The organism is Paraglaciecola sp. MB-3u-78 (assembly GCF_002835935.1).
In the GTDB taxonomy this organism is placed as follows: Bacteria; Pseudomonadota; Gammaproteobacteria; order Enterobacterales; family Alteromonadaceae; genus Paraglaciecola.
The window spans coordinates 173,014-288,356 of record NZ_PJCF01000004.1; the positions used below are offsets into that span (position 1 = coordinate 173,014).

Annotated in this window: 103 protein-coding genes and 5 tRNA genes (1 of these 108 running past the window's edge); 50 read left to right on the forward strand and 58 right to left on the reverse strand. The window is 40.2% G+C overall.

What is annotated here, in order from left to right; translation table 11 throughout:
* From CXF95_RS07595 to CXF95_RS07610, 4 genes are all read right to left on the reverse strand, one after another.
* On the reverse strand, positions 1-628 hold the 5' portion of the coding sequence (locus CXF95_RS07595; RefSeq protein ID WP_101198131.1) for a GGDEF domain-containing protein. The gene continues 404 nt to the left of window position 1, outside the view; only the first 628 of its 1,032 coding nucleotides appear in the window; it begins with the start codon at positions 626-628; its stop codon lies beyond the left edge, outside the window.
* A 407-nt stretch (positions 629-1,035) separates the two neighbouring features.
* Positions 1,036-2,370, reverse strand: coding sequence for a DEAD/DEAH box helicase (locus CXF95_RS07600; protein ID WP_101198132.1), 1,335 nt, complete (start codon positions 2,368-2,370; stop codon positions 1,036-1,038).
* Between the two features lie 67 nt (positions 2,371-2,437).
* The gene (locus CXF95_RS07605; protein WP_101198133.1) at positions 2,438-3,094 is read right to left on the reverse strand and encodes a 3-oxoacid CoA-transferase subunit B; all 657 of its coding nucleotides are present in this window, start codon (positions 3,092-3,094) and stop codon (positions 2,438-2,440) included.
* Positions 3,095-3,103: 9 nt separating this feature from the next.
* Positions 3,104-3,817: a CoA transferase subunit A gene (locus CXF95_RS07610; RefSeq protein WP_101198134.1), complete on the reverse strand. Its 714-nt coding sequence runs from the start codon at positions 3,815-3,817 to the stop codon at positions 3,104-3,106.
* A 388-nt stretch (positions 3,818-4,205) separates the two neighbouring features.
* Here CXF95_RS07610 and CXF95_RS07615 point away from each other — a divergent pair, with 388 nt between their 5' ends.
* Positions 4,206-5,105 carry a LysR family transcriptional regulator gene (locus CXF95_RS07615; protein ID WP_101198135.1) on the forward strand — a complete coding sequence of 300 codons (900 nt, stop codon included), beginning with the start codon at positions 4,206-4,208 and terminating at the stop codon, positions 5,103-5,105.
* A gap of 54 nt (positions 5,106-5,159) precedes the next feature.
* Here the strand turns inward: CXF95_RS07615 and CXF95_RS07620 are convergent, their stop codons facing one another.
* Positions 5,160-5,927, reverse strand: coding sequence for a hypothetical protein (locus CXF95_RS07620; RefSeq protein WP_101198136.1), 768 nt, complete (start codon positions 5,925-5,927; stop codon positions 5,160-5,162).
* Positions 5,928-5,997: 70 nt separating this feature from the next.
* Positions 5,998-6,690, reverse strand: a complete 693-nt coding sequence (locus CXF95_RS07625; RefSeq protein WP_101198137.1) for a sensor histidine kinase KdpD — start codon at positions 6,688-6,690, stop codon at positions 5,998-6,000.
* A 240-nt stretch (positions 6,691-6,930) separates the two neighbouring features.
* Here CXF95_RS07625 and cysB point away from each other — a divergent pair, with 240 nt between their 5' ends.
* On the forward strand, positions 6,931-7,905 hold the full coding sequence (cysB, locus tag CXF95_RS07630; protein WP_101198138.1) for an HTH-type transcriptional regulator CysB: 975 nt from the start codon (positions 6,931-6,933) through the stop codon (positions 7,903-7,905).
* A 165-nt stretch (positions 7,906-8,070) separates the two neighbouring features.
* Here cysB and CXF95_RS07635 read toward each other — a convergent pair whose 3' ends face one another.
* From CXF95_RS07635 to pabB, 3 genes are all read right to left on the reverse strand, one after another.
* Entirely contained in the window at positions 8,071-9,444 is a 1,374-nt protein-coding gene (locus CXF95_RS07635; RefSeq protein ID WP_101198139.1) for an L-serine ammonia-lyase, read from the reverse strand.
* Between the two features lie 133 nt (positions 9,445-9,577).
* On the reverse strand, positions 9,578-10,144 hold the full coding sequence (locus CXF95_RS07640; RefSeq protein ID WP_101198140.1) for a CoA pyrophosphatase: 567 nt from the start codon (positions 10,142-10,144) through the stop codon (positions 9,578-9,580).
* The gene (gene pabB / locus CXF95_RS07645; RefSeq protein WP_101198141.1) at positions 10,137-11,594 is read right to left on the reverse strand and encodes an aminodeoxychorismate synthase component I; all 1,458 of its coding nucleotides are present in this window, start codon (positions 11,592-11,594) and stop codon (positions 10,137-10,139) included. Before pabB ends, CXF95_RS07640 begins: the two co-directional genes overlap by 8 nt.
* A gap of 137 nt (positions 11,595-11,731) precedes the next feature.
* On the opposite strand from pabB, the gene CXF95_RS07650 reads away from it, so the two are divergent.
* Positions 11,732-13,249, forward strand: a complete 1,518-nt coding sequence (locus CXF95_RS07650; RefSeq protein WP_101198142.1) for a fumarate hydratase — start codon at positions 11,732-11,734, stop codon at positions 13,247-13,249.
* A 121-nt stretch (positions 13,250-13,370) separates the two neighbouring features.
* Positions 13,371-14,849 (forward strand): DNA recombination protein RmuC, encoded by a 1,479-nt coding sequence (gene rmuC, locus CXF95_RS07655; protein ID WP_101198143.1) that lies wholly within the window; start codon positions 13,371-13,373, stop codon positions 14,847-14,849.
* Positions 14,850-15,230: 381 nt separating this feature from the next.
* Here the strand turns inward: rmuC and CXF95_RS07660 are convergent, their stop codons facing one another.
* Together CXF95_RS07660 and CXF95_RS07665 are read right to left on the reverse strand one after the other, a co-directional pair.
* Positions 15,231-15,626, reverse strand: a complete 396-nt coding sequence (locus CXF95_RS07660) for a DUF3718 domain-containing protein (protein ID WP_101198144.1) — start codon at positions 15,624-15,626, stop codon at positions 15,231-15,233.
* Between the two features lie 284 nt (positions 15,627-15,910).
* Entirely contained in the window at positions 15,911-17,707 is a 1,797-nt protein-coding gene (locus CXF95_RS07665; protein ID WP_101198145.1) for a M61 family metallopeptidase, read from the reverse strand.
* Between the two features lie 154 nt (positions 17,708-17,861).
* On the opposite strand from CXF95_RS07665, the gene CXF95_RS07670 reads away from it, so the two are divergent.
* From CXF95_RS07670 to CXF95_RS07685, 4 genes are all read left to right on the forward strand, one after another.
* The gene (locus CXF95_RS07670; protein WP_101198146.1) at positions 17,862-18,548 is read left to right on the forward strand and encodes a PilZ domain-containing protein; all 687 of its coding nucleotides are present in this window, start codon (positions 17,862-17,864) and stop codon (positions 18,546-18,548) included.
* Between the two features lie 93 nt (positions 18,549-18,641).
* Positions 18,642-19,103 carry a DUF962 domain-containing protein gene (locus CXF95_RS07675; RefSeq protein ID WP_101198147.1) on the forward strand — a complete coding sequence of 154 codons (462 nt, stop codon included), beginning with the start codon at positions 18,642-18,644 and terminating at the stop codon, positions 19,101-19,103.
* A gap of 118 nt (positions 19,104-19,221) precedes the next feature.
* Positions 19,222-20,325: a sensor histidine kinase gene (locus tag CXF95_RS07680; protein ID WP_101198148.1), complete on the forward strand. Its 1,104-nt coding sequence runs from the start codon at positions 19,222-19,224 to the stop codon at positions 20,323-20,325.
* The gene (locus tag CXF95_RS07685) at positions 20,315-21,133 is read left to right on the forward strand and encodes a LytTR family DNA-binding domain-containing protein (protein ID WP_232787710.1); all 819 of its coding nucleotides are present in this window, start codon (positions 20,315-20,317) and stop codon (positions 21,131-21,133) included. Before CXF95_RS07680 ends, CXF95_RS07685 begins: the two co-directional genes overlap by 11 nt.
* On the opposite strand, the gene CXF95_RS07690 is transcribed toward CXF95_RS07685, so the two are convergent.
* Entirely contained in the window at positions 21,128-22,117 is a 990-nt protein-coding gene (locus tag CXF95_RS07690) for a 6-phosphofructokinase (RefSeq protein WP_101198149.1), read from the reverse strand. The two genes, CXF95_RS07685 and CXF95_RS07690, sit on opposite strands and share 6 nt — an antisense overlap.
* Before the next feature lie 394 nt (positions 22,118-22,511).
* Here CXF95_RS07690 and CXF95_RS07695 point away from each other — a divergent pair, with 394 nt between their 5' ends.
* Genes CXF95_RS07695 through CXF95_RS07705 form a run of 4 tightly spaced genes read left to right on the forward strand, consistent with a single transcriptional unit; the run spans position 22,512 to position 25,428 of the window.
* Positions 22,512-23,693 carry an FAD-dependent monooxygenase gene (locus CXF95_RS07695; RefSeq protein WP_101198150.1) on the forward strand — a complete coding sequence of 394 codons (1,182 nt, stop codon included), beginning with the start codon at positions 22,512-22,514 and terminating at the stop codon, positions 23,691-23,693.
* A gap of 55 nt (positions 23,694-23,748) precedes the next feature.
* On the forward strand, positions 23,749-23,925 hold the full coding sequence (locus CXF95_RS29925; RefSeq protein WP_198556525.1) for a hypothetical protein: 177 nt from the start codon (positions 23,749-23,751) through the stop codon (positions 23,923-23,925).
* Positions 23,926-23,985: 60 nt separating this feature from the next.
* A complete protein-coding gene (ylqF, locus tag CXF95_RS07700) occupies positions 23,986-24,999 on the forward strand; it encodes a ribosome biogenesis GTPase YlqF (protein WP_101198151.1) in 1,014 nt (337 codons plus the stop codon).
* A gap of 24 nt (positions 25,000-25,023) precedes the next feature.
* A complete protein-coding gene (locus CXF95_RS07705) occupies positions 25,024-25,428 on the forward strand; it encodes a YkgJ family cysteine cluster protein (protein WP_101198152.1) in 405 nt (134 codons plus the stop codon).
* On the opposite strand, the gene CXF95_RS07710 is transcribed toward CXF95_RS07705, so the two are convergent.
* Positions 25,425-26,003, reverse strand: a complete 579-nt coding sequence (locus CXF95_RS07710; RefSeq protein WP_101198153.1) for a TetR/AcrR family transcriptional regulator — start codon at positions 26,001-26,003, stop codon at positions 25,425-25,427. The two genes, CXF95_RS07705 and CXF95_RS07710, sit on opposite strands and share 4 nt — an antisense overlap.
* 200 nt (positions 26,004-26,203) lie before the next feature.
* Complete coding sequence (locus CXF95_RS07720) at positions 26,204-27,805, reverse strand: IS1634 family transposase (protein WP_101197774.1); 1,602 nt, start codon at positions 27,803-27,805, stop codon at positions 26,204-26,206.
* Between the two features lie 156 nt (positions 27,806-27,961).
* Here CXF95_RS07720 and CXF95_RS07725 point away from each other — a divergent pair, with 156 nt between their 5' ends.
* Positions 27,962-28,426, forward strand: a complete 465-nt coding sequence (locus CXF95_RS07725) for a carboxymuconolactone decarboxylase family protein (RefSeq protein WP_369809296.1) — start codon at positions 27,962-27,964, stop codon at positions 28,424-28,426.
* A gap of 80 nt (positions 28,427-28,506) precedes the next feature.
* Here the strand turns inward: CXF95_RS07725 and CXF95_RS07730 are convergent, their stop codons facing one another.
* The 12 genes from CXF95_RS07730 to lolB all read right to left on the reverse strand — a co-directional run bounded on the left by CXF95_RS07730 (position 28,507) and on the right by lolB (position 36,515).
* Positions 28,507-29,913, reverse strand: coding sequence for a sodium:alanine symporter family protein (locus CXF95_RS07730; protein WP_101198735.1), 1,407 nt, complete (start codon positions 29,911-29,913; stop codon positions 28,507-28,509).
* A gap of 276 nt (positions 29,914-30,189) precedes the next feature.
* A tRNA-Gln gene (locus tag CXF95_RS07735) sits at positions 30,190-30,264 on the reverse strand.
* A 112-nt stretch (positions 30,265-30,376) separates the two neighbouring features.
* Positions 30,377-30,451 (reverse strand) — tRNA-Gln (locus tag CXF95_RS07740).
* Positions 30,452-30,477: 26 nt separating this feature from the next.
* Positions 30,478-30,562, reverse strand: a tRNA-Leu gene (locus CXF95_RS07745).
* 27 nt (positions 30,563-30,589) lie between these two features.
* A tRNA-Met gene (locus CXF95_RS07750) sits at positions 30,590-30,666 on the reverse strand.
* A 488-nt stretch (positions 30,667-31,154) separates the two neighbouring features.
* Positions 31,155-32,246, reverse strand: coding sequence for a redox-regulated ATPase YchF (ychF, locus tag CXF95_RS07755; protein ID WP_101198154.1), 1,092 nt, complete (start codon positions 32,244-32,246; stop codon positions 31,155-31,157).
* Between the two features lie 70 nt (positions 32,247-32,316).
* A complete protein-coding gene (pth, locus tag CXF95_RS07760; protein WP_101198155.1) occupies positions 32,317-32,916 on the reverse strand; it encodes an aminoacyl-tRNA hydrolase in 600 nt (199 codons plus the stop codon).
* 5 nt (positions 32,917-32,921) lie between these two features.
* Positions 32,922-33,560, reverse strand: a complete 639-nt coding sequence (locus CXF95_RS07765; protein ID WP_101198156.1) for a 50S ribosomal protein L25/general stress protein Ctc — start codon at positions 33,558-33,560, stop codon at positions 32,922-32,924.
* 222 nt (positions 33,561-33,782) lie between these two features.
* The gene (locus CXF95_RS07770) at positions 33,783-34,730 is read right to left on the reverse strand and encodes a ribose-phosphate pyrophosphokinase (protein WP_101198157.1); all 948 of its coding nucleotides are present in this window, start codon (positions 34,728-34,730) and stop codon (positions 33,783-33,785) included.
* Between the two features lie 104 nt (positions 34,731-34,834).
* Positions 34,835-34,909: transfer RNA gene (locus tag CXF95_RS07775), tRNA-Gln, on the reverse strand.
* A 6-nt stretch (positions 34,910-34,915) separates the two neighbouring features.
* The gene (gene ispE / locus CXF95_RS07780; protein ID WP_101198158.1) at positions 34,916-35,800 is read right to left on the reverse strand and encodes a 4-(cytidine 5'-diphospho)-2-C-methyl-D-erythritol kinase; all 885 of its coding nucleotides are present in this window, start codon (positions 35,798-35,800) and stop codon (positions 34,916-34,918) included.
* The gene (lolB, locus tag CXF95_RS07785) at positions 35,793-36,515 is read right to left on the reverse strand and encodes a lipoprotein insertase outer membrane protein LolB (protein WP_232787711.1); all 723 of its coding nucleotides are present in this window, start codon (positions 36,513-36,515) and stop codon (positions 35,793-35,795) included. Before lolB ends, ispE begins: the two co-directional genes overlap by 8 nt.
* Before the next feature lie 41 nt (positions 36,516-36,556).
* Between lolB and hemA the strand changes: the two genes are divergently transcribed.
* From hemA to CXF95_RS07810, 5 genes are all read left to right on the forward strand, one after another.
* Positions 36,557-37,819: a glutamyl-tRNA reductase gene (gene hemA / locus CXF95_RS07790; protein WP_101198737.1), complete on the forward strand. Its 1,263-nt coding sequence runs from the start codon at positions 36,557-36,559 to the stop codon at positions 37,817-37,819.
* Positions 37,820-37,849: 30 nt separating this feature from the next.
* Positions 37,850-38,935, forward strand: coding sequence for a peptide chain release factor 1 (prfA, locus tag CXF95_RS07795; RefSeq protein WP_101198159.1), 1,086 nt, complete (start codon positions 37,850-37,852; stop codon positions 38,933-38,935).
* A 6-nt stretch (positions 38,936-38,941) separates the two neighbouring features.
* Entirely contained in the window at positions 38,942-39,808 is an 867-nt protein-coding gene (gene prmC / locus CXF95_RS07800) for a peptide chain release factor N(5)-glutamine methyltransferase (RefSeq protein WP_101198160.1), read from the forward strand.
* 134 nt (positions 39,809-39,942) lie between these two features.
* Positions 39,943-41,481 (forward strand): response regulator, encoded by a 1,539-nt coding sequence (locus CXF95_RS07805; protein ID WP_101198161.1) that lies wholly within the window; start codon positions 39,943-39,945, stop codon positions 41,479-41,481.
* 221 nt (positions 41,482-41,702) lie between these two features.
* Positions 41,703-42,521, forward strand: a complete 819-nt coding sequence (locus tag CXF95_RS07810; protein WP_101198162.1) for a SirB1 family protein — start codon at positions 41,703-41,705, stop codon at positions 42,519-42,521.
* Between the two features lie 25 nt (positions 42,522-42,546).
* On the opposite strand, the gene bioA is transcribed toward CXF95_RS07810, so the two are convergent.
* Complete coding sequence (bioA, locus tag CXF95_RS07815) at positions 42,547-43,818, reverse strand: adenosylmethionine--8-amino-7-oxononanoate transaminase (protein ID WP_101198163.1); 1,272 nt, start codon at positions 43,816-43,818, stop codon at positions 42,547-42,549.
* Positions 43,819-43,930: 112 nt separating this feature from the next.
* Here bioA and bioB point away from each other — a divergent pair, with 112 nt between their 5' ends.
* The 4 genes from bioB to bioD are packed head-to-tail and all read left to right on the forward strand — an operon-like array spanning position 43,931 to position 47,823.
* Positions 43,931-45,040: a biotin synthase BioB gene (bioB, locus tag CXF95_RS07820; protein WP_101198164.1), complete on the forward strand. Its 1,110-nt coding sequence runs from the start codon at positions 43,931-43,933 to the stop codon at positions 45,038-45,040.
* Positions 45,040-46,239: an 8-amino-7-oxononanoate synthase gene (locus CXF95_RS07825; RefSeq protein ID WP_101198165.1), complete on the forward strand. Its 1,200-nt coding sequence runs from the start codon at positions 45,040-45,042 to the stop codon at positions 46,237-46,239. Before bioB ends, CXF95_RS07825 begins: the two co-directional genes overlap by 1 nt.
* The gene (locus CXF95_RS07830; protein WP_101198166.1) at positions 46,239-47,069 is read left to right on the forward strand and encodes a methyltransferase domain-containing protein; all 831 of its coding nucleotides are present in this window, start codon (positions 46,239-46,241) and stop codon (positions 47,067-47,069) included. The genes CXF95_RS07825 and CXF95_RS07830 overlap by 1 nt, the downstream gene beginning before the upstream one ends.
* Before the next feature lie 28 nt (positions 47,070-47,097).
* Positions 47,098-47,823 (forward strand): dethiobiotin synthase, encoded by a 726-nt coding sequence (bioD, locus tag CXF95_RS07835; RefSeq protein WP_101198167.1) that lies wholly within the window; start codon positions 47,098-47,100, stop codon positions 47,821-47,823.
* 182 nt (positions 47,824-48,005) lie between these two features.
* Here bioD and CXF95_RS30465 read toward each other — a convergent pair whose 3' ends face one another.
* Both CXF95_RS30465 and CXF95_RS30470 read right to left on the reverse strand, forming a co-directional pair.
* Entirely contained in the window at positions 48,006-48,224 is a 219-nt protein-coding gene (locus CXF95_RS30465; RefSeq protein ID WP_232787713.1) for a hypothetical protein, read from the reverse strand.
* Positions 48,225-48,452: 228 nt separating this feature from the next.
* Complete coding sequence (locus CXF95_RS30470) at positions 48,453-48,602, reverse strand: hypothetical protein (protein ID WP_232787714.1); 150 nt, start codon at positions 48,600-48,602, stop codon at positions 48,453-48,455.
* A gap of 43 nt (positions 48,603-48,645) precedes the next feature.
* On the opposite strand from CXF95_RS30470, the gene CXF95_RS07845 reads away from it, so the two are divergent.
* Entirely contained in the window at positions 48,646-49,374 is a 729-nt protein-coding gene (locus CXF95_RS07845; RefSeq protein WP_101198168.1) for a class II aldolase/adducin family protein, read from the forward strand.
* 468 nt (positions 49,375-49,842) lie between these two features.
* Here the strand turns inward: CXF95_RS07845 and CXF95_RS07850 are convergent, their stop codons facing one another.
* From CXF95_RS07850 to CXF95_RS30475, 3 genes are all read right to left on the reverse strand, one after another.
* A complete protein-coding gene (locus tag CXF95_RS07850; RefSeq protein WP_101198169.1) occupies positions 49,843-50,760 on the reverse strand; it encodes a chemotaxis protein in 918 nt (305 codons plus the stop codon).
* 876 nt (positions 50,761-51,636) lie between these two features.
* Positions 51,637-52,335, reverse strand: a complete 699-nt coding sequence (gene pepE / locus CXF95_RS07855; RefSeq protein WP_101198170.1) for a dipeptidase PepE — start codon at positions 52,333-52,335, stop codon at positions 51,637-51,639.
* 6 nt (positions 52,336-52,341) lie between these two features.
* Positions 52,342-52,515 (reverse strand): hypothetical protein, encoded by a 174-nt coding sequence (locus CXF95_RS30475; RefSeq protein WP_232787783.1) that lies wholly within the window; start codon positions 52,513-52,515, stop codon positions 52,342-52,344.
* Between CXF95_RS30475 and CXF95_RS07860 the strand changes: the two genes are divergently transcribed.
* The 4 genes from CXF95_RS07860 (at position 52,463) to CXF95_RS07875 (ending at position 56,635) form a co-directional block, all read left to right on the forward strand.
* Positions 52,463-52,891: a low molecular weight protein-tyrosine-phosphatase gene (locus CXF95_RS07860; RefSeq protein ID WP_232787771.1), complete on the forward strand. Its 429-nt coding sequence runs from the start codon at positions 52,463-52,465 to the stop codon at positions 52,889-52,891. The two genes, CXF95_RS30475 and CXF95_RS07860, sit on opposite strands and share 53 nt — an antisense overlap.
* Before the next feature lie 135 nt (positions 52,892-53,026).
* On the forward strand, positions 53,027-54,370 hold the full coding sequence (locus CXF95_RS07865; RefSeq protein ID WP_101198172.1) for a class II 3-deoxy-7-phosphoheptulonate synthase: 1,344 nt from the start codon (positions 53,027-53,029) through the stop codon (positions 54,368-54,370).
* Positions 54,371-54,476: 106 nt separating this feature from the next.
* Positions 54,477-54,707 carry a FeoA family protein gene (locus CXF95_RS07870; RefSeq protein WP_101198173.1) on the forward strand — a complete coding sequence of 77 codons (231 nt, stop codon included), beginning with the start codon at positions 54,477-54,479 and terminating at the stop codon, positions 54,705-54,707.
* A 113-nt stretch (positions 54,708-54,820) separates the two neighbouring features.
* The gene (locus tag CXF95_RS07875; protein ID WP_101198174.1) at positions 54,821-56,635 is read left to right on the forward strand and encodes a ferrous iron transporter B; all 1,815 of its coding nucleotides are present in this window, start codon (positions 54,821-54,823) and stop codon (positions 56,633-56,635) included.
* 1 nt (position 56,636) lies between these two features.
* Here CXF95_RS07875 and CXF95_RS07880 read toward each other — a convergent pair whose 3' ends face one another.
* On the reverse strand, positions 56,637-57,110 hold the full coding sequence (locus CXF95_RS07880; protein WP_101198175.1) for an NYN domain-containing protein: 474 nt from the start codon (positions 57,108-57,110) through the stop codon (positions 56,637-56,639).
* Positions 57,111-57,557: 447 nt separating this feature from the next.
* On the opposite strand from CXF95_RS07880, the gene CXF95_RS30480 reads away from it, so the two are divergent.
* The gene (locus CXF95_RS30480; protein WP_157828103.1) at positions 57,558-57,728 is read left to right on the forward strand and encodes a hypothetical protein; all 171 of its coding nucleotides are present in this window, start codon (positions 57,558-57,560) and stop codon (positions 57,726-57,728) included.
* Positions 57,729-57,894: 166 nt separating this feature from the next.
* Here CXF95_RS30480 and CXF95_RS07890 read toward each other — a convergent pair whose 3' ends face one another.
* The 4 genes from CXF95_RS07890 to CXF95_RS07905 all read right to left on the reverse strand — a co-directional run bounded on the left by CXF95_RS07890 (position 57,895) and on the right by CXF95_RS07905 (position 63,736).
* Entirely contained in the window at positions 57,895-59,481 is a 1,587-nt protein-coding gene (locus CXF95_RS07890) for an ABC-F family ATPase (RefSeq protein ID WP_101198738.1), read from the reverse strand.
* A 144-nt stretch (positions 59,482-59,625) separates the two neighbouring features.
* Complete coding sequence (locus CXF95_RS07895) at positions 59,626-61,704, reverse strand: DUF3488 and transglutaminase-like domain-containing protein (protein ID WP_232787715.1); 2,079 nt, start codon at positions 61,702-61,704, stop codon at positions 59,626-59,628.
* 14 nt (positions 61,705-61,718) lie between these two features.
* The gene (locus CXF95_RS07900; RefSeq protein WP_101198178.1) at positions 61,719-62,807 is read right to left on the reverse strand and encodes a DUF58 domain-containing protein; all 1,089 of its coding nucleotides are present in this window, start codon (positions 62,805-62,807) and stop codon (positions 61,719-61,721) included.
* Between the two features lie 8 nt (positions 62,808-62,815).
* Complete coding sequence (locus CXF95_RS07905; RefSeq protein ID WP_101198179.1) at positions 62,816-63,736, reverse strand: MoxR family ATPase; 921 nt, start codon at positions 63,734-63,736, stop codon at positions 62,816-62,818.
* A gap of 176 nt (positions 63,737-63,912) precedes the next feature.
* Here CXF95_RS07905 and CXF95_RS07910 point away from each other — a divergent pair, with 176 nt between their 5' ends.
* The 7 genes from CXF95_RS07910 (at position 63,913) to CXF95_RS07940 (ending at position 72,289) form a co-directional block, all read left to right on the forward strand.
* A complete protein-coding gene (locus tag CXF95_RS07910) occupies positions 63,913-64,479 on the forward strand; it encodes a Negative modulator of initiation of replication (protein ID WP_101198180.1) in 567 nt (188 codons plus the stop codon).
* 18 nt (positions 64,480-64,497) lie between these two features.
* Complete coding sequence (pgm, locus tag CXF95_RS07915) at positions 64,498-66,150, forward strand: phosphoglucomutase (alpha-D-glucose-1,6-bisphosphate-dependent) (protein ID WP_101198181.1); 1,653 nt, start codon at positions 64,498-64,500, stop codon at positions 66,148-66,150.
* Positions 66,151-66,376: 226 nt separating this feature from the next.
* Positions 66,377-68,848: a glycogen/starch/alpha-glucan phosphorylase gene (locus tag CXF95_RS07920; RefSeq protein WP_101198182.1), complete on the forward strand. Its 2,472-nt coding sequence runs from the start codon at positions 66,377-66,379 to the stop codon at positions 68,846-68,848.
* A gap of 206 nt (positions 68,849-69,054) precedes the next feature.
* Complete coding sequence (locus CXF95_RS07925; RefSeq protein WP_101198183.1) at positions 69,055-70,362, forward strand: bifunctional diguanylate cyclase/phosphodiesterase; 1,308 nt, start codon at positions 69,055-69,057, stop codon at positions 70,360-70,362.
* A gap of 105 nt (positions 70,363-70,467) precedes the next feature.
* Complete coding sequence (astE, locus tag CXF95_RS07930) at positions 70,468-71,535, forward strand: succinylglutamate desuccinylase (RefSeq protein WP_101198184.1); 1,068 nt, start codon at positions 70,468-70,470, stop codon at positions 71,533-71,535.
* 8 nt (positions 71,536-71,543) lie between these two features.
* On the forward strand, positions 71,544-71,966 hold the full coding sequence (locus CXF95_RS07935; protein WP_101198185.1) for an HIT domain-containing protein: 423 nt from the start codon (positions 71,544-71,546) through the stop codon (positions 71,964-71,966).
* Positions 71,963-72,289 carry a heavy metal-binding domain-containing protein gene (locus tag CXF95_RS07940; RefSeq protein ID WP_101198186.1) on the forward strand — a complete coding sequence of 109 codons (327 nt, stop codon included), beginning with the start codon at positions 71,963-71,965 and terminating at the stop codon, positions 72,287-72,289. Before CXF95_RS07935 ends, CXF95_RS07940 begins: the two co-directional genes overlap by 4 nt.
* A gap of 536 nt (positions 72,290-72,825) precedes the next feature.
* Here CXF95_RS07940 and CXF95_RS07950 read toward each other — a convergent pair.
* From CXF95_RS07950 to CXF95_RS07975, 6 genes are all read right to left on the reverse strand, one after another.
* The gene (locus CXF95_RS07950; RefSeq protein ID WP_101198187.1) at positions 72,826-73,629 is read right to left on the reverse strand and encodes a formyl transferase; all 804 of its coding nucleotides are present in this window, start codon (positions 73,627-73,629) and stop codon (positions 72,826-72,828) included.
* A 36-nt stretch (positions 73,630-73,665) separates the two neighbouring features.
* Complete coding sequence (locus CXF95_RS07955; RefSeq protein ID WP_101198188.1) at positions 73,666-73,821, reverse strand: DUF2897 family protein; 156 nt, start codon at positions 73,819-73,821, stop codon at positions 73,666-73,668.
* On the reverse strand, positions 73,818-74,492 hold the full coding sequence (locus CXF95_RS07960; RefSeq protein WP_101198189.1) for a M15 family metallopeptidase: 675 nt from the start codon (positions 74,490-74,492) through the stop codon (positions 73,818-73,820). Before CXF95_RS07960 ends, CXF95_RS07955 begins: the two co-directional genes overlap by 4 nt.
* Positions 74,489-75,616, reverse strand: a complete 1,128-nt coding sequence (dapE, locus tag CXF95_RS07965; RefSeq protein WP_101198190.1) for a succinyl-diaminopimelate desuccinylase — start codon at positions 75,614-75,616, stop codon at positions 74,489-74,491. Before dapE ends, CXF95_RS07960 begins: the two co-directional genes overlap by 4 nt.
* Positions 75,613-75,957 (reverse strand): ArsC family reductase, encoded by a 345-nt coding sequence (locus tag CXF95_RS07970; protein WP_101198191.1) that lies wholly within the window; start codon positions 75,955-75,957, stop codon positions 75,613-75,615. The genes dapE and CXF95_RS07970 overlap by 4 nt, the downstream gene beginning before the upstream one ends.
* A gap of 267 nt (positions 75,958-76,224) precedes the next feature.
* Positions 76,225-76,569 carry a PTS glucose transporter subunit IIA gene (locus CXF95_RS07975; RefSeq protein WP_232787716.1) on the reverse strand — a complete coding sequence of 115 codons (345 nt, stop codon included), beginning with the start codon at positions 76,567-76,569 and terminating at the stop codon, positions 76,225-76,227.
* Between the two features lie 556 nt (positions 76,570-77,125).
* Here CXF95_RS07975 and CXF95_RS07985 point away from each other — a divergent pair.
* On the forward strand, positions 77,126-78,193 hold the full coding sequence (locus CXF95_RS07985) for a hypothetical protein (protein WP_101198193.1): 1,068 nt from the start codon (positions 77,126-77,128) through the stop codon (positions 78,191-78,193).
* A gap of 97 nt (positions 78,194-78,290) precedes the next feature.
* Here the strand turns inward: CXF95_RS07985 and CXF95_RS07990 are convergent, their stop codons facing one another.
* The gene (locus CXF95_RS07990) at positions 78,291-79,964 is read right to left on the reverse strand and encodes a response regulator (RefSeq protein ID WP_101198194.1); all 1,674 of its coding nucleotides are present in this window, start codon (positions 79,962-79,964) and stop codon (positions 78,291-78,293) included.
* Positions 79,965-80,307: 343 nt separating this feature from the next.
* On the opposite strand from CXF95_RS07990, the gene CXF95_RS07995 reads away from it, so the two are divergent.
* The 3 genes from CXF95_RS07995 to CXF95_RS08005 all read left to right on the forward strand — a co-directional run bounded on the left by CXF95_RS07995 (position 80,308) and on the right by CXF95_RS08005 (position 83,041).
* On the forward strand, positions 80,308-80,730 hold the full coding sequence (locus CXF95_RS07995; protein ID WP_101198195.1) for a universal stress protein: 423 nt from the start codon (positions 80,308-80,310) through the stop codon (positions 80,728-80,730).
* Between the two features lie 53 nt (positions 80,731-80,783).
* The gene (glgC, locus tag CXF95_RS08000) at positions 80,784-82,046 is read left to right on the forward strand and encodes a glucose-1-phosphate adenylyltransferase (protein ID WP_101198196.1); all 1,263 of its coding nucleotides are present in this window, start codon (positions 80,784-80,786) and stop codon (positions 82,044-82,046) included.
* A gap of 224 nt (positions 82,047-82,270) precedes the next feature.
* Positions 82,271-83,041, forward strand: coding sequence for a helix-turn-helix domain-containing protein (locus CXF95_RS08005; protein WP_101198197.1), 771 nt, complete (start codon positions 82,271-82,273; stop codon positions 83,039-83,041).
* A 16-nt stretch (positions 83,042-83,057) separates the two neighbouring features.
* Here the strand turns inward: CXF95_RS08005 and CXF95_RS08010 are convergent, their stop codons facing one another.
* Both CXF95_RS08010 and CXF95_RS08015 read right to left on the reverse strand, forming a co-directional pair.
* Positions 83,058-83,420: a carboxymuconolactone decarboxylase family protein gene (locus tag CXF95_RS08010; RefSeq protein ID WP_101198198.1), complete on the reverse strand. Its 363-nt coding sequence runs from the start codon at positions 83,418-83,420 to the stop codon at positions 83,058-83,060.
* Between the two features lie 77 nt (positions 83,421-83,497).
* Positions 83,498-84,487: a 2-hydroxyacid dehydrogenase gene (locus CXF95_RS08015; protein ID WP_101198199.1), complete on the reverse strand. Its 990-nt coding sequence runs from the start codon at positions 84,485-84,487 to the stop codon at positions 83,498-83,500.
* Positions 84,488-84,630: 143 nt separating this feature from the next.
* On the opposite strand from CXF95_RS08015, the gene CXF95_RS08020 reads away from it, so the two are divergent.
* Positions 84,631-85,494: a cation diffusion facilitator family transporter gene (locus CXF95_RS08020; protein WP_101198200.1), complete on the forward strand. Its 864-nt coding sequence runs from the start codon at positions 84,631-84,633 to the stop codon at positions 85,492-85,494.
* Positions 85,495-85,534: 40 nt separating this feature from the next.
* Positions 85,535-85,777, forward strand: a complete 243-nt coding sequence (locus CXF95_RS08025; protein WP_101198201.1) for a DUF6868 family protein — start codon at positions 85,535-85,537, stop codon at positions 85,775-85,777.
* Positions 85,778-85,806: 29 nt separating this feature from the next.
* Here the strand turns inward: CXF95_RS08025 and CXF95_RS08030 are convergent, their stop codons facing one another.
* The 4 genes from CXF95_RS08030 to CXF95_RS08045 all read right to left on the reverse strand — a co-directional run bounded on the left by CXF95_RS08030 (position 85,807) and on the right by CXF95_RS08045 (position 88,838).
* Complete coding sequence (locus CXF95_RS08030) at positions 85,807-86,763, reverse strand: universal stress protein (protein ID WP_101198202.1); 957 nt, start codon at positions 86,761-86,763, stop codon at positions 85,807-85,809.
* Between the two features lie 21 nt (positions 86,764-86,784).
* Positions 86,785-87,696, reverse strand: a complete 912-nt coding sequence (gene uspE, locus CXF95_RS08035; RefSeq protein ID WP_101198203.1) for a universal stress protein UspE — start codon at positions 87,694-87,696, stop codon at positions 86,785-86,787.
* A gap of 80 nt (positions 87,697-87,776) precedes the next feature.
* Positions 87,777-88,244 carry a c-type cytochrome gene (locus tag CXF95_RS08040; RefSeq protein WP_101198204.1) on the reverse strand — a complete coding sequence of 156 codons (468 nt, stop codon included), beginning with the start codon at positions 88,242-88,244 and terminating at the stop codon, positions 87,777-87,779.
* Positions 88,245-88,565: 321 nt separating this feature from the next.
* Entirely contained in the window at positions 88,566-88,838 is a 273-nt protein-coding gene (locus tag CXF95_RS08045; protein WP_101198205.1) for an RNA-binding protein, read from the reverse strand.
* A 195-nt stretch (positions 88,839-89,033) separates the two neighbouring features.
* On the opposite strand from CXF95_RS08045, the gene CXF95_RS08050 reads away from it, so the two are divergent.
* From CXF95_RS08050 to CXF95_RS08060, 3 genes are read left to right on the forward strand one after another with little or no spacing between them, the layout of a single operon-like run.
* The gene (locus CXF95_RS08050) at positions 89,034-90,992 is read left to right on the forward strand and encodes an alpha-amylase family protein (protein WP_101198206.1); all 1,959 of its coding nucleotides are present in this window, start codon (positions 89,034-89,036) and stop codon (positions 90,990-90,992) included.
* The gene (locus CXF95_RS08055) at positions 90,989-91,840 is read left to right on the forward strand and encodes an alpha/beta hydrolase (protein ID WP_101198207.1); all 852 of its coding nucleotides are present in this window, start codon (positions 90,989-90,991) and stop codon (positions 91,838-91,840) included. Before CXF95_RS08050 ends, CXF95_RS08055 begins: the two co-directional genes overlap by 4 nt.
* A gap of 43 nt (positions 91,841-91,883) precedes the next feature.
* Positions 91,884-94,352 (forward strand): TIM-barrel domain-containing protein, encoded by a 2,469-nt coding sequence (locus CXF95_RS08060; RefSeq protein ID WP_101198208.1) that lies wholly within the window; start codon positions 91,884-91,886, stop codon positions 94,350-94,352.
* A 65-nt stretch (positions 94,353-94,417) separates the two neighbouring features.
* Here the strand turns inward: CXF95_RS08060 and CXF95_RS08065 are convergent, their stop codons facing one another.
* The 4 genes from CXF95_RS08065 to CXF95_RS08080 form a co-directional block, all read right to left on the reverse strand.
* Positions 94,418-95,257 carry a mechanosensitive ion channel family protein gene (locus CXF95_RS08065; RefSeq protein WP_101198209.1) on the reverse strand — a complete coding sequence of 280 codons (840 nt, stop codon included), beginning with the start codon at positions 95,255-95,257 and terminating at the stop codon, positions 94,418-94,420.
* Positions 95,258-95,422: 165 nt separating this feature from the next.
* On the reverse strand, positions 95,423-95,956 hold the full coding sequence (locus CXF95_RS08070) for a DUF2780 domain-containing protein (protein WP_101198210.1): 534 nt from the start codon (positions 95,954-95,956) through the stop codon (positions 95,423-95,425).
* Between the two features lie 108 nt (positions 95,957-96,064).
* A complete protein-coding gene (locus CXF95_RS08075; RefSeq protein ID WP_101198211.1) occupies positions 96,065-96,499 on the reverse strand; it encodes an MOSC domain-containing protein in 435 nt (144 codons plus the stop codon).
* 12 nt (positions 96,500-96,511) lie between these two features.
* Positions 96,512-97,867 carry an MATE family efflux transporter gene (locus CXF95_RS08080; protein WP_101198212.1) on the reverse strand — a complete coding sequence of 452 codons (1,356 nt, stop codon included), beginning with the start codon at positions 97,865-97,867 and terminating at the stop codon, positions 96,512-96,514.
* 324 nt (positions 97,868-98,191) lie between these two features.
* Here CXF95_RS08080 and CXF95_RS08085 point away from each other — a divergent pair, with 324 nt between their 5' ends.
* Both CXF95_RS08085 and CXF95_RS08090 read left to right on the forward strand, forming a co-directional pair.
* Positions 98,192-98,479, forward strand: a complete 288-nt coding sequence (locus CXF95_RS08085; RefSeq protein WP_255418909.1) for a transposase — start codon at positions 98,192-98,194, stop codon at positions 98,477-98,479.
* A gap of 14 nt (positions 98,480-98,493) precedes the next feature.
* Positions 98,494-98,697 (forward strand): CorA family divalent cation transporter, encoded by a 204-nt coding sequence (locus tag CXF95_RS08090; protein WP_232787717.1) that lies wholly within the window; start codon positions 98,494-98,496, stop codon positions 98,695-98,697.
* A 400-nt stretch (positions 98,698-99,097) separates the two neighbouring features.
* Here CXF95_RS08090 and CXF95_RS08095 read toward each other — a convergent pair whose 3' ends face one another.
* Positions 99,098-107,413, reverse strand: coding sequence for an Ig-like domain-containing protein (locus CXF95_RS08095; RefSeq protein WP_101198214.1), 8,316 nt, complete (start codon positions 107,411-107,413; stop codon positions 99,098-99,100).
* 1,142 nt (positions 107,414-108,555) lie between these two features.
* On the opposite strand from CXF95_RS08095, the gene CXF95_RS08100 reads away from it, so the two are divergent.
* From CXF95_RS08100 to CXF95_RS08110, 3 genes are all read left to right on the forward strand, one after another.
* Positions 108,556-109,029, forward strand: coding sequence for a PaaI family thioesterase (locus tag CXF95_RS08100; RefSeq protein ID WP_101198215.1), 474 nt, complete (start codon positions 108,556-108,558; stop codon positions 109,027-109,029).
* 303 nt (positions 109,030-109,332) lie between these two features.
* The gene (locus CXF95_RS08105; protein WP_101198216.1) at positions 109,333-109,935 is read left to right on the forward strand and encodes a class I SAM-dependent methyltransferase; all 603 of its coding nucleotides are present in this window, start codon (positions 109,333-109,335) and stop codon (positions 109,933-109,935) included.
* A 142-nt stretch (positions 109,936-110,077) separates the two neighbouring features.
* Complete coding sequence (locus CXF95_RS08110; protein ID WP_232787718.1) at positions 110,078-110,473, forward strand: DCC1-like thiol-disulfide oxidoreductase family protein; 396 nt, start codon at positions 110,078-110,080, stop codon at positions 110,471-110,473.
* Positions 110,474-110,588: 115 nt separating this feature from the next.
* Here CXF95_RS08110 and CXF95_RS08115 read toward each other — a convergent pair whose 3' ends face one another.
* A complete protein-coding gene (locus tag CXF95_RS08115) occupies positions 110,589-112,235 on the reverse strand; it encodes a class I adenylate-forming enzyme family protein (RefSeq protein ID WP_232787719.1) in 1,647 nt (548 codons plus the stop codon).
* A 393-nt stretch (positions 112,236-112,628) separates the two neighbouring features.
* Between CXF95_RS08115 and CXF95_RS08120 the strand changes: the two genes are divergently transcribed.
* Complete coding sequence (locus CXF95_RS08120; RefSeq protein ID WP_101198218.1) at positions 112,629-112,865, forward strand: hypothetical protein; 237 nt, start codon at positions 112,629-112,631, stop codon at positions 112,863-112,865.
* A 369-nt stretch (positions 112,866-113,234) separates the two neighbouring features.
* On the opposite strand, the gene rho is transcribed toward CXF95_RS08120, so the two are convergent.
* Together rho and CXF95_RS08130 are read right to left on the reverse strand one after the other, a co-directional pair.
* Entirely contained in the window at positions 113,235-114,194 is a 960-nt protein-coding gene (gene rho / locus CXF95_RS08125; RefSeq protein WP_101198219.1) for a transcription termination factor Rho, read from the reverse strand.
* A 343-nt stretch (positions 114,195-114,537) separates the two neighbouring features.
* Positions 114,538-115,077: a DsrE family protein gene (locus CXF95_RS08130; RefSeq protein WP_101198220.1), complete on the reverse strand. Its 540-nt coding sequence runs from the start codon at positions 115,075-115,077 to the stop codon at positions 114,538-114,540.
* Between the last annotated feature and the right edge of the window lie 266 nt (positions 115,078-115,343).

Genomic DNA, 115,343 nt, shown 5'->3' on the forward strand with positions numbered 1-115,343 from the left:
TGTTGTCATGGTTGCTTTTATCAGCGACAAATTGATTATAAATCGTTTCGAATACACGCCTATTGTAGAGGCCGGTAAGTGGATCTGTGTTCGCTTCTTTTTTGCTATTCTCAAGTTCAGCTTTCAATGTGTTGATTTCAGCTTGAGCGGCAGACAGTTGCCCTTGAAATTCTTCATTGGTAGTACAAATCGCACTTGCGTTGGCACTTAACTTATTTAAAACCGGTGCAATGGCATCATCGACACCATGGCTGCCAAGCTCGGTTAAGTTTTCCATCAACGCCTGTGAGTAACTGTTAGTTTGTTGGGCGGTGTGATCCATTGAATCTGATAAATGATCGACCAAATGTGAGAACGCGTTTTGGAAATTTACCAGTTGTTCTTTATTATCATTATCTAACTTACTGATATGCTTAAAAAACAATGATTCTGAGATATATGGAGGACAAGTACCGTAACGTTCTACCGTTTTGTCTAATTCTTTATTTAATGACGGAAAGGCTTTTGAATAGTAGCTGTACCACAATGTATAGTTAAGAGGATTTGGCACTATGTTGTGTTTTACCATCATGGGTATAGACTGGCGCAAATACCCTACTGCTTGTGCTGAATTCTCAGAAAATTTCATAATGACTCTTTATACAAAATACTACAAAATACTTATACAAAATACGCTAAAAAGATTTCTCATCTTCACGTTACTATATTTAAATTTCTGATAAAAACCTATATGACTTTGGGTTAATAGGTTAAGTAATATCTTATATCATATAAAAGAATAAAAGATAAATATTGCAATTAAATGAAATAACACACAGTAAATAATGTGTAGTTAGGTAATAGAGAAAATTCACCATAGAGTTTATCGGTTAACGCGCATAGCGGAAACAAGAGCAAATCTAGAAAGTCCTAAACATGATGGCTTTTATTTTAAGAAAAGCGGTTGGCACCAGATACTCTTTGTTGTATGTGGTTTGACCGCTGTTATTTTTTTGTAGCTAGTTGCTAGAAGCTCGTAACTAGCGGCTTCTTTACCTATTCTTCCACATCGTTCTCTGGTTTCAAAGTCGCTCTAGGTTTACGCTTCATAGGCATATCACCTGCGTCTTTACCTTGCATGGTTTTAACGCGATTAGGTGCTTGTTGAGGTTTGTTTGTTTGATTGACTTTTTTATTGGTCAATTTTTTGCCTGGGGCGACTTTAGCTTTAGGTGGCTTTAAGCCTTTAAATTTAGCTTTTAGGCCTTCAATCTCGCTAAATTCGATGTTCTGTTGCATAAAACTTTTTATTGCCAAAAAACTGAACCAGTCTTTTGGCCCCACAAAGGATACTGCTTGGCCTTTGTTACCGGCTCGTCCGGTTCTACCCACTCTATGCACGTATTCATCAGCCAATTTAGGTAAATCAAAATTCACAACTAAGGCTACATTGAGCAAGTCTAAGCCGCGAGAGGCGATATCGGTGGTGACCAATATGTGATGCTGACCTCGTCCAAACTCACTCATAATATTATTACGTTGACCTTGGGTTAGGTCGCCACTTAGGGCAACGGCGTGTAATTGTTGCTCTTTAAGTATAAGGGTGAGTCTTTCTGTATCTGCACGTGTGGCAGTAAATACGATGATTTGACGATATTCTTGCTGATTGATCATATGACTTAACAATAACTCTTTGTGTGTCACGTGATCGGCTAAGTAAAATTGTTGTTGAATATCTTTATGTTCTTCACCGGCGGAGCCCACACTGATGCGCTGCGGGCTTTTTAATAGGGTCTGAGTCAGTTCGTGCATAGCGGCACTGTCTAAAGTAGCTGAGAACATCATGGATTGGCGTTTGCGATGATCAGCTGCTTGATTGATAAGTCTAAGTTCTGAGGCAAAACCTAAGTCTAACATACGGTCTGCTTCATCCAATATCAACATTTCAAGGCCGTTTAAGAATAACGACTTACCTTTAATGTGATCTGCTACGCGGCCTGCTGTGCCCACAATAAATTGTGGATGATGTTTAAGGGCTTTCACTTGGTCGTTAAAGTTTTCACCACCTAATATCAAAGCGGCTTTTAGCTGCTGCTTCGCAATTAATCCTTTGAGCTGCAAAAACACTTGTTTCGCGAGCTCTCTGGTGGGGGCTAAAATAAGCACTCTGGGGTCACGACGGCTGAGAGGTTGTTTGGTTAACACTCTATGCACCGCGGGTAATAGAAACGCTAAGGTTTTACCAGAGCCGGTTTTGGATGAGGCAATTAAGTCTTTACCCATCAAGCCGTAGGGTATCGCCTTACTTTGGATTTCTGTAGCGGTATTCAGCCCTTTAATTTCAAGGGCTTTTAATAAATTATGATGTAAAGGTAAGTCGGTAAATTGCAAAAGACATGCTCTAAAAACTGATATGGATGCAATTATACAAGGGCTAAGTTAATTTTGTGGGTTTATTTCAAAACATCATTTCCGGCACGTCTGCAGCCACCACTAATTTGCCTGCAGTTTTAGTACGGATTTCATCTATCGTTACCCCTGGCGCTCTTTCAACTAAATGAAACGCGCCGTCTTTTACTTCAAGTACTGCTAAGTCGGTAATGATTTTATTGATACAATTCACACCAGTTAAGGGCAGGGTGCATTGGGCTAACAGCTTTGAATGTCCATGTTTGTCGGCGTGAGTCATAGTCACAATAATGTTTTGCGCCCCAGCAACTAAGTCCATCGCGCCTCCCATGCCTTTGATGAGTTTGCCTGGGATCATCCATGAAGCAATATTGCCATGACAATCTACTTCAAATGCGCCGAGTACAGTTAAGTCAACATGTCCACCGCGGATCATTGCAAAACTTTCTGCTGAATTAAAAATAGACGCGCCTGTTGCTGCAGTGACGGTTTCTTTTCCCGCATTAATCATATCTGCATCCACTTGTGCTTCTGTGGGATAGGGACCCATTCCAAGTAAACCATTTTCTGATTGCAACATGACCTCAATATCATCAGCCACATAGTTGGCTGCAAGGGTCGGGATGCCAATACCTAAGTTAATATAATGACCATCACCAAATTCTTGTGCGACTCGCATAGCAATTTGTTCTCTGCTTAATGACATAATAATGACCTATTGATTGCTGGTAACTGATGAGAGGATTTTGCGTTCTATACGTTTTTCAAACTTGCCGACTATTATCCTGTCAACGTATATGCCAGGAGTGTGTATCTCGCTGGGAGAGAGTTCCCCTGGCTCTACTATTTCTTCTACTTCTAACACTGTGATTTTCCCTGCCGTAGCGGCTATAGGGTTAAAATTTTGTGCGGTATGACGATAAATACAGTTGCCATAACGGTCTGCCTTGTAGGCTTTTACAATGGCAAAATCACCGGTGATCGATTCTTCGAGAATATAATCGCGGCCATTAAATTGTCTAGATTCTTTGCCTTCACCTACTGGTGTACCAAAACCTGTCGCGGTATAAAATGCTGGGATACCTGCGCCGCCAGCGCGCATTTTTTCAGCTAATGTGCCTTGGGGGGTGAGTTCTACTTCCAATTCGCCATTTAACAGTTGCTGTTCAAATAAGGCGTTTTCACCCACATAGGATGACACCATTTTCTTGATTTGTTTTTCTTCTAATAACAGGCCTAGCCCAAAACCATCAACACCACAATTGTTAGAGACTACTGTTAGGCCCTTTGTATTCATCTTTTTTATTTGCGCAATTAAACCTTCGGGAATACCGCAAAGACCAAAGCCGCCAGCTATCACTGTCATATTGTCTTGTAAGCCGGCCATTGCCGCTTCGTAACTGTCTACTACCTTGTTAAAACCTGCCATGATTTACTCTCAAGTTAAATATTAGGGGCTGTTGAGCTTTCATATGTCGCCGAGATTTTTCACAAAATGTACTCAATCAAGGCAAAACCTGTGAAATTTGGCCATCCAAATAATCAGATTTTAACGCAGAGTGAGGGCGTTTTGAGGAAAACCCTCCGGGCTGGGCCATTTATTCGCCTACCTTCATTGTTCATCTTTCGTTTAGAGTGACTAAACTTCAAGATAAACGCCTCGGTATCCAAATAAATGGCTTCAGTCCCGACGATATATGAAAACTCAACAGTCCCCACAGTGTAAAAGATACATATAAATAGTAAAATTGAATTAATATGTGTATTAATAGATTTTATTTATTAATCTTTATTGCTTTAAACGAGAGTATTGAGCTATCTACAACGTATCTTTTCGGCAGGTACAGATTTTTGTCTGTATTGCGCAATCCCATACCTTTGCTCAGGCTGCTGAAAAAATGTGCCTGTCTCAGCCCGCCTTATCATCGGCAATAAAAAAAATGGAATCACAGTTGGGGGGGGTATTGTTCTCTCGCACCACTCGTAAAGTGGAGTTAAGTCCAGAAGGGCGGCAATTTTTACCCGTGGCAGTCAGGCTTATTGGTGATTGGCAAGACGCGTTTTCAGACTTACATAATTTATTTTCATTAGGCCGAGGCAAGTTATCCATAGCCGCGATGCCTTCTTTTGCCGCTGGGCTGTTACCGGGCATTTTACAACAGTTCAAAGCTGAGTTTCCTAACATAAAATTGTCAGTGGCTGATGTGGTGATGGAGTCTGTGATAAAAGATGTGCAAGCGGGTAGGGCTGAGATTGGATTCTCCTTTGAACACAAAAAAATGGACGGGTTAGAGTTTCATCCCATTCTTACGGATAATTTTATTGCGGTATTACCTGCTAATCACCCCTTGAGCGAACATAAAATGTTGTCATGGTCACACATTGCTTTGTACCCTTTTGTGGCTATGAATAAAGGATCAGCTATTCGCCAATGGATTGATTCATTTATGGAATTAAATCATTTGTCTTTAAATATAGTAGTGGAGGCAAGTCAACTTGCCACCTTAGGGCAGTTTGTCAAACATGACTTAGGTGTGTCTGTGGTACCGGCCTTATGTCAGGAACAAATGCTCAGTAAAGACTTAGTTTGCCTGAACATTCATCAAAGTGGTTTGAGTAAAAGAGTGGGGGTTATTCGGCAAAAAAACAGTAATTTATCGTCAGTTGCTGCATCATTCTGGCAATGGACTGTGAAAAATATTTCATATCCAAGTTAAAGTGACCCAAGTTCAGGTTAAAGTAGAAACGTAAATTAGTTTGATAGGTTGCCGTTACCATTTTTTCTTTTCTGCAAATAAATCGTCCAGATCGTTTTTTTCTAATTCTTCTTTTTTGGCCACATCACGGCTATTAGCATTTTTTAGGTTACTTTCAATATTAACCAGTTGTTCTTCTAATTGGGCCTTTCTAACTGTGATGAATTCATCTGGATTAGGCTGGGCAGAGAGTGCACCTATGGCTTTTTCTAAACATTGCCTTGCAGAGCCTAATTGATTGTTTTTTATAGCAACTTCTCCGCGCCGCATTAACGTGTCGACGTTAGCGCGCAACTGTAATCGTTCCAGTAATTTGTCTTCGGCTAAAAATACTCTGCTTTCAATGCGGTTCTTCTTAAACTCAGAGCTTAAAAATGCACGCAGCGTTTTGATACCGCGAATAAATTGAATGACTTGCTTATCGCCTTGTGGCAATTGAAAATTTTCTTCTGACGGGGGAGCTTTACTCACGTCGATAGTCTTTAAAGCCTCTTCTGTTGTTTTTATCCTAGTATTTGAACCTGCTGTATTATTACCCATTTGTTTGGCCGCTTTCATCGCGCCCAACATTCGGCGTTGCATAATAAAAATCAGCCTTTGGGAAATGGGTAATTGGTCTGCGCCCAATAACGCGGCTTCGGTATTGTCGATAATCCCTTTTTGTTTGGATAACTCAGTTCTGCGTTCAGTTTCCACTTTGTTTTTGTGTTGCTGAATAGCATTCACTATAACACCGACCAACACTAAGGCGACAATCAATACAATTATTATTGTAAATACCATAAATCTATAATTTTCCCACTATTAGGGTTCAACAAACTTAGCTATTGCAATCTCTTAGTTTACTGATTAATTAAGGTAACGTTAAGATAAAAACGCTCCCACCTAAACTTCCACCATTTTCTAAAGATATATTACCTTTAGCCTTACCCTTGGTATGCGCTTGGGCAATTAATCGCGCAAAAAACAAACCCAACCCCGTTCTTCCTTCACCGATATCACAGTTTTGCATTGTAATATTATGGGCATCCAGCATGTTTTGTGGATAGCCGAGTCCGTCATCTTCCACTTTAAATACTAATTTTTCATGTTCGGTGTAAACGCTCAGGTGTATCTTTTTCTGGCTATAACGCATGGCATTAACTAATACGTCATTTAACAAAACACCAATTAAGTCAGCGTCTAGATACCATACTAAATCGGCTGATTGGGTAACTTCTAAAATCATATTTTTATGATTTAAGTAACTTTCATTGGTAGCCAGCAAATCTTCTACTACATCTTCTATATGGTATTCGTCGATATTAAGAGGCAAATTGTCTGATCCTGCGCGATATAAAGACAATAATTGCACCAGTCCTGTATTGAGTCGGGCTGCTTCGTAATGAGCCGATGCCAAATGCCCTCGAGAAACAGGATCTGTCTCTATCAGACTTTGTCCTAGGCTTTCAATAGATTGCATTAACAAACATAAGGAGTTCTTCATATCATGCACGGCTGAACCTAATACAGTAGAGAAATCAATTGATTTTTCTTCTCTAGACATCAGGTGTTCCCACGGGGTAAATGAATAATAGAAACATAGAGTTACTCACAAATTAATAATATTTATGGGTATCTTATCAGACCTTTTTCTGGATTTGATATTTGATTTTTCAGTCTTTTAAGGGGGTTAGGTTGATATAACTAGAACCTTTTTTTTAAAAACTAATGGAATTCGCCTTGTTAAAGTTATATAACAATTTAATATAAAGAAGTTCCCTAGGTTAACAAGCAAGGCTAAGACATGAAATTACAGCAACTCCGTTATATTGTTGAAGTACTCAACAATAATTTAAACGTCTCGGCTACCGCTGAAAGCTTGTACACATCACAACCGGGGATCAGTAAACAAGTTCGCATGTTAGAAGATGAGTTAGGCATACAGATATTCGGTCGTAGTGGCAAACACCTCACTCATGTGACTGAGGCAGGTCAAGATGTGATCAATATTTCTCGGGAAATTTTAGCAAAAGTGGAAAGTATTAAAGCGGTGTCTCGAGAACACACCTTGCCAGATCAAGGTAAGTTAAATATTGCGACCACTCATACCCAAGCAAGATATGCTTTGCCTGATGTGATCAAAGGCTTTATGAAAAAATATACTAAAGTCTCATTGCATATGCATCAAGGCACACCGTCGCAAATAAGTGATCTTGCCGCTAAGGGTGAAGCAGATTTTGCCATAGCCACCGAGTCATTACATTTGTATAACGATTTAGTCATGCTGCCTTGTTATCACTGGAATCGTAGTATTATTGTTAACCGGGATCATCCCTTAGCCAAAAAGACCAGTATTACTATTGAAGATATTGCCGAGTACAACTTAGTCACTTATGTATTTGGTTTTACAGGCCGTTCATCTTTGGATCAAGCCTTCAGTAGTGCAGGTATCGAACCTAAAATAGTGTTCACTGCCACTGATGCCGACGTGATTAAAACTTACGTCAGACTGGGTGTGGGTGTGGGTGTGATTGCCTCAATGGCGATTGATGACAAACTGGACTCAGACTTAGTTAAAATCGATGCTAGCCACTTGTTTGAATACAGCACCACTAAGATTGGTTTTAGAAAAGGTTCATTCTTACGCAGCTACATGTACGAATTTATCGAACGTTTTGCCCCACATCTAACTAAGTCAGTGGTAGAAAAAGCCATGATGTTGAAAAATAACGATGAAGTAGAAAAAATGTTCAAAGGGCTAACGTTACCGGTAAGGTAAAAAGCAGCTTCGAGGATCGAACTACGAGTTACTAGCCTAAAGCTAAAGACAAAAAAAACGGCGTCATTTGTTAAAATGATGCCGTTTTTGTTTGACAGAATAGTTTACCCGAAAATACTTTGCGTAGCTCGTAGCTCGTAGCTCGTAGCTCGTAGCTCGTAGCTTTTAACACTCAATAATATTGACTGCTAAACCGCCTCTTGACGTTTCTTTGTATTTAGACTTCATATCGTTGCCTGTTTCCCACATGGTTTTGATGACCTTGTCGAGTGATACTTTGTGTTGTCCTGAGCCTCTTAGAGCGAGTCTGGAAGCGTTAATGGCTTTAATGGCTCCCATAGCATTACGCTCTATACACGGAACTTGTACTAAGCCGCCGACTGGGTCGCAGGTTAAACCTAAGTTATGCTCCATACCAATTTCGGCTGCGTTTTCAACCGCGTCTACCGAACCGCCGACTATTTCGGTTAATGCTCCTGCTGCCATTGAACATGCCACGCCTACTTCTCCCTGACAGCCTACTTCGGCGCCAGAAATAGACGCATTCTTTTTATATAAAATACCGATGGCTGCTGCAGTTAAGAAATAACGGCTCACTGTGTCTTCGTCTACCGGTTTAACAAATTTATCGTAATAACATAACACTGCTGGAATAATACCTGCTGCGCCGTTGGTGGGGGCGGTTACTACCGTGCCGCCGGCGGCATTTTCCTCGTTAACCGCTAATGCAAATAGATTGACCCAATCCATTGCGACCATTGGATCGGCATTTTTTTCGTTTTGTAAGCGGTGATATAAGCCCGGCGCTCGGCGCGTGACTTTTAAGCCACCGGGTAAAATACCTTCAGTATGAATACCTGTTTGCACACTTTTATACATAACCTGCCATATGTGCCATAGTTTTTTGATGATTTCTTGTTTGGGTTGAAATACTTCTTCGTTTTTCATCATTAATGAACTGATACGTAGACCGTGCTCTTTACTTAATTCTAGTAATTGTTTAGCGCTGGAAAAGTCATAAGGCACAGATTGTTCTTCGTGAATAAGTGCGGCTACTTTTTGCTCAGCAAAGTCTTGCTCTCGAATAATAAAGCCCCCTCCGATAGAAAAATAAGTTTGTGAGGTGATCACAGTCTTATTATTCATGGCATGAAACGTCATACCGTTTGGGTGTTGGCTGAGGGATTTACGACGATGGAAAACTATTGCATTGAGTGCAGGGAATTTGATTGTTTTTTTACCGTCTAGGTCGAGTTTTTGACAGCTTCTGACTTTTTCTAAAAAGGATTCAACCATAGAACTATCTATAGTTTCAGGGGCATGGCCAAGTAATCCTAAAATCACAGCTTTGCCTGTTCCGTGGCCTTTTCCTGTTTGTCCTAATGAGCCAAACAGCTCGACCTTAATCTGATCAGTGGTATCGAACAAACCTTGTTCCGATAATTCCCCACAAAAAGCTTTAGCAGCCCGCATTGGGCCAACGGTGTGGGAGCTGGAAGGGCCAATACCGATGCTGAACATATCAAAAACACTGATCATTTGTTTATTTCACTAGAAAAGATAAAAACTGATTGTGCTAGTTAAATGTGTTTAGAACAATAGCTGAGGATATAACAGCTTAAATAGCGCTGTAAAGATTGCTTTAAATGTTTACGCTTTGACGATAAAAACGTTAGAAATGATTCGATAGATTACGCACAAAAGCAGCTGTTGCGCCCCAAATGTTATGTTGCTTCCAAGGGATAAAGTACACCGGGAACTGCCCCTCTTTACGTTTAACCCAATGAATTAAATGATTATTTTGATCCATTAAAAAACTCAATGGCACTTCGAAGGTGCTTTCCACTTCATTTTTATCCAATATTAAGCGGGTTGGAGCAGAGACGAAGCCCACATAAGGTATCACTTCATATCGACTCACCGTGCGATACATAGGCAAGTTACCGACAACTTCTACTTTATAGGGGGGTAAACCTACCTCTTCGTGGGTTTCACGCAGAGCTGTTTCGACCAAAGAATTATCAGTTAACTCTTGTTTACCACCGGGGAAACTTATTTGGCCAGCATGATGCCTTAAGTGACTCGCTCTGACTGTAAACAACACAGTCAGCTCATTGTCGTATTCCATTATAGGTAATAATACGGCGGCAGGCCTGCCTGGCTCTCGAAGTGGAAAATCGGCCTCACTATTAATTTGTTTGGCATGATGAAATCGAGTGAGAAATTGTGCTTTATCCATGGGCCTTCCCAAGTTTCGACAATGAGGAGTATTGACTCAAGACAGGTAATATTTTTGACACCTTATCTAGGCTTTCTTGATATTCATCTTTTGCGTTAGAGTCGAGTACGATGCCTCCGCCAGCCCAGCAATGCATTATATTTTGATCGTGTGATTGTTCGCGTGATTTTTCGCATAGTAAAGTACGAATACATATATTGGTGTCCATGTCGCCAAACACGCCTAGATAGCCAATACTGCCGCAGTAAATGTTACGGTTGTTAGGCTCTAGTTCGTCAATAATCTGCATAGCACGTATTTTTGGCGCTCCGGTAATTGAGCCTCCGGGAAACGCACCTTGCAATAAGTCTATAGGGTTGCTGGTTGTTTTTAGCTTACCTGTGACGGTACTCACTAGATGATGAACTGCGGCAAAGCTTTCTAATTTAAACAGATCGGGCACATTGACAGTGCCCTGCTGGCAGTGTTTGCTTAAGTCGTTACGCAGTAAATCAACAATCATCAAATTTTCAGCTCGGTCTTTCTCGGCATTTAATAAGGATTCGATTTGTTGTTGATCTTGTTTAGCGTCGTTGCTCCTTGGCCTAGTTCCTTTTATGGGTTTCGTTTGTACCATGCGCTCATTTACGGATAAAAATCGTTCAAGTGAAATACTCATCACTACGCTTTCTGCTAAACGGATAAATGCAGAAAAAGGCGCATGATTTGCCTCTCGTAATAGTTGGTAAGCCTGCCACTCATCACCCATATAATGGGCTGAAAAACGCTGAGCTAAGTTAATTTGATAACAATCACCGGCCTTCAAGTAGGACGAAATACTCGACAGTTTTTGTGTATATTGCTCTTGGCTCATATTAGCTTGCCATTGACTGGTTAAACTAAAGGACTGTGACGTGTTTTTGCATTGCAGCATTTGTTGAATATCCTTGATCGAAGGATGGGGATATTGCTCCAAATAACACAGATAAAATTGCTGATTATTATTGTCTTTAATGATGCTCCACGCATAAATGCCCACGGCCATATCTGGCGTAGAGTACTCGTTCGCATTTTTATTTGGCAAGTTTTCAAAACGTTTACCCAAGTCATAACCAAACAAACCTAAAGCACCGGCCATAAATGGCAGTTTAGGGTTATCAGCAGATGAAACCTGATTGTTAGGCATATGTTTTTCAAGCAAATTTTGTACTAAAGACAAAGGATTGAGTAAACTTTCTTGATTTTGATTGGTGTCATGTTGCCACAGATTACTGGTATTGCCGATGGTGGTGATGGTGGCAATGGGGTTGGCAACCATTATATCGTAGCGGCCATCTTGATGTTGACTATCAGCAGAGTCTAAGAACATTGCCCATGGTTTATCCACAAAGTGGGCAAATATATCTGCCATTGAAAATTGACTGGTTAAATCCAGGGGACTGACTATTAATGAGTAAGTATGGTTGTTCATGGTGACTACTTTTAGGTACCTAAAAAAACAGCTGCTGAATTACTGAAGGCGCATCCGAATTGTCGTGGAGCAAATTGCGCTATCAGGTTATCATATCAATTAGTGAAAATTTAACCCAGACAATTTAAGAGGCATCTATGGCTGTTATCCGTCAGCAAGATTTTATCGACAGTATTGAAGAGTCTTTACAGTATATTTCTTATTATCATCCCCTTGATTACATCAAAGCGGTTGAAAAGGCTTACAACAAAGAAAAAAGTCAGGCGGCAAAAGATGCCATGGCGCAAATACTCATTAACTCGCGCATGTCAGCCGAGGGTAAACGCCCTTTGTGTCAAGACACCGGCATAGTGACCTGTTTTGTGAAAATCGGTATGGGTGTGCAATGGGATAAAACAGATTTGACCGTGCAACAAATGGTTGATGAAGGTACTCGCCGTGCTTATTTAAATCCAGATAATCCATTGCGTGCATCGATTGTCGCCGATCCTGCAGGTAAACGGAGCAATACGAAAGACAATACACCCGCTGTTGTGCATATTGATACTGTGCCCGGCGGTGAAATTGAAATTATGATTGCAGCCAAAGGTGGCGGCTCTGAAAATAAATCTAAAATGGTCATGCTTAACCCAAGTGATGATATTGCCGACTGGGTAGTTAAAACATTGCCTACTATGGGCGCAGGTTGGTGTCCGCCTGGCATGTTGGGAATAGGCATTGGCGGCACGGCTGAAAAAGCAGCGGTTATGGCGAAAGAAAGCTTAATGGATCCTGTGGATATTCAAGAATTAATGGATAGAGGCGCCGAGACAACCGAAGAAAAATTACGTTTAGATATATTCAAAAAGGTTAACGCCTTAGGTATTGGTGCCCAAGGGCTGGGTGGGTTAACCACAGTAGTGGATATTAAGATCATGTCATGTCCCACTCACGCTGCATCAAAACCTGTGGCGATGATCCCTAATTGTGCGGCAACCCGCCATGCACATTTTCGTTTAGATGGTTCTGGCCCTGCTGAATTTACGCCACCTAGGTTAGAAGACTGGCCAAAAGTGACTTGGGAAGTAGGCGAGGGCACGCGCCGTGTTGATTTAAACACTGTGACTAAAGAAGATATACAAGACTGGAAAGTCGGTGAAACGGTTTTATTGTCAGGTAAAATGTTAACGGGACGTGATGCTGCTCACAAACGTATTCAAACCATGTTAGCCAATGGCGAAGGTTTACCTAAAGGCGTGAACTTCGATAATAAGTTTATTTATTACGTTGGACCAGTAGACGCGGTTCGTGACGAAGCGGTAGGTCCGGCAGGGCCCACAACGGCGACTCGTATGGATAAATTTACCGACATGATGTTAGAGCAAACCGGCATCAGTGGCATGATTGGCAAAGCTGAACGTGGTCCTGCTACGGTGGCAAGTATTGCCAAACACAAGTCTGTGTACTTAATGGCTGTGGGTGGTGCTGCCTATTTAGTGTCTAAAGCGATTAAAAAGGCGCGAGTAGTCGCTTTTGAAGATTTAGGCATGGAAGCTATCTACGAATTTGATGTAGTGGATATGCCAGTCACTGTTGCGGTAGATAGCACAGGCGCTAATGCCCATGAAACAGGCCCCGCTATTTGGAAAATAAAAATAGCTGAAATGGAAAAGTAATCTTTTTCTAGTTAAAAATAAGTCGTTTTAGTTAGGCCCTGAACACGGCGGTAAATTACAGTGTTGTGATTTACCGCCTTTGTTTTTGGTAAATATTACAACAAGAGTAAAACACATTTCTATGAGTCAATTTAACGACCCTATTTTACTATCCATCTTTGCTGGTCTATTTTTATTTGGATGCTTGATTGGCGCTTTTATTATCAGTTTTAAAGTCACTAAAAGTGCGCAGCAAACGATTCAACAGAATAGTTTATTTGCAACTCAACAAGAAACACAACTAAGGGACCAACTTGCACAACAAGATTTGCTGATAAAAGCATCCATATCTGAGCAAAAAACTGCTCAGCAACAGCAAATGCTTACGCAGAATAAATTGGGGCAATTGACGCAACGAGTAGAAAGGATTGCAGAGCTAGAAACAGAAAAAAACTACTGGCAGCAACAACATCAACAAAGTAATAGACAGGCTAGTGAATTACGCACCCAATTAGAGTCGCAAGCGGCGCGCTTTGAACAAGAACAAATTGCTAGTCAGGATAAATTGCAGTTGTTAGAAGCTGCCGAAAAACGTTTACAAGAACAATTCGAAAATATTGCCAATAAAATATTTGAACAGAAACAAGAAAAGTTTAGCCAATCCAGTAAGGCTGGCTTGGCTTCTATTTTGACACCTTTAAAAGAGCAGATTGAAGGCTTTAAAAAACAAGTTACAGATCAATATGTTAAAGAAGGGCAGGAGCGAGCATCCCTTAAAACTGAAATTTTGGGTTTAAAAGAGCTTAACCAGCAAATTACTCACGATGCCGCTGCGTTAACCAAAGCTTTAAAAGGGGATAACAAAGTCCAAGGTAACTGGGGCGAGGTGGTTTTAGAAAGAGTGTTAAAAGAATCGGGACTGCGGGAAGGTCACGAGTTTGATACCCAAGTTGCCCTAAAAAATGAACAAGGGAAAAGTTACCAGCCAGATGTGGTGGTACATTTGCCGAATGATAAAGATGTGGTGATTGACTCCAAAGTATCCCTTGCTGCCTACGAGCGTTATTTTAATGAGCATGATGATGAATTAGCGCGAGTTGTGCATTTAAAAGAACACGTCAACTCGTTGCGCAACCATATAAAAGAACTCGGTAAAAAAGACTATCATGACTTAAAAGGCATTCGTACCTTAGATTATGTGCTGATGTTTATCCCCATTGAATCGGCGTTTTTACTTGGAGCAGATCAAGCCCCTGAGTTAATGAAACTGGCTTTTGATAACAATATCATGCTGGTCAGCCCAACAAACTTGCTGGTGGCATTGCGTACTATCAACAATATTTGGCAATACGAATATCAGAATCAAAACGCACAAAAAATTGCCGATAATGCAGCTAAGTTATACGACAAGTTCCATGGATTTATGGTGGATATGGATAAAGTGGGTAAAGCCATTGAATCAAGCCAGAAAAGTTTTGAAGGCGCTATGAATAAACTGTCTACAGGTAAAGGCAACCTTGTAAGACAGGTAGAACAGTTCCGTAAATTGGGTGTTCAGAGCAATAAAAATATGGATAAAAACTTACTAGATAGTGCCGAAGTTGAGGATGAGCAAGAATAGCAGCGAGCTTTATAGCGTTGAGTCTCAGAGAAAGATAAAAGATTATCGCTGTAAACCGCAGCGCTCTGTGGTTCAAAAATATCTTAGATTATTAGTATTTCAACTTTAAAAGCGTTTAATCACAGAGGAAGAGGAGCGCTTCGCTGCACAGAGGAATATTCTGTTCAATATTATAAGTGTTTGTGTATTAAGTTTATCTTCTCAGTGAGCTGTAACCGGAATGCTCTGTCGATTATATTTCATTTATCTTTACGCAAAAAAACGGCCTCAAAAGAGGCCGTTTTCCTAGGGTAAGTCGCTTTCTGTTTAAAGAGAATGCTACTTACCTACCATGTTGAACGTTTAGTTCGTTCGCGAACAATTCTTTACGAAACTCGAAACTTAAATCCTGTTGTTCAGTTCAGCTACTATAGGTAATGCATCTAAACCATTTTCAGAAGCCCAAATTAATACTGTTTTTCCGTCCGACTCTGGTGAGCTTAAGTCACCTCTAGGCATTTTTTTAATCATCAAGGTACCTGTTTCCACCGAGTCATTAAGCATAGCTGTGCGAATAAGGCTGTTACCACCACAAGAAACCCCTGTGTAGTAATCTTTAAGCTTCATTCTAAAGTCAGACTGAACACGTTTCATTTTTTTACGTAATTCGCCTTTGTCATCAGCTTTAACGATAGTGCAGATGTTTTGTAATGCTTCGTTTATGTCAGCTTGTGCGTTGCCCGCAGTAAATAAAGAGATAGAAGCGATTGCGATAGAAGTTTTAACTATTTTCAACATGGTTAAGTTCCTCGGTGTTTTAGTTTATTTGCAGCCGTTGCTGCGTTTTGATGTAGCTATTAAAGACCATTTGAATTGATTCAAAAATCTGCAAGGTGATACTTAGGTATGAGGTGTGATAACTTTGTTAGATTCATTAAAAGAGTTTTTAAAATCTCGATAATTTCAGATTTTAAAGCAATTGATTTACTAGATGGGCTAGTTAATCAATTGTCATATTCTAACCTGTTGTTTTTGGTCGCGTTGATTTTTAGAACGCGGTATGCCCTAAACGCAAATTCACATTAACTCAACCAACTGTCACATAGTGCTTGATCAATGATCTCTAGGGCTATGGTGTCGCAGGGTGCAGCACTGACGTTGAAAGTCAGTTGTTTGAGTTTTTTATCCCGTAATACGCTTAGTTGGGCAGTTTGGCCGATAGTTAAACAGTTGACCTGTGTCACTAAGTTTTCTTTATTTATCTCCCATCTATCAATGGCTATCAACACATCACCTACTTGAATCCCGGACTCGTAAGCGGCAGTTTGCTCCGTCACTTGCATGATTTGTACGCCTATTTCTTGTGCTTTTATTTGTGCACCAAATTCGACTTTAATCGGGGTGGTTGTTTTTACACCTCCCTTGTCATCAAGGTTTTCTCTTGGTGAAAAATGGCATTGTACGCCAAATTTCTCTAACAACTCGTTGAACGGTAACTCTTCAGTGGAATATAATGCAGATTGGAAAAAATTATTTAAGTCTATATTCAGCTGTGTTTTGAGAATATTTTGGACAACGTCTACTGGCGTTGGGATGGCGAGCTTTCCGTGTTGGCTCCACAAATGCCGCATCACATCGTCTAAACTAAAATTTCCGTCACTTTTGTTTTTTATCAGTAAGTCCAAACACATAGCCAAAACAGCGCCTTTGTTATAATAACTGACGATATTATTCACGGCACTTTCATCTTGTTTATAAAACTTGGTCCAAGCATCAAAACTAGACTCGGTAATGGTTTGTTTAAAGCGCCCTTTATTACGTAGTAACCGAGTGAGGTTTTGGGCGACTACTTTTAGATATTCAGTTTGGGTACTAAGACCACATCTAAAAAGACTAAAATCGTCGTAGTAGCTAGTAAAACCCTCATAAATCCATAATTGTTCTGTGTATCGCTCTGTGTCTAATGCTGCACCAAACAACTCTTGAGGTTTGATCCTCTTTACATGCCAAGTATGAAAAAACTCATGGCTACACAAACTTAGAAATACTCGATAGCCATCTGTCATTTGTGCTGCATCAGATAAGCTGGGCAGATCATTCCTACTGTACATTAACGCGGTGGAGCTGATATGTTCTAGTCCACCAAAAGCATTATCTGTTAGCAGCGTGATAAATTGATAACGCTTAATCGGCGGTGTATCGGCAAAGAATGCAATATGGTGCTGACATACCTTGGTTAAATCTGTTGTTATGCGTTTCACATCTGCTTGATGTCCTCCTGCGAGTATTAGTTCAAACTCCACACCAGCGGCAGAAAATGGCAAAATATCAAATTCACCCATTAGTACTGGATGATCAATCAACTCTTCGTAGTGAGCTGCCCAATATTCCCCAAATGCATGTGTATCTTGCATTTCAGTTGGCATAGTTGTGGCAACCTTCCAGTGGGATAATTCTGGTTGTAAAGGTTTTTGCAACGTTAACCCGCAAGGTTGATCTGTTTGCCCAACAACCGCCAAAAACATATTGGTGCCATTTAAAAACGCTATTTCATCATTGATATAGGCGCTTCTAACTGATAGGTCGAAAGCATAAATTTGGTACTTAATGGTCAGTGTTGTGTTAACTGCTTGTACTTGCCAGGTCTGTTTGTCGAGCTTTTGGATGTTTATATCTGTTCCCGTATCATCCTGAGCACTAATTTTGACAATGTTTTTGGCAAAATCACGGATCATATAACTACCTGGTATCCAGGCTGGCAAGGTCAGGACCTGCCCATTTCTAGCAGGATTTTCAATGCGTAAGCTGACATCAAATGTATGTCCCGCGATAGATGAAACGTTAATATGGTAATGAATGGGTGAGGGATGGGTATGCATAATGTTTCTCTGTTTGATGGAAATGTAACGATTTTAATGCTCTGTTCTTGTAAATACCGTAATATGTTGTTGTTTCTATGAACTTTATTTAATATTAACTTAGAAGGTGTAAAGCCAATGATAACAACAAAGGTCTTCAAGGATTATTAATTAAATGGCAATCTTGCAGGAAAAAGTTGGACTGACGAATGAAGATTTAAGAAAGCTCCGATCTATGCGGCCCGGCAGACCTATTGATTTACAATTGTCTACGACCACTACGACCAAAAGGGTGAGAACCGAGTTCGTAGGTATGGATGGTACCCGTTGTATGATTTTCAGATTCCCAGATGAAGGTAAGTGGGGATCACTGGGTGATGGGATTTTTAAAGACAAAACGATGATCGCTAGATATATCCTTGAGGACGATACCGGTGAAATCATTGCCTTCAAAGTTAAAGTCATATTAGTTACCACTAAACCCAGTCATTTGATTTTTACTAGTTTTCCGCTGATTATTCAAAGTCATGATTTACGTGCCGAGCCCAGATCAAAAACTCGGATTGCTACCAGTATGTTTGATGCACAAAGTGATTTAGCGATATGCAACTCTATGGTATTGGATATATCAGTAAATGGTTGTCGAATGAGTATTGATAAAGGTGGCAGCAACACTAAGCCAAAGATTAAACAAGTTGTGAAAATGTATTTCGCGGGATCCAAAGACAAGGAAATATTCCTGATTGGCACTATTATGAACAGTAACTCCGATGAAGTTAGTCTATATTACGGCGTCAAGTTTGAAACACCTAAATCAGAAGTTAAGCAGTTATTGCAAGATCTAATGTTGGTGACTGGTTAAATTGTAAATATAATCGTTAACTTGACAGGTTTTAATTGATGCAAGTCAATTGAGTTGTTAAATTAGCGTTAATAATATGTCAGCGAGATTTACATGCGTCAAATAGAATTTCTGTTAAATGAGTATGGCGAAAGTCATAAAAACAAAACCAATATTCTTATCCATGCAATAGCAGTACCGGCAATATATTTTGTCACGCTAGCGCTTGTATGGTCTATTCCCACTCCTGCTTTTCTGGATTATTTTGCTATCACCTGGGCGCATATTCTGGTTATCCCCACTTTATATTATTACTTTCGTTTGTCTGGGCCAATAGGCGCGGCTATGACGCTGTTATCCGTATTGTCTTTATATGGAATTGTTCTGCTGGAGTCCCTAGGTATTTCTGTTTGGCAGTTCAGTCTCACTTTGTTTGTAGTGATGTGGATTTTGCAATTTATTGGACACAATATTGAAGGTAAAAAACCTAGTTTTCTAAAGGATTTACAATTTTTATTGGTGGGACCTGCTTGGTGGTGGGTGCATTGGTTAAAACGTTTAAACATCAATTATTAACCACACTGATTAATTCTACAATCAGGTGCGATCAAACACCGCTAATCTAAGACCAAGTGAACGTTTTCTTGGTCTGTTTTTTGTATAATTACTTTCTGTCTATTATTCAGGAATACATGTGCCTAAGTGGGAAAAACTAGTCGATAGTCGAGAACGCTTGTTTTGGACCTTGCATACAGCAGGTTGGTGTGGTTTTGCTATCATTTATTATATCGGCTCATTTCTACAAGACATGCGCAGTATATGGCTATTTGTCATAGTACTTAATGCCTATGCAGGATGGTTACTGACGATCCCACTTCGATATATATATCGCAAGGCATTAACTTTAACACCTCTCAAAATGCTCATTCTGGTGGGGGCCAGTTTGTATTTTACTGCGTTGATTTGGACTTTAGTTAAAAATGTCAATAACTGGGAAATCTATAAAAAAGGCTACCGGCCAGAAGAATGGTATTGGTATTTTAAAGACACCATCAATTCTTTAATCATGATTGGATGTTGGACTGGCGCTTATTTTGGCGTCAAAAACTATCAGATGTTACTCAGAGAAAAACAAAATGTGCTGAAAGCGTCTTCTATGGCCCATCAAGCACACATTAAAATGCTTAGATATCAGTTAAACCCACACTTTCTTTTTAATACCCTGAATGCTATTTCAACACTTATTCTTATGAAAGAGAACAAAACAGCTGAAGCTATGGTCAGTCGTTTAAGTGACTTTTTACGTTACTCACTTGATAAAGATCCCATTCGCCGTGTCCCGCTTATTCAAGAAATTCAAGCACTAGAACTGTATTTGGAAATTGAAGAGGTGAGATTTGAAGATCGCCTATCGGTAGTTTGGGACATAGAAGAAAAGACTAAAAGTGCCCTGGTGCCAAGTTTGATTTTACAGCCTATTATAGAAAACTCCATAAAGTTCGCTATTTCCAAACTAGAAAGCGGTGGATGTATCAGCATTACAGCTAAAACTTTTGGTCGTGTTTTGATGCTAAACGTAAGTGATAATGGTCCTGGTGCTGAGATTAAAAACGGGCAATTACCTGTCAGCAAAAATGGAGGGGTAGGGTTACATAATATTCAGGAACGATTAGAAGCTTTATATCTCAATAAACATTCTTTTGTGATATCCCATAATTATCCAACGGGTATAAAAGTGAACATCCGTATTCCATACGAAATAAGCGAGAACTCAAGTGACAAAAAAATTGAAAATTAGCACTGTCATAGTTGACGACGAGCCACTCGCCCGTAAAGGATTGTCCTTACGATTGGCTGAGTTTGACAATATTGACATAGTGGGTGAGTGTAAAAATGGTTTAGAGGCTGTAACACTTATTCCCCAAGTGCGTCCTGACTTGGTTTTTTTAGATATTCAAATGCCCGGGCTGAATGGTTTTCAAGTTATCAATAAACTACAAGAACTAAAACAACCCATCCCTTTAATTGTATTTGTGACTGCTTTTGACTCCTATGCCATCAAAGCTTTTGACGTACATGCTTTAGATTATGTCCTAAAACCAGTGGATGAAAGGCGTCTCAGAGACGCTGTTGATAAAGTTCAATTGACACTAGAGCGTAAACAACAGGATGGTAATAATCAAAAACTGACCAGATTAGTGGCTGATTTTACCGGTGACGATTGTGAAGATATTTTACGAAAATTAGCCAGCGGTGAAACCATTACTGCTAACCCTTATCCTGACATTTTAGCAATAAAAGATGGTTCCGAAGTGACCCGTGTGGCAGTCAATGATATTCAATGGATTGATGCCGCTGGTGATTATATGTGTGTGCACGCAACGGATCAGACCCATATTATGCGCCGAACTATGAAAGAGCTAGAAAAGGATCTTGATCCCAAAAAATTCGTTCGTGCCCATCGTTCGGCTATGGTTAACATTATGTTTGTGCAAAAAATGGTCAGTCATATTAGTGGCGAATACCACTTAATATTAAATAATGGCACTGAACTCAAAGTCAGTCGTAGTCATCGAGATCGTGTTAAAGAGATGATTAAATTATAATAAACAAAACAATTGTTGTTGGATCTTCAACAAATATTCATCTAGAGGCTTTTTTTGTTGCCAACTTATTTCAAGAGGCAGCGTGACTAATTGATTATTGTGTTCACCCACCATGACATCGTTTTGACCTGCCAAGGCTTGCTCAATCCCGTAAGCGCCCAACTTAGTCGCTAAAATCCTGTCTTGGCTAACGGGTGAACCCCCTCTTTGTACGTGTCCTAAGATAACGGGGCGACATTCAATTTGAGTCTTATCAGTGATCATTTTCGCCAGCGTGATAACCCCACCGGGTAATAGGTTTTCACTCGTCACAACTATGTAACTGCTAATACCTCGTTGTCTATACACTGCATGCAGATGCTCAATAATGTTATCCACTTCTAAATCAATATCATTGCAAGCTTCTGGGACTATCACTCTATCTGCAGCAGATGCTACTGCGGCATTCAAGGCAATAAATCCTGCATGTCTGCCCATCACTTCAATTAAAAATATACGCTCAAAAGCATCTGCGGTATCTCGCACTTTATCTATGGAATCGAGTGCGGTTTCTATTGCAGTATAATATCCAATAGTGGCATCTGTACCGCTTATGTCATTGTCTATGGTGCCAGGTAAGCCAATAACTTGCCCTTTGTAGTATTTACATAAATGATGAGCACCACGAAAAGAACCGTTACCGCCAATCACTAACAATGCATCTACATTTAAAGCCTGTAGGTTATTGGCTGCGGCTCGACCACTTTCCTCAGTATGAAAATCCTCACAGCGACCACTTTTTAATATAGTGCCGCCTCGCTGAATGATATTAGTCACATTGGCAGGGGCGAGTAGTTTAAACTCTTGGTCTATTAGGCCGTTATAACCATGTTTATAACCGATCACTTCAAGTTCATAATGTTCGGCTGTGAGTACAACTGAACGAATACAAGCATTCATACCAGGGGCATCACCACCAGATGTTAAAACAGCGATTTTTTTCATAACTTTCTCTTCTATGTGAACTGTATAAATAGCTTTACCCTAGGGTAGAATGCAAAGTCGCTGTAAACAAGAATTTTTGTATAAAAATTAGCCAGTTAGTCACACCTGAGACTGATGTTGAAAGTAAGTGAGTGAAAACTTATTTAGGGAAGTGATGAAGCTAGCAAACATAGAAGCAAGAATGCACTGGTATGGCTTTTTTCTATCATTAACAACTGTTATTTTGTGGGGCATATTATCGGTTTTTAAATGCTGAGTTTGGAAGCCATGGATGCTGTCACTATCACCCTATACCGTTTTGTTGTCATCTGCGTAGATTGGTTTTATATGTTTTAGCGTAAATCCTCGGTTTTTTTTGTTAAAGTAGCGAGGTACATCAAAAAGGAAAAATAACGTGTTTGATTTTTGTGTGGTGGGAGGGGGAATGGTCGGTTCGGCTATGGCTCTGGGATTGGCAAAGCTTGGCTTTAAGGTGGCGATAATTGAGCCTGTAATGCCTGTGCCTTTTGAATCTAAACAGCCACCAGATATGCGAGTCTCAGCCATCAGCTTAACCTCAGAAGCCTTGTTGCAAGATTTAGGTGCTTGGGCACATATTAAAAATATGCGGCTATGCCCATATAAACGTTTGTCAGTATGGGATAAACCCTCTTGTCGCACAGACTTTGATTGTCAGGCTATTGAGCAGCCTCATCTTGGTCATATTATTGAAAATCGACTTGTTCAATTGGGCTTACATGCCGGAATTGACGCTGACCAAAACCTAATGTTTTATCAAAATCTGAAAATCACCAAAATCACATCTGTAGATGTTTCTGAAGTGACATTAGAAGATGGCCAAATTATTCAAGCGAAAATCCTGATTGGTGCTGATGGCGGTCACTCATTGGTGCGTGATGCTGCCAAAATAGGTGTGCAAGGTTGGCAATATTCACAACAGGCATTAGGCATTCAAATTAAAACCTATGATGTGCAACAGGACATCACATGGCAACAATTTACACCTAATGGACCGATTGCATTTTTACCTTTGTATGATGGATTTGCGTCGCTTGTTTGGTATCACAGCGCTGCAGATATTAACTATTTGAAAAGTTTGTCTAAAATAAAGCTAAAACAACATGTTTTGCAGCATTTTCCTGCCGACTTGGTGGATTTTGAAGTGCTTGATGTGGCGGGTTTCCCGTTGACCCGGATGCATGCTAATCAATACTTTAAGGGCAATACAGTGCTAATTGGTGATGCAGCTCATACCATTAACCCGTTAGCTGGTCAGGGGGTTAACTTAGGTTTTAAAGACGTTGCCGCCTTACTTAGCGTGCTCAATGAAGAGCTTGCAACACACGATCGCACAACGGTTTTGCAACCCAAGCATTACTGTCATTGGCTAAAAAAATACGAAGTCGCTCGTCGTCGAGATAACCTAGTGATGATGAGTGCCATGGACTTGCTATATTCCACATTTAGTAACAGTAATATGCCACTTAAAATATTGCGTAATCTAGGTTTGAAGTTGGCAAATCACTCGGGCCCAATAAAAAATAATGCAATGAAATATGCCATGGGTTTGGCATAAAAATTAAGTATGTATGTGAAAATCTCACAGGCCTCAATAAAAGAGTAGGTAACAGATGACAGTATTAATTATTTTAGGCGTGTTATTTATTGCTTTAGTTATCATTGTTCCATTGATTGAGCGTTCCAAGTTCAGAATGTCGAACGAACAAATGGGTAAGTTGGGTCGCTGGATATTACCTTTGGTAGTTATTATGGTGATCATCCAATTGGTGATGCATTACGTTAACTAAAGTCTTTACCCGCAGAATATTTCTCACCGTATTTTTAGATTAATTAAATAGGCAGATTAAATGGCAGTTCATTGGTATCCCGGGCATATGCACAAAGCTCAAAAAGAAATAAAAGACGCATTGCCGCAAGTTGATATATTGATTGAAGTGCTAGACGCACGTATCCCTTATTCCAGCGAAAATCCTATGATTGCTCAGCTACGAGGTGATAAGCCCTGTATAAAAGTGTTGAGTAAGACTGACCTCGCTGATCCAGATGTTACCGCCGCATGGCAGGCGTTTTTGGAGCGCGAAAGATCAGTTAAAACGTTTACCTCAACGACTGAAGAGCCGGCCAAGATGAAACAAATCTTGGAGCTATGCCGGAAAATGTTACCTGAAAAAGAGGCCAGCGTAAAAGCTATCCACACTATGATAGTAGGCATTCCTAATGTAGGTAAATCGACCCTTATTAATATTCTAGCGGATCGGGTGATTGCTAAAACAGGTAACGAAGCGGCAGTCACTAAAACCCAACAACGCATTAATATAGGTAACGGTATTACCTTGTTTGATACACCAGGAATATTATGGCCAAAATTAGAGAATCCAAATAGTGGTTATCGGTTAGCCTCCACAGGTGCAATCAAAGATACCGCTATGGAATATGACGATGTGGGTTTTTTTGCCGCAGATTATTTGATTAAGGCCTACCCAGAATTACTCAAAGCACGTTTTGAGTTAGAAAATATACCTGATACCGAAGTTGAGTTTCTAGAGCTCGCAGCCGCTCGCCGTGGCGCATTAATGACGGGGGGACGAGTTAACCTGCATAAAATATGCGAAGTCTTAATTAACGAATTACGCTCTGGAAAATTGGGGCGTATTAGCCTCGAAACACCTCAGATGATTGAACAAGAAGTGATAGAAATGGCGGAAGTGGCAGCTAAAAAAGCCGCTGCTAAAGTCGATCGTAAAGAGCGTTTTAAAACAGGCTCACTGACGCCTGATAAAAAAGACCGTAAAGAAAAACGCCAGAACGATAGGGCAGAGCAGTCGGCTCGGATGAAAAAACAATCAAGTCGTAGGAAATAGCGATGTTGGTTACAGAGTCGCCTGATGCAAGATTGTAATTCTTGTGGTAAATGCTGTGTAAAATACAGTAATGGCGATCTGTCTGCATCCGATCAGGACATCGATATGTGGGAGTTGTTTAAGCCTGATATCGCTGCATATGTTAAAAAGGGCTTGATTTGGTTTTCACCGAAAAGTGGTAAACAATTATCGTTGTGCCCTTTTTTACGAGAAACTAAAAACCTAAAAGAGCCAACAAAAAACCACTACACCTGTGACATTTACTACGATCGCCCTGAAGACTGTCGCTTTTACCCAGTGACAGTTAAACAAATGATCAACGATGAATGTGAAATGTTGCAAGAAGGGGATTTACGCAACCCCAAACAAGCACAAAAAGACTTAGATCACTTGTTAGCAGATAGCCGTCAAGCTTTTGATGAAAGTTAAGAGGGTTGCCTGAGGGTGGAAAATATATGTTCAATCATCAGGGTTATATCCTGCTGTTGTGTACAATTTTTTGAATAGATCACCAAACCCATAATTTGCATTTGAAGCCATTTACCTAACTGTTCAGTGTTTGCTGTTTGGCTTAATAATTTAAGTTGCTGTGCTTGGTTGAATAAGTCTGTGAATTTTTGTTCGATTTTTTGTAGCCCCAACAATGCATGAGCATGTAATTTAGGCTGACTTGTTTCTGATTCTGATACCGTTTTAACCAGCAGACAAACCTTACAGTTTTCTAGTTTACCTTCAACAAAAATAAAACCACTCACAAAGTCTTTTAACGCCTCAAGCGGATGAGTCGCCAAGCGGTTATATTCATCTATTTTGATTAGGCTCTGTTCAACATAACAATCTAATACTTGTAAAAATAACGCCTCTTTACTGCCGAACCCTGCATAAATACTGCCGGGACGCATATCAAGATGCTCTTGCAAGTCACGCATTTTAGTACCTTGATAACCTTTTTGCCAAAAAAGCTCAGTGGCTTTATTTAATGCCTGTGCATGATCGTATTTCAAAATTTAAGACCTTATACTCGTTGCTTGAACGTTTGTTCAAATTTAGCTTGAACAAACGTTCAAGTCCAGTTATATTCGTCAAATACCTTATTTAGTAATATCAACAAAAGAGAGAAACATGAGTAATTTTGAATTGTATAACTTAGAAACTGCCTCAGAAGCGTCTAAACCTCTATTAGAGCCGATCTTCCGCACCCACTTTAAGAATAAATTCTCCGGTATACATCACCAAGGCAATTAATGATGATGTGTTGTCGTTCTTTTAAGTTCATCACCAGCGGAATGTGTTCAGCTTGATACAGAACTGTAATATTTTCGAAGCATTGGAAAACCCATCGAGCAGTGGGTGTTTGGCTTGGCTTTTTTTTCTGGTCGGGGAAGTAACACGCCTTGTCTTTGAGTGTTTTGCGGATTTGATGCTCTAGACTGGCGTACACCATTAAACAACTGGTCATGACCATCAGTAAGGCTTCAATACGTTCTGGCTTCTTGAGGTAAATGGCACTGGTTAGGAAGTCGGGACTTTTTAAGAAACGAAAGCCTTTTTCAACATTTTGCTGGGCTTTGTAGCTGCTGAGTAAACTGGCCATATCCAAATCATCACTGACATCATTGGTGGCAATAATGAACAGTCCGAGTTGCTGTAAAGCGGTTTGGCGTGATATCAGAGGTGTGCATAATTCGCCCGTGATTTGATATTCAATGCGCGTGGGTAATTCGCCTCGTTTAGGTCGTCCTGCGTTTGCATATACCGCCACTTCAATTGCTCGGGCATTGACATCACACACGGTTTGTTTACTTCGCCATTTTACAATGGCGCTTTGTGCATCTTGGACGCAGGCAAAGCGTTGTTGGCTTAACTGTTTGAAGCTTTTTCGCGCTTGCTCGCCGGCTTTTAACATGCGCTTGTTTAAGTTGTGTTGCTCACGCTTGTAAGCCTGCTCACTGCGAATGAGTAACCATGTTTGTTTAACACCGCCATATTCGCTGTCATAACTGACGCCTTCATAGCCTTGGGAAATAGGGGTAAACAGTAAAGTGGGGGCTTGTGCAACCAGTGCCTTCGCTTCTCTCAGTGTTTGCGGCACCCGCGTGATAAATAATTGACCTTGGGCGTCTAATTCCTCAATCGTTTCTTTGACATAAAGCGCCGCATCGGCCACTAAATAGCGGCTGGCTTGAGCCGCTTTTAAACTACCAATATGCGCCTTCACAATCTGTTTAAAGCCTTCCATATCATTGTTGTTGCCACTGGCGGGCTTCATGTACACCGGAATACCCGACTGGTTTTCGCAAATGAGATTTAATATCACCTGATTGAGCTCAGGGCGATGGTCACGTGAATAGCCTTGGGCAATGCGAATGTGTCCAAACTCACCCACTGGTGTGGCTTGGCCATCATAATGGAAACTAGTGGAGTCGAGATGCACCGCTTGGCAATCTAACCCTAGATGATTGACCACCCGCTCGCCTATGCCTTGGTAAAGAGAGGATACGCCCTTGTCGTAAAGTGCATCCAAACATCGCCCAAGCGCATCGTCATTAATATCATCGGCAGATATTCCTTCCCCGAGCAAACGGTCAAGCGGTTTGCTTTCAAAATATTCACTGTACATATGCAAAGTGCGACCGGTAAAACCTAAACCATTGAGTAGCATCGCCACGAATAATTGTCCAAAGCTGACTTTACGCTCATTAGAGCCACCTAATGCATCATCAATGTATTGTGCAAGTTGAATATCTTTACAAAATCCAGCGACAAGGCCAAGGTGATCGAGGGATTTGGAGGAGGGGTAAGTCATTATTTATAGCTCTCAAAAGAGAGTAATAGATCAAAACTGGGGATCGGCGTCAAGGTGTTTTTAACAAACCCACATCAAGTGGTCAATTAATAACCAAATTCAATTCTAAATTTAGGTGCGGAATGACAGTTAGAGAACTCAGTAAAAGGTTTTGGTATGGTACCCAACCTTCACGCTGTTATGGCTGAGTCACCAGCTTTGTTAGAAGCTTACCAAACGCTACATGGATTAGCGCTAAATGCATCTTTTAATAACGAAGAGCTGACTGTTGTATGGCAAACCATTAATGTTGAGCATGCTTGCCATTATTGCGTTCCCGCGCACACAGCTATCGCGAATATGATGAACGTCGATGTAGAAATTACTGAAGCTTTGCGTAATCAAACACCCCTTAAATCTACTAAATTAGAAACCTTGCGAGACACCACTTTGCTGATGGTGAGGAATAGAGGTGTGATTGAGAAAGGTGATATCGATACATTTTATGCTGCAGGTTTTAGCAAACAAAACTTATTAGATATAGTGCTAGTTTTGGCGCAAAAGATAATGAGTAACTTCACTAATCACTTGGCCGATACACCTTTAGATGAACCTTTTAAAGAGTTTACTTGGAATAAATAGAACCAGCTTTAATAGTGTTTCAATAAAAAGGGGCTTATGAAAGCCCCTTTTTATTTGCGTTTTTTTGAGCTAAACAACAATTAATCCCAAATTCCCTTTTCAGATTCACCTTGTATTTCACAATCACCCGCTTTGTAAGTGATTTCTTTGCCGCTATCTCGCTTAGCAAAATAATCTTTACTGATTGAGACAATAGTGGGGGTCATCCAAACCAGTGCAGAAATATTGATAACAGTCATTAAACCTAATGCCATATCTGCCATCGCCCATACTTCAGGTAATGCGGCCATAGAGCCCCATAAAATCATCATTAGATATCCGACTGTGTATGCGGCGCGGCCTGATTTATTGTCAAGTTTAAACATATGTAGGTTACTTTCACCGTAAGCGTAATTAGCGACTACTGAGGTAAACGCAAACAAACTTATGGCTGCTGCGACAAAATCACCTCCCCCTTCTCCTAGGTGCGAGGTCATAGCATCTTGAGTTAGGCGTATACCCTCCATGCCTTCACCTGATGCACCGCCAGCTAATAAAATAACGATTGCTGAACATGTGCAGAGGATCATGGTATCGATGAATACCCCCAGCATTTGCACATAACCTTGAGATACGGGGTGATTCGGATTGGGCGTAGCACTTGCAGCGGCATGAGGCACACTACCTGAGCCTGCTTCGTTAGAGTACAAACCACGTTGTACTCCATGTTTAAATGCTGCACCCATAGCACCAGCGCCCGCTTCTTGGAGGCCAAAAGCCGAAGTAATAATGTCCCATAACATGGCGGGCACTAATTCGATATTTAAAAAGGTAATCGCCAGTGTCACTAAGACATAAGACACTGCCATAAAAGGCACAACCCATTCTGCAAACTTTGCGATAGCACGTAATCCACCAATCACAATTAATCCTGCTAAGACAATAATGACCAAACCAGAATATAGGGTAGGGATTTCATAAGCGTGATTCAGTGCGTCGGTAATAGTATTGGCTTGTACTGCACTGAAAATGAAGCCGTAACCCAAAAATAAGAACAGTGAAAAGATGACGGCTAACCAACGCTTGTTTAAACCCTGTTGGATATAATATGCGGGGCCACCACGATATTCGCCATTTGCATCTTTAACTTTGTAGAGTTGACCCAGCACACTTTCAGCAAAACCTGTAGCCATACCCAGGATAGCGATAACCCACATCCAAAAAATTGCACCTGAGCCACCTAATGAAATCGCGACTGCAACACCAGCTAGATTACCCGTACCGACTCTGGCGGATAAACTGGTGCATAAAGCTTGAAAGGAGCTGATACCCGCCGCATCACTTTTGGTGCTGCCTTTCATTATCGAAAACATATGACCAAAATGACGGATTTGAATAAAGCCTAACTTCACGGTGAACCAAACACCAGCGGCCAATAACATGTAGATCAGTATCTGACCGTTACCCCAAAGAATGTTATTGATAAAGGCGACAATTTCATTAATCAAGGTTTGGCTCACAAGTATTGGGTTCTATGAGGGCAGTCTGCCGATTAATAGCATTTATGTCTAGGGTACAAAGCAAATCAACAAAAACAAAAACGCCAAGCAGAAGCTTGGCGTTTGTTTGTAATCAATAAGTAGTGGTTCAAACCAACGTCTGTAACACGGTAATAAACTCAATACTCAGCAATTACTTGAATGTGGCTGGGGTAGCTGGATTTGAACCAACGGTATAACCGAGGATCAAAACCTTCTATCATAAAAGCCAAATTTTACTAAAAATGGCTGGGGTAGCTGGACTTGAACCAACGAATGACGGGATCAAAACCCGTTGCCTTACCACTTGGCTATACCCCAAGAGAGTAGATAACTATAAAACTAATTGCCTACTTTAAAAAACTAAAATAACAAACGGCAACAATTCTAAAAAAGTAACCAAATTATAATTTCAATCTGTACTACTTAAAAATGGCTGGGGTAGCTGGACTTGAACCAACGAATGACGGGATCAAAACCCGTTGCCTTACCACTTGGCTATACCCCAACAATATCCTAACTTCGTACTAACATTGGTGCGGAAGGAGAGACTCGAACTCTCACGCCGTGAAGCACTGGAACCTAAATCCAGCGTGTCTACCAATTCCACCACTCCCGCATACTCTTACCCTATACAAGGAAAAAGTGGTGGCAACAGCGGGACTCGAACCTGCGACCCCATCATTATGAGTGATGTGCTCTAACCAGCTGAGCTATGTTGCCACTTAATCACTCCGTCTCCGAAGTGGCGCGTATTATGCTGATCTAGCTTTTTGTCGTCAACCGTTTTATGACATTAAAATGTCTGTTTGGTTAGATACTAAGCAAGTGACGGTGGAAATAGAGTGGTTGAAAGGTAATGTTGTTGTTTTGGGGGAATTTTGCAACAAATTCTGAGACATATATGACATGTATTTTCATTTGGGGTCGAATTGAAAATGTGTCAGTTTCTAGGTTCAGGGTAACTATCCTGAGCGGAGTCCGTATGGTTTTGTCTCACAGAACACCATTTGTGAGACATACTTTTTTGCTGCGGCCAGAAAAAGTATGCAAAACATGCCGCTCGATGATAATGCTCTTCATCCAATTATTTGGAGAACATCGATGCGAGGATAGGTTAAAAGCAAAAGTATCGGCTACGCTGCAGCTTTTAGCTCTCTAAAAAACTAAAAAGCCCGCGTTTAGCGGGCTAAGATATCAATATTAAAAGGCTATACGTTAAACCTAAAGTGGATCACATCGCCGTCTTTCACTATGTAGTCCTTGCCCTCTAAACGCCATTTACCCGCGTCTTTGGCACCTTGTTCACCATTAAATTCAACAAAGTTGTCATAACCTATGATTTCAGCCCGGATAAAACCCTTTTCAAAATCTGAATGAATAACACCAGCGGTCTGTGGCGCAGTTGAACCTTCTCGGAAAGTCCATGCGCGCACTTCTTGTACGCCGGCTGTAAAATAGGTGTTTAGAGTGAGTAGCTCGTAACCACAACGAATTACGCGGTTTAGACCTGGTTCTTCTAAGCCCATATCTGCCATGAATTCGGCTTTTTCTTCGTCGTCTAGTTCGCCTATTTCAGATTCGATTTCAGCGCAAACAGCAACGACAACAGCGCCTTCGGATGCAGCAATTTCACGTACTTTGTCTAAGTAGGGATTGTTTTCGAATCCATCGTCATTAACGTTGGCAATATACATAGTGGGTTTTAGAGTTAAGAAGTTCATATAGCTGATAAGTTTTAATTCTTCTTTATCTAGCTCAACTGAACGTAATAATTCACCTTCATCTAAATGAGGTTTGATTTTTTCTAATACTTTAAGCTCAGCTTTAGCGTCGGCATCTCCGCTTTTCGCTCTTTTCGCTACCCTATGTAGGGCTTTTTCTGTTGTTTCTAAATCAGATAAAGCCAGCTCTGTATTGATAATATCGATATCATCTTGGGGGCTTATTTTGCCCGAGACATGTACAATGTTGTCATTGTCAAAACAACGTACAACATGGCCAATAGCATCCGTTTCACGAATATTAGCTAAAAACTTATTGCCTAAACCTTCACCCTTAGATGCGCCTTCTACTAAACCTGCAATATCAACAAATTCCATAGTGGTAGGGATAGTGCGTTTAGGTTTAACGATTTCTGCGAGTTTATCTAAACGTAAATCCGGCACGGGTACTACACCCGTATTGGGTTCTATAGTACAAAATGGGAAGTTGGCCGCTTCGATACCGGCTTTGGTTAACGCGTTAAAAAGTGTCGATTTGCCGACGTTTGGTAAACCGACTATGCCGCATTTAAAACCCATTTTGTTTTTCCTCTTAATTTTGTATAAATGATTTGACGGAGCCCGTCATTCTTAATGTTTTTATGAACTGTTATTCCGCCTTAAACGAATGCAGGCGGTTCATGGCTTTTTTAAGGTCGTCTTTGACTAATATTTCAAGGCAACGTGTGGCTTCATCAATCGCATCTTCGATTTGTTGTTGCTCTTTTGGTGGTGCTTTGCCTAATACATGCCCCGTGACTCGGTTTTTATCACCAGGATGACCTATACCCACACGCAAGCGCAGAAAATCTTTTTGATTGGCCAAACTACTGACAATATCACGGATGCCATTTTGACTTGAGCTACCACCGGTTTTAAATTTTACTACACCAGGTGGAAGGTCTAATTCGTCAAAGGCGATTAACAAACCAGATAACGGGACACGATAAAAATTTGCCATTGCTGCAACAGCTTGACCACTTTTATTCATATAGGTGGTAGGAATGAGAAGTCGAATATCTTGCCCACCAATCGAAATTCGACCAGTGTAACCATAAAATTTATTTTCTAGTTTTAACGTACAGTTGTAGATTTTTGCTAGTGATTCAACGAACCATGATCCAGCATTATGGCGGGTATGCTGATATTCAGGGCCTGGATTACCCAGGCCCACAATTAGGCTAATGTGCGCTAATTGTTTATCAGTCAAGCAAATTATACCGCAGGTGCTGCTTCTGCATCATCTTCGCTATCATCTGCAACTTTAGGACCTTTAGCTAATTTAACTGTTACAACGGCTAAATCATGCTCTTCGCCTTTGTTTAGTTCGACTAAAGATACGCCTTTAGGTAATACTAAATCAGTTAAGTGAATAGTTTGATCTAGTTCAATGTTTTGTAAATCAACTTCGATGAACTCAGGCAAGTCAGCGGGTAAACAACTTACTTCAACATCAACCATGTGATGCTCAGCGTGACCACCATTCAACTTGATAGAATCAGCTTTTGTTTCATTGATAAAGTGTAGAGGTACATTAGTTTGTAGCGCTTTTTTCGCATCAATACGCAAAAAGTCAAGATGCATAACAATGGGTTTAAAGGCATGACGTTGCATGTCTTTAACCAATACTTCAACTTTTTCTTTACCAATGTTCAAAGTAAGAACATGAGAATAGAAAGCTTCGAAGGCTTGAGCTCGGAAAAGTTTGTTATGAATAAGAGTCAAAGAAACGGCTTCTTTATTTGCTCCGTATAAGACTGCAGGTACTTTTCCAGCGTGACGTAGGCGGCGGCTCGCACCTTTCCCTAAATCAGTACGGATTTCTGCGTCTAGTGTGAAAATTCCATCAGACATGTGGTAACTCCAAATAATAGTAAATGAGTGTAAATTTTTGCGACCAAAATTTACGTTTGTGTGATTAGTTTGCTACCCGTAGGCAGTAAAATAACAACATCCCTGAAAAAGGGCGGCGAATATTAACACCTGACGGAAAGGGAAACAATGCGTTTACAGGTTATTTAGCAATAAAAAAGCGGCTGGTGAAAGCCGCTTTTTTCATCGTTACATGTGCTGCTATTAATATTCAAACATCGCTGAAATAGACTCTTCGTTACTGACTCTTCGAATCGCTTCAGCAAGCATATTCGATAACGTCAGTTGTTTGACTTTAGATATGGCTTTTATTTCATCGCGAAGGGGGATGCTGTCTGTAACGATAATTTCATCAATTACAGAATCACGTAAATTTTGTGCCGCATTACCTGAAAATATAGCATGTGTAGCGTAGGCATATACATTCTTGGCTCCGTGGGCTTTTAATGCTTCTGCTGCTTTTGCCAAAGTGCCGCCAGTATCAATCATATCATCGACAATGATGCAATCTCGGTCTTGAACATCCCCGATTATATGCATGACTTGAGCGACATTAGCCTTGGGGCGACGTTTATCGATAATAGCTAAGTCAGTATCGTTCATCAGCTTGGCTAATGCTCTGGCACGCACTACGCCACCAATATCAGGAGATACCACCACTGGGTTATGGAAATCACGTTGACGCATATCGTCTAACAAAATTGGCGTACCAAAAGCGTTATCTACCGGTACATCGAAGAACCCTTGAATTTGTTCCGCGTGCAAGTCGATAGTTAAAACACGATCTACACCTACATTTGACAAAAAGTCTGCAACCACTTTAGCGGTAATAGGTACCCTAGCCGAACGCACTCGTCTGTCTTGTCGTGCGTATCCGAAATAAGGGATAACAGCAGTGATACGACCAGCTGATGCACGACGAAATGCATCAATCATCACAATCAATTCCATTAGATTGTCGTTAGTTGGGGCACAAGTAGATTGAATAATAAAGACATCTGAACCACGAACATTCTCGTGAATTTCTACACTGATTTCCCCATCGCTAAAACGTCCTACACTCGCATGTCCTAGCTTGGTATAAAGCCTATCAGCCACTTTTTGGGCTAATTCAGGTACTGCATTTCCAGAGAAAATCTTCATATCCGGCACGGTCATATCCTCAGTGCTTATTAAATGGTTGTGATAGCTGGACTTAATCCTACGACATAGTTGCGGATCAAACCTGTTATCTCAGCAGGTACTTCTTTTGAATTTGGCTGGGGTAGCTGGACTTGAACCAACGAATGACGGGATCAAAACCCGTTGCCTTACCACTTGGCTATACCCCAATTAAACTAATAAACTTGTGCTTGTATTTGGCTATGTAAAAGAGATGTATTCACCCCATTCGCAACAAAACTGGTACTGCCTTTTGGTAATAAAGCTTGAACATTTAACGCTTCCTGACGATGATCAAACATTGCAAATACACATGAACCTGTGCCGGTCATTCTCGACGGCGCGTATTCTAACAACCAGTGTAATGCTTTTGCAACATTCGGATCGCGTTCACAAACCAATTCTTGGCAATCATTGTGAGTATTGGCAAAACTATAATCGCTAAAGTTGATTTTTGCAGTGTTTCTAGGCAGATTTGGCAAGGAAAAAATCTCTGCTGTAGATACATGGCTATCGGGAAATAATACTAAATATGTTTTTGCTGGGAGGCTCACCGGTTCTAATTTCTCACCAACACCTTCGGCAAAGGCTGTTTTACCTTGAATAAAAATAGGAACATCTGCACCTAGGGTTAAGCCAAGTGTCGCTAACTTGGTGTCAGATAAATGGCAATCCCACAGTTTATTTAGCACTAGTAGAGTCGTTGCGGCATTCGATGAACCTCCGCCAATGCCTCCGCCCATAGGTAAACATTTTCTAAGATGGATATGACAACCAAGCCCCTGGGATAGGATATCTGGTGTGCTCTGTTTTAACGCGGTTTCTTTTAGTAATAGTGCGGCTTTAATAATCAAATTATCTACATCAGCGACGCCGGCTATGGGATCCCCTAAAGTGATTTTATCAGAGGAATTAATATCGAAAGCTAGCTCATCACCATAGTCGAGGATTTGAAATAAACTTTGTAATTGATGGTAGCCATTTTCATATCGGCCATTGATGTGTAAAAATAAATTGAGTTTGGCTGGGCTTGGCCACCAGTTCAAAGGGAGCTTATTCATATAAATCCCATTTATTTACCCGGATTAACAGTTGACTGTTGTTGAGCCTATTGTTGAGCACCACTTTGTGTGGCAACCAAATAGCATCTACCAATTTATAGTCATCATAATTAATTAACCAGTTTTTGCAATTACTGCAAATAGGTTGTAATTGGCTGACCCAGCCTTGTTCACTGAATATTACCTTATCCCTCTTCTGATGTTGCCCTTTTATCCAAAAGCGTAATTTTTCTACTGGTATTTGCCAACCTGTGACACGCCATATTAAATCACTAGGGTCAGAGTCTTGATAAGTCTCATCATCAGCGATCAAGGTGACGCCCTTTTCATCGCCCTGCATATTTAACAGTGATGTGCCGATAATAGAAGTCATATTGAGCTGGTATTGTTGTTGTGTTTGTTGCCATCTAAAGTTAGCACTTTGTTTTTTTTCTGGACTCTTAAAGCCAAGTTTTCCCTTTATTAACCAGTGATCTTGTTGTTTTAAGGACAATTGGTGAGCAGACGAATTCAAACTAACGATTGGCTGGGGAGAAGTCGCACAACCCGCCAGAAAAAGAATAAGGATAAGGGCAGATAAAGTTTGTTTTATACAGAGGCGGCTGATTAACACAGTTTGAATAACGCTCTTTAAGAAAAAAATCGATTGGAGCAATAGGAACATACAAGTGACATTGCTTTCAATAGTTTTACCTTTTGCGTACAATGCCGCCACTTAATTGGCCTAATCTTTATTATAGTTTATCTAATCATTCCATGACCCTAATTGCTTTTGGTATTAATCATAAAACCGCCCCTATTGAATTGCGTGAAAAAATAGCGTTTTCACCCGATGCAATTGTGCAGGCTCTGGCATCTTTGCGACAAGAAACAGGCGCAACAGAGTCTGTGATTTTGTCCACCTGTAATAGAACTGAAATTTATGCGCAACTTGATGATAAACAAATACATACAATTTCTACTTGGTTAGCTAATTTTCATGGTGTGCAACCAAAAGAATTACAAGATAACAGTTACCTTTATACTGATCAGCAAGCCGCGAATCACATTATGCGTGTGGCCTGCGGGTTAGACTCAATGATGTTAGGCGAGCCACAGATTTTAGGGCAAGTGAAACAAGCTTTTTCTGATGCCAAAAATTCAGGGGTGATCAAGGGAGACTTTGAGCGACTGTTTCAACATACTTTTTCGGTGGCAAAAAGGGTCCGCACTGAAACTGATATTGGCGCAAACGCCGTGTCTGTTGCCTATGCATCGGTGCAATTAGCTAAACATATATTTTCATCGCTGGAACAAAGCAGGGTGTTATTGATTGGTGCTGGTGAGACCATTGAACTGGTGGCTAAACATTTGTACGAACAAAATGTTAAATCATTGACTGTTGCCAACCGCACCTTAGCACGAGCTCAAGCTATCGCAGATCCCTTAAATGCAACAGTTTTGACATTGGCGCAGATCCCTCAACATTTAAAAGATGCTGATATCGTGATCAGTTCAACTGCCAGTCAATTACCCATTTTAGGTAAAGGGTTAGTACAAAGCGCATTAAAAGAACGTAAACATAAGCCAATGTTTTTAGTAGATTTAGCGGTACCTCGTGATATTGAAGCAGAGGTAGGCGAATTGGACGATGCCTATCTATACACAGTGGATGACTTACAACAAATAGTAGAAAAAAACCTAGCCAACCGACAAGATGCAGCAGCTGTTGCGGATGAAATGGTGGCGCAGCAAGTACAACAATTTATGCGTTGGCAACAAAGTCAAATCTCGATTGATGTACTAAAAGGGTTTCGAGACCAAAGTGAGTCGCAGCGTGATACCTTAGTCAGTAAAGCATTAAATCAGCTTGCAGACGGCAAAGAAGCTGAACAAGTCATAATTGAACTCGCCAATAAATTAACCAATAGTCTTATTCATGCACCTACCAAAGCTTTAAAAAATGCGGCAAGTGAACAAAATTCACAGCAGCTAGAATTACTTATAGATGCATTAGATCTAAAAAAGTCAGATAATTAGCGGCTAAAGTAGTCCGCCTACGGAAATATAATGAAAGAATCGGTTCAACGAAAACTAGAAGTATTGGATGAGCGTTACGAAGAGGTGCAAGCTTTATTGAGTGAAGCTGAAGTTATTGCTGATCAAGATAGGTACAGAGGCCTGACAAAAGAATACGCACAATTAGAAGATGTAGTGAAGTGTTTTCGAGATTATCAGGGGGCCCAGAAAGACTTTGAATCTGCCCAAGAAATGATGCAAGAAGACGACGCAGAAATGCGTGAGATGGCGCAAGAAGAATATAAATTAGCCAAACAAAGTATCGAAGATTTTACCCAAGAACTACAAGTATTATTACTGCCTAAAGATCCTAACGACGAAAGCAATTGTTTTGTGGAGATCCGTGCTGGTGCAGGGGGCGATGAAGCCGCTATTTTTGCCGGTGACTTATTCCGTATGTACAGTCGTTATGCCGAAAAACAAGGCTGGAAAGTGGAACTCGTCACGGCTAACGAAGGGGATCATGGCGGGTACAAAGTTGTGATTGCCAATATTTTAGGTGAGGGCTCTTATGGCATTATGAAATTTGAGTCAGGCGGGCATCGCGTACAACGTGTACCTGATACTGAGTCACAAGGGCGTATTCATACTTCAGCTTGTACTGTGGTAGTGATGCCTGAAGTGCCTGAGTCTGAAGCCATTGAAATCAATAAAGCTGATTTGAAAATTGATACCTTTAGAGCCTCAGGTGCCGGTGGTCAGCATGTCAATAAAACTGACTCTGCCATCCGTATAACCCACAATCCATCGGGTATAGTCGTAGAGTGTCAGGATGAACGTTCACAGCATAAAAACCGTGCTAAAGCGATGGCCATACTGCAGTCTCGCTTGACACAATTAGAAGAGGATAAACGCCAAGCCGAAGAAACGTCTACTCGCCGTAACCTTGTGGCCAGTGGTGATCGTTCTGAGCGTATTCGCACTTATAACTTCCCCCAAGGACGCGTCACCGATCATCGCATTAATTTAACCTTATATTGTTTAGACGATGTTATTGCTGGTGAACTCAATTCAGTGTTGGAGCCAATTAGACAAGAACATCAAGCCGATTTGTTGTCTTCACTTTCTGACGAATAGAATATATTGGATAATTTGTCTTTCACTATCGCCCAAGCATTGTCTTGGGCCACAGAGCAACTTAGTTCTCATAATGTAAGTGATGACGGCCTGTATAATTCATCTGTGATTGACAGCAAGGTTTTGTTAGCAGCCTGTTTGCAGCGTGAAGTGGTGTATTTGCACACTTGGCCTGAAAGATTACTAGATGCTATACAGATAAAATTATTTCAAGAGTACATTTCGCAACGATCATTAGGCCACCCGGTAGCCCATATCATTGGCTACCGCGATTTTTGGTCATTGCGACTCAAAGTCTCTCCAGCTACCTTGATCCCAAGACCTGAAACCGAACTATTGATTGAAATTGTGCTAAACCTCACATTAGGTGCAGATTCTAAAGTATTAGATTTAGGGACTGGCACTGGCGCTATCGCATTGGCGTTAGCAACTGAAAATCCCCATTGGCTGGTCACAGGTATAGATAAAAGCTCTCAGGCAGTGGCGTTAGCCACAGATAACGCCAGCATGCATCAACTTGAACGAGTCAAATTTATTCAAAGTGATTGGTTTGCTGCTGTTGAGCATCGACAATTTGATCTTATCGTGACGAACCCGCCTTATATTGAAGACAACAATCACTATTTACAGCAGGGTGATGTGCGTTTTGAGCCTAGCAGTGCTTTAACATCGGGTGAGGATGGTCTTGATGATATTCGTTCAATTGTTTCTCAAAGTAAGTCGTTTCTGACTGATAGCGGTTGGTTGGTGATTGAACATGGTTATCAGCAAAGTCGCCAAGTGACGGATATTTTGAGAGCTCACGGTTTTAATCAAATCCGCAGCGAACTTGATTTGAATGGCTTGCCTCGCGTTACTATAGGCTGCAAATAGCTGTATGTATTATTTTAGATTATTTTGTTCGTTAAGTTGTTGTTTTCACCAATAAGTTATAACTTATCTTAGGGTTTTACCGCGTTATTATCAGCAACAGCTTTTTATTAAGTTGTTGGTTTACAGGAGGTGTTATGTCTGACGAAATTTTATTTGCCGAAGATATTGATGAAGAAATTGAGTTGCAAGGCAAATGGAAAATATTAATTGTTGATGATGAGCCTGAGGTGCATGCTGTAACCAAGTTAGCACTTGGGGATTTTGTGTTCCAAGATAAAGACCTTGAATTTATTAGCGCGTTTGATGGTGAAGAAGCGAAAACAATGTTTCGTGAGCATGATGATATAGCCGTCGTGTTGCTTGATGTGGTCATGGAAACTGATGATGCAGGCTTAAAGGTAGCTGAATTTATCAGAAACGAAATGAATAATCACTTCACTCGTATTATTTTACGTACCGGCCAGCCAGGCCAAGCACCAGAGAAAGATGTGATCATTAATTATGATATTAATGATTACAAATCTAAAACTGAGTTGACCGCACAAAAACTCTTCTCTGTGGTCATTTCCGCCCTTCGATCTTATCGCGATATCATTGTTATCGAAGAAAATAGACATGGGTTAGAAAAAATCATCTCTGCGTCGGCTGACCTTTTTAGTATTCATTCTTTAGAAAGTTTTATTGAAGGCATTGTCCAGCAATTAGCTTCTTTAATAGGTGGGACTAAAGATACCGCTTATTTAACATCGGCCGTCGCAGGTCCTAGACCCATTGAGCAATATAACTCCTCTGAACTCTATGTGTTTACGGGCAGAGGCGAGTATCAAGATAAAGAAGGCAACCGACTTGAGGAAGTGATTAGTGGGCGAGAATTAATTTCTTGTCAGCATGCTTATACTAATAAAACTATGGTTTACGAAGATGAATATTTGGTGGTTTATTGTGATAGCAAAACCCAAAAAGGTTCTCTACTTTATATGTCTGGCTTACCTCGTAAGCTGACAAAAACTGACAAACATTTAGTCGAAATGTTTTCCAAAAATGTGCAAATTGCATTCGATAATGTGTTGTTAAATAAAGATATTGAAGATACACAACGGGAAATTATTGAGCGTCTAGCCGATGCAATTGAAACAAGTTACGGTAGTCAAAATCATACACAGCGCATGATCAAAATTTGTGAAATCTTGGGCCGTGCTGCTGGCCTGTCCGAAAACGATTTAAAAACCTTAAGCTTAGCTGTTCCATTATATGACATTGGTAAAATTAGAATTTCAGATAATATTATGCTGAATCCCGGAAGCCTTAATAAAGAAGAAATACTTGAAGTGCGTAATCATGCCCAGATAGGTTACAACTTATTGAAAGACTCTAATCGACCCCTTATTAAAACTGCGGCACTCATTGCCCGTGATCATCACGAATACTGGAATGGTAAAGGTTATCCAAAAGGTAAGTCTGGCCAAGGTATTCATATTTTTTGCAGGATTACCAGCCTTGCCGATGCCTTTGATGCAATGCGTTCCGAGCGCAGCTACAAAGAAGCATGGCCCCTTGAAAAAGTGATGGACGTGATAGCTGCCGAAAAGGGTCAACAGTTTGATCCTAAGATGGTTGAATATTTGCATGAAAATATCGATGAGATAGAAAGTATTATGCATACACTTGCTTGAGCGTCACGAATTAAATTTTTGAAGCCAATAATTGATTTGTGGATCACCAGGTTGCTAGCATTTTACTTTGTCTTTCAGGGGGGTGGCTTCTTTATAGCAAGCTGACGTTGAACTAATTACCAGTGAGTTAAATTTATTTATAACTTTACTGCTAATTACAGTAAAGGTTACCCCACTTAAACCGATAAAAAGGAGTGAGTTGATTTAGTGAGGTAAAACAAGTGAAAGAGATAAAACAGGCTATCGCTAAGCGAGATAATCTGATGGCCAGTTTGCAGTTAGCTAGGGTGTTTCAGCCTGACAGTTGTCAACCAGATGACTACCAACGCAAAGTAGACTTGTGGATTGAGCAAGCAAAAGCATTTATCGGTTCAACTGATCTCACCCCAGACACTTTTAAACGCTTTATTAAGTTTTTTTATGTGGAACTCGCTTTTAGTGGCGATGAAAAAAACTATTTTTCTTGTGAATACAGTTTGCTCGATTATGTCCTAGATTATCGTACTGGTATTCCTGTAAGCCTTGCCATTGTGTTTCAATCAATGGGAAAAACCCTAGGTTTTGATGTGTGTGGCGTGAACTTCCCAGGGCATTTTTTGATCAAATGTGGTTTTTCTCAGCATCCAGCTATTTATTTAGATCCCTTGAATGGCAAACAGCTGAGTCGGCAAGATTTGGAGTCTTTATATTTTTCTATTTTAAATGAAATAGAAGATGAAAAAATGCCAGAAGAAGCCTTGCACGAAGCAAGTTGTGATGAAACTATTGTTAGATTACTGCATAATTTGAAAGCGTCGTATATCAATGGAAAATGTTATTCAGAAGCGCTGATGGCGGTAGAGTTATTAGTCAATTTGTGTCCTAACGATCCTTATGAAAGAAGAGATAGAGGGTTTTTATTACATCAATTGGACTGTACGCAAGTGGCAATTGCAGACTATCAATATTTTATTCGTAAATGTCCTAAAGATCCCGCCACACATCTGCTGCAAGCCCAGTTACAGCAGCTGAGTGAACAAATTCCAGACGTTTTTCACTGAATACCAACTCATCGAACAATATCAGTTATTTAAGTACGTTGTAGATAGCTTGCGTTAATTGGCGAAGCTGTTGTGGCTCAATAATGTAGGGCGGCATAATATATACAAGCTTACCAAAAGGTCTTATCCACACTCCCTGCTCAACAAAGACTTTTTGTAATTCAGCCACGTTTACTGGGGATTTACATTCTACGACACCAATAGCTCCAATGACTCTGACGTCGGCGACTGCCTCTAGATCAAGACAAGGTGCTAATTCAACACGTAATTGCCGCTCAATCTGAGACACTTGTGTTTGCCAGTCATTTTGTTGAATGATTTTTAAGCTTGCATTGGCAACAGAGCAGGCTAGGGCGTTGCCCATAAATGTGGGTCCATGCATAAACACTCCGGGCTCACCTTGGCAGACCCCTTGAGCTACATCTTCAGAGCAAATAGTGGCCGCCAAAGTCATATAACCACCTGTCAAAGCTTTACCTAGACACATAATATCTGGGCTGATATCAGCATGTTCACAAGCAAATAGTTTACCGGTGCGCCCAAACCCGGTAGCAATTTCGTCACAAATTAACAGTATATTGTAATCGTCACAAAGTTGCCGACAACGCTTTAGGTATTCGGGGTGATAAATCCGCATACCGCCTGCATTTTGCACTATGGGTTCGATGATGAGTGCCGCTAGTTCATTATGATGGGTTTGAATAAGCTGCTCTAGTGGTTTGATATCATCTTCATTCCACTGTTTATCAAAGCGAGTTTGTGGTGCGGGTGCAAAAATCTGTTGGGCTAAGGCATCAGTAAATAAACTGTGCATGCCATTAACGGGGTCGCAGACCGACATAGCAGCAAAGGTATCGCCATGATAACCATTACGAGGCGTAATAAACCTGTGTTTATGGCGGTTGCCCTGACAAGCCCAGTATTGCAAGGCCATTTTCATCGCTACTTCAACGGAGACCGAACCTGAATCAGCTAAGAATACCCGGTCTAGTCCCTGAGGGGTGATATCCACCAAAGTACGGCATAAATCAATGGCAGGTTTATGGGTTAACCCACCAAACATCACATGGGCAAAATCATCCACTTGACTTTTAATGGCGTGATTTAGCTCGGGGTGGTTATAACCATGAATGGCGGTCCACCAAGATGACACGCCATCCACCAGTTTTTCACCTGATGCTAGATGGATATATACCCCTTGGGCTTTTGTCACCTCGTAACAGGGAAGGGGATCAATTGCAGAAGTATAAGGATGCCAAATGTGTTGTTGATCGAAGAGTAAATTTTTGCTGGTCAAAATATAATCACTTGTAAAGTTTTTGTTTTAAATTAAGTTGACAATGTTGCCGAGCGCCATAGACTAAGCGCCTTGAATCATTTAGTAAAGTCTGAAAACCCAAGGTTGCACTATGTTTTTAAATAATTCGTCTTTAAACACTTCCTCATCACTCAATCAAGCTAGTATCCGCCATGACTGGACAATTGAAGAGGTGAACGACCTTTTTGAAATGCCATTTAACGACCTGATGTTTCAAGCGCAAACGATACATAGGCAAAATTTTGATCCTAATCAAGTGCAAGTCAGCACTTTGTTATCGATTAAAACCGGCGCTTGTCCAGAAGATTGCAAGTATTGCCCACAAAGTGCACGTTATGATACCGGCTTGGAAAAAGAACGCTTAATGGAAATTGATAAAGTCATTCTGCGTGCCCAAGAGGCAAAACAAGCTGGCTCTACGCGTTTTTGTATGGGAGCCGCGTGGCGCAATCCCCGTGATAGAGATATGCCGTACGTGACCGAGATGGTCAAAGAAGTCAAAAAACTGGGCTTAGAAACCTGTATGACTTTGGGCATGTTAACGGGTGACCAAGCGGTGTCTCTCAAACAAGCAGGGCTTGATTATTATAATCATAACTTAGATACCTCTCCTGAGTTTTACGGCGATATTATTACTACTCGTACTTATCAGGACAGGTTAGATACCTTAGCAAATGTAAGAAGCTCAGGCATGAATGTTTGTTCTGGTGGCATAGTGGGTATGGGCGAAACGACTTCTGACCGCTCTAGTTTATTGGTGCAACTCGCTAACCTTGAATATCAACCAGAAAGTGTGCCAATCAATATGTTGGTTAAAGTGAAAGGCACACCTATGGAAAATGTCGAAGACTTAGATTATTTTGAATTTATTCGCACTATCGCCATTGCTAGGATCATGATGCCGAAGTCTTATGTGCGTTTATCTGCGGGCCGCGAGGCGATGAATGAACAAATGCAAGCCATGTGTTTTTTGGCTGGCGCTAATTCCATCTTTTACGGTTGTAAGTTGCTAACCACCTCTAATCCTGAAACCCATGAAGATGTGACCTTATTTAAAAAGTTGGGGATTAACTCTGCCCAAACCCGTGACTATTCAGATGAAGCTCACGAAGCTGCGCTTTTAGAAGAAATTGAAGACAAGAGCAGCGACAGTTTATTTTACGATGCATCCAGTAAACAAACTGAAACTGCCGATATCTAATGGCATTTGATTTTATCACTTCGGCCTTAGACAAGCGCCGAAGTGAAGGTCTGTTACGTTCTCGACATACCGTTGATTCGGCTACAGGGCCACTGATTGAAATTGCTGGTCAGCACTATATTAATTTTTCCAGCAATGACTATTTAGCCATGCGCCGTTCAAGTGTGGTGGCGCAAGCATGGGTCGATGGCATTAGTGAGTATGGCGGCGGCAGTGGTGCATCACCTTTAGTCACTGGCTATACTAATGCTCATCAGGCGTTGGAAGAATATCTAGCATCTGAACTTAAGCGCGACAAAGTGTTGCTATTTAATTCTGGTTTTGCTGCAAATCAAGCCGTTTGCCAAGCCTTATTTAGGCAAAGTCACGAAAAAAAGAAAGACCGAATTATTGCTGATAAACTTATGCATGCCTCTTTTATAGAAGGCGCTCAAGCGTCAAGCGCCGAGTTAACGCGGTTTAAACACAACGATATTGAACATCTTCAAATGTTGCTAAATGCGCCTAAAACAACACAGGGTCAGAATACTTTGGTCGCCACTGAAGGTGTTTTTAGTATGGATGGCGACCAAGCTCCTTTGTCTGAAATTGTGGCAATGAGTAACCAAGCTAAAGCTTGGCTAATGGTCGATGACGCCCATGGTTTTGGCGCTCTAGGAATACACGGTAGGGGAGTCATAGAAACCGACAATTTGTCACAACAACAAGTGCCCATTTTGATGGCTACCTTTGGTAAGGCCATTGGAACAGCCGGCGCATTTGTTGCTGGAAGCCATGATTTTATCGACTATCTGATTAACTTTGGCAAACACTATATTTACAGTACCGCTATGCCTGCGGCACAAGCTTATGCAACGTTAGTCAGCTTACAGGCCAAACTAAGTGCAGAGCGGCGAACTATTTTAGCCCAACGTATTGAACAATTTAAATCCTTAGCAAACAAAGCAGGCTTAGCATTAATGCCCTCAAACACCGCTATTCAACCTGTGTTAATCGGTGATGCACAAAAAGCCTTAGCTGCCAGTGAAAAGCTAAAAGCATTAGGCCTATGGGTTACGGCAATTCGTTACCCTACTGTGCCTAAACATACTGACAGATTACGTATCACATTAACCGCTGGGCATGATACTCGTGATATCGAAGCGTTAGTGGATGGGTTACAAATTGTATTACTCGATGATCAACAGGCAGTTAAGTAATGTTAAATACCTCTATTGCTAGTCGCAACAAAACTCGTATTGCCCAGCAATTTAGCCGCGCTGCGAATACGTATAATTCTGCCGCTGATGTGCAATTGGATATCGCCCTTGACGCTTTAGCTTTTGTGCCGGCGCACTATTCGGCACACTATAAAAGTGGCTTAGATATAGGCTGTGGAACAGGACGAATTAGTCAACAGCTTGCTGCTAGAGGTGAAAATTTAATCGCAATGGACTTAGCTTTTGGCATGTTGGACTACGCCAAACAAGATGCTCTTGTTGGTGCCGAGTCAATCTGTTGGGTACAAGGTGACGCTGAATGTTTACCTTTGGTAGATAACTCGGTTGATATGGTGTTTTCGTCTATGGCCCTACAATGGTCTCACAATCAACAAAAAGTGATGTCCGAAATAGCCAGAGTAATGGCATTTGATTCTAATGCACTATTGGCTATTATGTGTGAAGGCTCATTTAGTCAATTGAACGATAGTTGGCACACCATTGATAGTCAGCGGCATGTGAATAATTTTGCCAGTGCTCAGACTTGGTATAACGCGGCAAAATCAGAGGGGCTACAGGTCACTATGCATGAGAAGCAATATGTGACTTGGCACAAAAATGTCAGACAATTAATGTCTTCTATTAAATCAATTGGTGCCAATGTATTGCTAACAACCCAAGACATAACAGAACAGTCAAAGTGTCAAAGCAAAAACACTTTTAATCGACATACGTTGCAACTTCTTGAAACCATTTATCAACACAAATATGCCGAAAACTTGCAACTTCCACTCACATATCAGGTCTGCTTTTTGCAGTGCAGTAAATAACGCCGAAGCAGTGTTAAATAGGATTTCTATGGGACATTTATCAGTTAAACGCCGCGCGTTTTTTGTAACCGGCACAGATACCGAAGTTGGCAAAACATTTGTGACCGAAGCACTGCTTATCTTACTCAATCAAAAAGGCTTACTGACTGCAGCATACAAGCCGATAGCTGCCGGCTGTAAGGTGACCCCTCAAGGGCTACATAATGAAGATGCCCTAGCCTTACAGAAACTTTCAAGCATTGAACTCAGTTATGACGAAGTGAATCCTATTGCCTTTGAAGCTGCTATTGCACCACACTTAGCCGCCCAGAACCTACGAGAAGACGTCACTGCCCAACCTATCTCAATTGATACCGTGCGCGAAGGGTTTAACTGTTTATTGCAAAAAAAACCTGATGTGTTGATTGTAGAAGGCGCAGGGGGGTGGCGTTTACCCCTTGGTATCGATTTTGAAGGCAAGCCAAGATACTTGTCAGAGTTTGCAGTTGAACAAAACCTATCTGTTATTTTAGTTGTGGGTATGCGTTTAGGGTGTTTGAATCATGCGGTATTAACCGCTGAATGTATCCGTAACGATGGCTTAAAGATAGCAGGTTGGGTAGCGAATCAAATTGATCCAGACATGCCATTTTTAGACGACAATATTGAAAGTTTAAAAACGCTTCTAAACGCACCGTTTATTGGCACTTTACCTAGGCTTACTTCACCAACTGATGCTGGTGCACACCTGGATTTATCTGTTTTAAATTTGTAGATGTCGCAAGTGTTGTCTACCAATTACAGCAGAGTGAAGGGTAAAACTGCTGTAATTTACCCCTTAGCTTCTAGACGCTAAGGGGTACTTGAAGTGTTTTTTTTATACACCTCTGATCTTGTAGTCGGATGCATGTGATACTCACCCATCTACTTTAAACTGCAAGCGGGTCGGTATTCGAGCTAAGAACGTAAAACGTTCACAAATTGAAGCATTGCATTGGCAAATTTATGATCCGTCATCGCGAGTGCTTTTTCACCAACCACAAATTCCATAGCACAGCTATTGGAAGATTCGTAATTCCAGAATCTGTCTGATAGCCACATACCCTGGTCTAAGGCTATTTTGTCTCTTGCAGATGTTGCTTTGTTAGCAGAAGCGTCAAGTAATATGTGAAACATGTTTGTGTGGGGTATGACAGGGTCGACTTGTAAGGAATATGACGAATCGAGTCTGCTAGCATTTTCGCTTTTTTGATAAATGCAGGCATCTTATTAATACGTTTATCAATTAAACGTAATGCATCGTATATAAGTGGCCAAGAACCCACCGCAAATATCATCTGATGTGAGTGGCTCGCGCCATTTTCCGATTACCTTAGCCGAACATCCATGGGCATATTGATAGCCCTATTCTCCATGCAACAACAACTGTGAAGATGGGTGTAGTAATAATCGGTCACTATTCGTTTGCTGCCCATGTATTCTAGCCGCAATACCCTGTGCCAAGGTGCCAGTGGGGAACCATAACGCGGCTTCCATTCCTAATAGTTTAGCCATCTCTAGAGATGTAATCGACTGAAACCTATTGAGGATAAGCAAAATGCAAACAGAACAAGAATTACGTGTCGATCTGGCGGCTGCTTTTAGACTTATCCATGAAATGGATATGCATGAGTCGGTCGCCAACCATTTGAGCGCAGCGGTATGCCCAGACGGTAAACAGTTTCTTATGAACCGTCGTTGGATGCACTTTTCAAATGTCACTGCTAGCAACCTACAGTTGCTTGATAGTGAAGACGATAACATTATGCAGACTAACGAAGCCCCTGATGCTTCAGCTTGGAGTATTCATGGTAATGTGCATGCGTCATTGCCCGAAGCTCGGGTTATTCTGCATCTGCATTCTACCTATGCGACGGTACTCTCAACGTTGAAAGACCCACGTGTATTGCCGATTGATAACAATACCGCACGCTTCTACGAGCGAATTGCTTATGATAAAAATTTCGGTGGTATTGCCTCCAGTGATGAGGAAGGCAAACGCATCGTGAATACTCTTGATGGTAAAAAATCTTTGATGATGGGTAATCACGGCATTACCGTTACAGGGGAGACGATTGCCGAAGCTTTCGAGGATCTTTATTATCTGGAAAAAGCCTGTAAGACTATGGTGTTGGCTCATTCAACTGGGCAGCCTCTCAATATTCTTCCTCATGATCTTGCTCTAAAAACAGCAGAGATTTGGGATGAGTTTCGAGGGCAGTCTTATGCTCACTTTGAGCAGCTAAAAGGCATGCTCGATAAAAAGGGTAGCTCGTATCGGGAGTAAGAACTGAATTATTGATCTTTACTATGTATATAGGATGTCTTCGTCAGTTTTTTTAATGCACATCCAAAACAGTTTGTTCATCATGTTGGGCTCGGTTGAACTAAGCCCAATATGCAAGGTTATGTTGCCGACTATGAACAGAATTATGATAATCATTGTTTGAAGACGAAAAATAGTAAAAAAAAAGCCTGATTTAAAATCAGGCTTAAAATAAAGAACACACATAAAACTATATATTCAGAGGGGTAGTAACAGCATAAGTTCCATTCGTTGTTAATTATTTTTCATAAGTGCTGCCTAAACTCTGACAATACGTTTTAGGTTCATCCTCGGAACTAAGTTAAGTGTAAGGTTAATTCGCACTTTTAATTACCAATCACCTTCTTGAACAAAACGAACCAGCCAAGACGTCATTGATCGACAAATCTATTAACAACCGACAAATCTAATAACAAATGAAATTCATATTTAAGGTATGGCTTTATTATCTTTAGTCGGATTATTGATAAACTCAACACCACGCAGCATTGAAAGAACCAATTCTTTTGCGTCGAATTTTGTTAAGGCTTCATTTGCACCGACTTGGTGAGCTTGGCCAACGCTAATTGCACTCGATAAAGAAGTGTGCAGAATGATATAGGTAGCTGCAAGTTCTGGCGAATTGCGCACTTCAAATGTGAGTTCATAACCGTCTAAACCTGGCATCTCAATATCAGAAACTAACAGATTAACCGGATGCCCGTTGGAGGCTTGCTCACGCATATAGGCCAGTGCTTTTTGACCGTCGTCTGTCACATGAAATGGTACATGGAGCAACTCTAAAACATCGGTTAGTTGCCGCCTAGCTGTCAATGAATCATCAACAACCAAGATATTCATTGGTTTAAGTTGTTCCCGTTGAAAATCAGTAACCACAGCCATTGCCGCATGTGGATCGGGTGGGAAAATTTTATTGAGAAGTAACTCAACATCTATTAGTTGGATAAACTCGTCTTCAACCTTGACAGTCCCAGTAATAAATACACCTGCTCCCAGACTTTTTTCGGGTTGCTTGATTTCACGCCAATTGGTTTCAATTATTTTGTCAATTTGGCTAACAATAAAACCAACTACTTTTCGTTGGCAATCGGTCACAACGATAAAAGACTGGTCGAGTTTGCTTTCTGAAATTGGGCCAAGCCCTATCACTTCAGCCATATCGATCACTGCGATAGTTTTATTACGAATGCTTAACACACCTTTAACCCCTGGTTCTGAGTTAATCATAGCTGTTACAGCTTTATACGGCACCAGCTCTTGGATCTTTAATGTACCCAAAGCAAACTGACGGCCATTCTTTAGGCGAAATAGTAATAGCCCTTGTGAGTAGTTAGCTTTAGAGGCCAATACTTTCTCCTGTGAATAGAATAATCAAGATGTACAAGTCGAATCGGCCAAAACAGAATTAACATGAGCGTCCAGTTAATTCCCTGATCGTTGAAGGCGAAAAGTTGTCAAAAAAAAGCCTGATAAGAAATCAGGCTTAAAATGGTAACACACATAAAAACTTTATATTCAAAGGGGATGTCACAGCTTAAGTTCCATTTTGTATTAATTATTTTTCAATCCATCTTCTCCCATCGCTGACAGAGCATTTTAAGTTAAGCTGCAGAATTAAGAAATTGGACTGGTTGATGTGTTGAAGACAAAAAAGGGCAAAAAAAAAGCCTGATAAGAAATCAGGCTTAAAATGGGAACACACATAAAAACTATATATTCAGAGGGGGAGTCACAGCTTAAGTTCAATTTTTTATTCATTATTTTTCAATCCATGTTGTCCCATCGCTGACAGAGCATTTTAAGTTAAGCTGCAGAATTAAGAAATTGGGCTGGTTGATGTGTTGAAGACAAAAAAGGGCAAAAAAAAAGCCTGATAAGAAATCAGGCTTAAAATGGGAACACACATAAACACTGTATATTCAGAGGGGGAGTCACAGCTTAAGTTCAATTTTTGTATTAATTATTTTTCAGTCCATGTTGTCCCATCGCTGACAGAGCGTTTTAAGTTTAGCTGTAGAATAATATGTGGAATCTCTTTAAGTATTACGACCCCAAAAGGCTAGGAAGCTATCTATCTCATCACTAAATCGTTAGTAATCGATGTTGGCTCGTGGCAACCTAAAAATTAACGAAATTCCTGTTGGTTTGAAACACTGGGGGAAGATCCCGTCTCCAGTAGATTTAAGCTAGTTTAAAATCGTAAATTTTATTCATGGCTAAAACTCAAGCATCCAAATACCCACTCAAATCCTGGTATTGCTGGATTACACGCTGTGATCCACCTTCAAATATAACCCCATTCAATTCCCCTTTTAATACAAGTGAATTACCTTGCAACAACAAAGCTCCTCCTTCACGAATTCCAATCACTGGCATCTCTGGATTTAATATACAAAACTCCTGAATACGTTGAGCCCGCTTTTCACCGTTGTGCCCAGGAGCTTGATAGTCGGTGTAGTGGGGATTGAGTTGAAAAGGTACTAAGTTGAGTGCTGCAAAACTAGGTGGTTGTACTATGGGCATGTCGTTGGTGGTGCGAATGCTATTACCGCAGATGTTTGAGCCTGCGCTCCAACCCACATAAGGTGTGCCCTTGTTGACTTGGCTTTTTATTTTGCCGAGTAAGTCTTGATGATACAACTCGTTGAGTAAATTAAAGGTGTTACCGCCACCTACTAATATGGCTTGAGCGTTTTCTAATGCTTGATGGGCGTTTGCGTATTGATGAATACCTTTTACTTGATAGCCGGGTAGGGCATGTTGCACTTTAGTTGTGTAGTCGTCCCAACTGACTGATACGCCAGCAAATGGAATAAAGAGTAGTTCTTTTATATTGGGTAAATGTTGATTAAGCATGGGTATAGCATGCTGTAGGTAATCTTCATTGGCCACTCTAGAACTGCTTAGCATGAGTACATTCATTTTAAATTAATCCGTTTTACCACTAGACGCACAATTATAGACAGCTAGAATACTTTGCATAGGAAAAGTCTTAGGAAAACCAATGGCAGCTAACACAACTTCAGTACTTTTTGTTTGTTTAGGTAATATTTGTAGGTCGCCCAGCGCTGAAGCTGTTTTTAAGAAAAAAGCAGCTGACATGGGGTTGATTCTCGAAATCGACTCTGCTGGCACGGCGGGTTATCACAAAGGAGTTGCGCCAGACAAACGTTCCCAAGCAGTGGGTATGGAAAGGGGTTATAGTTTTAAAGGATTAAAGTGTCGAAAAGTGGTGGTTCAAGACTTTGAAAAGTTTGATTATATTTTGGGTATGGATAACCAAAACATCGAAAATTTGTTAAAAGATTGCCCTGAAGAGTTTCAACATAAGGTGTCATTACTTTTAAGCTTTGGTGCATCTGAAGAACAAGAAGTGCCTGACCCTTATTACGGCGGCAAAGGCGGTTTTGAATATGTTTTAGATCTCATTGAACAAGGGGCTGATGGCTTTATTGAGCATCTTAAATCTACTGCGTAATAAGTTAGCTATTTATATTTCAAAAATAAACGCATTTGTGATTGAAGTTTCCGCTCATACCCTCTAAATTCTCGTCCCAGTTTGTCGGTACAGTTTCTAATCGACTACCTTACATCTATTTTACAAGGAAAAATCGTGAGTCATTGGCAACCAGATAGTTGGCGTTCAAAGCCCATTTTGCAACAACCTACCTATGAAGATAAACAACACCTTAAACAGGTTGAAGATACTCTTGGCGGTTATCCTCCTTTGGTGTTTGCTGCTGAAACTCGTGCTCTTTATAAGCAGTTAGGTGATGTAGCAGAAGGTAACGGTTTCTTATTGCAAGGTGGCGATTGCGCTGAATCTTTTGATGAATTTAACGCACCAAAAATTCGTGATACGTTTAAAGTTATTTTGCAAATGGCCATAGTGCTGACCTATGCGGGTCGTTGTCCGGTGATTAAAGTGGCTCGAATGGCAGGGCAGTATGCTAAGCCTCGTTCAGGTGATTTTGAAACAATTGATGGCGTGTCTTTACCTAGCTATCGTGGCGATATTATTAACAGTTTTGAATTTACAGAAGCATCACGTAGGCCTGATCCCCAGCGGATGATTGAAGCTTATCATCGTGGTGCGTCTACTCTCAATTTATTGCGTGCTTTTGCTCAGGGTGGTTTAGCTGATTTACATGAAGTGAATCGCTGGAATATGGCGTTTGTAGAAAATAATCCTTTAAAAGATCGTTATCATGACTTAGCTATGCGCATTCAAGATTCGTTAGAATTTATGAATGTCATGGGGATTAATTCAACCAACACACCTACTTTACATGAAACTAGCTTGTATACCTCTCATGAGGCTTTGCTACTGAACTACGAACAAGCTTTGACTCGTGTCGATACCTTAACGGGTAAGTGGTACAACTGTTCGGCACATATGTTGTGGATTGGTGAACGAACTCGTCAACTTGATCATGCACACTTGGAGTTTTTCCGCGGCATTCACAACCCTATTGGTGTGAAAGTAGGGCCTAGTATGCAAGAAGATGAATTAATTCAGCTGATTGATGCTCTCAACCCAAGTAATGAACCTGGTCGCTTGACTTTGATCACCCGTATGGGCGCAGACAAGCTTGAGCAGAACTTACCTAAACTGTTACGCCGAGTGAAACAAGAAGGCCGTAAAGTGGTGTGGAGCTCTGATCCTATGCATGGCAACACCTTTAAAGCTTCAAGCGGTTATAAAACTCGTAACTTCGACGCTATTCTCCGTGAAATTCAACAGTTTTTTTCTGCACATAAAGCCGAAGGCACACATGCAGGTGGTATTCACTTAGAGATGACAGGGCAACATGTGACTGAGTGCACAGGTGGCGCTTACAAAATTAGTGATGACGATTTAGCTCAAGCCTATAAAACTCAATGTGATCCGCGATTAAATGCTGATCAAGTATTAGAAATGGCGTTTCTTGTGGCTGACCATTTGCGAGACGCATAAAAAGACTAAAATATGCCGCTTTGCGATGTGTCTGATTGCAATGCGGCTGCTTAAAATGTTATAAATGATAATCGTTTGTATTTGCATTTTATGATCAGGTAATCGTATGACTCTTTGGGAAATCAAAAAAAATCAATCTGCATTTATCGACAGTCTTGATCCCAATCTTATTCCCGCAGTATTTGAACGTCTAAATGAAATGGGTTTTGCCGCAGGTCAAATAATTCAATGTCTGCGTCGAAGTCCTTTAAAAGGCCCTCTAGTATTACAGGTTGGTGATTGTGTTTATTCTTTAGAGCAAAGCATTGCGGACCGTATCAATATTAGTGTGGCTTAATAGGGATGTTTGTGTTGCTCATGTTAGCTGTTTTCACTCTATGTTGATGCTTGTTTTTTGTTGCCTCTAATGCCAACCAACTTACTACCTTTATTCCCTCTGAAAGGCACCCAATGAAAAATATCATCTTGGTTGGTAAACCCAATTCTGGCAAGAGCCTGTTGTTTAACCAGCTAACAGGAATGCGCCAAAAAGTGGCTAACTTTCCTGGCGTTACGGTTGAGTTAAAAAGTGGCAAGTTTGACGAATACCAATTGATAGACTTTCCTGGTACCTATTCATTAAAAAGCTTGTCAAAAGACGAAGAGCTTGCCATCGAAAAGTTGCATGAGGCGATGCACAGTGATGCTACTTCGATAATTGTGTGTAATTTAGATGCAACCCGTTTAGAACGCAGTTTGGTGTTTGGACTACAAGTAAGGGATTTAGCGTTTGAACATAACAAAGGGGTGATTTTTGCGCTGAATATGATTGACGAAGTGCAACGTTTTAGTCATCACATTGATACCGACAAATTAGCCCAAGATCTAGGTTGTGCGGTTTTTGCCCTTTCAGCTAAAACCTTAATTGGTTTGCATGAATTCAAACTCGGACTTATCGATGCGGCTAAACATTCACAGAATTTTGTGCCAAATAAAACTAACGATGCACAGATGCCATTGTTAGAAATAAGCCGAGAATTATCTCGTCGCTATGGCATCAGGGCTGATGTGGTTTTGAAACAGCAAAATAAAATTGATGATTTTTTGTTAAACAGTGTTTTTGGTGGATTGATGTTTTTAAGCATCATGTTTTTGTTGTTTCAGAGTATTTTTACTTGGGCCAGCCCATTAATGGATGGGGTTGAAACCATCATGACTGAGTTGGCGATGCTCAGTAGTCAAGTTCTTCCTGCTGGGGTAGTAAACGACTTTGTCACCGACGCTATGTTTGGTGGTGTTGGCTCATTTTTGGTTTTTGTGCCGCAAATAATGGTGCTTACTTTGATCATTGGCTTGCTGGAAGATAGCGGGTATTTGGCTAGAGCAGCATTAATTTGTCATAAACCTTTAAGTTATTTTGGTTTATCAGGTAGAAGTTTCATCCCTTATTTGTCCGGACATGCCTGCGCTATTCCCGCTATTATGGCAGCGCGAACGATAGAATCACCGCGAAAGCGCCTTATTACTATGATGACCATTCCGTTGATGTCATGTTCGGCTCGTTTACCTGTATATGCTTTGTTAATTGCGGTGTTGATCCCCGACACACAATATCTAGGTGGACTGATAAACTTGCAAGGTATTACTTTCTTTATTTTGTATTTTATTGGTATCTCAACAGCATTATTGGTCAGTACCTTACTGACTAAACTGACTGATTTAGATAAAGATAAGGCAGAGATGCCGTTTATATTAGAATTACCAACCTATCGTTTACCTCATTGGAAACCCCTGATCCATAGAGTGTTAAGCAGTGCTAAGCAGTTTATCAGACGGGCCGCACCCATTATTTTTATGGTCTCAGTCATCATATGGGTTTTAGGCTATTTTCCACAAAATGGTGATTTACAGTCATCATATTTGGCGTCGATTGGGCAATGGATTGAACCAATATTCGAACCCTTAGGATTAGATTGGCGTTATGGTGTGGCGATATTAGTGTCATTTTTAGCGCGAGAGGTATTTGTTGGCGCACTGGGTACTTTATTTGGTATTCAAGGCGCAGATGAAAATATAGCAGGATTGGCTGCCAATATTCAGCAAGATGGTCTAGCCCTAGGGGCAGGCATCGGTCTGATGTTGTTTTATGTGGTGGCACTGCAATGTGTTGCTACAGTGGCCACGATTAAAGGTGAAACCGGTAGTGGCAAAATAGCCTGGGGATTATTTGTGAGTTACGGATTGCTGGCCTATTTCATCGCATGGATTGCGGCTAGTTTTATCTAACTTACTGTAATAGATCGGCTTCTATTTTGAAAAACTCATCCGTTGCATTCACTAAGGATGTGGCGGTCAGTTTCGGTACACCATAGACTTGGGTTTTACAGCCATATTTTTTACTCACTTTTTTGAGCAATAAATCAAAATCCCCGTCACCGGACAATAAAACAATGGTATCTGCATCTTCTGCCGCTTCTAACACATCTATCGCTATGCCTACATCCCAATCGCCTTTGGCTGAACCATCGCTGCGTTGGATATAAGGTTTTAATTTAATATCAAAGCCAATGTGTTTGAGTGCGCTTTGAAACTTTTGCTGTTGTTCATCACCTTTATCAATAGCATAAGCATTGGCCATAATAATGTCGCCTTGGTGTTGAATATGTTGCCAGAATCGACGGTAATTAAATTGGCGAGAGTAGGCTTGGCGAGTGGTGTAGTAGATATTTTGTACGTCAACAAAGATGGCGATTTTTTCCAAAGTAGATCACTCGTAATTAATAAACTGAACCAATGATAACATCTTTAATGTTTTGAATAATGTGCAGGTAGTTGACCATTTAGTCTAATTAACAGTTGACTAATTAATAAAAGGTAAGTATGTTGCTCTTCGGTTTGTAGAATATCTTCAATACAAACCTCCAATGTTATGTCTTTCCTTGATCCAGTCAGCCAACATTAAAAACGTAATCTTTAGGTAGCGCCGTATAGGTAAAGACCAAAGAATTACAATAACAAGCTGAATTATCGTACGACGAATTAATGGGCATTAAACATCGTAGCAAACAATATTTGCAGGTGTCTCATCGAACAAAAAACTTAAGGTTTTAGTAGTATCGTCAAAACTGTAATGAGCTTATTTTTAGTTTTAACTATTGATGGCTTCTTTTTTTGAAGCACAAAATAGTCATATTTAATGAGTTTTATTATGTCTTATACATATAACGGAACACAGATTTCGGTAATGTGCCCAGTGCACAACATTTCTGTGAACAAACATAAAGTGGCATTTGCCGACAAATGTGGCCAGAAAATGGGCACCTTCGCAAATACCTCTGAAGCAAAACAATTTGTCTCTTGGTTACTTAATATAAAGTAGCCAAGACAGCTACGAGACTCGTGTTACGAGCGATTAGCTAAAGACAAAAAAATAAATAAAGGCATCATTCTTAACAAATGATGCCTTTTTTGTTTGACAATAAAAAGTAACTTGAAAACATATTTTCGAAGCTCGAAGCTCGAAGCTCGAAGCTCGTTTGCTATCGTTAGACCCCTAGACTTGCCAAGTAACTCTCGTAGTCACCTTTGAAATCAACGATGCCATCTGGTTGCATGTCGATAATACGCGTAGCTACTGTGGATACAAATTCTCTATCATGACTGACAAAAACCAAAGTGCCTTTGTAATTTTCTAAAGCTAAGTTCAAAGACTCGATGGACTCCATATCTAAGTGGTTGGTAGGTTCATCCATCACTAATATATTGGGTTTTTGCAGCATTAATTTACCAAACAACATACGCCCTTGTTCACCACCTGAAATGACTTTGACTGATTTATTGATGTCATGTTGCGAGAATAATAATCTACCCAAAGTACCGCGCATGATCTGTTCGTCGTCACCTTCTTGGGCCCATTGGTACATCCAATTCATCAGGGTTTTATCTTCTTCAAAATCAGCGGCATGATCCTGTGCATAATAACCAATGTTGCTGTTCTCAGACCATTTTACGCTACCGGCAGTTAAGTCCGTTTTACCCAATAAACATTTAAGTAAGGTTGTTTTGCCCACACCGTTTGGACCAATAATAGCCACTCTTTCGCCCACTTCGATCATCAGATCCAAGTTTTTGTATAGTTCTGTATCGTATGCCTTGGCTAAACCTTCTACTTCCACAGCTAATCGATGTAATTTTTTGGTTTCTTCAAAACGAATAAACGGGCTTTGACGACTAGAGGGTTTCACCTCATCCAATTGAATTTTATCAATCTGCCGTGCACGGGATGTGGCTTGTTTTGACTTTGATGCGTTTGCTGAGAAACGACTCACAAACGCTTTGAGCTCAGATATTTGTGCTTTTTTCTTGGCGTTGTCTGACAATAGCTGGTCACGAGATTGTGTGGCTGCTGTCATATATTCATCGTAGTTGCCTGGAAATAAACGAATTTCGCCGTAATCAATGTCTGCCATATGGCTACAAACAGAATTTAAAAAATGCCTATCATGAGAAATAATGATCATGGTGCAGTTACGTTCGTTCAGCACGGTTTCTAACCAGCGGATAGTGTTGATATCCAAGTTGTTGGTAGGCTCATCCAGCAACATAATGTCAGGGTCAGAAAATAATACTTGGGCAAGTAACACCCTAAGTTTCCAACCCGGCGCAATTTCGCTCATAGGACCAAAATGTTGCTCGACAGGAATACCCACGCCAATCAATAATTCACCGGCTCTAGATTCGGCAGTGTAACCATCCATTTCGGCAAATTCATTCTCTAAATCGGCCACTCTGATGCCGTCTTCTTCAGTCATTTCAGGATTGGAATATATTGCATCCCGTTCAATTTTAACTTTCCAAAGCTCACCATGACCCATAACAACAGTGTCAATAACACTGCAATCTTCGTAGGCAAATTGGTCTTGTTTTAGTTTCCCAATTCGTTCGCCTGGGTCGACAGACACATTGCCACCTGAAGGCTCTAAGTCACCACCAATTATTTTCATAAAGGTTGACTTACCACAACCATTTGCGCCAATTAGGCCATATTTATTGCCATTGCCAAATTTTGCTGAGACATTTTCAAATAAAGGCTTTTCGCCAAATTGGATTGTAATATTTGCAGTTGTTAGCAATGTCAGTACCCCAGTATTAATATTCAACTATCGTTTGCCACCACGTACCTTAAATTGATGACGTGTAAGATGGCAAAAATTCGGCGCGTATTATGCCATAAAAATTGCGGTATCGCTAAGGGAGCAATGGTTCTTTTTGATGTTTTAAGCTTTGCTTTTTAGCAACTCAGTTTTTAATCGGGCTAAATGACCGCGCATCAAACGATGACATTGTTTAATGCTCAGAACTGACGTTCCAGTACTTTGCTTCTTCTGGTAGGTTAATCTTAAATAGAGTTGGGTTAGTTGAGAAAATGGGTCACTCACTTTATGTGAGTAGTGTTCGTTAATGTGTTGACTAAACGCAGTCGGACCTTGCCAATTGGCCCTTTGGGTTCCTGCTTTTGCAAAGGCATGCAATGCTTTTATATACAAATGTTGGGTTGTACCCAGACGATTTTGTAACCAATGAGGAAGAAAAAACAAGCTCAGTAACATACCGATAGTGAATACTATTCCTACTCCTAAGATAGATAAACGTTCTGGGGTTAACTTTCCTAAAATAGATTTGAATAGGTCGCGCTGCTTTTGGCTGTTAAATCCTAATACCCAACGACTCCAGTTGTAATCTATATCTGCCAAAAAGAGTCGTATATTATTGAGCCAGACTATATTGGCTAGTCTGGCAAGAGAAAAGGGTGAATCAGCCAAAAAACTACCTTCTTCTAGCATCGCTTGTTGTAAACCAAATTCTATTCTATCCGGTGATACAAGGGCTGTAGGGTCTATTCGTTGCCAACCCGCATTATCACTCCATGTTTCTACCCACGCATGTGCATCGTATTGGTAGATACTCAAATAAGGCGATTTTCCGTTATTTTCTACTAATTCACCGCCTTGATAACCTGTCACTATGCGGGCAGGAATACCACCTAATCTTAGGGCATAGGCCAATGCGCTGGCGTAGTGGCTGCAAAAACCTGCTTGATTATCAAATAAGAAGCGGTCAACCGGATCTACCAGCATAACATCAGGTCGTAAGGTATAAACAAAGGGGTTGTCAATAAAGTGACTTAACACTGCTTCTACAAATTTGTTGTTGTCTTGGAATTTTGCGCGCAAGTTACTGACCCATTCTCGCGTTCTGTTGTTGCCCGTTTCAGGTAACCTCAGATTAATTTGTTTGTCGGTTACGGTAAGTGCTTGATTGGCCAATGCTTCAGGGTATGAACGCACCGCGTATTGATATTTGCTCACCACAGGTTGGCGATTAAACAACAGAAAGTCACTGCTTTGCATTATATTTCTTCGGCTTTGGGTATCTGCCGGCACAGCTATGTCTAATGCAAACAACCAAGGTTGATTGGTAGGCTCGGCGATCACCTCATAATCAAAAAAAGGGCCGGTCAATTTAGGCTTAAATTGCTGTTTTGTTTTTAATTGAAATTCTCGCAACTTGTGACGATAGGCATGGACTTTCCACGTTTTTCCATCAAAGTCTTCCATCACAATGGCGCGCCAATATCTACGCCGGGCTATTGGCGGCGTGTCTTCGAATGTTGCTCGAAACGCCAATTCGCTTGATTGAGAAAGGGTTGCGATATCGCCTGGGGTGATTTGTTCTGAGAGTCCTGTTTGCGCACCTTTGGATTTTGGGGTGTGCCACAGTGGTGATAACTGGGGCAGAACCAAAAACATTAACAAGCCTATTGGTAAAGCCTGTAAGCTTAGTATAGAAACGGTTTTTAATTGTTTGTGCATAGTGTTTGAAGGGGCGTGATAACAAGCCAAACTTAATAACAGCGCCATACACATCAAGGCATAAAATAGACTAAAACCTATAGACTGATTAAAAATAAAACCGCAGCCAATCAAAAAAAACAAACTAATGACTAACTGATACACGTCTTTTTGACTGCGCATTTGCATCAGTTTTAAGGCACAGGCGAGGATTAATAAATTAACCATTCCAAATAATAAACCGTCACTTAAAGCTGAGTAAATTAATCCTAGGATACTTAACACCGCTAATAAGTTTAAGGTACGAATCGACGGTAGGTGTCTGTAATAATTGTAGTAAATTGCGCCTCTGATTACCGCGGCGCAGGCAACCAATAACAATATCCAAATAAGTATCGAAGCAAAAAGACTAAAACTGACACATACCAATATCGCCGCCAATAATAACAATGCAATATTTTTAGAGGACTGCGGGGTGCCTTGATTTTTAAGTTTTTGTTGCAACCTGATAAACATCCTTAGGGGCTCGCTTCAGTAAAGTTGGCTAATGCAAGTAAACAAGCGAGTCGATGCCCAGCACCACTATTGGGTGCAATACATTGTGGGCCTAGATCTAATCCAAAGGTTCGTTGGGTTCGGCTCAACTCAATTACCTGATAACACAATTCACCAAGCTCTTTGTCTAGAGCAATTTTGTCTAAGGCTAGATTATCCAACTCTGTGTCCAACACTATACTGGGGGATAAGGCTTTATTTTTATAATCCGTAGATAGTTTAAGCCAACCTATTTGATTGCTAATAGAAGAAAATTGTTTGCTAACCATACCTCGCCCCTTAGCCAGTTGTTTCCATGCGACATGGTTTAACGGTTCGCCTACTTGGTATGCTTTTAAATGAGAAAAATCATCGTGACCGGCTTGTTCATTGGCTATTCCACCACTTTTTTTAGCACTATTATTATCATTAATATGCAGTTGTATCTCGCAAGGTAAGGGTTTGGGAAAAACAGTGATTTCGTGAATAAAAGCCAAATGTGTCCAACAACGGTACAAGCCCAAAGGATAAAAGCTTTGAACTGTGACTCTAGATAATGTCAATTTTCCTCTTTGATGACACTTTTGGCTTAAATATATTGGATTAGTCAATGCATCTGCATCTACTTCAGTACTTTGTTGATCATGTCGAAATTTGGTTTTTTTTGTGGATTTATGCTGATTAGTTTGGAACTTAAAATGTAACAGTCCTTTTGTCGCAGATTTAGCACGGTTGTTGTTATCGATGTTGGCATTTAACCACAAAGGTATCTGCAAATTATCACCTACAAATACTTCATGGCACTTACCAATTTGTAAATCGATACGGGCAAAGTTGATATAGCTAGCTAATAAGTTGACTAAAAATATTGCCAATAAAAAATAACACAGTAACAACATCAAGTTATTTTGATAGTTAGTGCCAAGCAAAAATAGCAGTACGCACAAAGACAAAAATAATAGGCCAAATTTAGCTGGGAAAATAAAAATGTTGTGATGGTTTAAGTGATGTTGCGAGGCTGCAGGGATGCGTTTATTTAACCATTTGTTCCAGTAACTTTGTAGTAAGGTCATAACCGAGCCTAGGCTGCAATAGGATCGATAGCTTCGAGCAAGGTTTTGCTTAAACTGCCTTGAGAGCTGAAGTCGCTTGAAGCACTCCGTAATCGATGTTCCGCTACTGCCGGGAGTATGGCTTGCACATCTTCTGGAATGATGAAATCTCTGTTATTGATAAAGGCCCACGCTTTAGCTGAGCTTAGCAAAGCTTTAGTTGCACGTGGTGATAGTGGGTTGGCGAATTGGTTGCTTTCGCGGCTAAACGTGACCAAACGTAATATGTAATTGAGTAATTCATCTGAGGCATGTACTCGTCTGGCTGCCTCCTGTAATTCAATAAAATCGGCTATACTCATTACCGTTTCAACATCATGTTGCACGCCACCTAACTGAGTCTTTAACATGCTTTTTTCTGCTTCTTTGTCTGGATATCCCAACTGAATACGCATTAAAAAACGGTCCAATTGAGACTCGGGTAGAGGATAAGTGCCTGATTGATGCATGGGGTTTTGTGTGCCAATCACAAAAAACGGTGAGGGCAGTAGACGGGTTTTACCGTCCAAACTGACTTGTCTTTCTTCCATGGCTTCAAGCAAGGCACTTTGCGTTTTCGGGCTAGCTCGATTAATTTCATCGGCTAGCACCAGTTGATTAAAAATAGGCCCTGGGTGAAAGCGAAAAGTTTGTTCGTTGTTATCATAAATGTTGATCCCCAACATGTCTGCTGGCAATAAATCTGATGTGAATTGGATACGAGAATATTCCAAACCTAGTACTTTGGCCAAAGTATGTGAAAGGGTGGTTTTCCCCATACCGGGTAAATCTTCGATTAACAAATGGCCATTAGCTAACAAACATGTCAGTGCCAATTTAACCTGTTGTTGTTTGCCAATTAACACCTGACAGGATTGCTCTATGGCCATAGCGAATTTGTTGTGCAGCATAGGGTAATGGGTATCCGGTGGATTTAATAGATTGTACGAATCCATATTTTAGCGCAAATAACGCACGTTTTCGGTGGTTTAGCTAATACTTGTGTATGAAATGGAATTAAACGATGAATTGATTGCGTCAATCCGTATAATATTAGTCATGTGCACCGTTTAAAAAAAATAATCTCATGAAAAGTATTCAAATAGAAGATGATCTTTACCACTTTATTGCTTCACAGACACAAGATATCGGCGAAAGTGCATCAGATATTTTACGTCGTTTAGTTATGCCTGAGTCGCTGCTTAACCCAAAGCAAGGAAGTAGTGCTGATGAGCCCCAGCCTGTCTACGCTATAGATAATGATGAAAGTGATGTTAAAAGCGCCGAGCAAGTTTGTCAGGCAGCGGCTGTGTTTAGCGAACTTGAAGGGCAACAGTTGCAAGCTATTCCTAAGATGGTGGAGAGATGGTTGTTGGTATTATCCATTATCCACAAATATCATACCCAGCAATTTACTAAAGTATTGGGCATGAGTGGACGTAATAGAACCTATTTTGCCACCGACAAAGACACGCTATTAGCGACCGGCAGTAGTACTAACCCTAAAAATGTGCCTGGCTCAGAATATTGGGTGATCACCAATAACAATACTGTAAAGAAAATCAATATGCTCAAAGAAGTCGCTGAGCAGGTGGGTTTTAACTTATCTGAAATTGAACAATTGATTGCAATACTTGCCCCTGAACATGTTTAATAAAAATTAAGGATCATTATGGCTCTACATCCAGAAGCAGGAAAACCCGCTAGTAAACAACAGTTGGTCAACGTTGCTAAGTTGACTAGCGCCTATTACACCCATCAACCAACAAAAGGTGATAGAACTCAAGCTGTCACTTTTGGTACGTCAGGACATCGTGGTAGTGCATTTTTAAACACCTTTAACGATATGCATATCGCTGCTATTTGTCAGGCGTTAGCTGAATTTCGAAAGGACCAAAATATTACGGGTCCTTTATATATGGGCATGGACACCCATGCTTTATCTGAAGCGGCGTTTTCAACCGCTGTCGAAGTATTAGCAGCAAACGGCGTTTCTCTGGTAGTCCAAGAGAAACGAGGTTATACCCCTACACCCGTGATTTCCCATGCTATTTTGCAGCATAATGCCGACTCTTCAAAAGACCGAGCTGATGGTGTGGTAATCACCCCATCACATAACCCGCCAGAAGATGGCGGGTTTAAGTATAACCCACCTCACGGTGGACCCGCAGACAGCGATGTAACCAATCTTATTCAGCAACGTGCCAATGAGATCATCAGCAATGACATGGCTGATGTGCAACGTATGAGTTTAGCCGCCGCCTATGACTCTGATTATGTAACAGAAATTGATTTTTCTGAGGATTACATTGCGCAGCTTGACCAAGTAATTGATATGCAAGCCATTGCCAAGGCGGGATTAGTTTTAGGCACAGATCCACTTGGCGGTGCAGGTTTAGGCTACTGGGACAAAATAGCCGAGCGTTATGGGATCAACATCGAAGTGGTTAACCGTAATGTTGATCAGCAATTTGGCTTTATGCGCCGAGATAAGGATGGAAAAATCCGTATGGACTGCTCATCACCTTATGCCATGGCCGGTTTGATTGATTTAAAAGACAAGTTTGATGTGGCCTTTGGCAACGATCCTGATTTTGACCGGCACGGCATAGTCACCCCTAAAAGTGGCTTAATGAATCCAAATCATTATTTAGCTGTGGCCATTCAATACTTATTTCAACACCGAACAGATTGGCCAAAAAATATCAAAGTCGGTAAAACCTTAGTGTCCAGTAGTATGATTGACCGTGTGGTGGAAAGCCTAGGCCGTGAATTGGCTGAAATGCCAGTAGGGTTTAAATGGTTCGTGCAAGGTTTACTGAATAGCGAAATCGGTTTTGCCGGCGAAGAAAGTGCTGGCGGTATATTTTTACGTCGAAATGGCAAACCATGGGCAACCGACAAAGACGGGATCATCATGTGTTTATTGGCGGCTGAAATTATTGCTGTTACAGGTAAAGATCCTGGCGAACATTATCAAGCACTTACCGAGCAATTTTCATCACCTGTGTATACGCGTATTGATGTAGCTGCCAATCATGCCCAGAAACAAGTATTAAGCAAAATGGACAAAAGTGTTATCCAATCCACCGAGCTTGCAGGTGAAACTATCACCAATATTCAAACTCACGCTTCGGGTAACAATGCGGCCATTGGAGGAGTGAAAGTCAGCACTGAAAATGGCTGGTTTGCAGCGCGCCCATCTGGCACTGAAGAAATCTATAAAATATACGCAGAAAGTTTTAGTGGTTCTGAACATCTTGATTTATTAGTAAGCGAAGCCCAATTACTGGTCGAACAAGTGTTTAAAGCCGCAAATGTGTAAATAATAAATCCAAATTGATAATGAAATGTACAAATCATAGGTATTATTATGTGAATACCTATGATTTTTTGAATATTTAACGTTTATTTAACAAACTATTGCAGAAAATCCTGCTAAAACTACCTCATTAAATTTATCTGTAATTTTATTACGTCATTTAAATCCTGATCTAGACAAAATACCTCAGGGTAAGTGACATCTGAATAAAGCTAATTTGAGGTGTGATATGAGTGCAAAAAATACATTTTCTAAACCATCTTCTTTACCAAAAAATACTATAAAAGATGCAATTGTTAGACATTTACATTGTTCATTAGGCACCGACGAAAATAAAGCAAACAACCACGCTTGGTGGAAAGCCACTTGCGCCTCAGTACAGGAACATGTGTTGGAGCAACTGCGTAAAACTCAAAAATCACATTATTTAAATGATACTCGTGCGGTACATTATTTTTCCGCAGAGTTTTTAATGGGCCGTTTAATGTCCAACAACCTGCACAATTTAGGTTTGTTCGAACAAACCGATCAAGCCTTAAAAGAACTAGGTGTTAACCTCACTGACATTATGGAAGAAGAGCCGGATATGGCGTTGGGTAATGGCGGTTTGGGGCGTTTAGCCGCATGTTTTATTGATTCACTGGCAACACTTGATATGCCAGCTGTGGGATATGGTTTACATTATGAACATGGTTTATTCCGTCAAGAAATCAAAAATGGTGAACAAATAGAGCGTCCAGATAGCTGGCGTGATTACGGCAACCCATGGGAAATATGTCGCCCAGAGTCAATCCAAGAAATTCCCTTGTATGGCTATGTTGAAACCAAATATGGTGAGAATGGTGAAATTAAAAAAGAATGGCATCCAGGGTTGATTGTTAAAGGGTTACCTTGGGATATTCCAGTAGTGGGCTATGGTGGTAAAACGGTGAATGTTTTGCGTTTATGGCAAAGCCAAGCGTCAGATTATTTTAACTGGGATGTATTTAACGCCGGTGGATATGTAGATGCACAGAAAGAAAACGTGCAAGCTGAGACGATTTCTAAAGTCTTGTACCCCAATGATGAAACTGAAGCGGGTAAAGAGTTACGTTTAATTCAACAATATTTCTTTAGTGCCTGTTCACTAAAAGATATTATTCGCCGCTATAAAAGAGCTCACGGAGATGATTGGAGCCGTTTTTCCAGTCAAGTGGTGATCCAATTGAACGACACCCATCCCGCTATTGCCATACCTGAATTGATGCGAATTTTGTTAGACAGAGCTGAGCTCAATTGGGACAGTGCATGGAAGATTTGTAGTAAAACATTTGCCTACACCAATCATACGTTATTACCCGAAGCGCTAGAAAAATGGCCTGCTCGTATGTTTAAAAAAATTCTACCAAGACACTTAGAAATCATTTACGAAATTAATCACCACTTTATGAGTGAAGTAGAAAAAGTATGGCCGGGTGATAATGTCATAAAGCAGAAGTTATCGATCATCGAAGAGGGTAACGAAAAGATGATACGCATGGGTAACTTGTCGGTGATTGGGTCTTTTGCTGTTAACGGTGTAGCTGAAATTCATTCGGCGTTAGTGAAGAAAAACCTGTTCCCCGAATTTCATGAAATGTGGCCAAATAAATTAACCAACGTCACCAACGGTATTACACCGCGTCGCTGGTTAAAGGCATGTAATCCTAAATTATCTGCCTTGATAGATGAAAAAATTGGTAATGATTGGCCGTTGCATCTAGAAAAACTAGAGCAACTGAGTCAGTTTGCTGACAATGCTAAGTTTCAAAAACAATTTATGAAAATAAAGCATGAAAATAAAGTGGCGCTGGCAAAAGAGGTGTTAGCGTTAACGGGTATAGAAATTAATCCTAAAGCTATCTTTGATGTGCAAATTAAACGGTTACATGAGTATAAACGCCAACATCTCAACCTTTTACATATCATGGCGCTTTATCGTCGTTTGTTAGAAAACCCTAATTACGACATGCAACCTAGGGTCTTTTTATTCGGCGCTAAAGCCGCACCTGGCTATAAATTAGCGAAAGACATTATTTATGCAATCAACCAAGTGGCTGAAAAAGTGAATAATGACAAACGGGTAAACGGCAAAATCAAAGTGGTGTTTTTACCTAATTATCGGGTCAGTTTGGCCGAGAAAATCATCCCCGCTGCTGATGTTTCTGAACAAATTTCTACTGCTGGCTTAGAAGCCTCAGGTACAGGAAATATGAAGTTATCATTAAACGGTGCATTAACCGTGGGCACGTTAGACGGCGCGAATATTGAGATCGCAGAAGAGGTCGGTGATGAAAATATTTTCATTTTTGGTCTAAACGTAGATGAAGTGCATGAACTTGATAAAGTGGGCTACAATCCTTTTGACTTCTATTACAACAATAAAGAAATTAAAGCAGTTTTAGATTGGCTTGAAACTGATTATTTCACACCAGGTAAACCTGGTGCATTAGCATCCCTAAAGTATAGTCTGTTAGAGGGGGGAGACCCTTACAAAGTGTTGGCTGATTTTGAGTCCTATTCCGATGCACAGCAAAAAGCCGATAAGGCTTATGGTGATAAATCCGGCTGGGCAAAAATGGCAATACTCAATACCGCACGTATGGGAAAATTTACTTCAGATCGTTCAATTAAGGATTATGTCGAAAAAATTTGGCAATTAGAGCCATGTACAGTAGAGTAAATTTTTATACTTAGGCGATTTAAGACAAATTATAGGGTAATTTCACCTAGATTAACAAAAGCTCAAACAAGTGTTTGAGCTTTTGTTGTTATAAAATTAGGGAAAATACTCTAGCTAAAGTATTATTCTTTAGTCTATTTTCGTAAGTATTAGCATCGACCATTGAGAAATAGTTCAGTGGATATATAACGGGCGATAAATTTTTAATGCAACATGAATCATTAATCACCATTCCAAATAGATATGCGTTTTTGGGTGAAATAGAGCTGCTTCTTGAAACAAACACAGAACAATCTTTATTGTTAATTGATATCGTGCGTTTTTCTGATGTCAGTGCCAGCTTTGGATACGATTATGGTGACAAAGTACTATTAGAAATTGCGAATCGTATCGTGTTTCTGTTTGAGAATAACGGGATTTTTGGCCGAATAAGCGGTGATATTTTTGGTTTGATTTTGCCAGGTAACCATCAACAAAAACAGTTGCATGGTTTTTATAGCCATCTAGTTCAACATTTCAAAACGCCGATACAATGTGATGATCACGCCTTTATCGCTGACTTCAATGTGGGTGCCGCATCAAATCCTAAAAACAATAGTGATATTAATAAATTTTTCTCATTAGCTGAAACTGCTTTAAAACAAGCAAAAAATAATAAATTTGATAATTTTCAACATGCTCAAAGTTTAACTGATGATACGTCGGGCCGAGCGCTCGCGCTGAAGGCCGATATTACTCGGGCTTTGGATCAAAATGAGTTAGAAATATACTTTCAACCGAAAATTGAATTAAATACATTAAAGATAATAGGTGCGGAGTGTTTGTTACGTTGGAATCATCCACTAGATGGTTTGATTTTCCCGGGTGCACTAATTGAAGCCGCTGAATCTTACAATATGATGAATGAGCTTGGTTATTGGGTATTAGAACAAGCTTTCAAAGGGGCTGCATATCTGAATAGTGTGGATTTACGATTAAAAATTTCAGTGAATATGTCGCCTTCTCAATTATATGATTTAAATTTTGCCAATAACCTTAAAGAACTGGCGCAAAAACATCAGGTGGAATTATCTCAGTTTGAATTAGAGCTAACAGAAGACGTGGCTTTGTCTAATTCAATTTTAGTTAAAAAACAATTGTCTCAAATTCGAACTCTTGGAGCGACTATTGCCATTGATGATTTTGGTAAAGGTTACTCAAACTTAGCTTATTTACGTGATATTGAAATTGACAGTATTAAAATTGATAAGTCGTTTATTCTGCAGATTGATGAAAGCCCGGTAAATAGAGCAATAGTAGAGGCGAGTCAGTTGATTGCTAAGGCTGCAAATTGTGAACTGGTCGCAGAGGGTATCGAAACTATTCAGCATCTACATATCTTACGTGAGATAGGTGTTTTATCTGGCCAAGGTTTTTTGTTCTCCAAAGCGATCCCATTAAATGAATTTGTTGAGCTAGCCAACAAAGAATTAGCCATTGGCACATCCTTTATGCGTGAACATCAGACGGCTTAACTTAACCTTTACAGGTGTATCCTGAGTTTAAAAGGGGAGTTAATATTCTGATTAGGGTAATATTAACTTTTTAGAATTCATATCTGCAACTAATAACAACTTACTATGGAAACACAAATCGATACATCAATTCAAAACACCATTCAAACGTTAAAGCAGCAGGGCAATTTTCTCTCTTTATCGCGCACTCAACCTGCACTTTTCAGCACTTCTTTTCAGTTTTTTATCGATGCACATACACAAGTTAATGTATTGGCCGAGGGCATTATCAGCTTTGAAACTATTGCCAAGAGTGATAAAGATATTGTGCTCTCCTGTGGCGTCCACGGTAACGAAACGGCGCCCATAGAAATTTGCGACGATTTAGTCAAAAATATTTTGCTGGGTAAAACAGTGGTAAAACAACGGGTGTTATTTTTATTTGGTAATTTACCCGCTATGGATATTGCTGAGCGCTTTATTGAAGAAAACATGAATCGTTTGTTTAGTGGCGAACACCAAAATTTGGCTGCTGGGCAACAGATGAATCATGAAAGGCGCCGAGCAAAACAATTAGAAGATGTGGTTAAAAACTTCTATCTGGGAATACATGCTGTAGAGGGTAGGAGTCGTTTCCATTATGATTTACATACTGCTATTCGCGCATCTAAAAATGATAAATTTGCGGTCTATCCATTTCAAAATGGTAAAGCGTGGGACAAATATCAGCTACAAATTTTGTTAGCCTGTGGGGTGAATACTATTTTACTGTCCGGCAGTCCAACCACAACTTTCAGTTATTATTCAGTCAATGAACTTAACGCTAATGCGTTCACTGTTGAATTGGGTAAAGTGATGCCATTTGGGCAAAACAATATGGATGATTTTAGTGATGTAGTGAACACCTTAACCAAGTTGATTTGTGGTGTTGAGCTGGGACTTAAACACTTTACTGATTCAGATTTTTTGATTTACGAAGTGAATCAAGTTATCAATAAACAGCAAGATGATTTTGTCCTTAATTTTGCGGCAGATGCCCCTAACTTTAGTGACTTTCCTAAAGATTATTTATTAGCTCATGAAACTAATTGCGAGTATCGGACCCAATTTGAAGGGGAAGCGATTGTATTTCCTAACGCCGATGTTGAAATTGGTCAACGGGCATTGTTAACCGTTATACCGACTAATATTTAAGGCTTTGTATGACTAATTTTGTTTTGCATCCACAATTAGAGCAGGATAGTGAATTAGTCACTGAGTTAGTTTTGTGTTCGGTACGACTGATTAATGATGCCAACTATCCTTGGCTAATATTAGTGCCTCGAGTAGCAAACATAAGTGATGTCATTGACCTCAGTGATGCTCAGCAGCAAAGACTATGGCAAGAATCTGCAAGGGTTAGTCGGGCACTTAAATATTTGTTTACACCTGATAAGTTGAATATTGCAGCGCTGGGTAATATGGTACCTCAGTTGCATTTACATCATATTGTGCGGTACCAAAATGATGTAAGTTGGCCTAAACCTATTTGGGGGCAGGTAGCGTCTAAGGCTTATTCTGAAGTGCAATTGACCAAACAAGTAAACTTAATTCAGACTGAAATTGAAGCAAGGAGAGACAAATGATAGTAACCACCACTAATCAGCTAGAAGGCAAAAAAATTGAACAGTATTTAGGTATTGTTGTTGGTGAAGCCGTGATGGGAGCGAATATATTTAAAGATATTTTTGCTTCAATCCGTGACATTGTGGGTGGCCGTTCAGGCGCATATGAAGATGAACTCACCAAAGCACGGAAAATCGGCTTTCAGGAGTTAGAGCACGAAGCTCGTTCTATTGGTGCTAACGCGGTTATTGGTATTGATATTGATTATGAAGTAGTAGGTAAGGGCGGCAGCATGTTGATGGTGAGTATTAGTGGTACTGCTATTCGGTATATTGATTTGTAGGTTTATAAAGGTAGCGTATTGACTTTAGGTGTTACCTTTCAGGCCGGTTAAAACTGTTCCATATTTATCCCAAAAATATGGTCTGCAGGCATAAAAAGTAAGCAAAAAAGCCCGCTCGCCAAACTATGTTCTTCAGCCAATTGTTTTTGATATTTAGCAGGTCGTCACAATGTGCCCCGGCACTCTGTGACTCAATTTGCATCTCGCGCGGCATCCTTGCAAATTGACTTACTAAATATCAAAAATAATTGGTGAACATATATGCGAGGGTAAGGCAAAAGACAAAACAAAAGGATCGGCTTCGCCCAGTTGAACAGCTCGACAAGCGACCTGCATGGATGCAGGAAAGTAGAATAACGCAGGAGCAGTTATCGAGAAGTCGAGATTGGGTGCCGATCATCATGGATGTGCGAGTGACTAAGTTAAAACATTTACATCAGGTAGGACATGAACATTTGTAGCGATTCGAGCCAAAAAAATCAGGACGATGGCGTGTAGCGTGCATTTAGTTTTTAATAAAAAAGTAAAAGGTACCCTTAGTAATATCTCTGGGCAATATCAATAACATCCTGATATTCGTATAGTGTGAGGCCTTTCTGTTTGAAGTTGTTGAGTTCTTGTTCAGAGGGAAATGAAAAGTAGTTACCCTTTGAATTTACAGAGTAACTTGAACATTTTCCGGTGTTTTCTATCTCAGTAATGGTATTAACCACATCTTTAATACCCGTCTCGTATAGGGATAAAGTGTTGTGAAGATAAGAACGCTGATAATCTAAAACTTGCTTAGTTATGCAGATGATTTCACCGCTATCTATGCCACTGTCATTAATATAATGAAGGGTGGTGCCGTATTCAGTATCGTTTTGTTGCATGGCCCTTAAAGTTGCCATTACTCCACGGTATGTTGGGAGTTCACCTGAGTGTAAATTGATCACCCCAAATTTTGGGATAGCAATTACTGCAGATTGCAGGATCAAACCAAAGCGAATTGAAACGATAAGATCTGGCGCAAACGCTTTTATTTTTTCAATTCCCGTCTGACAGTTGATTGAGTGTATGTCTGATACCTCTATTCCCTTTGTTTTGAACCCGGCAAAACTTTGAAACTTTTCGGAATTTAGAGACGGGGGATTTTGCAGGGCAGGGAAGAGTATCTTGTTAAACAAATCTTGTTCAAAGAATGCTAAGTCTACTAAAGATTGAGGTTTGCTTTTGCTGTTTTTGCCCACAGATGATGACAGTAATATTTTAAATTTATGCGCCCCGAGCATTGTTCGGAATAATATATTCAGGGCTAAATTGCTAGCAATATCTTTGTTGGCTAAAAGCAAAATTTTCATATAATAATTAGTTAATCAATAATGATGAGTAAGGGATCAATCATCTTTATCTTCAAAACGATCATAAGATTCATTGTTGTCTTTATTAGGCTTAGGTAGTTTTTGATTGGCACTTTGTTTTAACAACAATATGTTGCCAATAATCAAACCCAAGACCAAAACAAAAATCACCACAACAATCCAAATATTCATACCGTTCCCCTGTTTAAAACGAAGCGCTCATATATGTCAGGCATGTTAGTCACAATACTCTCTAAACCTAAAATATTCGACTTTCTGAGATTATTTAGCAACGCTTGTTCATCTAACTGGGCAAACATTTTGTCTGCACTGGCTTGAAAACTTAGATGCCAAGGCTCCCGAGCAATGCCGCCTTTATATTCAGCATAAGGTCTGCTAAAACCAAACTGAATGGCATGTTCGTTTAGCCAATTGTTGAGTAGGGTGCACGGGCCTTGATCGTATTCACTGCAAACCAACTGAAAGTTATGCTGACTCTTTTCTACAGCCTTTTTGTCATACACGTCTAAATCAGTGCCCCAATGATGACGGCTGGCTCCTGGTAACGCCGACCATGTGAGGATAGCAAGTATCTTTTCTTGGTCGGTCAGGGCAGCGGAATCTAAGGTATTTTCGTTTGCGTCTAACAAGGTTGCTTTGCCGGACCATTTGTTTTGCCAAATACTCAATTGGCGCTCAAAGCTTCGGTAGCTGCTGACAATTTGTATATCTACATTATCTTGTGCTGCGGCCGTTTGCATAAGCTTAAATGCTTCACACACTTCAGGTAATAGTCGAAAATCGTTCTGGCATTCGACTAAAAGACTCTCATCTTTTCCTAAAGTGTGAGCTTGGGTGATCACGCTAGCAGCCGTTGCAAGATATCTTGGTAAATATCAGCGAGGGTATCGAGATCGTCAATTTTCACACATTCATCAATTTTGTGGATTGTGGCGTTAACAGGTCCAAGCTCAATGACTTGAGCTCCAGTTGGCGCAATAAAACGTCCGTCAGAAGTGCCTCCTGCTGTGGACAATACGGTTTCACGGCCTGTGCAATGTTTGATGGCTTGTTGTGTGGCTGCAACTAGCTCACCAGAGTCAGTTAAGAAAGGTTGGCCATTGAAGGTCCAATCAATGTCGTAATCGAGTTTATGGGCATCTAATACTTGGGTCGCTCTTGTGATTAACATCTGGTCAGTCACTTCGGTAGAAAATCTAAAGTTAAAACAGATTTTTAATTCACCAGGGATAACATTACCGGCACCTGTGCCACCATTGATATTAGATATTTGAAAACTAGTCGGCGGGAATGATTCATTGCCCCTGTCCCAAGTGGTGTTAGCTAATTCTGCTAGTGCTAGCGTTGACTCGTGAATGGGGTTTCTGGCTAAGTGAGGGTAGGCGACATGGCCTTGGATACCTTTAACAAGTAAATCGCCGGTGAGTGAACCTCTGCGTCCATTTTTGACGACATCACCCACTTCGTTCGTGCTTGATGGTTCGCCTACTAAACACCATGTGATTTTTTCGTTACGCGCCTCTAAGGTGTCAATAACTTTAGTGGTGCCATTAATAAAAGGTCCTTCTTCATCACTGGTGATTAAAAAGGCAATTGAGCCTTTATGTAATGGATTCGCTTTTACAAAATTTTCTGTGGCCGCTAACATGGCGGCCAAACTGCCTTTCATATCCGCTGCACCACGACCATGTATATAGCCCTCTTTTTCGGTGGCTTCAAAGGGTGGGGTTTGCCAGTTCTTTTCTGGGCCACAAGGCACTACGTCAGTATGTCCAGCAAAACAAAAAAGAGGTCCATCTGTGCCTTTGCGGGCCCAAATGTTTTTAGTGTCGGCAAAGGTTAAGTCTTCAATTTCAAACCCTAATGGTTTAAGGATATTCGCCATCATGTCCTGACAGCCCGCATCTTCAGGGGTAACTGATTTTCTGTTGATCAAGTCTTTAGTTAAATCAAGAGTGCGGCTCATGAGAAAACCTCTGCGAATTGTTCTGCTTTAAAACCAATGAAATACTCATCGTTATGGATCAGTATTGGGCGCTTGATCATGGCTGGGTATTCAAGCATTAATGCTAAAGCTGACATTTTATCAACCCCTTGTTTTTGCTCTTCACTTAACTGTCGAAAAGTAGTGCCGCGTTTATTTAACATTAGCTCCCAGCCCAAGGTTTGTTCCGTTTGTTCTAGCCATTTGGTATCCAAGCCATCTTGTCTATAATCGTGGAAAATATAGTCGATATTGTTTGCAGATAACCAAGCGCGTGCTTTTTTGATGGTGTCGCAGTTTTTAATGCCGTACAGGGTGGTCATGGTGTCCTATTGAGTTCATCTTAAGGGTAATGTACAGACTATAACGATAAAGAGTGGCGCAGGTAAAGGTCGATAACGATGCTTTTAGTTTGTTCTTATTCTTAAATTATATGTAAATCGTCATTATTTTATCTTCGCCAGCGATAACGTGAAAATAGTGCGCTTGTAGGCCTTTATTTTGTCGCTGTTGAGCAAGGTAATGGGACATAAAATGCTGTGGAGATGTCTTTTCATCTTAACCAGCGAAAATTCGGCAAGTAGCTGTCTTTATTCAAAATTTTCACCTTGCTTGACTACTCGCTTAAATCCTTCCCCCATCATAAGGTGAGAATCAATCCCTAGCTGTATTTGTAGCTGTAAGCCATTTTGCGCCTTTATTCTTAATTGATTAGCCAGTTCTGGGAATTGCAGCATAGTACCAGCGAACGGTGCTAATAATTGGTAACCAGAAGGTTTAATGGCAATGCCTTCCCCAAAAAGTCGTTCAGTAAAAAGTGCATGGGGTACTTCATCCAGTGCCAGCACTGTGCCCGATAGCGGGCTATAAATATCGATAGATTTTTTATGAGACGGCAGTGAACTGGCCTCTACAAGGCGACTAAACAACCCCATGATAAACCTTATTCGTGAATCGGGATGATAGGGGATGTTTGTGTTTATTCTGTGAATTAATCTTTAGCATAAGACAATATCGAATTTCATTTTTTGGGTATGATAGCAAAACAGTCGTCCTTAATGATGTCAATTTGGGTTTATCCACTGTTCCTGTGGATAAGTCTGTTGAGTACTGTTTATATGTCGGTTAATAAACTGATATATATAGAGAAATTCCTGTTGGTTGTAAATCACTCGATAGCTAAAAGCTTGATTGAAATTGCAGCATTTTGGGGGGGTATTATAAATAATACACATTTGGGTATATTAGCTTGTTTAGATTTAATTGTGCCGAATGCAAAAAGAATGAATCAAGACTTACCTTAAGTATATTAAGGTATCTGATTTAGATGCATCTATGACACAAGTTGTTAAACTTGGCGGCAGTTATTTAACGGCCATAAAAAACTCAGTGATAGCAGTTATGACTCCGTTATAAAGGAACCGTCTGGCGCAGTATGTGCCATCTATGCTGAGTTTAAAAGATATCTAGCGTTTGAGTAAAAGGAATAGTATGCAGGTTTTGGATATTTATGCTGGGAAAAATGCTCTGGCACGTATTAAACAAGATGGCTTTAGTGCTGATTTATTTGATTATATGTTGGGCGCATCCGGTGGGCCTAAGTGGTTTGTGTTAGCGGGACTTGACCGTTATATTTTTCCAGAATTTTTTGCTGGGAGAACCAGACCTTTAAATATTATTGGTTCGTCAGCGGGGGCGTTTCGATTTGCCTGTTTCGCTCAAAACGACCCCTTGTCTGCGATTAATCGCTTAGCCGAGCGTTATTCTCAGACTGTTTACTCTGATAAACCGAGCGCTAAAGAAATCACGACAAAAGGCACGGCGCTGCTAAATTACGTGCTTGGTGAAAATGGCTGCGAAGAAATTATCAATAACCCAATCATAAAAGCACATTTTATTGTGGCAAAGTGTAAGGGGCTAACTCAGTTCGAAGCAAAGCCATTACAAATGACGGGGTTAATTGCCAGCGCTAGTGCTAACGCACTAAAGCGGAAATGGTTAGAAAAATTTTACCAACGTTATGTGTTTTCGTCGCCTAATTCTGATTTAAATGTCAATGATCCGAATAACATGGCCACATATTCTATTCCTCTTACCCCTAAAAACTTACCTCAGGCCTTGATGGCGTCAGGCTCTATTCCTATTGTAATTGAAGGTGTAAAAATCATTGATGGCGCACCATCTGGCATGTATAGAGACGGTGGCATTATTGACTATCACTTTGATTTAACCTTTGGACCGCAAAAAGGCTTAGTGCTTTATCCGCACTTTTACTCAAAACCTATACCTGGCTGGTTCGATAAGTCGCTTAGAAAGCGGCTACCCCATGCTAACAGTTACGATGATGTGGTAATGTTGGTGCCTTCTGATGAGTTTGTCGCGAGCTTACCTTACGCCAAAATTCCCGACAGAAAAGACTTTGAAGTCATGCCCTCAGCCCAACGTATTGAATATTGGCAAACCGTTATTGCACAAAGTGATATTTTAGGGCAGGCGTTTAAGGATATGTGTGACAATCAAAAAATCGCCGAATATATTAAGCCTATTGAGTTTGGGTGAGATATAAGGAGTGAGGTCAGTGATCTGGGCGGCCATCAGTAGTCATACCCATTAAACTGAGTTTAGGTTAATGACCATCCCATGAGATTAAACACGTTTATTTATTTAATACATCCACACAAATTTGGCTTCTACCTGCATCTTTAGCTTGGTATAAAGCTGCATCGGCGGAGGATATAAGCTCACTGAGTTTCTCGTGATCAGTTGAACTAGCTAAACCTGCACTAAAGCTACAATTAAAGGACTGTTTATCGACAGTATAGTTGATGTGTAAAAAGGCGGTTAAAATGTTATTCATCTTACTTTCGATGACCCTAGGGGTTGCGTTACTAAACACCACCATAAATTCTTCTCCGCCATAGCGGCCAACATAATCAGTGTCGCGCACCGATTGGAGTAATAATTGTCCTAAAGAAACCAGCACCTTATCCCCACCCAAATGACCATATTTATCATTCACTCCTTTGAAATGATCTAAATCAATCATCACGACCACAGCCGGTTTCTCTTGGCGCTTAGAAAGTCTCAGAGAATGAGCTGCGGCATCCATGATTTGTCCGTGGTTAAGTACACCTGTTAAGCTATCCCTAGATGCAAGGTAGCGGATTTCCTGTCCTCTTTGAATACGACTGTCAACCTGTTGCACGATAATGTTAGGTGGGGTGCTTTTGGAGATGACATCATCAGCACCACACTCCAAGACTTCAAGTTTGGTTTTGATGTTATCGTCAGACGTCAGGAAGATAATTGGCACATAATCGTATTTAGCTTGTTGACGTAGTAACCGAGCTACTTCCAGACCACTGATGTTTGGCATGTGCATATCTAACAAAAATACATCGGGATGGAAAGATTCTAATTCTGTCATAATGGCATCGGCTTTACTTATTGCCAGTACCTCAACGTGTTCGTCCTCTAGTAATGTTTTATAAAAACTGCCCACTAAGGCTTGGTCATCTAACAGTAAAATTCTATAGGGTCTGATTAAATCTATTTTGAAATTTTTACGAATTTTGGAGACTAATGTAGTGATATTAACTGGTTTTAAAAGATATTCATTTACTTTTGATCTCACTGCCGAAAGTCTATTTTCAAAGGAACTCGAGGAAGATAAAATAAATACGTCAGTATCGAATGTTCTCAGTTTGACAGCAAAGGCAAACATTTTTTCAGAGGGGTTAGTTGAGTTATCAGTATCAATCAACACTAAATTGTAGGTGTTTTTTTGTAACACTTTTTCGAGCTGTTCGATTGAATTGAACTGGTTGATTGTAAACCCAAATCCAGCAAGAAGTTTAGCGTTAACAGCTGATGTGTTTTCATTGTCATCAATTAATGCAATCTTAATATCACGATAAGACTGTGGGGTGATTTCTTCTTTGTTTTTTTGTGGATCCCGTAATTCACCTAAAAGAGAAGCGGCTTCTTGTAATACCAGCAAAGAATTAGGGGTGTTTCTTGATGCTTCATTCATCGAATTCATATGACGATCAATAAAGGGAATAACAGTTTTTAAACTGTTGATTTGTTCTTCGCAAGGAGCAATTTTTTCTTCAATGATACCGAGCCTATTACTCAGTGTTAAAAAATTAAGTGCACCACTAGAGCCTTTGAGGCTGTGTACTTCAAACCTAAATTTTTTAACTGCTTCCAGTGATTGAGACGTTCTAGCGTTTGACCATAATTTAGTCAGAACGGCAAGTTTGTCATTAAACTCAGCAATAAAGGTGATACGAAACTCTGCTATTTTCTGTTCTAACTTAGAACTCATTAAGACCCTTCCAATTTAAGCGACAACACTATTAACGTTGTTCCCAATAACTGTTTATAACTTACTGATTGATAATGTATATGTACAGAACATTATCAATGTTTACAAGTTTAAGTGGTGATTGTTAAAGAGTAACGGAAATCCATATAATAGTTCAATCCCAAATATTGAATTTGCACCATTATAATTAGATGTCAATCAAATATGGTCGATGTTATTTACCCTGTGAATCGACTGTTTGATGCAGATCAATGTCCCCTAATTTCTTTGAGTTTTAATCAACTAATGATGTTAAACATATTCTTAAAGAAAGTTAGAATTTCATTTAATAGGTGAATTAAATATGGATAGTTATCAAAATATTTTAGTCGCACTGGATCTTTATTCTGATTACAAACCTGTGTTAGAACGAGCACTGAATATTGCTCAAAGTCCGTCGCAAATTAGTCTTGTTTATGTCACTTTCCCGCAGGTTTATTTTGAATCATACGGGGTTGGGGTAGGTACGGATTATGTGAATGATAATCAAGAAAGTGCAAAAGCAACACTATCAGAATTGGCTAAAACACATCACATCCCAGACGCTCAAGTATATGTACCTATTGGCTCAGCAGTGAATGAAATTCATGTGTTGTCTGAAAGTATTAAGGCTGATTTGATTGTTATGGGTACTCATGGTCAAAGTGGTTTGAAGTTATTACTAGGCTCTACTGCCAATGGTGTATTGCATGGAGTGAAGTGTGATGTGTTGGCAATCAGAATTTAATCAGCAATTATCAGCCATCCTAATATCAGCCATATTTATATCAGGTAAACATTATGATCTCCTCCAACTCACGTTACGTTAGTCAAATCACACGAGATACCTTAGCCTTGATCCTTGCAGGAGGTAAAGGCAGTCGTTTGTGTGAGTTAACCCAATATCAGGCTAAACCTGCGATTCATTTTGGTGGAAAATTCAGAGTGATAGACTTCCCCTTGTCGAATTGTATTAATTCAGGGATAAGACAGATTGGGGTCATGACCCAATACAAAGCCTATTCATTAATACGTCATTTGTCTCGAGGGTGGGGGCATTTAAATCGAGAGTTAGGTGAATACGTTGAACTGTTACCTGCGTCACAGCAATATTCTCCCAGTTGGTATGAAGGTACGGCGGATGCGCTGTATCAAAACATTGAGTTTATTCGTGAACATGTACCTAAGTATGTGGTGGTGCTGGCAGGTGATCATATCTATAAAATGGATTATGGCGACATGTTAGTCCAACATGTCGAAAGTGGTGCAGATATGACGATATCTTGTATCGAGATGCCAGTTAAAGATGCGGCAGGTGCCTTCGGTGTGATGTGTGTGGATGAACACAATCGGATCACTGATTTTTGTGAAAAACCCGATAAACCTTGTCCCCTCAAAGACAAACCTGATTACACATTGGTATCCATGGGCAATTATGTGTTCAATACAGAATTTCTCATTCAGCAACTGATAGCGGATGCTAAAAACCCAGACTCGCAGCATGATTTTGGAAGAGATATTATTCCTGCTGCAATTAATACTAATCATGTGATGGCGTTTATGTTCCTTTCGGATGATGAACAATCTGCTCCGTATTGGCGTGATGTGGGAACCTTAGATGCATTTTGGCAGGCCAATATGGATCTTGTTGCTATCACCCCAGAATTAAATATCTATGATCAAGACTGGCCCATTTGGACGCATCTGAAACAATCACCTCCAGCCAAATTTGTTTTTAATGATGATGGCCATCGTGGCTATGCTGTGGACTCGATTGTGTCAGGTGGTTGTATTGTTTCTGGTGCCGAAATTAGTCAATCATTGTTGTTTTCAGATGTGCATGTTCACTCATATAGTAAAATTGAACAGTCGGTGATCCTGCCTCAAGTTGATATTGCTCAGCATGTTAAAATTAAGCGCGCAATTATTGATACTGGCTGCCGAATACCTGAAGGAATGAGCATTGGGATCAACAAAGAACATGACATTGCACGGGGATTTCGTATCAGCCAAAATGACATAGTATTAGTGACTAAAGACATGATAAACCAAGGAGATAACTAACAAGGTTGTTCAGACAGTAATATGTAACTTAGGATCCCTGCCTAGGGGCCTGAGTATCGTCCAAAGTTCTTTTTCTTAAAAACGTTCCCTATTCGTTTCCTAAGTACTTTCCGAAGTAAATTACGCAGAATAACGAATACCCCAGCGCCCAGCTAATCTTTATTATTTAATCTTGATCTATATCAATGGCAGTTAGCCTTTGACTTATCTTCTAGGATTGACAAATGTCTATACATACAAAACCGCAGCCTTCACTTTGCCAACATTGCACCATGTCTGACATGCGTTTTTGTCAAGTTAACAAAAGTAAAGTAGAGCCAAAAGTAAAATATCATAAGGTATACAATAAGTCGGACGTATTATTTGGATCTGGCCAGATATTTGATGCTATTTATATCTTGCGTAGTGGTTCAGCAAAATCTTCCGTTTTAGCTAATAGTGGTCATGAGCAAATTAGTAGATTTCACTATCCAAGTGATTTGATTGGTCTGGATGGTTTTGACAATGGATCCCATGCACAATCGATAAAGTTCTTGGAAACCAGCAGTGTGTGTCGTATTGGCTTAGGAGAGTTGGATAAGGCCATGGTGAATTCAGCAAGCATCAGATACAAATTGTTGCAAGGCATGAGTCATGCACTGAATGATGAAGATAAATTTTTACTTAGTTTAAATAACATGAATTCTGCTGAGCGCCTTAGCTCATTTTTATTGGACTTGTCTTCACAATTTGAAAACAGAGGGTTATCTGGCAATGTGTTTGACTTGAGTATGACTAGAGTGGATATTGCCAATTATTTAGGCATGGCGATTGAAACTGTTAGTCGGTTACTCACTCAGTTACAAAATGAAGATATTATTGAGGTGGAAAAACGCCGCGTCAAGATTTTGAACTTTAGAAAACTAAATCAATGTCTATTACATGAACGTGAACCTCATATTTTACTTACAGCCAAAACTCGTCAACTCAACAACATTCAAGCTCGGGTTGCTTAAATTTTTTGCGACACAGTTAAATAGGTGGGTTTTGTTCTTTCTCAAACTCATTCAGGGCTTCCAAAGCTTCACAGCCATAGACCATGGATGGTCCGCCACCCATTAAGATTGCTACGCCTATTGCTTCCACTGTCTCTTGCCTGCTCGCGCCTGCGTTTAATGCATCATGCACATGAAAAGCAATACATCCGTCACAATGCACTGCTATGGCAATACCCAGAGCGAGCAATTTTTTTGATTTTGTATCCAGAGCACCTTTTGAAACTGCCGAAGAATGTAATGCTCCAAAGCCTGCCATCACCTCTGGTATTTCTGATATTAGTTTTGCACTGAGCTCTTTTAGTTGTTCATATCGTTGAACATGGCTGGTAGTTGTCATAGCTGTCTCCAATAGGTTGCAGTGAAGTGCTGTTTACCGGCTCGTTGATATTGATGTTGATCAATTAATTTTAAATTTCAAAGCACGCCATTTTGAACGCTACCATCTTGTTCGAATTGACTGATATTCGAAAGGGTAGTTTGCGCGATGTTGAGCATCGCTTCTTGAGTAAAAAAACCTTGATGACTGGTCACAATGACATTTGGGAAGGTCGTTAATCTGGCTAACAAGTCGTCTTGTATCCCTTGAGCAGAAAAGTCTTCAAAAAACAAAGCTTCTTCTTCTTCGTAAACGTCAAGTCCCAATAAACCTACTTTACCCGATTTAAGAGCATTTATGATGGCTTTGGTATCAACAAGTTTGCCTCTGCTGGTATTAATAATAGTAACGCCGTCACGCATTTTGGCTAAAGCTTTTTGACCTATCAAATGATAGGTGTCTGGGGTAAGCGGACAATGCAGTGAAATAACATCAGCACGACTAAGCAGGTGGTCGAGAGAAACATAAGTAACGCCAGACTTAATACACTGTTCATTGTGAACCACATCATAAGCAATAACATTGCAGCCAAAACCTAGCATGATGTTAGCAAAAGCTTCACCAATCTTACCTGTGCCTATTATCCCAACTGTTTTGCCATGTAAGTCAAAGCCCATTAAGTTACGCAGTGAAAAATCACCTTCACGTATGCGATTATGAGCTCGATGGATACCTCGATTTAAACATAACAACAAACCCACCCCATGTTCTGCCACTGCATAAGGAGAGTAGGCAGGAACACGCACCACAGGTAGTGAAAGCTGTTTCGCACAGGCTATATCCACATGATTAAATCCCGCTGAACGAAGAGCAATGAGCTCAATCCCTTTATCCTTCAACTTATGTAACACCTGGGCATCTAAATTGTCGTTAATAAAAGCGCACACCACTTTTTCATCACTGATCAGCGATGTGGATTCGAGATCTAAGCGAGATGAGAAATAACGAATCTGGTGAGTACCAGCAGAATTTACACGATCAAAGTATTCTTGGTCATAGGGTTTAGTATTAAAAAAAGCGACTTTCACTGTGAAGACTCATATCTATTTTGGTTAGTGTCATTCTAGAAAATACTCTAACTTGCTCATTGACCCTGATCAATTAATTTTAAAGATAAGCTGATATCGTCGTCTTAACAAAAATGTATATTGCGGTTTCCAAAGGTGAAACGATGCACGTTAGAAAGGTTCTGCTTATTGAAGGCAGTGTAAATGCACTGATCACGGCAAGCAAAATGACGGTTGGGTTAATGACCGGGTCAGCAGCAGTATTAGCAGATGCGGTGCACTCCCTCACTGATTTGGCAAATAACCTTTTTGCTTGGTTAGCAGTAAAAATTGCTGAATCACCTGCCGATAGTTCCCATCCTTATGGTCATCAGAAATTTGAACAATTAGCCGTGTTTGGACTTGCGTCTTTGTTAACTATAGTCGCATTTGAAGTGATAGTGAATGCAGTCGAACGATTTGGGCAGCCAGTCGAACAAAGCATGTTGGGGTTGGTTATATTAATTTTTTCCTTGGTAATCAATATATGTTTGACGTTCTGGGAGCGTTATTGGGCTAAAAGGTTAGTCTCAGAAATATTACATGCAGACGCCACCCACACCTTAAGTGATGTGTTGACCAGCGCAGTGGTGATTGTCGGATGGCAATTAGCGGCTCGGGGATACTATTGGATCGACACTGTATTTGCGCTAATTGTATCTAGCATTATTTTTTATTTGGCATTCAAACTTTTTCAAAGGGCAATACCGGTGTTGGTTGATCAGAGCCGTTACCCCCCAGAGGAATTAAAAGCCGCTGTTAACAAAATTCCAGCGGTGATAACTGTAGGTAATATTCGTTCTAGAGATACAGGCAAGGGGCAGGCAGCTGATGTCACTGTAACTGTTTGTGCCAGTCTTAGTACATTAGAATCACACCAAATAGCCGATAATATTGAGCGTGTGTTAGCCCATAAATTCGATATTCAAGATGTTGTGGTCCATATCGAACCTGATGTGGACCAAGAAGTAAGTGATCAAAATAGTTAGTAGTAAGATTACTAAATTTTTCATCTGACAGGACATTATTATGCTTATTTCAGAACTCGCTAGTTTTTTTGCATGGTGTACACTGATTAACTATTCGGTGTTGTTGATATGGTTTTTAATATTTAGTTTAGGCCATGACTGGTTGCACTTGATGCATGGGAAATGGTTTGAATTGACCGAACAGCAGTTTGATTTAGTCAACTATTGTGGCATAGGGCTTTTTAAGTTATTTATCGTTGTATTTAATTTAGCGCCATATATAGCGCTAATTATTATCGATTGATTATATTCTCTACTCCATTCGTCTCTCAATCAATGGAACGGTGCTTCGAAGCCTTTGGGTTTAACCGCTAGCAAGTCACAGTCAACTGCTTCGACTAATCTTTGGGCTGTGCTACCCAATAACCCCGTGCGATAGGTGGTACCTAATACTAGAATGCCAGCGTCAAGTTGAGCTAACGTTTTTGGCAGTACATGGTTGATATCGCCAGAAATGATATGTTGATTTTCGCTGTTGGGTACATATTCAGAGCATTCTTCTGCAAATTTAACATTATGTTGATACCTTAATTGTTCAAGTACCATGGATTCATTTTGATGTTCGTCAACAGAAAATACATCTGCCCACATGCCACTTTTATCGACTGCTTCAAGTAAGATATCCCAATAACTAGGATCAAAGCAGTGTAAAGCGTGCAAAGGCATACCTAGACTTGAAGACATGGAAAAGCCTGCTTTGAGAATATGCTTGTCCAACTCACTTTTTTTGCTTAAGTTATGCTCAGGATCGATAGCTGCGACTACAGAGGTGTTTTTAGTCCATTTACGATTTTTAACTAATAAAATGGGTACCGGGCAGGCTTTCAGCAAATACCAATCTGTCGGAGTAAACAGGCGCCTCGCTATGACTTTATGTTGATGAGTCGCCTTTATCACTAAATCAGGTTTGAAGCTGTCTACTACTTTTAATATGCCTTGATAAATGGGTGAATGCCACATCACTTCAGTTTCATAAGTCACATTTTCTTGCGCGTGCTGTGAAATCAGTTGTTTGAGTCTGCCTTGATTCATTTTGATGATTTCAGCTTTGGTTTTCTCTAGTTGTTTTGGGGTCAATAAATTACTGGCCATCACAGCAGGATAATACAAACAGCTCAATAATTTAATGGTTATAGGTTGTTGTTTAGCAAAGTGTAATGCTTTGCTAAGTGCAGGTTGCTCTTGTTTATCAGGATCAATATCTACGAGTATTTTTTTAATGGTTTGCATCAAGTATTGCCTTACTGCTAGTTATAAATTTGGTTTCAGGGTCAATATATCGCAGTTCATATTTGCTAAAATATGTTCCGCGGTATTACCGATAAAAGCCCCTGATAAACCGGTTCTGCCTACCGTGCCTAAAATGAGTAGCTGTGCATCAATTTTCTTTGCAATATCAGGTATGACGATATCCGCCCGACCTTCTAATACATGATAGGGATTAATAAACAAATCATGTTCTTTAAGCAAGGTTTCCATTTTGTTTTTATGGGCATTAGTGGTGTCAACTTTAATGCTTTGAAAATCGATATTTGCCCAACCTACATCCATAGAGGGTCCCATGTTGGGCGTCTCAAACGTATTCACGCTGTGTAATTGGGTTTTCGTCACCTGGGCAAGCATTTTCGAATATTCGAGTATATTGTGATTGAGTGCGATGTGCTTTGTGTCTCTGACAGTGGGGTCTATGGCTGCCAATATTGGTTTGTTCACCCAATGTGAGTCTCTAATCAGCAAAAGTGGCGCTTTGCAATAACGGAGTAAATGTCTATCAACGGGCATTGCAAAAGGATTGATATTGAATCTGTCGGCCGTAATGCATTTGATCACCAAATCGGGTTCAAGCTCATTGACAATTTCTTCGATGGCTTCATGTAGCTCTCTATGCCATGCCACATTGACACTGCAACTGATACCTTTTTGATCTAAATCATCAGCTAAGGTATCCATATATAAATACCTGTCGGCCATATATTGGCTTTTCATTTCTTTACGATGTTCACTGGACAAAACATCGGTTAACTCCATTACTGGTTCGTAAATGGAGTTAAATAAATGGATATGAATGTCATCTAATTCGGCAAACTTTAACGCCCGTTCTAACGCTGGGTGTTCAGTATGTCTGCCACTTATCACCACTAATATTCGTTTAGGTGTTTTCATTTTTACCCTCTCAAGTATTTCATTTATTGAATTGTACCGAGCGCCGTTCTAAGTCGCTTGATACAGATCAAATACCCCTGTTACAACATTCTATATTGGCCATAATGTGTGTAAGTAATGGGTTTAACCTCGTATTTAGGTTGCAAAAATGAGACTAAATCAATCAGTTCTTGCACTGTCATAACGTCATTAAATACCCGCATCTTTGAAGTCCCATCCTCGTTAGTGAGTTTTTCTTCGATAGACTTGTTTCTGGGTGCTAATTTATGGGACGGGTTAATAACAGATGTCACTAACTGAGCGTAGGTTTTCACCATAGATGATGTGCCACCTAGTGGAACTAATGTATCAAACTCTTTGATGAGTGAATTATCTTCATAGCCCTTTAAGGCATGGCAAGACTGACATTTATATTGCATAAACACTTTTTCACCCTTTGCGATATCTCCTTCAGGTAAACTAAAACCTTTAGGGGAATCAGGGCCATAGCTACAAGCAGCCATAACAAAAAGTAAAATAATTGAGGTAAACCAAATTAATGTTTTCATGTTGATGCCTTATCTTTGTTATTAGACTAGGCATTAACATAAAGGAAAAGTCAGGGAAGTGGGTAAAGGTTAGCGGTGTTTATTGATAGGGATCAAATTTGTGGATAAAAGCCTTAGACTCTAGGTTATTTCCGGAAAAAGGATGCAACTTATATTTTGCATTACCATCTGGAATAAATCTTATATGCGGACTTTATTGACAATTATAAAAATCAATATCTAAAGTTTGCAATCGATTAGAGCGGTTTTTTGATAATCAAATACATGGAACAAAGCAACCACAGGAAGTGTTTTTAAATCTGCTCGGATGCCATTGTTGCACTAATTTGTTTTTGGCTTAGCTTGAGTGACAACCTTATCTTCTGCATATTTAACTCTAATTTTGTTAGCACCTAACATACTGTCGTTAAGATTTTTAACTGCGACTTTTGCTTCACCGGCCTTAGGCATTTCAATAAACCCAAATCCTTTTGATAAACCATTAGATTTTTCTTTGACTATATCGCTAGATTGCACTTTACCATGTGCTTCAAAAGCGGTTTGTAGTTCTTGTTCGGTCGTTTCTCTGTCAAGATTTCGGATTAATATTTTCATATAGATTGTCACTTCTTGGTCATAATGATGATTAGCACACGATGATAACAGCTTAATGTTCACCAAACGATCTGATTTGAAAAACTGATTACCTCTTTTGGGATGTCAATAAGTTGTGAATACGTATGTAAGATACTATTAGATAACTGCGGCTAGAGGTATGATTTAGCAAGCTTTATCGAGAGAGATTTTTATATGTTTGCAACAAAATTTGCCAAGTGGAATCGCACTATTTTGTCTATTGTTATCTGTGCAGTTACTATTGGGTGTTCTCCAGCGCCTAAAGAAGAATCATCAACCCAAAAGCAGCAAGATAGTATGCAGATTGAACATTTATTACCTGATAAACCACAAGGTAAACCTGTTGTTTATCAGGTCTTTACTCGGCTTTTTGGGAATACCAACACGACTAATAAACCTTGGGGCACTATTGAAGAAAATGGTGTAGGTAAGTTTAGTGACTTTACTGATACCGCATTGCAAGGCATTAAAGAACTTGGTACCACACATATTTGGTATACAGGCGTACCCCACCACGATGTGATCACCGATTATTCAGCTTATGGTATTACGGGTGATGATCCCGATGTCGTTAAAGGCCGCGCAGGTTCACCTTATGCGGTTAAAGACTATTATTCTGTTAATCCAGACTTGGCAGACGATCCAACAAAACGTTTACAAGAATTTGAATCCTTGATTGCCAGAACCCATAAAAATGGCATGCAGGTTATCATTGATATTGTGCCTAACCATGTGGCGCGTAATTACCGCTCACTGGCTAAACCTGAAGGCACGAGTGATTTTGGCGAACAAGACGATACCGGGGTTGCGTATGCCAAAGACAATAATTTTTATTACGTGGTGGGAGCAGATTTCCAAGTACCTTTATCTTTAGATGGATATCAACCTTTGGGTGGGGAAGTTCATCCGCTGTCTGATGGAAAATTTGCTGAGTCACCCGCCAAATGGACAGGTAATGGCTCTCGTAAAGCGCAACCGAATTTTCATGATTGGTACGAAACTATCAAGGTTAATTATGGCGTTAAACCTGACGGTAGTTACGACTTCCCGCGGCTACCAGAGCAGTATATGCAACTTGAAATTGAGCAACATGCTAAATTTTGGCAGGATAAAGTGGTCCCTGATTCATGGCGTAAGTTTCGCGAAATTACTCACTATTGGTTAGATAAGGGAGTCGATGGATTTCGTTATGATATGGCAGAGATGGTGCCAGTAGAATTTTGGAGTTACTTAAATTCATCTATAAAAATGAAAAATCCCCGTGCTTTTTTATTAGCTGAAGTATACAACCCTGAATTATATCGCCATTACATTCAGCTTGGAAAAATGGATTATTTGTACGATAAAGTTGAATTTTACGATAGCCTAAAATCCATTATGCAAGGTAAAGAAAAAGGTAAAGTGTTACATCAAATCCAGTCAGGCCATCAAGATATTGAACAGCATATGTTGCACTTTCTAGAAAACCACGATGAGCAACGTATCGCCAGTGACGATTTTGCTGGCAAGGTTGGAGGGGCACAAATGGGCAAACCCGCCTTAGTGGTGTCTGCATTGATCAGTCGTTCGCCTACATTGCTTTATTTTGGCCAAGAAGTGGCAGAAGACGGCAGTGAGGACCTAGGTTTTGGTGACCCATCCCGGACCAGCATTTTTGATTATGGTGGCGTGCCAGCGCACCAACGTTGGATGAATAACGGCAAGTTCGATGGTGGTCAGTTGAGTCTATCTGAAAAAGCGTTACGGAGTTTTTATGTTGACGTGATGAAAATTTCTGCTTTTCACCCAACCATGTTAGGTGGTTATATGCCAATAAGTTTTAAACCCGACCAAGTTGCGGATGCACAGACTGGCGAAGTACTAAACCGCCAAGCTGCTGATAAGTTAGTCGCATTTGTTCGTTATACCGATAACCAGCGAGTCTTGGTGGTCAGTCATTTTGAGCAACAGCGTACAATCAATTTAGATGTTGTATTAACCGCAGCACAACTCAACACATTACAACTAACAACAGGGGAATACCTAGGCGTGGATTTATTAACTGGGGCACAGATAACCTTGATGGTTGAACAAGAATTAGGCGTGATGGCGTTAAATTTAGGACCAATGCAATCTGTGGTGATCCAGTTATGAGCAAGAAGCTAATTATGAGAAGCGTATTGTTTATCTTCCCTTTGTTTTTGTGCGCTTGCAGCGAACCACTCAAAACCTTTACTGCGACTGACAGTGTTCAAGTATTGCCTTACCAATTTGTTATGCCCGAATTAGAAAGACAGCGCAGCATTCGCCTGTATTTGCCACCCAGTTATCAAGCGTCTGAAAAACGTTACCCTGTCATTTATATGCACGATGGGCAAAATTTATTTGACGATATGACTGCATTTGCAGGAGAGTGGGGTGTAGACGAATCTCTCAACCAACTCGCTAAGAATCAAGGGCTTGAGGTGATTGTTGTAGGCATTGATAATAGTGCAGATTTTCGAATGAATGAGCTGTCACCATGGGAGAATAAACGTTTTGGGGAAGCACAAGGTAAGCAATATATGGACTTTATTGTAGACGTTGTTAAACCTTATATAGACACCAACTTTCGCACTAAAGCAGACCGTTTACACACAGCAATAATGGGTAGTTCTATGGGCGGGTTAATCTCCCACTATGGGGTGCATGCCTATCCAGAGGTTTTCAGTAAAGCGGGGATCTTTTCACCTGCTTACTGGTATTCCCAAGATGTGTTTTCTTTTACACAATTAAAAAAAGCACCATTGGATGCTCGTTTGTATGTGATGTATGGCGACAAGGAAGGAGATGGCATGATAGCTGATACCGATAAAATGCAGCGACAACTCAGACAACAAGGTCACCCTAGGCAAAACATGCTGTTTAAACGTGTGCTTAATGGCGAACACAACGAACAACTATGGCGCACAGAATTTACTGAAGCCGTTCAATGGTTATTTCAACAAGAGCCCGCTTTCTAAATACATCTAGCCCGCATTCACTTTTACCTAGAAGATAATCAATATGTTTTTCAATAAAAATACGATTTTTAGTACTATTTCACATCCAACTCTCACATCACTTAAAACAATTAGTCTGTTTGTTTTTGTACTTTTTAGTGCATTAATTCAAGCTGCAGAGTACCAAAGCCATAGACTTGAAGGTAATAAACTGGTGGTGTTAACCGATGCAGGGAAAGTGTCACTCACCGCCCATTCTGCCAATGCCTTTGAGGTTTTTTATCAACCCGGACATACCAAACAATTACCTTCTTTTGCACTTATGGATAGTCAATACTCAGTCGAATTAAATTTCAAAAATACCCTCAGCACCTTGCAAGTAAGTACTGGAAAACTGACAGCCATTATCAATAAATCACCTCTAAAAATAAGTTATTACCAAGATGAAAAACTACTTGTCGAAGAAGAAGTGGGTCTGTTCTTACAAGATACGCAACGGGGTTTTCGCTTTAAGCTGCAACCGGATGAAAAATTAATTGGCGGGGGCCAAAGAGTGCTGGGTATGGATAGGCGAGGGCACCGGTTCCCTTTATACAATAAGGCTGACTACGGTTACAGCACAGAATCAAACCAAATGTACTTTGGTTTATCTGCGGTTATGTCAAATCGCCATTACGCATTGATTTTTGATAATTCAGCCAGCGGTTATATGGACTTAGGCCATACTGAATCAGACATCATGCAATTTGAGGCCGTTGGGGGGCGAACCGCTTATGTGGTCGTGGCAGGCCTTGATTATCCGACTGTGATTAATCATTTTGTTGAGGTCACAGGTAAACAACCGCTCCCACCTCGTTGGGCACTTGGTAATTTTGCCTCTCGGTTTGGTTATAAAACCGAACAGCAAACACGGGATACAGTTAATGGCTTTATTGATCAGGATTTCCCACTCGATGCCGTGGTATTGGATTTATATTGGTTTGGTAATGACATAAAAGGCTTTATGGGTAACTTAGACTGGGATAAAGAAACCTTTCCTACACCACAAAAAATGATGGCTGACTTTAAAGCCAAAGGTGTTAAAACAATATTGATCACTGAGCCTTTTATTTTATCCAGCTCAGACAAATGGCAAGAAGCAGTTGATAAACAAGTGTTAGCCAAAAATCATGCTGGCGATCCCCGGCGTTTTGATTTCTATTTCGGAAATACTGGGCTTATCGATGTATTTGATAATCAAGCCAGTGACTGGTTTAAAGAGATTTACACTGACTTATTCAAACAAGGTGCGGCTGGCTGGTGGGGCGACTTAGGAGAGCCAGAAGTACATCCTGATGACAGTATTCATAACTTCGATGGCATACAAGTGACGGGTGACGAAATTCATAATGCCTATGGGCATATGTGGGCCAAACGGGTATACGAAAATCAACTGGCTATTGCGCCCAATCAACGCCCGTTTATCATGATGCGCTCAGGTTTTGTTGGCTCCCAGCGTTATGGCATGATCCCATGGACAGGAGATGTCAGCCGTTCTTGGGGGGGCTTAAAACCGCAAGTTGAACTGTCATTACAAATGGGCTTGTTAGGATTAGGTTATACCCATTCAGATTTGGGTGGTTTTGCTGGTGGCGAAGCGTTCGATCAAGAGCTGTATATTCGCTGGTTACAATACGGTGTGTTTCAGCCGGTATTTAGGCCTCACGCCCAAGATAATATTGCCCCAGAGCCTATTTTTCATGATAAACAAACAAAAGATATTTTGCGAAAATACGTAAAACTGCGCTATGCCATGTTGCCCTATAATTATTCATTAGCTTACGAAAATAGCCTAACGGGTATGCCACTAATGCGTCCGGTGTTTTTTGAAGATTCATCAAATGATGATTTGATTGACATCAAAGACAGCTATTTTTGGGGGGATGCGTTTTTAGTCAAGCCTATCACCGAACCCAATCTCACAGCAGTAACCATGGATTTACCTAAGGGAGTTTGGTTTGATTATTGGACAGATAAAAAATATCAAGGTAATCAGTCAGTGCAATTAGCGACTCAGCTAGATAGATTGCCTGTGATGGTACGTGGTGGTTCGTTTATCCCTATGGTCGAGTCGGTGCAATCCACAGACAACTACACCACACAAACATTGTACTTACATTATTATGCTGACTCGTCGATTAAGTCCGCATCTGGCATTATGTATGATGATGATGGGGTAGATCCTAATGCCATAAAAAATAAAGCATTTGAAAAGCTGACTTTTAATGGACAGCAAAAAGAAAACCAACTCAATTTTAGCCTAAAGCGCCAAGGTCACTATCCAACAATGCCAGCAATTCGGGCATTAACCTTGTTAGTTCACAACTGGCCGAAGGCCGCTAAGATTATATCAATCAATCATAAAACTATCGATCTCGTTGAAGATAAACAAACATTTGCAAATGTTAGTCAGGCAGGATTCTGGGACCAAGAGAGCAGGGTTTTACAGGTTAAATTTAATTGGTCTGAAGATGCAGAATTAGAAATAAAATAGGCGCAGTTCATTGCTAATAATATGCATGCGCCTATTTTTTGAATGCTCAAGACTAAGGATTATCCTTAGTCTTGAGCTCTTTCTTGGATCATATGTATATCCCGTTGCGGGAATGGAATAGTTAAACCCGCTTCTTCAACCGCAGCCTTAAGTGCTGGACGTATATCAAAGAATAAACCCCAATAGTCATCAGTTTTTGCGAAAGCTCTGACTAAAAAGTCAACCGAGCTGGTGCCTAAATCAACTACAGCGACTACATTGCCTTCGTCTTGTAATACTCTTGGATCCGCTTTTAATACCGCCTCCATTGCTGCTTTGCCTTTGGCAATATCATCTGAGTAAGAAATACCAATGGATATCTCAACCGCTCTAACATCACTTGCGGTGTAATTGATGATGTTGCCGTTTGCTAATGGGCCATTAGGCACAATAATGATGCGTTTGTCGAAGGTCATAAAGGTAGTCACGAAAATACCAATATCCGTTACTACGCCTTCTAAACCTTGTGCTCCTACGTAGTCACCTACTTTGAATGGGCGGAATATTAACACCATCACACCCCCAGCAAAATTAGACAGACTGCCCTGCAGTGCAAGACCAACAGCCAAACCTGCGGCACCTAAAATAGCGATAAACGAGGTAGTTTGAATACCGATCATCGATGCGACGCTGATCACCAATAATACTTTTAGTATCACTTCAAAAATATTGGTTAGAAATTTTGCTAAGGTTTCGTCTGGTAAACCTTTAACTGCGCTACGTCTAACTCCATTACTCAATTTACCTATTACCCACAAGCCAACTACCAGTACGACTATCGCGAGTATAAATTGAGTACCGTATTCTGTTCCTAGGGTGATGGCTTTGTCATAGAATGTTTGTAATTGTGTTTCAACGGAGTCCATAGTATTTCCTTAAAGGGGGGATTCATGAGTCTAAACTATGGGTCGAAAATTGGTTTTGGACAATTTTTTTGTATGTTTTTTTTATGTAGATAGGTATTAGGAGAAAATTCTGTTTAATGATGAGTTGTAAAAGGGCCTGCAATAAGTAGCAAGCCCATTTACATATTATAGGGATAACGTGTTTAAGCCTTTCATTAATTGTTCTTTGATTTTTTGACCTTCATCAGTGTCTAAATAAGTTTTGGCACTATTAACAACTTGCATGATCATTTCTGAACTTAACCCTAATGCTTCGAACTGTTTTTTTAACTCGTTGACTGCTTTTAACGAAGCATTGTAATTGGCTGCTTTGTCCATCAATCCGCCTAATCCACCTTCAGACGACATACCGCTGATATCTGGCACTGCACCCATTAATGAATCGAGGCCAGGAAGTGAATCACTTAAACCGCTGAATTGTTCAGCAGAGATGTTTTCTTTAGCATAGTTAAACACTGATGCTAAGCTACCTTTTGCTTGAGATTCATCAATGCCGACAGATTCGCTGACTGAGCTAATCATATCAGTTACGTTTGGCATGGCAGGTGTTTCTGCTTCCATACCAAACATACCCTTAATAGAATCGAGCCAACCTTCGGCGTGACTTGCTGGTGAAAAGGCAAGGGCGGATACAACAATAAGTAAATAAGAGACTTTCATAATTAATCTTCAACCTAGTAAGTGAATAATTACTGTAATAATAAACCCAAATCCGAGATCACGTTAATAGATTTTAAAACAAAGCCAGTACCCTAGTATTTCTATTTGTTAAATGATCATCACTTTATCGCCGACCTTTATCCTTCCATCAGAAATGACGCGACAACAAACACCACCGCGCCAATCAGGTGTAAGTGCTTGGGTTAGCCCTTGATGTTGCGCGTCCATTTTTGGGCAAGGGTCGGTCTCACCGGTAACATACAAAATACATTGACCAATCTTGATTTGTTGACCTACCATACTTGCATCAAAACTCACGCCGTCAACCAGTAAATTAGCTCGCCTGACTGTCCATGGAAGTGTGGTACCCACTTCATCACAAGCAAGTTGCCACTGTTCAAAACTCATGACTGTCACCTGACGTTTGCCGGGCTTACCTCTAAAGTCACCCTCTACACCTGCTACTTTGCTTACCATAGCCTCTAATTTAGTTTGCATCGGGGCTCTAGATTTTGGGCGAAATGCGATATCCAATAACTGCATATTGATCCCTATTTAAGGGTTAATGGAGTGGAATGGTTTGTTTTGAATATACTTGAGTCGTAACCCTAAAGTTACAGCCGCTGTACTTAAACCACATATAAAGCCTATCCAAAAACCTGCCGCAGCCATTTGCGGCACTATCCAATCAGTTAGCCCCAACACACATCCTATTGTCATACCGACTACCCAATAGGATATAAAGCTTAAATAGAACATCGCTGTTGTGTCTTTGTAACCGCGCAGCGCAGTACCTGAGATGACTTGAATTGCGTCTGAAAATTGAAACATAGCAGCCAACAATAAAAGGCCTGAGGCCAACTCAATCACAGGTGGGTCAATACTGTATAACTTAGCAATAAACTCACGGCCAATAACAGTTAAGCAGGCAGTGAATACGGCAATGCTGATACCCAACAAGAAAGCACACTTTGTGGCGACTTTTGCTTGTTCAGGATCTTGCTCACCAAGTAAATGCCCAATACGAATGCTGGTTGCCATACCAATACTTAGGGGGATCATAAACATCAGTGCAGAAAAGTTTAGTGCCACTTGATGAGATGCCACCGCAATTGCACCAAAAGGCGCCAGTAAAATGGCCACTGCCGCAAACAAGGTGACTTCAAATAGTATGGTCATAGCGATAGGCAAACCCAATTTCAAACATTCCAGCATATCTTGATAATGTGGGCGGTACAATTTGGTATATAAGTCATACCTAGCCAGTTTTTTGGATTTGAGTGTATATAACCAGGTAGCAATAAACATGGCCACAAACACTAGTGCTGTTGCCACACCACAACCCGCGCCGCCCATTTCAGGCAATCCAAATTTACCGTAAATAAGCACATAGTTAGCAGGAATGTTCACCAATAGACCGATACCCATAATGAGCATGCTAGGTTTAGTAATCGATAACCCTTCGCAGAAATTTCTGAGTACTTGATACAAAGCAAAGGCAGGCATCGAATACAAAATATAATGAATGTAGTCGATGGTAATTCGCCGTAAATCCTCATCCATTTGAATGTATTGCATCAAAGGTTCAAATACAAAACCAAATAACACGGCAAGAATAGAAAAAGCCAAGGCTAGCCAAATCATTTGATGGGTATAGTTAGCGACTTTATCAATCTGTTTTGAGCCATTAAAACGCGAAATAATAGCCGGCAGTGCAAGGGTGATCCCTTGAAGAAACACTATAATTGGCAGGGTAAAACCAAACCCTATGGCCACAGCCGCCATATCGGTAGCTGAATAACGACCCGCCATAATAGTATCTGACACCCCCATCAAGGTTTGGGTGATTTGCGCAACCAGTAAAGGCCACGCTAGATGACAAATTGTTTTTAATTCTTTCTTAAATGCCACAAATTATGCTTCTTATTGTTGTTGAAAATTAAAACTAAAAGATTTTTTTACCACAGAGATGTATGGACCCCCTCCCCCTAGGGGGATAGCGTAATAAGTAAGCAAACTTTTACCAACAGGAGCCCATACATTGCCAATTTTAATGTGTTAGCGATAGATTTAGCAAAGAATGTTTTTCAAGTATGTAAAACCAGGTATAGAGGCAAGGTTATTTACAACAAATCCTTCACTAGAAAAAAATTGAAAGAATTACTGATTAAAAAGCCCATGTCCTTGGTTGCGATGGAAGCATGTAGTGGTACGCATTACTGAGCACGTTATGCGATTGAGCACGGTCACAAAGTAAAAAGCATGTCAGCCAGGCGAGTCAAAGCATTTAGACAAGGTCAAAAAACAGATGCAAACGATGCGGCAGCGATTGCCATCGCGGCATTACAACCGCAAGTTAAACCAACACGACTGCTGAGTATAGAAAATCAATGCCAACAAGGGCTAGTACGCATTCGGGAATTGTTAGTGACGCAGAAAGTGGCGACAGCGAAACAAATTCGAGATTTACTTTTAGATTTTGGTTTTCCTATTCCAAAAGGTGACAGACCAGCGTTAGCCTAAAGTTGAATGACGTCATGAAGGTACTGACAATCATTGCGACTATTTTTATTCCACCTACCTTCATTGTTGGTGTTTATGGAATGAATTTTAATCCACAAGTAAGTTATCTAAGCATGCCAGAACTTGAGTGGCAATATGGCTACATCTCAGTATGGATGATTATTGTACTGATGATCACTGGAATGCTGATATTTTTCAAAAAGCATAAGTGGATTTAAATCCTACACTGCTGACATTCTTTTATTAGGATGTTAGCTAATGATTTTGTAAATAATATCCAATGTCCGAATTCTTAAGACAAAATTAACCAATAATTGCTCGATTATCCCCACTTTCCTCTATTTCAGATCTTGTCCTCGATTATTATGTTTTGCGAATGTTTCAATCAGAAGCAACTGAACCTTAATTAATTTGATTGAATATTCGCGGATCCTCAGGCTTTAAACTTATAAACCTGAGTTCAATTTATTGACTCGGGTTTATGAAATAGTGGACTCTATTCAACCGATATTTTTATCTTTTGTTAATGGCATCTGGAAAAGTAAAGCAAAAAAATGTCGGTGTTAGCCGACATTTTTTAATGTTTCGAAGTATCCAACGTGAGAGCTGGAACTGCCTCTAATGTGTAATGATCAACTTCATGTCAATTTCACAACCCGCAGGATCATTACTCGCACTTGTGGTTGTTGCGCCTAGTTGTTTAATGTCGTAGGTTAGATATGATTGCGACGTAACTTCGGCATAACTAACAGAACGAGAAAATCGTTTCATACAACCCGATTGAAATTGGCTAACAACATTTGCACTGCCAATTGGACATGAAGTAAGGCTTTCAATATCGTCTACCCGCATTAACACTCCTGACAAATTGATATTCTCTCCTTCGTGGATTACAAATGTTTGCTGACCATAAACCCCAGCATTTTGAGAAAGTTGGCGGTACAACATACGACCTTCACTAGATAAATCAAAATAACGATTACCATCTTCATCTGTTTTTACTACCGCAGGTTTAACAATTGAATCATTCGTTACACTAGTTTTGACTAAGCCGCGGATAATATGTCTCGAGGCTGCTAAATCAACCGCGACTGACATAAGATCTTTTGGAGTTAAAAGAACATTGTCAATATCTCTAATATTAGCACCTTCAATGTAATAACGACTATGTGCATCAGACTCAAGTCTATTTACTTGATTAGCTTTAATTACGTCAAAAGACACTGCTTCCCTAAATATTTTCATTTCAGAGCCTTTCATGCTGCCATAATAGGATAATCCGGGCGCGTATTTTTTGTTTGGAGAAATGATATTATCCATCTCAATTGATCGATTTAGTGAAATAAAACTAGTTTGATTAGGATCTCTTTCAATACCAACACATGAATAAGAGCCATTACCAAGAGTATGCCTTAAGTTATCTAAAGGAACAGGTACCTTGCCGTTGAGAACAAGATTACCATTTGTATCAAATGAAGGCGTCTGCCACTGCATTAGTAAACGTGCATCACCATGATGCTCAAAATATTCAATTTCAATAGTTTTCCAACCGGGTTGAGAAACTGTTAATTTAAATTCTTTATTTTGATTAGAATTTAGAGACCATTCATCATTAACGCCCGGCCATTCGACCCCTTCACCACTTACTGTCATTCGAAACCCATCATCAGAATTAATGTGTATGAAATAATCAGCATCTTCAAAAAATACTTTTGGCAGCCAAGTAGCAGGATCATATGTAGGATTGCCATCGGTATCTAGTATGGGAGTAGTACCATCAGATTCAAACAGCTGATCACCAGTTTGAGGATCTAGTATGACATTCCCATCACTATCTAATTTAGTAAATGACTTTAACCCTTCACCTAAATAGATCTGGCCACTCCATTTAACTTTGAAATCGTTATCCGCTGCCGGAAGTCCACCCCGCCCCCAATTAACATAAGCACTTGCGTTATATCCGCGGTCACCAAAGTTTAGTGGTAGATAATCGTCACAAGTAGTTGCATCAAATTCTGGAGATCCTTCACAATAGCTCACTTCCATAAGCAGCCCTCTGGTAAAGTCAGTCGAATCAGGAATCTCACCTGGTGGTAAAATAGTCTGGTTAACGAGTTGTTGATGACCTGATGCTAAGGGTCTTACTGTTCCTTCTGGGGTATAAGCAAATTCATCAGAACTGGAAAGGATACGATTTCCTTGCTCTGCTCCATCATTCCCCTCCCCATATAGCCACCACAAAATATTTGTAAGCTCTTCGCAATCTTCCTGAGGATTTAGAGCACATTCTCCCTCACCCATATACCCTAAATAAATGGACTCATAACTTACATGAACTAACGCATCTCTTTGTAAAGGATTAATTAAAGCGCTATCAATTTCACTTTTATCGTCAGTACCATCGCCATCGGTATCAACTTTATTCGCATTGGTAATGTAACCATTGAAATTATTTGCTTCTTCATAATCTGTTAATCCATCTCCGTCTGAATCGGCTTTAGTAGGGTTTGTATAAATAATACCCCAGGGCTCTAACTCTCCGGTAAGTATTACGGTGTAACCGGTTATTACTTCAGCATGATCTGTTAAGCCATCCTCATCAGTATCTTGTAAAAGTGGATTAGTACCATACGCATCCGGATTTATTACCAAGTTAAACCCTGTAAAAAACGATTGAATATTTGCATAGTCAAAGACACTGAAGCTATATTCTTCGCTGCCATCAATAGAAGTATGAGTAATGGAGCGAAACTCTTGATAATCATCGATACCATCATTGTCGGTATCGGCGCTGTTTGGATCACTACCAATATCACGCTCTACATAATCTGGTAAACCGTCGAAATCAGAATCTGCTAATACTGAACTTGGACGAACTAATAAGCCTACTGTCGAATTATTGATAGAAACTATCCAACCGCGAGCTTCGAGTGCATCTGACAAACCATCGAAATCACTGTCTCTGAAATTATCTCCATCGTTTTTAGTGGGATCGGCACCAATTGCCACTTCAAAACCATCGGGTATAGCATCATTGTCGCTATCTCTTCGTAATGGGTCGGTAAATACTATACGACCATAGAGTTTTACATCTTTGCCTTCAGGAATAGGTAACCAAGGCTCTACATATTTTGCATCAGTAATACCAATCGGTTGACCTGCCGAATTCCAAACAGCTGGCGCGTAAGGGGCTAATGTTGTGTTTTCTGCTTTATAAACCACCACATTAGTGCCATCTGCTGGATTCGTAGGATAAACAACAGGAATATCAACACTATTTAACTCTCGGTCAGGTCCAGCAGCGATAAACCACTCAGATACCGTTTGATCGTTGCCTACTGGTTGTGTTTCCAAAATACCGTTTAAACCTGCGGTAATAATGATATCGCCTACTTTGGTCCTACTTCCATAGGAAATACGTTGAATATCATCACCTTGTGCAACTGTATTCACTATCCCCCAAGTTTTAGTTGAGGATACACAACTATTTGCAATGGGATCATAACACTCAGTTTCAGCAGTTTCGATAATAGCCATGCCAGCAGCAAAGCCAAACAATTCATCACCATCACTGACTCGATCATCATCGGTATCACTTGAAAGCGGATCGGTTGCAGGCAAATTCACACTGGAGTTTGAATATTCATCATCATTATTGAGACTGGTATCAATAATGCCATTGGGACCAGGTAAAATACCGACTGTAGCAAACATTAGGTTTCGATTAAATCGACTACTTTCAGGGTCAGTAATGTCAACAAATGCATAGACATCATCGCCTTGAGCTTGGGTATCTAACATGCCATTTTTGCCAACTATAATTGCACTGGCTTTATCCATAGCCACAGTCCGGTCAATACATAAAGCATCACTTCGAGGATCATCATCCTTACAAAATTCTCGCAAATCTTGCTCTTGAATATCCCATAACCCATCATTGTCAGAGTCTGGTGTTGCCGGACTTGAAAACACTCGTTTTAATTGACCATTTCGACTAATTAACCAACCTAATTTGGCTTCAACTAAATCACTAATGCCATCGCGATCACTATCCATAGAATCAGGTAAACCATCTCCATAAACAGCTGGGTCTTTACCTACATTGTCCGCACTAATGAAATATTCAAGTTGCTCGAGTGTTTTCTTCAGGTAACGATTATTAATCACTATAGGCACAAAATCATCGTTATTGTAGTTATCAACAGCACTATCTACCGAACCGAAGAGGAATTCTTCATGGGCAAACAATCCGTCTTTATCTAAGTCTTGCAGAAAAGCTAAACGAATTGACTGACCTGCTTTTAATTCAATTTGGTCAAAATCAACAGAGGTAGGCATGTCACCTTCAAGTCTTGCAAACCAATTTGCACCGTAATCACCGTTACGGAATGTTTTGACCCGTACTAATCCTTTAGGACCATCACAACTACAATCAGCAGTAGTCGCTAAACAATATTGCCCAGCTATTTGTGGTAATGACGAAGCAACAGAACAGGTTCGCTGTAGTTCATAACCACTCATAAACTCTTGTTCGTCACCGATGCTTTGTATTGAATCTAGGACACCATTCTTACCAGGGTCAATGACTAAGGTCCTAGGTGCAATACCGCTAGAACCAAAAGGAATTAACTGCACATCATCGCCCTGAGCTAAGGTATCTACTTTTTTATTAACCCCGGCAATAATACCGGTACTTACAGAGCTATTGCGCAATAAATCACCTATTGCCGCTTTTGTGGTGAGAATCCCATCGGCACCAGCCGTTATTATATTGCCATTTTCAACGTCATCACCGTCGGCAGTAGTACTTAGATTGCCGTCTGGTCCGGCATCAATATAATCTTCAGATGTATCGTGCTGATTAAGACCGAGCACATTTTCTAGTAAATAGCCTAAAGATAATCCTTTGTTCTTACCCGAACCATCAAATCCACCAAGGTAAGTTTTATTGTTTAAAACGCCATTGGTCGCTACTTGATAATTTTCACTACCAAGTTCACCAAAATCAAAGCTAATTCCTGCTGTACGATCATGTACAGTTTGGCTGCTAAACGCAAAATTACGCTGGTATTCATCGGCAATATCATAATTTACCACTTTGAAAACTAAGCTTTTCGGGTCACGCATTAATGTTTCAATTACAGCTGGGAAAACATCATTATTAGCAAACACAAATGGCCCTTTACTGCCATCAAATGGTCCAATATTGATTTCTAAATCATTGCCAGTAATCAAAGTTGAATCAGCAATTAAAGTAGCGATGGGTAAGTAGCGAGATGGATTTTGTGGATCTACTTGTAATACCGATATCTCTAAATTTTTAACAGTAAATGCTACATCACCTTTATTCTGAACATTAATATTGGCACTAATTCTGGCAGCAGTTAATTCACGCGTTACCTCTTGGCCTTTAGCTTGTTCATTAAACTTAATTAACGAATTCTCTAGTGCACGCTGTGCTTCTCGGGCACTTTCTGTATCAATTTGAGTATTAGTACCGGTATGTGACTCAGTGGTCCCACCTAAACCAACTTCTATAAATAAACGATCAAAAAGTGATGTTAAATAACAGGCCCAACAAGCTACTTCGGCTCCATTTACCGATGAATGATCGGCTTGAGCATCTCTTAAACCAAAACCCACATCCCATGAGAATGAACTAGTGTTTTCTCTAAACGTTAATGTGCTATTGGCAAAAGATGTGTTTTCTGAGCTACTCAGAAAAGCGCTCGTACTGGATTCACTACTAACGTTTTCGCCTTCGCTATTCACATAAGTATAACGTTCATCAATTTGTAGATTAATACCGTCTACTTCGATATCTAATTCTGGCATATCAGCCACTTTTGGATCACGATTTAACGAAATTATTTCTTCGTCGTCAGTAAACTGGTCGCCATCGGTATCAGCCAGCAGCGGTGAGGTAAGGAAGAAAGTATGTTCAGCTCCGTCCGGTAACGAATCACCATCGGTGTCTTGCTCAGCAGGCGCACTATAGATAACGTTCCACTCGATATAGTCGCTCAAACCATCGGCATCTGTATCAGGTGAACGTGGATCCATACCAAATGCCCACTCTTCACCGTCCGATAGACCATCTTGATCGGTATCCTTAGTGGTAGGGTCGCTGGTCACTTCACGAAGAATAGTTTCACCACTAACTAGCCTAATCATTACGGTCGTGCCGCGCAATTCTTCATTATCTGCCAGACCATCGCTATCACTGTCGACTAAACCAGATACTGAATCACCACTATCAATCAGATCATTGTTGTTCGCATCGTCCCAATTGTCGACAGAACCATCTTGGTCTTTATCTATAAGTACTAGCGCATTGCCATCAACAATAACTGTGTCACCACCATCAATAATGCCATTGTCATCATTATCAATAAGTTGGTAATTACCGGTGGCTAAAGACCAATGCTGGGCGATAGGAGGAGAGCCCGGGAAAACCGCACTTCGCGGATCGTAGTTAATGTTAAAAGTACCGTCTTGAGTCGCCAGCGGATTACCCTGCAGGTCTTTTACATTCACTACTGTTGCACGGTAGGTAACTTCGTTTTGCGAAGTTGTTTGAATATTAACTGACGTATGGGTTGCATCAAACCATGTTACCGCCATGGTGAATACCGTACCCACTTCACTGTTAACATTTTCTTGGGTAAAAACATAGTTGCCTGGCAACAGTGCACTATCGCCCATTACTGAACTGAAACTAAGTGTTACACCGGTATTACCAGTTGATATTGCACCAACTACCTTAGGTAATTGAGTCGGGTCTGACACACTGGTCGCCCCTTCGTAGTAAGCATCAATACTGTTAGCGCTGGCTAAAATAATATTACCACTGGTGTCAGTAACACCATCAGTAATCTGAACATAATAAGTTGTACCATCTACTAAGGTTTCTGTGGTTAAGGAAACTTGTGTATGGCTTGGATTCAATTCTGCACCAAGCACTTGCACTTTCCCATTCGTACAACTTCCGTTTGCAGCAAACGGCTGCGTACAAACACGATAGTAAAGTGGGTTTGCAGCGCCCGCGTTTACTTCCTCACTAAAGGTCAAGGTAATACTATTAGTACTAGTAAAAGTGAGATTAGCCACACTAGGAGAGAATTTATCTTCAAGTAATAAACCAAACGAACCAGAAGACAGATTTGGATCCATACTATTATGCGGTAATGGCATTGCCTGATCTGTCACTTGTGAGCTTACGTCAACTTTATGGGGAACTCGAGGAGCAATATTCTCTACAGTCAGAACGACTTCAGTATTTGACTCAACAAGCTGCGCAGAAAGAACCGGTAAATTAATCAATGTACCTGAGCTACAAGTTTGAAATTCAGGACAAAACGTTATGGTGTAAAAATTGGGAGTCTCAGCTGAAACATCAAGTGGCTCACTAAAATATAAACGAACTCTATTACTTGATTCCGCAATTGAGGCAATTAAGTAGGGTTGTTGCGTATCTTTAAGGTCAAATCCAACAAACAAAGCAGGTACAGGTGGATTAGCCATTAATAAACCTTCAGCACTGTGAATGCTACTTGCAACCAATTGATAATCAATTCGGGCTTGTGGTGTCGTAGTTAAAATAACATGCCATTGATCATCACCAAATATCGCATTAATAATATCAAGCGATGGATTTTCTACCCGATATTTGGTCCAATCAAGCGCATCATCATCCATTCTTTCGGTAAAATTTACCAATACATGAGTATTATCTGTGGCGATAGCACTGGCAATACTAGGGGCGCTCAGTCCGCTACCAATAAATTTAGCAACCGTAAAATCTGCAATAATATTGCCCGGCGCAGGAGATGCTCGATCTGTTACATTAGTGACAGATAAGTAGTAATTAACTCCGCTGTCTTGAGGGCCTGTAATGATTGAAACTTGGGTATTTAGACCAACCAATTCACTAGAGATAACACTCAATTGATTGTTCTCAGGGCACTGACCGGCATTATCAAATGCAATTGAACAAATTTGGTAATGTTTTGGCTCTGCAGCTGTATCCCAAAGCGGTTCGTTAAAAGTTGCTATAACACTATTGTGAGATGTTGATACTGCACTTAGTAATAATGGAGCTGTGATATCTGTTTCAGAAATCCCAAAAAAGTAGCCGCCATTTCGATCTGGGTGAATAAGCTTACTACCCGGTTGAGTGATGATATTAGTGATAACTAAGACATATTCTATGTTGGTCATCGGAGTAGTAGTTAGCGTAATCAAACGAGGATCTTTGTTATCCACTTCAGCTGCTAGAACCTCAATTCTACCTTCTTCAACATTTGGAACACTCCCATTGGGCGCTAGAATTCGATAGGCAGACACAAGTTCAGCCGAACCTTTATTCATATCACGGTCCATGGTTACCAGCACCGAGGTGTTTGACATAGCGGTAACGGACATAACAAAAGGTTCTGGCCCTGTGCTACCAATAAAGTTGTCGGCGTTAGTAAAAGTAATAGTCGGGTCTACTTTCGTTGTCTTTGAGGTAGAACTGGACATTGCTTTGGCTTGTGTACTTGAACCTTGTGAATTCAACACAATGGTGTAAAGGATTGGGTCCTGGGCCTCTGTTTGTAATACAGCACCTAAGCCGTCAGCGTAAAATGATAATTTTTCTACCTCTAGCTTTTGGCCCGCCCCAGAAATAATACTGATATCGCTTGCTTTGAGCAGATCTGAGGTAACAACCTTGTCAAAGGTGAATTCTATAAAATGCTGACTGAGGGATTGTGTATTGGTCACTTGCGGCGGTGTTTCTATCACCACTTCTGTGGGTGGTGTGACAACGGGTGGTGCTGTGCCAACTGGCGGTGGGGTAACAGTAGCAGGCGTATCACCACCGCTCCCTCCACAAGCACTTAGAAACAAAGCTGTAAGTAAAATAGTGCATTGTGCATGCATCTTAATCATGAGTAAATCCCTCTAATAACAGTACGACCAAACCAACAGTGAACTGGTTGGTTTGGTGTTTGAGTATTCCTTCACGCAACACGAAAAAGTTATTTGTCGCTAACTTAGCGTAGAAAAGGGGTTCTTAGTGATAGAATATAGATAATATAATTTCCTTGTCCAGTAGACATTGTATTATTTTTAAACAAATGAGTGGTTTGGAGAAGTTAACTTCACTTCACTGCATTTCACTGCATTTCACTGCTTAGGAATGCATATATTTTCTTGTATTAGAAATATCATTATCAAAAAGTTGGTTTAATAGAAGTTGAGCAAGGAAAAAACATTTTGTGTTTTGAGATAGGGTAACGATTGAGGAAATGCGAACAACGAACTTCGATCAAAGCACAGTCGCGTAGTTATCTGCATTTTCTGTAAGCGTCCGCTAAAGCTCACATTCCATTAATTGTATTAACAAAAAAGACTATTTTTTTCAAAAAGAGTGTTTTAAATTCAAAAACAATTTGAATCGCGTATGACCGGTTTTGGCTGAGGCTGTGTGAAAACTCAAAATATACAATAGAGAACGTGCACCTGCGTAAATATCAATTCAAATTCAGACCGCTCGGCAATTGAAATTTAATGTAGTTCGTGGTTTTTCAAAATTAACTAGCTAATATAGTTTTCACACGCTCTGGGCTCGGAACTGCCTTTCAGTCTGGTCTACCTCAACTTCTGTGCTAGCATTTTTTAGTCGAACATCGGCTCTGAAAACCAACAAAAGCTTACGTCAGCTTTCAGGAAATTTTTGACTTTAACCAAGATTACTCAACGGCTCATATGAGCGATGACTTACTAGTCGCGATTGATTCAACCGTATGATTGCATCACGCTCAGTCCAGTCCAATCTAGGATGACTTTTTATTACTCACCTACATAAACCAAAATATTATTCATGGATGTATGGGTAATTGTATCTACATAAATTGTAAACAAGAGCAGTGTTATGGTTTTATTAGATGATTAATAATCATGGTAACGTTAGTCGTGGGCAAAAAGGATTGAATTAATCCGATCATATTAAAGCTAATCTGTAGGATAATGTTGTCAATGATATCCAAGCATTACCGAGTCACTTTAACGTTTTTTTTTGAGGAATAAATATGAATAATAAAGCATTTCAAGATTGTTATCCTGACGATTTAAGCCATTGCTATGGTTGCGGCAAAAACAATCCTGAAGGTCATCAACTAAAAAGCTATTGGCATGGTCAGCAGACTATCGCTCACTATACTCCTAAGTCTTACCATACTGCGATCCCTGGTTTTGTTTATGGTGGTTTGATCGCCTCATTAATTGATTGTCATGGAACGGGTAGTGCTGCCGCCATGGCGTTTCGTAATGCAGAAAGAGATATGGATACATTACCAGCTATACGCTTTGTTACTGGGGCATTGAATGTTAATTATTTAGCTCCCACCCCACAAGGAGTTGAGCTTGAACTAATCGGGTCTTTTAACGAAGTCAAAGAGCGCAAAATCATAGTTGATATTATCGTTTCAGCTAATGGTGTGATATGTGCCAAAGGCAGCGTTATTGCGGTCAAAATGCCTGAAAGTATGGTAGTAAAGCAATGATTATTGTAAAGATATAAAGGAACACGACGCCCAAGTTAATGTTGTGAAATATTTCGCAACGGGTTCTGTTAATTTTACTCTGATGGCAACGACCACACTTTATTTCAATATTATTATCTAACTCAACACACCCAAAGACATATACAAAATATAATTGCAGAGTTGCTAATGGATTCATGGGAATAATGGGTGTTAAGTTGCTGCCAAGCCCGAATTAACTTTAACAATCCAATTAATCTAACCTCAACTCACTAGGTTCGTTTCGTTGGCATGTTGGGGCTTATACAAAACTAGGAAGTACAGATGACTCAAGATCTTTTCGAACACAAAGCGGATATTTACGAGAGCGATGAGAATAGAGTTTCAAATGTCGATAACATTGCTAATGCTATAATAGGATGTGTCAGTCTCAATCGTACAATGCATTTAATGGATTTTGGATCCGGTACTGGATTGTTGCTCCAACGCATTTCGCCATTTGTAAGAAAAATTACAGCAATAGATATTTCAGAATCGATGAACCAACAGCTTGAAAAAAAACGAAGCAGTCTGAGTTGTGAAATCGATATTTTACACATTGACTTAGAGTCCAACGATATCCCTGACAAATTTGATGGGATCATATCTTCAATGACAATGCATCATGTGAGCGATATTCGGGCAATGTTCGTAAAATTTTATTCTATGTTAAATGATGGTGGAATAATCGCTATATCTGATCTCGACAAGGAAGATGGAAGCTTTCATACAGAAGACACGGGTGTCTATCATTTTGGTTTTGAACGAATTGCAATTGTTAATGCTGCACAACAAGCTGGTTTAAAAGAGGTTGAAATTGTAGATGCCAGTGCAGTGCATAAACCACATGGGGCGTTTCCAGTATTCTTGCTAACGGCTAAAAGATAGAGATGGATGTGTTCCAAAACATGCAATATCAATAAATAACTTTAAATTTTTGATTGAATTATTATGAAAGTTTTTTTAAATGAGTTTTATACATACCTCAAAAGGCGAGGGTACCCCGATGTTCTGTGAAGAAATTTTACTTGTGTATGATACTGAATGCCCGGCCTGTAATGCTTATTGCCAAGTCGTGAGGATTAAAGAAAGTGTGGGTGATTTACGTATTGTGGATGCAAGGAAAAATAGTGAAGTGATGAATGAAATCACCGCACAAGGTTTTGACATCGATCAGGGAATGGTTTTGAAGATGGGTGATCAGTTTTATTATGGCTCTGATGCGATACATAGGCTTGCTTTGATTAGCAGTCGTTGGGGCATATTTAATCGTTTTAATTATTGGATGTTTAAATCAAAAGACCTTTCAAATATTCTTTATCCGCCCCTCATGTTTTTTAGAAATTTGCTATTGAAAATACTTGGGAAAACCAAAATCAACAATTTGAAGCCTCATCTCAAGGATAAAGAAAATCATAAATTCTAACGCCTTATGGAACTTAACAGACAGCATAACTCGCCACCCATAGTCAATTTATCAAATGCTTCTAAAAATTTGATTGAATGACAATGGGTGTCTGCGTAGTTCATAAAAAATAAGATTAGCGTAGTGCTTTTTTATCAATCTTACCTACTGGTGTCAGAGGTATGGCATCGATAAAGTGAATATGTTTTGGTGCTTTAAAGGCAGCCATAGATTCACGGCAAAATGTTAAAATTTTATCTTTTATTGCGTTTTGATCGGCATCTATATAACGGGCAGATAACTCAACATACAAATTGACTATATCGTTACCTGGACGGGCTTTATCTTCGGTACCTATTATCGCACAAGCTGCAATTTCAGGGATAGCGGAAAGCTTATCTTCTACTTCGACTGAGAACACTTTGAAACCGCCCACAATCAGCATGTCTTTGGCGCGATCACAAAGGAAAATATAACCATCTTCGTCCATGTATCCTACATCGCCAGAAAACATCCAGCGCTCGCCGTCAATCTCTCGCAGAGCTTTGGCCGATTCGTTAGGTAAATTCAAATATCCTTTCATTACTTGGGGCCCGGAACAAATAATCTCTCCCGGTTCGCCGTAGGGCATGTCTTGATTACCTGTCTCAACGTCGCGAATACGTACCTTTGCATTTGGAACAGGAAAGCCAATTGACCCAAGTTTATAACGCTTCGGTGGATTGGCAGTGTAGCAAGGTGCTGTTTCGGTCATGCCAAACGCATCAGATATCTTATTTTCGCCAATAATAGCTGCAAGCGCGTCGTAACTTCCGCGAGTGAGAGGGGCGGCTCCTGATACCGCCACTCTTAGTTTGGAAAAATCGAGGGATGAAAATGCAGGATTAGCAACCATCATGTCATATAATGCAGGGACTCCAACGATAACGTTTGCAGGGTGCTTTTGAAGTTGCTCACAAATAAAATCTGTATCCCGTGGATTGGGCACGAGGATCATCTTGCCACCATAAATGGCTGCGGCAATTGCATTGGCTAGTCCTGCAATATGAAACATTGGAAACGCGCTCAATAGCGTTTCTTGGCTTTCGTTAAAAGGATTCACTGCCATCGATTGCGCTGTGTTATGCATAACATTACGCTGCGACAACATCGCGCCTTTAGGTTTGCCTGTGGTACCGCCAGTATATTGGATCATGAAGGTATCGTTCCAATGGACATCAGTTTGATTATATTCATCTGATGCCGATTGAGTGAGACTTAAATACCGGAACACTTCACAATTTTTAATTTCTGGAAGTTCAAAGTCTGTTGGGGTTAGTAAATCCGCAGCCCCTGTTACAATTGTATATTCTAAACAGTCTGGGGTTACAGGCATAGCTGCTAAAGCTAATGCAAGTTCGTTTAGCGTGATAATGACTTTAATGCCTGCATCTTGAATTTGATATGCCACTTCTGGTGGGGCTAAGAGCGGCGAAATTCCTGAACCGATTGCGCCTATCTTACTGATTGCCGCTAACGTTATTGGATATTGCGGAATATTAGGCAGGTGAATGCCAACAACATCTCCTTTATTAACCCCCAATGATATTAAAGCATTGGCTAAGCGATTGGCTTGTTCATTGTATTCTGCATAGCTAATTCCACGTGCTACATACCACATCGCCATCGCTTCAGGCTGAATACGGGCATGTTCCTCAATAAAGCTACCAAAAGGTCTATCTTCAAACTCTGGGGTGATAATACCTAAAGATTCGTAGTGAGCTAACCATGGTAAATTCATCATGCGTTACTTTTCCGTTTAATTATTAATAAAGACAACGCTAAATCACCGGACAGTCAATATTTGAAAAGTGAAGTTTAAGGTTTCAATAAATGTAAATGTAAATGTAATGTGTCAGGTTATGTACAACGCGTCTAGTGCTTTCATTTCGCCAATAAAAGGTTTTCATAACATTTATAAGCAACGCTGAACCAACACGTGCTAAATATGTGCCCTTCGACCCTTATAGAAAAAACCATATTGAACTAAAGACTTACCAAGCCACCCAATGTAAATATGCTCAAATGACTCTAAATATTTGATTATGTTACGATGAGGGTCTGTATGATTTACTTGTTTAGCTAAATCAAAGTCAGTTTTTGTCTGATTGTTTACTTTGTGTAATTAAGGATTTATATGCGTAATGTGTTGTTAACCAGTATTTTGGTGTTGGGTTTGAGTGCTTGTGCACAGCCAAGAGCGGTGGTTGCAAATCCGTCTGTACTTGAAAAAAATGACACTAAAAATGTATTGGGAGAAAAATGTGAAGATGCTAAATATCAACTTGATAAAACGGTTGAAGAAGGTCAGTTATCTGATTTGAGAGAATTAAAACGCAATATTGAATTGTACTGCGTTTGGCGCAGGAATTAGTATTTCGAAAAACAAAATGGGGTATGGTTAAAAAGAGCGTATATATAATGATTTAAATGTGAATAAGTCAGGTGTTAAGACTCTAGGTTATTAACACTGAGAGTATCCGATGCCGAGTATCAAGTACCGCGCACCGAGAACGTTGTGGTAGAGATAATATCGCGTTTTTTATATGAGCTTATTTTTTGAATTTTAAATGATGCCAGTCAATTTACTTTTCTGTATGTGCTAAGTAGCTGTGTAATTTGTGGTAAAAAACGTCTATTTTTCTGTTTAATATAGTACCTAGCCATGAACTAACCTATTGTAATTATGCTCAAATAATTCTCAGTATTTGATCAAATAACGAAGGGTAGGGATATTAGATTCTTACACTTTTGGCATAAAACAGTTTAATAGCTCTGCATTTGTAGGATATTTTTCAAGTAACTCAGCCAATTTCCTGGCGCCTTCTAAAGGTTTAAGGTGGGAAAGCGCCCTACGTAAAACGATTACTTTGTCGAGATCTTTGGGGTTTAAAAGTAGTTCTTCACGGCGCGTACTACTTTTAGCAATATCAAGTGCGGGAAAAATCCTCTGATCTGCAATCTTACGTGATAAAACGATTTCCATGTTCCCAGTGCCTTTGAATTCCTCAAATATCACCTGATCCATCTGGCTTCCAGTATCAACCAGTATGGTCGCTAAAATAGTGAGGGAGCCACCATTTTCGATTTTTCTAGCGGAGCCAAACAGTTTTCTTGGTACTTCTAAGGCTCTAGAGTCAAGCCCGCCGGACATTGTGCGACCGCTGCTCTTTCTACTTGCATTATGAACTCGAGAGAGCCTCGTAAGAGAATCGATGACAATCATAACGTCATGACCTTCTCCAGCTTGCTTGCGAGCGGAGTTAAGCAGTTGATTCGCTACGCGCACATGTTGCTCATAGCTTGAATCAGTAGATGAGGCATGAACTTCAGCTGGCACACTGCGCTTAAAATCAGTGACTTCTTCTGGGCGTTCATCAATAAGTAAGGCATAAAGCTTTATTTCGGGATAGGCTTTTCCTACCGACTGACAAATATGCTTTAAAATGGTGGTTTTTCCGCAGCCCGGTGGAGCAACAATTAAACCTCGTTGCCCCATTCCTATCGGCGTGATCAAATCCATCGCTCGGGTAGTGAATTCTTCAGAGCCTAATTCTAGTTGAATGCATTGAGTTGGGTTGACGGCTACGCCATTTAAAAAACGTTTTTGCGGGTCACCGTGTGTTAAGTCCTTGACCACTTCATCAACTTGTTTAGGTTCTTCATTTTTTTTTACTTTCAAAGATAATATTTTTCTTGTCATGATATCGCTTTATAACTTTATAGAATTTGGTGTTTTTGACGTGCTTGAGTCAATTATCATAGGTGTCTATTTAATTGTTTTTAACAACAAGTAACCTATTAACAGGACTCAAATGGACACTTCTGTGAGGTAAGTTCACTAGTGTACCTTTTTGCGGCGCAGCAACATAAAGCTTTGTTTTGCTTTTTTGAGTTTGCCTGATGTTGGGTGTTCAGTTTAAAAAAAAATTAACAATACGTCCATTATAAATATTTTCACAGGGCTATATCAATTTGATTCAATTACCTTGGCTGTAGGTGTGATTTCTAATATGTACCACTTAGTATAGGATCTAAAGCTGTCGCTAAAATGGATTTTGACTATAACCCTGTGAAGCTAAAATTGCGTGGGCCGTCATGGCTGATAACGCCATATTAACACCTTCAACCATATCTTGGTTAGCCATCTGATGATAGGCCGCAGATTGGCCACACTGAATTAGCTCAACATTATATTTCAATAAGGTTGAAATCAATTCAATATTTGGGTTTTCTTTACCATATTTAGCTAGGTACACTTTGCTATTTAGCATTTCGTTACTGGCACTGCCGTGCACCACTATGGCTAAGTGAATATTTTTTGTGGGTATGCCATTGGCTACATGCATATTCAAAAATCGTGCGACGCTGTCAAAACCACGATTAACAGCCCCATCTTTGCCAGCTTGACTGACATCAAACACCACTTTAAGCAGGGCATCTTTCTCAAGCTGCATATCTTGTTGCACTGGTGTATGTTTGCCATAGCCAAAAATAACCGGACCGTCTGTAAATTCAGCTGCTATGCTTTTGCCCCATGCACTGCTAAGCAGCATGATTAATGTCACTATTGTTAAAAATTTCATTTTCACTCCTTTTTTTATGTAATATTAAGTCACTGTTCCTGATACTTATTTGGCTAAATCTGCCTCGCGACTGCCATTAAATGGCACATACTAAGGGCTGCAAAAGCACAGCCTTTAACATAATTATAAAATTGATGACGTAAACTTGAACTAGGCATAGTTGAGGTCTCGAAATGGATATTGTTGCAGTCTATCGTACTTAAGTCCCTTATTTCTTTAGAATTATCAATCCACTCATTATCAATCTTGTAACATGTCTGTAAATA

Coding starts and splice junctions, on each gene's coding strand:
- CXF95_RS07690 (WP_101198149.1), bottom strand. CDS start 22,117: ATGAAAAAAATCGCTGTTTTAACATCTGGTGGTGATGCCCCTGGTATG.
- astE (WP_101198184.1), top strand. CDS start 70,468: ATGGAAACACAAATCGATACATCAATTCAAAACACCATTCAAACGTTA.
- CXF95_RS07940 (WP_101198186.1), top strand. CDS start 71,963: ATGATAGTAACCACCACTAATCAGCTAGAAGGCAAAAAAATTGAACAG.
- CXF95_RS07720 (WP_101197774.1), bottom strand. CDS start 27,805: ATGACTTACCCCTCCTCCAAATCCCTCGATCACCTTGGCCTTGTCGCT.
- glgC (WP_101198196.1), top strand. CDS start 80,784: ATGATCTCCTCCAACTCACGTTACGTTAGTCAAATCACACGAGATACC.
- CXF95_RS30475 (WP_232787783.1), bottom strand. CDS start 52,515: ATGTCAGCTGCTTTTTTCTTAAAAACAGCTTCAGCGCTGGGCGACCTA.
- CXF95_RS07920 (WP_101198182.1), top strand. CDS start 66,377: ATGAGTGCAAAAAATACATTTTCTAAACCATCTTCTTTACCAAAAAAT.
- CXF95_RS08005 (WP_101198197.1), top strand. CDS start 82,271: ATGTCTATACATACAAAACCGCAGCCTTCACTTTGCCAACATTGCACC.
- CXF95_RS07665 (WP_101198145.1), bottom strand. CDS start 17,707: ATGCATACCCATCCCTCACCCATTCATTACCATATTAACGTTTCATCT.
- pabB (WP_101198141.1), bottom strand. CDS start 11,594: ATGAACAACCATACTTACTCATTAATAGTCAGTCCCCTGGATTTAACC.
- CXF95_RS08055 (WP_101198207.1), top strand. CDS start 90,989: ATGAGCAAGAAGCTAATTATGAGAAGCGTATTGTTTATCTTCCCTTTG.
- CXF95_RS07925 (WP_101198183.1), top strand. CDS start 69,055: ATGCAACATGAATCATTAATCACCATTCCAAATAGATATGCGTTTTTG.
- prfA (WP_101198159.1), top strand. CDS start 37,850: ATGAAAGAATCGGTTCAACGAAAACTAGAAGTATTGGATGAGCGTTAC.
- CXF95_RS07660 (WP_101198144.1), bottom strand. CDS start 15,626: ATGTTGAAAATAGTTAAAACTTCTATCGCAATCGCTTCTATCTCTTTA.
- CXF95_RS07975 (WP_232787716.1), bottom strand. CDS start 76,569: ATGGGGTTGTTTAGTCGCCTTGTAGAGGCCAGTTCACTGCCGTCTCAT.
- ispE (WP_101198158.1), bottom strand. CDS start 35,800: ATGAATAAGCTCCCTTTGAACTGGTGGCCAAGCCCAGCCAAACTCAAT.
- CXF95_RS07640 (WP_101198140.1), bottom strand. CDS start 10,144: ATGGATAAAGCACAATTTCTCACTCGATTTCATCATGCCAAACAAATT.
- CXF95_RS08090 (WP_232787717.1), top strand. CDS start 98,494: ATGAAGGTACTGACAATCATTGCGACTATTTTTATTCCACCTACCTTC.
- pgm (WP_101198181.1), top strand. CDS start 64,498: ATGGCTCTACATCCAGAAGCAGGAAAACCCGCTAGTAAACAACAGTTG.
- CXF95_RS08095 (WP_101198214.1), bottom strand. CDS start 107,413: ATGATTAAGATGCATGCACAATGCACTATTTTACTTACAGCTTTGTTT.
- CXF95_RS07970 (WP_101198191.1), bottom strand. CDS start 75,957: ATGACCACCCTGTACGGCATTAAAAACTGCGACACCATCAAAAAAGCA.
- CXF95_RS07635 (WP_101198139.1), bottom strand. CDS start 9,444: ATGATCAGTGTTTTTGATATGTTCAGCATCGGTATTGGCCCTTCCAGC.
- CXF95_RS07990 (WP_101198194.1), bottom strand. CDS start 79,964: ATGAGTTCTAAGTTAGAACAGAAAATAGCAGAGTTTCGTATCACCTTT.
- CXF95_RS08105 (WP_101198216.1), top strand. CDS start 109,333: ATGACTCAAGATCTTTTCGAACACAAAGCGGATATTTACGAGAGCGAT.
- CXF95_RS07950 (WP_101198187.1), bottom strand. CDS start 73,629: ATGAAAATTTTGCTTTTAGCCAACAAAGATATTGCTAGCAATTTAGCC.
- CXF95_RS07705 (WP_101198152.1), top strand. CDS start 25,024: ATGCAAGATTGTAATTCTTGTGGTAAATGCTGTGTAAAATACAGTAAT.
- rmuC (WP_101198143.1), top strand. CDS start 13,371: ATGAGTCAATTTAACGACCCTATTTTACTATCCATCTTTGCTGGTCTA.
- CXF95_RS07670 (WP_101198146.1), top strand. CDS start 17,862: ATGGCAATCTTGCAGGAAAAAGTTGGACTGACGAATGAAGATTTAAGA.
- CXF95_RS08100 (WP_101198215.1), top strand. CDS start 108,556: ATGAATAATAAAGCATTTCAAGATTGTTATCCTGACGATTTAAGCCAT.
- CXF95_RS08010 (WP_101198198.1), bottom strand. CDS start 83,420: ATGACAACTACCAGCCATGTTCAACGATATGAACAACTAAAAGAGCTC.
- rho (WP_101198219.1), bottom strand. CDS start 114,194: ATGACAAGAAAAATATTATCTTTGAAAGTAAAAAAAAATGAAGAACCT.
- CXF95_RS07955 (WP_101198188.1), bottom strand. CDS start 73,821: ATGAATATTTGGATTGTTGTGGTGATTTTTGTTTTGGTCTTGGGTTTG.
- CXF95_RS07620 (WP_101198136.1), bottom strand. CDS start 5,927: ATGGTATTTACAATAATAATTGTATTGATTGTCGCCTTAGTGTTGGTC.
- CXF95_RS29925 (WP_198556525.1), top strand. CDS start 23,749: ATGACAGTATTAATTATTTTAGGCGTGTTATTTATTGCTTTAGTTATC.
- CXF95_RS30470 (WP_232787714.1), bottom strand. CDS start 48,602: ATGGCTAAACTATTAGGAATGGAAGCCGCGTTATGGTTCCCCACTGGC.
- CXF95_RS08050 (WP_101198206.1), top strand. CDS start 89,034: ATGTTTGCAACAAAATTTGCCAAGTGGAATCGCACTATTTTGTCTATT.
- CXF95_RS07825 (WP_101198165.1), top strand. CDS start 45,040: ATGGCATTTGATTTTATCACTTCGGCCTTAGACAAGCGCCGAAGTGAA.
- CXF95_RS07725 (WP_369809296.1), top strand. CDS start 27,962: ATGGTACCCAACCTTCACGCTGTTATGGCTGAGTCACCAGCTTTGTTA.
- CXF95_RS07870 (WP_101198173.1), top strand. CDS start 54,477: ATGACTCTTTGGGAAATCAAAAAAAATCAATCTGCATTTATCGACAGT.
- CXF95_RS07995 (WP_101198195.1), top strand. CDS start 80,308: ATGGATAGTTATCAAAATATTTTAGTCGCACTGGATCTTTATTCTGAT.
- CXF95_RS08115 (WP_232787719.1), bottom strand. CDS start 112,235: ATGATGAATTTACCATGGTTAGCTCACTACGAATCTTTAGGTATTATC.
- CXF95_RS08070 (WP_101198210.1), bottom strand. CDS start 95,956: ATGAAAGTCTCTTATTTACTTATTGTTGTATCCGCCCTTGCCTTTTCA.
- CXF95_RS08030 (WP_101198202.1), bottom strand. CDS start 86,763: ATGCAAACCATTAAAAAAATACTCGTAGATATTGATCCTGATAAACAA.
- CXF95_RS07765 (WP_101198156.1), bottom strand. CDS start 33,560: ATGTCTGATGGAATTTTCACACTAGACGCAGAAATCCGTACTGATTTA.
- pepE (WP_101198170.1), bottom strand. CDS start 52,335: ATGAATGTACTCATGCTAAGCAGTTCTAGAGTGGCCAATGAAGATTAC.
- CXF95_RS07650 (WP_101198142.1), top strand. CDS start 11,732: ATGGCTGTTATCCGTCAGCAAGATTTTATCGACAGTATTGAAGAGTCT.
- CXF95_RS30480 (WP_157828103.1), top strand. CDS start 57,558: ATGTCTTATACATATAACGGAACACAGATTTCGGTAATGTGCCCAGTG.
- bioD (WP_101198167.1), top strand. CDS start 47,098: ATGGGACATTTATCAGTTAAACGCCGCGCGTTTTTTGTAACCGGCACA.
- CXF95_RS08040 (WP_101198204.1), bottom strand. CDS start 88,244: ATGAAAACATTAATTTGGTTTACCTCAATTATTTTACTTTTTGTTATG.
- CXF95_RS07830 (WP_101198166.1), top strand. CDS start 46,239: ATGTTAAATACCTCTATTGCTAGTCGCAACAAAACTCGTATTGCCCAG.
- CXF95_RS08130 (WP_101198220.1), bottom strand. CDS start 115,077: ATGAAATTTTTAACAATAGTGACATTAATCATGCTGCTTAGCAGTGCA.
- CXF95_RS07900 (WP_101198178.1), bottom strand. CDS start 62,807: ATGACCTTACTACAAAGTTACTGGAACAAATGGTTAAATAAACGCATC.
- CXF95_RS08020 (WP_101198200.1), top strand. CDS start 84,631: ATGCACGTTAGAAAGGTTCTGCTTATTGAAGGCAGTGTAAATGCACTG.
- hemA (WP_101198737.1), top strand. CDS start 36,557: ATGACCCTAATTGCTTTTGGTATTAATCATAAAACCGCCCCTATTGAA.
- CXF95_RS07985 (WP_101198193.1), top strand. CDS start 77,126: ATGCAGGTTTTGGATATTTATGCTGGGAAAAATGCTCTGGCACGTATT.
- CXF95_RS07675 (WP_101198147.1), top strand. CDS start 18,642: ATGCGTCAAATAGAATTTCTGTTAAATGAGTATGGCGAAAGTCATAAA.
- CXF95_RS30465 (WP_232787713.1), bottom strand. CDS start 48,224: ATGTTTCACATATTACTTGACGCTTCTGCTAACAAAGCAACATCTGCA.
- CXF95_RS07845 (WP_101198168.1), top strand. CDS start 48,646: ATGCAAACAGAACAAGAATTACGTGTCGATCTGGCGGCTGCTTTTAGA.
- CXF95_RS08120 (WP_101198218.1), top strand. CDS start 112,629: ATGCGTAATGTGTTGTTAACCAGTATTTTGGTGTTGGGTTTGAGTGCT.
- CXF95_RS08075 (WP_101198211.1), bottom strand. CDS start 96,499: ATGCAGTTATTGGATATCGCATTTCGCCCAAAATCTAGAGCCCCGATG.
- CXF95_RS08065 (WP_101198209.1), bottom strand. CDS start 95,257: ATGGACTCCGTTGAAACACAATTACAAACATTCTATGACAAAGCCATC.
- CXF95_RS08045 (WP_101198205.1), bottom strand. CDS start 88,838: ATGAAAATATTAATCCGAAATCTTGACAGAGAAACGACCGAACAAGAA.
- CXF95_RS07805 (WP_101198161.1), top strand. CDS start 39,943: ATGTCTGACGAAATTTTATTTGCCGAAGATATTGATGAAGAAATTGAG.
- cysB (WP_101198138.1), top strand. CDS start 6,931: ATGAAATTACAGCAACTCCGTTATATTGTTGAAGTACTCAACAATAAT.
- CXF95_RS07875 (WP_101198174.1), top strand. CDS start 54,821: ATGAAAAATATCATCTTGGTTGGTAAACCCAATTCTGGCAAGAGCCTG.
- CXF95_RS08025 (WP_101198201.1), top strand. CDS start 85,535: ATGCTTATTTCAGAACTCGCTAGTTTTTTTGCATGGTGTACACTGATT.
- CXF95_RS07610 (WP_101198134.1), bottom strand. CDS start 3,817: ATGGCAGGTTTTAACAAGGTAGTAGACAGTTACGAAGCGGCAATGGCC.
- ylqF (WP_101198151.1), top strand. CDS start 23,986: ATGGCAGTTCATTGGTATCCCGGGCATATGCACAAAGCTCAAAAAGAA.
- bioB (WP_101198164.1), top strand. CDS start 43,931: ATGTTTTTAAATAATTCGTCTTTAAACACTTCCTCATCACTCAATCAA.
- ychF (WP_101198154.1), bottom strand. CDS start 32,246: ATGGGTTTTAAATGCGGCATAGTCGGTTTACCAAACGTCGGCAAATCG.
- CXF95_RS07905 (WP_101198179.1), bottom strand. CDS start 63,736: ATGCTGCACAACAAATTCGCTATGGCCATAGAGCAATCCTGTCAGGTG.
- dapE (WP_101198190.1), bottom strand. CDS start 75,616: ATGAGCCGCACTCTTGATTTAACTAAAGACTTGATCAACAGAAAATCA.
- uspE (WP_101198203.1), bottom strand. CDS start 87,696: ATGAAAACACCTAAACGAATATTAGTGGTGATAAGTGGCAGACATACT.
- CXF95_RS07935 (WP_101198185.1), top strand. CDS start 71,544: ATGACTAATTTTGTTTTGCATCCACAATTAGAGCAGGATAGTGAATTA.
- CXF95_RS08060 (WP_101198208.1), top strand. CDS start 91,884: ATGTTTTTCAATAAAAATACGATTTTTAGTACTATTTCACATCCAACT.
- CXF95_RS07625 (WP_101198137.1), bottom strand. CDS start 6,690: ATGTCTAGAGAAGAAAAATCAATTGATTTCTCTACTGTATTAGGTTCA.
- CXF95_RS07910 (WP_101198180.1), top strand. CDS start 63,913: ATGAAAAGTATTCAAATAGAAGATGATCTTTACCACTTTATTGCTTCA.
- CXF95_RS07605 (WP_101198133.1), bottom strand. CDS start 3,094: ATGTCATTAAGCAGAGAACAAATTGCTATGCGAGTCGCACAAGAATTT.